Annotated in this window: 102 protein-coding genes and 1 pseudogene (1 of these 103 cut by a window edge); 84 read left to right on the top strand and 19 right to left on the bottom strand. The window is 39.5% G+C overall.

Translation table 11 applies throughout. The annotated features are described in order from the left end of the window. Positions 1-24: 24 nt before the first annotated feature. Both IGI67_RS18875 and IGI67_RS18870 read left to right on the top strand, forming a co-directional pair. Positions 25-1,170, top strand: a complete 1,146-nt coding sequence (locus IGI67_RS18875) for a Fic family protein (protein ID WP_429958844.1) — start codon at positions 25-27, stop codon at positions 1,168-1,170. Positions 1,171-1,471: 301 nt separating this feature from the next. Then, on the top strand, positions 1,472-1,660 hold the full coding sequence (locus tag IGI67_RS18870; protein ID WP_429958843.1) for a hypothetical protein: 189 nt from the start codon (positions 1,472-1,474) through the stop codon (positions 1,658-1,660). A 124-nt stretch (positions 1,661-1,784) separates the two neighbouring features. Here IGI67_RS18870 and IGI67_RS18865 read toward each other — a convergent pair whose 3' ends face one another. From IGI67_RS18865 to IGI67_RS18845, 5 genes are all read right to left on the bottom strand, one after another. After that, positions 1,785-2,021: an addiction module antitoxin gene (locus IGI67_RS18865; protein WP_429958842.1), complete on the bottom strand. Its 237-nt coding sequence runs from the start codon at positions 2,019-2,021 to the stop codon at positions 1,785-1,787. Positions 2,022-2,297: 276 nt separating this feature from the next. Beyond that, positions 2,298-3,752 (bottom strand): ATP-binding protein, encoded by a 1,455-nt coding sequence (locus tag IGI67_RS18860; RefSeq protein ID WP_429958841.1) that lies wholly within the window; start codon positions 3,750-3,752, stop codon positions 2,298-2,300. Next, positions 3,749-4,438 (bottom strand): response regulator transcription factor, encoded by a 690-nt coding sequence (locus IGI67_RS18855; protein WP_207108407.1) that lies wholly within the window; start codon positions 4,436-4,438, stop codon positions 3,749-3,751. Before IGI67_RS18855 ends, IGI67_RS18860 begins: the two co-directional genes overlap by 4 nt. 91 nt (positions 4,439-4,529) lie before the next feature. Further along, positions 4,530-5,309 (bottom strand): ABC transporter permease, encoded by a 780-nt coding sequence (locus IGI67_RS18850; protein WP_429958840.1) that lies wholly within the window; start codon positions 5,307-5,309, stop codon positions 4,530-4,532. Between the two features lie 18 nt (positions 5,310-5,327). Further along, complete coding sequence (locus IGI67_RS18845) at positions 5,328-6,038, bottom strand: ABC transporter ATP-binding protein (protein WP_429958839.1); 711 nt, start codon at positions 6,036-6,038, stop codon at positions 5,328-5,330. Between the two features lie 658 nt (positions 6,039-6,696). Here IGI67_RS18845 and IGI67_RS18840 point away from each other — a divergent pair. The 17 genes from IGI67_RS18840 to queG all read left to right on the top strand — a co-directional run bounded on the left by IGI67_RS18840 (position 6,697) and on the right by queG (position 24,426). Then, the gene (locus IGI67_RS18840) at positions 6,697-7,416 is read left to right on the top strand and encodes a GntR family transcriptional regulator (RefSeq protein ID WP_429958838.1); all 720 of its coding nucleotides are present in this window, start codon (positions 6,697-6,699) and stop codon (positions 7,414-7,416) included. A gap of 125 nt (positions 7,417-7,541) precedes the next feature. Next, positions 7,542-7,835, top strand: a complete 294-nt coding sequence (locus tag IGI67_RS18835) for a PTS sugar transporter subunit IIB (protein WP_429958837.1) — start codon at positions 7,542-7,544, stop codon at positions 7,833-7,835. 44 nt (positions 7,836-7,879) lie between these two features. Beyond that, the gene (locus IGI67_RS18830; RefSeq protein WP_429958836.1) at positions 7,880-9,229 is read left to right on the top strand and encodes a PTS sugar transporter subunit IIC; all 1,350 of its coding nucleotides are present in this window, start codon (positions 7,880-7,882) and stop codon (positions 9,227-9,229) included. Next, complete coding sequence (locus tag IGI67_RS18825; protein ID WP_429958835.1) at positions 9,229-11,487, top strand: TIM-barrel domain-containing protein; 2,259 nt, start codon at positions 9,229-9,231, stop codon at positions 11,485-11,487. The genes IGI67_RS18830 and IGI67_RS18825 overlap by 1 nt, the downstream gene beginning before the upstream one ends. 33 nt (positions 11,488-11,520) lie before the next feature. Continuing rightward, the gene (locus IGI67_RS18820) at positions 11,521-11,871 is read left to right on the top strand and encodes a PTS lactose/cellobiose transporter subunit IIA (protein WP_429958834.1); all 351 of its coding nucleotides are present in this window, start codon (positions 11,521-11,523) and stop codon (positions 11,869-11,871) included. Then, positions 11,868-13,277, top strand: a complete 1,410-nt coding sequence (locus tag IGI67_RS18815; protein WP_429958833.1) for a glycoside hydrolase family 1 protein — start codon at positions 11,868-11,870, stop codon at positions 13,275-13,277. Before IGI67_RS18820 ends, IGI67_RS18815 begins: the two co-directional genes overlap by 4 nt. A 131-nt stretch (positions 13,278-13,408) precedes the next feature. Further along, on the top strand, positions 13,409-13,603 hold the full coding sequence (locus tag IGI67_RS18810) for a hypothetical protein (protein WP_429958832.1): 195 nt from the start codon (positions 13,409-13,411) through the stop codon (positions 13,601-13,603). Between the two features lie 158 nt (positions 13,604-13,761). Further along, positions 13,762-15,108, top strand: coding sequence for a glycoside hydrolase family 28 protein (locus IGI67_RS18805; RefSeq protein WP_429958831.1), 1,347 nt, complete (start codon positions 13,762-13,764; stop codon positions 15,106-15,108). Between the two features lie 748 nt (positions 15,109-15,856). Then, positions 15,857-16,561, top strand: a complete 705-nt coding sequence (locus IGI67_RS18800) for a Crp/Fnr family transcriptional regulator (protein ID WP_429958830.1) — start codon at positions 15,857-15,859, stop codon at positions 16,559-16,561. 136 nt (positions 16,562-16,697) lie between these two features. Further along, positions 16,698-17,306: an ECF transporter S component gene (locus tag IGI67_RS18795; protein WP_429958829.1), complete on the top strand. Its 609-nt coding sequence runs from the start codon at positions 16,698-16,700 to the stop codon at positions 17,304-17,306. Then, complete coding sequence (locus IGI67_RS18790; protein WP_429958828.1) at positions 17,299-18,036, top strand: energy-coupling factor transporter transmembrane component T; 738 nt, start codon at positions 17,299-17,301, stop codon at positions 18,034-18,036. Before IGI67_RS18795 ends, IGI67_RS18790 begins: the two co-directional genes overlap by 8 nt. Further along, entirely contained in the window at positions 18,033-18,869 is an 837-nt protein-coding gene (locus tag IGI67_RS18785) for an energy-coupling factor ABC transporter ATP-binding protein (RefSeq protein ID WP_429958827.1), read from the top strand. Before IGI67_RS18790 ends, IGI67_RS18785 begins: the two co-directional genes overlap by 4 nt. Continuing rightward, positions 18,869-19,666: an energy-coupling factor ABC transporter ATP-binding protein gene (locus tag IGI67_RS18780; protein WP_429958826.1), complete on the top strand. Its 798-nt coding sequence runs from the start codon at positions 18,869-18,871 to the stop codon at positions 19,664-19,666. The genes IGI67_RS18785 and IGI67_RS18780 overlap by 1 nt, the downstream gene beginning before the upstream one ends. Beyond that, positions 19,663-20,601, top strand: coding sequence for a nucleoside hydrolase (locus IGI67_RS18775; RefSeq protein ID WP_429958825.1), 939 nt, complete (start codon positions 19,663-19,665; stop codon positions 20,599-20,601). Before IGI67_RS18780 ends, IGI67_RS18775 begins: the two co-directional genes overlap by 4 nt. Positions 20,602-20,818: 217 nt before the next feature. Further along, positions 20,819-21,595: a hypothetical protein gene (locus IGI67_RS18770; RefSeq protein ID WP_429958824.1), complete on the top strand. Its 777-nt coding sequence runs from the start codon at positions 20,819-20,821 to the stop codon at positions 21,593-21,595. Between the two features lie 70 nt (positions 21,596-21,665). Beyond that, positions 21,666-22,865: a hypothetical protein gene (locus tag IGI67_RS18765; protein WP_429958823.1), complete on the top strand. Its 1,200-nt coding sequence runs from the start codon at positions 21,666-21,668 to the stop codon at positions 22,863-22,865. Positions 22,866-23,283: 418 nt separating this feature from the next. After that, positions 23,284-24,426, top strand: coding sequence for a tRNA epoxyqueuosine(34) reductase QueG (queG, locus tag IGI67_RS18760; RefSeq protein ID WP_429958822.1), 1,143 nt, complete (start codon positions 23,284-23,286; stop codon positions 24,424-24,426). Positions 24,427-24,594: 168 nt separating this feature from the next. Here the strand turns inward: queG and IGI67_RS18755 are convergent, their stop codons facing one another. Together IGI67_RS18755 and IGI67_RS18750 are read right to left on the bottom strand one after the other, a co-directional pair. Then, a complete protein-coding gene (locus tag IGI67_RS18755; RefSeq protein ID WP_429958821.1) occupies positions 24,595-25,896 on the bottom strand; it encodes a PTS sugar transporter subunit IIC in 1,302 nt (433 codons plus the stop codon). Positions 25,897-25,907: 11 nt separating this feature from the next. After that, the gene (locus IGI67_RS18750; protein WP_429958820.1) at positions 25,908-26,525 is read right to left on the bottom strand and encodes a hypothetical protein; all 618 of its coding nucleotides are present in this window, start codon (positions 26,523-26,525) and stop codon (positions 25,908-25,910) included. A 39-nt stretch (positions 26,526-26,564) separates the two neighbouring features. Here IGI67_RS18750 and IGI67_RS18745 point away from each other — a divergent pair, with 39 nt between their 5' ends. From IGI67_RS18745 to IGI67_RS18700, 10 genes are all read left to right on the top strand, one after another. Next, on the top strand, positions 26,565-27,257 hold the full coding sequence (locus IGI67_RS18745) for a MurR/RpiR family transcriptional regulator (RefSeq protein ID WP_429958819.1): 693 nt from the start codon (positions 26,565-26,567) through the stop codon (positions 27,255-27,257). A 207-nt stretch (positions 27,258-27,464) separates the two neighbouring features. Beyond that, on the top strand, positions 27,465-28,049 hold the full coding sequence (locus IGI67_RS18740) for a hypothetical protein (RefSeq protein ID WP_429958818.1): 585 nt from the start codon (positions 27,465-27,467) through the stop codon (positions 28,047-28,049). A 194-nt stretch (positions 28,050-28,243) separates the two neighbouring features. Next, positions 28,244-28,621, top strand: coding sequence for a class I SAM-dependent methyltransferase (locus IGI67_RS18735; protein WP_429958817.1), 378 nt, complete (start codon positions 28,244-28,246; stop codon positions 28,619-28,621). Positions 28,622-29,487: 866 nt separating this feature from the next. After that, a complete protein-coding gene (locus tag IGI67_RS18730; RefSeq protein WP_429958816.1) occupies positions 29,488-32,103 on the top strand; it encodes a type I restriction-modification system subunit M in 2,616 nt (871 codons plus the stop codon). Then, entirely contained in the window at positions 32,097-33,320 is a 1,224-nt protein-coding gene (locus IGI67_RS18725; protein WP_429958815.1) for a restriction endonuclease subunit S, read from the top strand. Before IGI67_RS18730 ends, IGI67_RS18725 begins: the two co-directional genes overlap by 7 nt. Positions 33,321-33,342: 22 nt before the next feature. Then, positions 33,343-36,459, top strand: a complete 3,117-nt coding sequence (locus IGI67_RS18720) for a type I restriction endonuclease subunit R (RefSeq protein WP_429958814.1) — start codon at positions 33,343-33,345, stop codon at positions 36,457-36,459. Next, positions 36,459-37,181 (top strand): M48 family metallopeptidase, encoded by a 723-nt coding sequence (locus IGI67_RS18715; protein WP_429958813.1) that lies wholly within the window; start codon positions 36,459-36,461, stop codon positions 37,179-37,181. Before IGI67_RS18720 ends, IGI67_RS18715 begins: the two co-directional genes overlap by 1 nt. A 220-nt stretch (positions 37,182-37,401) precedes the next feature. Then, positions 37,402-38,232 carry a PRD domain-containing protein gene (locus IGI67_RS18710; protein WP_429958812.1) on the top strand — a complete coding sequence of 277 codons (831 nt, stop codon included), beginning with the start codon at positions 37,402-37,404 and terminating at the stop codon, positions 38,230-38,232. Positions 38,233-38,333: 101 nt separating this feature from the next. Further along, on the top strand, positions 38,334-40,259 hold the full coding sequence (locus IGI67_RS18705; RefSeq protein WP_429958811.1) for a beta-glucoside-specific PTS transporter subunit IIABC: 1,926 nt from the start codon (positions 38,334-38,336) through the stop codon (positions 40,257-40,259). Then, the gene (locus tag IGI67_RS18700; protein ID WP_429958810.1) at positions 40,260-41,243 is read left to right on the top strand and encodes an ADP-ribosylglycohydrolase family protein; all 984 of its coding nucleotides are present in this window, start codon (positions 40,260-40,262) and stop codon (positions 41,241-41,243) included. It begins immediately after the preceding gene. A gap of 199 nt (positions 41,244-41,442) precedes the next feature. Here the strand turns inward: IGI67_RS18700 and IGI67_RS18695 are convergent, their stop codons facing one another. After that, a complete protein-coding gene (locus IGI67_RS18695; RefSeq protein ID WP_429958809.1) occupies positions 41,443-42,549 on the bottom strand; it encodes an ABC transporter ATP-binding protein in 1,107 nt (368 codons plus the stop codon). A gap of 66 nt (positions 42,550-42,615) precedes the next feature. Continuing rightward, positions 42,616-43,629 (bottom strand): GntR family transcriptional regulator, encoded by a 1,014-nt coding sequence (locus tag IGI67_RS18690; protein ID WP_429958808.1) that lies wholly within the window; start codon positions 43,627-43,629, stop codon positions 42,616-42,618. A gap of 134 nt (positions 43,630-43,763) precedes the next feature. On the opposite strand from IGI67_RS18690, the gene IGI67_RS18685 reads away from it, so the two are divergent. The 6 genes from IGI67_RS18685 (at position 43,764) to IGI67_RS18660 (ending at position 51,053) form a co-directional block, all read left to right on the top strand. Continuing rightward, complete coding sequence (locus IGI67_RS18685; RefSeq protein ID WP_429958807.1) at positions 43,764-44,657, top strand: carbohydrate ABC transporter permease; 894 nt, start codon at positions 43,764-43,766, stop codon at positions 44,655-44,657. A gap of 2 nt (positions 44,658-44,659) precedes the next feature. Continuing rightward, a complete protein-coding gene (locus IGI67_RS18680; RefSeq protein ID WP_429958806.1) occupies positions 44,660-45,487 on the top strand; it encodes a carbohydrate ABC transporter permease in 828 nt (275 codons plus the stop codon). Between the two features lie 6 nt (positions 45,488-45,493). Further along, a complete protein-coding gene (locus IGI67_RS18675) occupies positions 45,494-46,894 on the top strand; it encodes an ABC transporter substrate-binding protein (RefSeq protein WP_429958805.1) in 1,401 nt (466 codons plus the stop codon). Between the two features lie 14 nt (positions 46,895-46,908). Further along, entirely contained in the window at positions 46,909-48,639 is a 1,731-nt protein-coding gene (locus IGI67_RS18670; protein WP_429958804.1) for a glycoside hydrolase family 2 protein, read from the top strand. A gap of 9 nt (positions 48,640-48,648) precedes the next feature. Next, entirely contained in the window at positions 48,649-50,403 is a 1,755-nt protein-coding gene (locus IGI67_RS18665) for a glycoside hydrolase family 2 protein (RefSeq protein WP_429958803.1), read from the top strand. 290 nt (positions 50,404-50,693) lie between these two features. Beyond that, positions 50,694-51,053 carry a transposase gene (locus IGI67_RS18660; RefSeq protein ID WP_429958802.1) on the top strand — a complete coding sequence of 120 codons (360 nt, stop codon included), beginning with the start codon at positions 50,694-50,696 and terminating at the stop codon, positions 51,051-51,053. Here IGI67_RS18660 and IGI67_RS18655 read toward each other — a convergent pair. Next, a complete protein-coding gene (locus tag IGI67_RS18655) occupies positions 51,006-51,770 on the bottom strand; it encodes a DeoR/GlpR family DNA-binding transcription regulator (RefSeq protein ID WP_429958801.1) in 765 nt (254 codons plus the stop codon). The genes IGI67_RS18660 and IGI67_RS18655 overlap by 48 nt on opposite strands. Positions 51,771-51,993: 223 nt before the next feature. Between IGI67_RS18655 and ulaG the strand changes: the two genes are divergently transcribed. From ulaG to tnpA, 8 genes are all read left to right on the top strand, one after another. After that, positions 51,994-53,061 (top strand): L-ascorbate 6-phosphate lactonase, encoded by a 1,068-nt coding sequence (gene ulaG, locus IGI67_RS18650; RefSeq protein ID WP_429958800.1) that lies wholly within the window; start codon positions 51,994-51,996, stop codon positions 53,059-53,061. A gap of 16 nt (positions 53,062-53,077) precedes the next feature. Then, a complete protein-coding gene (locus IGI67_RS18645) occupies positions 53,078-53,533 on the top strand; it encodes a PTS sugar transporter subunit IIA (RefSeq protein ID WP_429958799.1) in 456 nt (151 codons plus the stop codon). 12 nt (positions 53,534-53,545) lie between these two features. Then, on the top strand, positions 53,546-55,036 hold the full coding sequence (locus IGI67_RS18640; RefSeq protein ID WP_207108362.1) for a PTS ascorbate transporter subunit IIC: 1,491 nt from the start codon (positions 53,546-53,548) through the stop codon (positions 55,034-55,036). Positions 55,037-55,080: 44 nt separating this feature from the next. Beyond that, positions 55,081-55,380 (top strand): PTS sugar transporter subunit IIB, encoded by a 300-nt coding sequence (locus IGI67_RS18635; RefSeq protein WP_429958798.1) that lies wholly within the window; start codon positions 55,081-55,083, stop codon positions 55,378-55,380. 14 nt (positions 55,381-55,394) lie between these two features. Beyond that, positions 55,395-56,036, top strand: coding sequence for a 3-keto-L-gulonate-6-phosphate decarboxylase UlaD (locus tag IGI67_RS18630; protein WP_429958797.1), 642 nt, complete (start codon positions 55,395-55,397; stop codon positions 56,034-56,036). Positions 56,037-56,038: 2 nt separating this feature from the next. After that, a complete protein-coding gene (locus IGI67_RS18625; RefSeq protein WP_429958796.1) occupies positions 56,039-56,902 on the top strand; it encodes an L-ribulose-5-phosphate 3-epimerase in 864 nt (287 codons plus the stop codon). After that, positions 56,889-57,605 carry an L-ribulose-5-phosphate 4-epimerase gene (locus IGI67_RS18620; RefSeq protein ID WP_429959808.1) on the top strand — a complete coding sequence of 239 codons (717 nt, stop codon included), beginning with the start codon at positions 56,889-56,891 and terminating at the stop codon, positions 57,603-57,605. Before IGI67_RS18625 ends, IGI67_RS18620 begins: the two co-directional genes overlap by 14 nt. A 192-nt stretch (positions 57,606-57,797) precedes the next feature. Next, positions 57,798-58,268 carry an IS200/IS605 family transposase gene (gene tnpA, locus IGI67_RS18615; protein ID WP_429958795.1) on the top strand — a complete coding sequence of 157 codons (471 nt, stop codon included), beginning with the start codon at positions 57,798-57,800 and terminating at the stop codon, positions 58,266-58,268. A 114-nt stretch (positions 58,269-58,382) separates the two neighbouring features. Here tnpA and thyA read toward each other — a convergent pair whose 3' ends face one another. Then, positions 58,383-59,258, bottom strand: a complete 876-nt coding sequence (gene thyA / locus IGI67_RS18610) for a thymidylate synthase (protein ID WP_429958794.1) — start codon at positions 59,256-59,258, stop codon at positions 58,383-58,385. 240 nt (positions 59,259-59,498) lie between these two features. Between thyA and IGI67_RS18605 the strand changes: the two genes are divergently transcribed. From IGI67_RS18605 to IGI67_RS18570, 8 genes are all read left to right on the top strand, one after another. Then, positions 59,499-60,533 (top strand): 2-hydroxyacid dehydrogenase, encoded by a 1,035-nt coding sequence (locus IGI67_RS18605; RefSeq protein WP_429958793.1) that lies wholly within the window; start codon positions 59,499-59,501, stop codon positions 60,531-60,533. Between the two features lie 266 nt (positions 60,534-60,799). Continuing rightward, a complete protein-coding gene (locus IGI67_RS18600) occupies positions 60,800-61,975 on the top strand; it encodes an iron-containing alcohol dehydrogenase (RefSeq protein WP_207108356.1) in 1,176 nt (391 codons plus the stop codon). A gap of 20 nt (positions 61,976-61,995) precedes the next feature. Then, positions 61,996-62,652: an L-fuculose-phosphate aldolase gene (locus IGI67_RS18595; protein ID WP_207108355.1), complete on the top strand. Its 657-nt coding sequence runs from the start codon at positions 61,996-61,998 to the stop codon at positions 62,650-62,652. 70 nt (positions 62,653-62,722) lie between these two features. After that, the gene (locus IGI67_RS18590) at positions 62,723-63,664 is read left to right on the top strand and encodes a sugar-binding transcriptional regulator (RefSeq protein ID WP_429958792.1); all 942 of its coding nucleotides are present in this window, start codon (positions 62,723-62,725) and stop codon (positions 63,662-63,664) included. A 51-nt stretch (positions 63,665-63,715) separates the two neighbouring features. Next, complete coding sequence (locus IGI67_RS18585; RefSeq protein WP_207108353.1) at positions 63,716-64,183, top strand: PTS sugar transporter subunit IIA; 468 nt, start codon at positions 63,716-63,718, stop codon at positions 64,181-64,183. Between the two features lie 15 nt (positions 64,184-64,198). Continuing rightward, positions 64,199-64,495 (top strand): PTS sugar transporter subunit IIB, encoded by a 297-nt coding sequence (locus tag IGI67_RS18580; protein ID WP_207108352.1) that lies wholly within the window; start codon positions 64,199-64,201, stop codon positions 64,493-64,495. A 23-nt stretch (positions 64,496-64,518) separates the two neighbouring features. After that, on the top strand, positions 64,519-65,922 hold the full coding sequence (locus IGI67_RS18575) for a PTS galactitol transporter subunit IIC (protein ID WP_429959807.1): 1,404 nt from the start codon (positions 64,519-64,521) through the stop codon (positions 65,920-65,922). A 210-nt stretch (positions 65,923-66,132) separates the two neighbouring features. Continuing rightward, complete coding sequence (locus IGI67_RS18570) at positions 66,133-66,906, top strand: HAD-IIB family hydrolase (protein WP_429958791.1); 774 nt, start codon at positions 66,133-66,135, stop codon at positions 66,904-66,906. A 328-nt stretch (positions 66,907-67,234) separates the two neighbouring features. On the opposite strand, the gene IGI67_RS18565 is transcribed toward IGI67_RS18570, so the two are convergent. Both IGI67_RS18565 and IGI67_RS18560 read right to left on the bottom strand, forming a co-directional pair. Then, complete coding sequence (locus tag IGI67_RS18565; protein WP_429958790.1) at positions 67,235-67,921, bottom strand: Fic family protein; 687 nt, start codon at positions 67,919-67,921, stop codon at positions 67,235-67,237. Between the two features lie 66 nt (positions 67,922-67,987). Next, positions 67,988-68,620: a helix-turn-helix domain-containing protein gene (locus IGI67_RS18560; protein WP_429958789.1), complete on the bottom strand. Its 633-nt coding sequence runs from the start codon at positions 68,618-68,620 to the stop codon at positions 67,988-67,990. Positions 68,621-69,347: 727 nt separating this feature from the next. On the opposite strand from IGI67_RS18560, the gene IGI67_RS18555 reads away from it, so the two are divergent. Then, complete coding sequence (locus IGI67_RS18555; protein ID WP_429958788.1) at positions 69,348-69,497, top strand: hypothetical protein; 150 nt, start codon at positions 69,348-69,350, stop codon at positions 69,495-69,497. A 4-nt stretch (positions 69,498-69,501) separates the two neighbouring features. Then, the gene (locus IGI67_RS18550; protein ID WP_429958787.1) at positions 69,502-69,720 is read left to right on the top strand and encodes a hypothetical protein; all 219 of its coding nucleotides are present in this window, start codon (positions 69,502-69,504) and stop codon (positions 69,718-69,720) included. A 228-nt stretch (positions 69,721-69,948) separates the two neighbouring features. Here IGI67_RS18550 and IGI67_RS18545 read toward each other — a convergent pair whose 3' ends face one another. Together IGI67_RS18545 and IGI67_RS18540 are read right to left on the bottom strand one after the other, a co-directional pair. Further along, entirely contained in the window at positions 69,949-71,265 is a 1,317-nt protein-coding gene (locus IGI67_RS18545; RefSeq protein ID WP_429958786.1) for a sensor histidine kinase, read from the bottom strand. 4 nt (positions 71,266-71,269) lie between these two features. Beyond that, positions 71,270-71,944, bottom strand: coding sequence for a response regulator transcription factor (locus IGI67_RS18540; protein ID WP_207108350.1), 675 nt, complete (start codon positions 71,942-71,944; stop codon positions 71,270-71,272). Positions 71,945-72,086: 142 nt separating this feature from the next. Between IGI67_RS18540 and IGI67_RS18535 the strand changes: the two genes are divergently transcribed. The 4 genes from IGI67_RS18535 to IGI67_RS18520 all read left to right on the top strand — a co-directional run bounded on the left by IGI67_RS18535 (position 72,087) and on the right by IGI67_RS18520 (position 77,475). Next, a complete protein-coding gene (locus IGI67_RS18535) occupies positions 72,087-73,598 on the top strand; it encodes an ABC transporter permease (protein WP_429958785.1) in 1,512 nt (503 codons plus the stop codon). A 162-nt stretch (positions 73,599-73,760) separates the two neighbouring features. Next, a complete protein-coding gene (locus tag IGI67_RS18530; protein WP_429958784.1) occupies positions 73,761-74,420 on the top strand; it encodes an ABC transporter ATP-binding protein in 660 nt (219 codons plus the stop codon). A gap of 45 nt (positions 74,421-74,465) precedes the next feature. Further along, on the top strand, positions 74,466-76,094 hold the full coding sequence (locus IGI67_RS18525; protein ID WP_429958783.1) for an aryl-sulfate sulfotransferase: 1,629 nt from the start codon (positions 74,466-74,468) through the stop codon (positions 76,092-76,094). A 493-nt stretch (positions 76,095-76,587) separates the two neighbouring features. Beyond that, on the top strand, positions 76,588-77,475 hold the full coding sequence (locus IGI67_RS18520; RefSeq protein ID WP_429958782.1) for a hypothetical protein: 888 nt from the start codon (positions 76,588-76,590) through the stop codon (positions 77,473-77,475). Positions 77,476-77,661: 186 nt separating this feature from the next. On the opposite strand, the gene IGI67_RS18515 is transcribed toward IGI67_RS18520, so the two are convergent. Further along, the gene (locus IGI67_RS18515; protein WP_429958781.1) at positions 77,662-78,498 is read right to left on the bottom strand and encodes an AraC family transcriptional regulator; all 837 of its coding nucleotides are present in this window, start codon (positions 78,496-78,498) and stop codon (positions 77,662-77,664) included. A gap of 130 nt (positions 78,499-78,628) precedes the next feature. On the opposite strand from IGI67_RS18515, the gene IGI67_RS18510 reads away from it, so the two are divergent. The 4 genes and pseudogenes from IGI67_RS18510 to IGI67_RS18495 all read left to right on the top strand — a co-directional run. After that, the gene (locus tag IGI67_RS18510) at positions 78,629-80,119 is read left to right on the top strand and encodes an amino acid permease (RefSeq protein WP_429958780.1); all 1,491 of its coding nucleotides are present in this window, start codon (positions 78,629-78,631) and stop codon (positions 80,117-80,119) included. Continuing rightward, complete coding sequence (gene ebgA, locus IGI67_RS18505) at positions 80,116-83,181, top strand: beta-galactosidase subunit alpha (RefSeq protein WP_429958779.1); 3,066 nt, start codon at positions 80,116-80,118, stop codon at positions 83,179-83,181. Before IGI67_RS18510 ends, ebgA begins: the two co-directional genes overlap by 4 nt. A gap of 675 nt (positions 83,182-83,856) precedes the next feature. Continuing rightward, positions 83,857-84,471 (top strand): hypothetical protein, encoded by a 615-nt coding sequence (locus IGI67_RS18500; protein WP_429958778.1) that lies wholly within the window; start codon positions 83,857-83,859, stop codon positions 84,469-84,471. Between the two features lie 295 nt (positions 84,472-84,766). Beyond that, a pseudogene (locus tag IGI67_RS18495) lies at positions 84,767-85,162 on the top strand (PTS sugar transporter subunit IIA); the annotation flags it as partial. 395 nt (positions 85,163-85,557) lie between these two features. Here IGI67_RS18495 and IGI67_RS18490 read toward each other — a convergent pair. Beyond that, positions 85,558-87,009, bottom strand: a complete 1,452-nt coding sequence (locus tag IGI67_RS18490) for a glycosyltransferase (protein ID WP_429958777.1) — start codon at positions 87,007-87,009, stop codon at positions 85,558-85,560. Between the two features lie 35 nt (positions 87,010-87,044). Further along, positions 87,045-88,208: a nucleotide sugar dehydrogenase gene (locus tag IGI67_RS18485; protein WP_429958776.1), complete on the bottom strand. Its 1,164-nt coding sequence runs from the start codon at positions 88,206-88,208 to the stop codon at positions 87,045-87,047. A gap of 355 nt (positions 88,209-88,563) precedes the next feature. Here IGI67_RS18485 and IGI67_RS18480 point away from each other — a divergent pair, with 355 nt between their 5' ends. From IGI67_RS18480 to IGI67_RS18415, 14 genes are all read left to right on the top strand, one after another. Then, positions 88,564-89,019, top strand: coding sequence for a DUF2188 domain-containing protein (locus IGI67_RS18480; protein WP_429958775.1), 456 nt, complete (start codon positions 88,564-88,566; stop codon positions 89,017-89,019). Between the two features lie 239 nt (positions 89,020-89,258). Further along, positions 89,259-89,822 (top strand): methyltransferase family protein, encoded by a 564-nt coding sequence (locus IGI67_RS18475; RefSeq protein ID WP_429958774.1) that lies wholly within the window; start codon positions 89,259-89,261, stop codon positions 89,820-89,822. 224 nt (positions 89,823-90,046) lie between these two features. Beyond that, complete coding sequence (locus IGI67_RS18470; protein ID WP_207108338.1) at positions 90,047-91,150, top strand: response regulator transcription factor; 1,104 nt, start codon at positions 90,047-90,049, stop codon at positions 91,148-91,150. A 177-nt stretch (positions 91,151-91,327) separates the two neighbouring features. Then, positions 91,328-92,278 carry a (2S)-3-sulfopropanediol dehydratase activating enzyme gene (hpfH, locus tag IGI67_RS18465; RefSeq protein ID WP_429958773.1) on the top strand — a complete coding sequence of 317 codons (951 nt, stop codon included), beginning with the start codon at positions 91,328-91,330 and terminating at the stop codon, positions 92,276-92,278. Between the two features lie 28 nt (positions 92,279-92,306). Next, positions 92,307-94,787, top strand: a complete 2,481-nt coding sequence (gene hpfG, locus IGI67_RS18460; RefSeq protein ID WP_429958772.1) for a (2S)-3-sulfopropanediol dehydratase — start codon at positions 92,307-92,309, stop codon at positions 94,785-94,787. A gap of 22 nt (positions 94,788-94,809) precedes the next feature. Continuing rightward, positions 94,810-95,595, top strand: a complete 786-nt coding sequence (locus IGI67_RS18455) for a TSUP family transporter (RefSeq protein ID WP_429958771.1) — start codon at positions 94,810-94,812, stop codon at positions 95,593-95,595. Between the two features lie 19 nt (positions 95,596-95,614). Next, positions 95,615-96,763, top strand: a complete 1,149-nt coding sequence (locus IGI67_RS18450; RefSeq protein ID WP_429958770.1) for an iron-containing alcohol dehydrogenase — start codon at positions 95,615-95,617, stop codon at positions 96,761-96,763. A gap of 35 nt (positions 96,764-96,798) precedes the next feature. After that, positions 96,799-98,184 (top strand): SLC13 family permease, encoded by a 1,386-nt coding sequence (locus tag IGI67_RS18445; protein ID WP_429958769.1) that lies wholly within the window; start codon positions 96,799-96,801, stop codon positions 98,182-98,184. Between the two features lie 26 nt (positions 98,185-98,210). After that, positions 98,211-99,005 (top strand): IclR family transcriptional regulator, encoded by a 795-nt coding sequence (locus IGI67_RS18440; RefSeq protein ID WP_429958768.1) that lies wholly within the window; start codon positions 98,211-98,213, stop codon positions 99,003-99,005. Positions 99,006-99,229: 224 nt separating this feature from the next. Further along, positions 99,230-100,660: an SLC13 family permease gene (locus tag IGI67_RS18435; RefSeq protein ID WP_207108331.1), complete on the top strand. Its 1,431-nt coding sequence runs from the start codon at positions 99,230-99,232 to the stop codon at positions 100,658-100,660. Positions 100,661-100,679: 19 nt separating this feature from the next. Then, entirely contained in the window at positions 100,680-102,047 is a 1,368-nt protein-coding gene (locus IGI67_RS18430) for an aldehyde dehydrogenase family protein (RefSeq protein WP_429958767.1), read from the top strand. 59 nt (positions 102,048-102,106) lie between these two features. Then, on the top strand, positions 102,107-103,240 hold the full coding sequence (locus IGI67_RS18425) for an ATP-grasp domain-containing protein (RefSeq protein WP_429958766.1): 1,134 nt from the start codon (positions 102,107-102,109) through the stop codon (positions 103,238-103,240). Between the two features lies 1 nt (position 103,241). Beyond that, positions 103,242-104,177 (top strand): succinate--CoA ligase subunit alpha, encoded by a 936-nt coding sequence (sucD, locus tag IGI67_RS18420; protein ID WP_429958765.1) that lies wholly within the window; start codon positions 103,242-103,244, stop codon positions 104,175-104,177. A gap of 224 nt (positions 104,178-104,401) precedes the next feature. Beyond that, positions 104,402-105,559 (top strand): cation:proton antiporter, encoded by a 1,158-nt coding sequence (locus IGI67_RS18415; RefSeq protein ID WP_429958764.1) that lies wholly within the window; start codon positions 104,402-104,404, stop codon positions 105,557-105,559. Positions 105,560-105,614: 55 nt separating this feature from the next. Here IGI67_RS18415 and IGI67_RS18410 read toward each other — a convergent pair whose 3' ends face one another. Then, the gene (locus IGI67_RS18410; RefSeq protein ID WP_429958763.1) at positions 105,615-105,965 is read right to left on the bottom strand and encodes a DUF488 domain-containing protein; all 351 of its coding nucleotides are present in this window, start codon (positions 105,963-105,965) and stop codon (positions 105,615-105,617) included. A gap of 291 nt (positions 105,966-106,256) precedes the next feature. Between IGI67_RS18410 and IGI67_RS18405 the strand changes: the two genes are divergently transcribed. From IGI67_RS18405 to IGI67_RS18365, 9 genes are all read left to right on the top strand, one after another. Further along, positions 106,257-106,928, top strand: coding sequence for a DUF3862 domain-containing protein (locus IGI67_RS18405; protein ID WP_429958762.1), 672 nt, complete (start codon positions 106,257-106,259; stop codon positions 106,926-106,928). 127 nt (positions 106,929-107,055) lie between these two features. Beyond that, positions 107,056-107,625: a 5-bromo-4-chloroindolyl phosphate hydrolysis family protein gene (locus tag IGI67_RS18400; RefSeq protein ID WP_429958761.1), complete on the top strand. Its 570-nt coding sequence runs from the start codon at positions 107,056-107,058 to the stop codon at positions 107,623-107,625. Continuing rightward, complete coding sequence (locus tag IGI67_RS18395; RefSeq protein WP_429958760.1) at positions 107,606-108,529, top strand: hypothetical protein; 924 nt, start codon at positions 107,606-107,608, stop codon at positions 108,527-108,529. Before IGI67_RS18400 ends, IGI67_RS18395 begins: the two co-directional genes overlap by 20 nt. Before the next feature lie 191 nt (positions 108,530-108,720). After that, positions 108,721-109,086, top strand: a complete 366-nt coding sequence (locus IGI67_RS18390) for a potassium channel family protein (RefSeq protein WP_429958759.1) — start codon at positions 108,721-108,723, stop codon at positions 109,084-109,086. Positions 109,087-109,379: 293 nt separating this feature from the next. Next, a complete protein-coding gene (locus IGI67_RS18385) occupies positions 109,380-110,396 on the top strand; it encodes a hypothetical protein (RefSeq protein WP_429958758.1) in 1,017 nt (338 codons plus the stop codon). A 312-nt stretch (positions 110,397-110,708) separates the two neighbouring features. Then, positions 110,709-111,563, top strand: coding sequence for an AraC family transcriptional regulator (locus IGI67_RS18380; protein WP_429958757.1), 855 nt, complete (start codon positions 110,709-110,711; stop codon positions 111,561-111,563). Positions 111,564-111,718: 155 nt separating this feature from the next. Next, complete coding sequence (locus tag IGI67_RS18375) at positions 111,719-113,152, top strand: family 1 glycosylhydrolase (RefSeq protein ID WP_429958756.1); 1,434 nt, start codon at positions 111,719-111,721, stop codon at positions 113,150-113,152. Positions 113,153-113,166: 14 nt separating this feature from the next. Continuing rightward, positions 113,167-114,594 (top strand): PTS transporter subunit EIIC, encoded by a 1,428-nt coding sequence (locus IGI67_RS18370; protein ID WP_429958755.1) that lies wholly within the window; start codon positions 113,167-113,169, stop codon positions 114,592-114,594. 55 nt (positions 114,595-114,649) lie between these two features. Then, a protein-coding gene (locus IGI67_RS18365) for a glycoside hydrolase family 65 protein (protein ID WP_429958754.1) crosses the window boundary here: on the top strand, positions 114,650-115,343 show its 5' end (the start). 1,442 nt of this gene lie beyond the right edge of the window; only the first 694 of its 2,136 coding nucleotides appear in the window; the start codon lies at positions 114,650-114,652; its stop codon lies off the right edge, out of view.

Here is a 115,343-nt window from a genome sequence, read left to right as displayed (position 1 = left end):
ATTATAGAAAAAAGGGGTGGTGAAATGGGAAGATCAGGAAGCTTTATTCAGACAAATGAAAAACATTCTTACAAATATTTTGCGCCAGCGTCATTACCGCCTAATCCAGAATTGAACATGAATGAACTAAGCAACACTTTAGCAGATGCTACGGAAGCATTAGGCAGATTGAATATGTTAAGTGAGCTCATCCCTGATATGTCAATCTTTCTTTACCAGTATGTCAGAAAAGAAGCGGTGCTATCTTCACAAATCGAAGGCACGCAAGCAACACTGGAAGATATTTTAGATCCCGAGATTGCTGAAAACACAGAAAAGTTAGCCGATGTTGAGGAGATCGTTAATTACATCGCGGCGACTAATTATGCATTAGAACGACAGAAAAAATTACCACTCTCAAATAGATTTTTACGGGAAATTCATGAGAAATTGATGTCAGGGGTTAGAGGACAAGAAAAAAATCCTGGAGAGTTTAGGCATTCGCAAAATTGGATCGGTCCCCAAGGAAGCACGATTGCTACTGCTAAGTATGTTCCGCCTACGGTTGAAAAAATGGACAATGCCTTAAATGATTTAGAGAAATATATCCATAGTGCAGATACTCTACATCCCCTCATTCAAGCAGCGTTGATTCATTATCAATTTGAAACAATCCATCCGTTTTTAGACGGAAATGGTCGTGTAGGAAGGCTTTTAATTATCCTTTTTCTTTTAGAGAAAAAAGTCATTCAAGCCCCCATTCTATATATTAGTCTTGAGTTAAAAAGAAACCAATACGAGTATTACGATCGAATGATGGCAGTAAGAAACACAGGGAATTACGAACAATGGGTAAAATTCTTTTTAGAAGTAGTGACACACGCTGCAAAGAATGCGACAAATAAAATTAATCAGCTTTCCAAATTAATTGAAAGTGATCGAAAAAAAATTGCGGATGAGCATTATAAATCGAGTACCGTTAAAAACATCTATGAATTTTTGTTGAGCCAGCCGCTAGTTACTGTAAACGGCTTAGCTAAGTATTTTGATTTAGGGTTTGCTACTATTAATAATGCGATTAAGCAGCTAGAAACTTTAGGAATAGTTATACAGACATCACGAGGTAAAAGAAATCGAGTATTTAGCTATAAGGAGTATTTAACGATTTTAGAAGATGATACCTTAGTGTAACTATTCAAAATGTGTTAGATGATCAAAAGAGGATGATAATTAGAACCCATTCTAAAAATATTTCTTAGTACTAAAACGACGCGGAAGCATGTAATCAAAAATAAAAAAAGCGGACGAACAAATTCCTTTAACAATTTAAAGAAATCTGTTCGTTTACTTTAATTATTTAAAGTATTTTTTGGAAAGACCTTTGAATTGGTTATGCTTCCCATTCGGAACGCTGGTAATGAGAAAATTTACTAAAGAAAATATATGAAGATAAAATTGCGTATCTTATTTTTAAACAGAGGGGGAATAAAATATGTATTTTAAAAATAGCTTTGGGAAAATTTATTTAGAAAATGGGAAATTATACGTCGACACAGAAGTCTGCACAATCACGGTCGATCCAAAGGACGATGACACACGAGAGAAATTCTTGAAAGAGGAGTTTGACTCTCAAGTGGAGAGGCTTCAAATGGCAGAAATGGTTTTACCGCCAAAAAAATAAGTTCTAAATCAAAGACTCAACAACAATGAATCGATCTTTCTGCCCAAGACAGAGAATGAATCAGGTCCTGGCTAGGAGGATCGTTTTATTTTGATTAGTACAAAACAGTTAAGACATTCATAACTCATAAATCAACTAAATCCTTATAGGTCTCATGGTGTTCTTGTATAGACGGATTCATTAGAAAATCGATTTTCGAATCATCATGGGTATTTTTTTTAGTGATCGCCTCTTTCAATTTATCCTCATCAAGGAATACGGTATCTCCAATCGTTAGATTATTCTTAGCCAAAAAATCTTTTGATACGGAGATCATAACGGAATTTCCAACCAAGCGAAGTTTTCTTTTTTTACTATCCACAGGAATAACTCCTTTCCCTCTTTATCTAAAGTATACATCGTTGGTACAAATTGTTGAGTGAGAATGTGGAACCTGCCAAAAAAAATTGCCTTGTCGAAAGAAGCGTCAACATAGTATATAAGACGAATAAAAAAGCGAACGATCAAATTACTTTAATGATTTAAAGAAATCTGATCGTTTACTTTAATTTTGTAAAGTGTTTTTCGCTTAATACCATTAATTAGACTTGCTTTCAGTCATCCTGTTAAAACGAAATGTCTCTTAGGAGCGAGCCGCTTATAAACGCACCTGAAACATCTTTTCTTTATCAGTCAATTCAATAAAAGCAATCGTCCCGCCATGCTTCTCCACGATTTTCTTACTAATGGCCAGACCTAGGCCGCTGCCGCCTTTGGTCGAACGAGAATCATCGCCGCTGACAAAAGGCACAAATAACTGTTCCTGAAGATCCTTGGGAATCCGATTGCCATTATCCGTTACTTCAAAGATTATGCGACTGTTTTCGGTATAAAGTCGAATATGGACGATTGTCCCAGCTGGGTTGTGGTGGATACTATTGCTGATCAAATTATCAAACACCCGCCGCAATTCCACGGCATCACCCGCCAACTCTAAAGGTTCCTCTGGCAGATCAAACATCAAGTCAATCTCATTTTCTTCCGCGATTTCCAGTTGCTCTAGCAAGACTTCGCGAACCAGCTCAGACACATCCAGCTCCTGCAAATGAAGCTGATAATCTGGGCTTTCCAGCTTAGAAAAAATTAATAGGCGAGTCACCAATTCGTTCATATGATCGGTTTTAGAAATGATTGTCTCCATCGTCTGTTCCAGCTTTTCTTCACTAATCAAGCCATCAGCAACAGCCTTCGCCGTACCTTTGATGGTTGTGATGGGGGTCCGCAGGTCATGAGCCATGTTGGCAAATAATAGTTGCCGTTCCTTTTCATAGGCCAGCCGCTGCTGTTCTGACTGCTTCAACTGCTCGGCCATATGGTTGAAGGAATCCTCGATCTCAATGTATTCATACTCTGCATTCAGATGAATCTTCTTCTCGTAGTCTCCATGATTGATCGCCCGCAAACCATCCATCAACACCTCGTTTGGCGCGACAAGATGCTCCTTGACAGATTTAGAATAGCGCCAGATGCAGAAAATGAAAATGAGAAAACTTGGAATCAACAGGAGAAGGATCCCTCGTAAGGTTCTTTTGCCAGTGGGGGAGTTGAAGCTTGTAAAGGTCATGTTGAAATTTCCCCAAAGTCGGTTACGGGGCAGCTTGGCGATGCAGATATATTCCTTCCCATTTTCAGCGGTAAAGGGAGCAAAGGTCGCTAAATAGCTGTCATCCACATTTCCTATTGTCAACGATAATGGCCCGATCTGATGGACACGATGATTCATAATTGCCTGAAGGCCATCCATTGTCAATAATTGATTCTGGGTGTAATGCTCTTTTTTCTCCATTACCTTGCCTTTGGTATAAATCACACGATTGTTTTCATCTAGAATCTCTACCCAGCCGCCGACATCATTCAATATTGTAATATCTATTTTTTCGTAATCTGGCCGAACGATCGTGTCAGCGCCTAGATTCTTAGCCAGGTCATTCGTACTATTCATGAAAAATTGAGCGATTGTGATCAGAATCATCAGTAAGGCTATCAGCAAAAGCGACGTTGTCACATACTTTCGAGTTAAAAACCGACCTAATGTTTTTGGCTTCTTTTTCATGGCACCATCTTATAGCCTAGACCACGGATCGTTTGGATATAAGATGCCCCCTCTCTGTCGCCGATCTTATCTCGCAGTCGGCTGATGTAGACCATGATATTGTTATCATCTACGATATAAGTATCCTCCCACGCCGCTTCGTAAATCTGTTTTTTCGTAAAAACTCTGCCTGGGGAGCTCATTAGTAAACGTAAAATTTTAAATTCGATCGAAGTCAGATTCAACGATTCCTCATTTTTGTAAAGCAAGCATTGATTCAGATCCAGCGTTAGATCATGGAGGCTCAGTGTCTCAGGTTCAGCGACTTCCTTTGCACCCAAGGAATAGAAGCGGCGGAGCTGGGCTTCTACTCGAGCCACCAACTCCAACGGATCAAAAGGCTTCGTGACGTAATCATCTGCGCCGACTCCTAGTCCCAGCACCTTGTCTGCACTCGCATCTTTGGCGGTCAAAAAAATGATCGGGATATTTTTCTCTGAACGAATCGCCTTGATCAATTGATAGCCATCCATTTTCGGCATCATGATATCTAAAATCGCCAGATCGATGCTTTCCTGCTGTAGACATTCCCACGCCGCTGCGCCATCCGCTGCCGTAAAAACCTGATAGCCATCCTTTTCCAAATAAAGCGTCACAAAATCAAGAATTCCCTGTTCATCATCTGCTACTAAGATCGAAAAGCCCATCACCAACACCTCTTTTTCATTTAGGTAGAACGCATACGCGTGTATGCTTCATAGATTCCTTTATTTCCTATCATTATACCGTTTCCAACCGCTATTTTATATCCACTCTTTTGAAAATCAGAGAGGCGATGGCCAAAAGGCAGACAATAATCAAAAACGAAGATAGGAGAGCGGGCAATAAATACTCTGCGTCACCAGCGATAAGATTGTTGCTGACGGATAGGGCAGAATATTTTACAAAAGTAAACGCATTGGAATTAATTAAATAATTTACCGCAAATAGTCCGATCAATGCCGTGATAAAAGCGATGAAAGGGGACATGTACAAACCGACTAAGAATGTCAATGCCATGAATAATGCCAGATGAAGATAGATGAAACCGACACTAGCCGCCAAACCAGAGACAGTCACTGTTGCCGAAGCAAAATTTCCGTTACCAAGACTTGAATTTGCGATAAACAAGTAGTAGCTGCCAAGAGCAGACAAGGTGAATAGAGCGAAAGCCCCCGCGACTACTGTCATCAATGCCAAAAATTTCCCGAAAATCACACGGCCTCTTTTGCCAATTCGAAGCAAGGTCATCTTGATCTGTCCGCTGGCGATCTCGCCAGAAAATTGAAAGGCCGCTACTAAGATCAGCAAAATGCCCCAGATACCTAATCCGCTAAAGAATATCCATAAGGTTCCGATAAATTCCAGACAAGCAAAAGTGCCGTTGTTCGAAGCCGCATCGCCAGTCATGGTCAAGCCGCCGGTTGAGATTCCAAATGCCATAATGAACGCCAGGATTGCTGGGATCACCAAGATCAAGCTGTTTTTCCGTTTCATTATTTTAATCAATTCCATTTTATAAATCATCCACAATTCCATTTTTGTACCCTCCAATTTCTACTTCATTAACTCGATCAAGCGTGCTTGCTGATTCTCAAAATGCCGATTTTCATCAGAATAGCTGATCACGCCGCCGCTTAGAACTAAGATGTTATCCGTCAAATCACAAACCTCCTGCATCTGATGGCTGGAAAAAAGAATCGCCGTTCCTCGTTCCCGACACAGCTTTTTCAATAACTCTTTGACTTCTTCCACGCCGATCGGATCCAGCCCTACAAACGGTTCATCCAAAATCAGCAGCTCCGGCTCTGTAATCAGCGCCAAAGCTAGCGCCAACCGCTGTTTCATCCCAAAAGAAAAATTCTTCACCTTTTTCCGCGCCGCATTCCCCAGCTCGACGAACGCCAAGCTCTCCTGAATCCGCTGCTTTCGCGCGCTCTTTGGAATCGAATCCGTCAGCCGAATCGACAGCATCAAATTGTCATACGCATTCAGGTCCTCATAAAATTGTACATCCACTAGCGAACCGATCTTCGCCTTCACCCGAGTATCAGACGAGTCCAAGCGCTTCCCGCGAAACGTCAGCTCACCATCAAAGTTTGTCGTCAATCCTAAAACACATTTCATCAACGTCGTCTTTCCGGCACCATTTCTGCCAAGTAGTCCAGTAATCTTTCCCGGCACTAGCTCCAGATGGATGCCTTTCAAAATATCTGCTTTGCCATAGCTCTTATGCAGATCGTTGATTTCTAAAATAGTCGTCGTCATTTTTTCGTCCTCCTGTTTGTCTATGGCTCAAGTATAGGGAGACAAGCTTTCAGAGAGAGTGGGTTAACCTTAAAATAAGCTTTAAATGTGAGGGGGAGTGTCGGGCTTGAAAAGTACAAAGACAGATTATTGGTGAAAGGAAGTGATGATTTGCGATATTGGCGAAGGCTATCTAAATAGAGAGGGTAGAAAGTGAAATCCATATTATCCTTAAAAATGAGCCATTGATAATATAGGTGATGATTCCGGGTTATATTATGTAAATAAAAAAATCATAGATTCACCTAAAATTTTATAACATTTTGGCTTCTTTTCTACCTGTTTTTAGCATTAGTTTAGCGCTAAAATAGAGTAGTTATAGTGGCATATATAAATTTATATTGGTAAAAAAATCTATCAGTCAATTAATCACTGAAACCCTGCGAGAAAGTACCGAGAATTTGGATGAGCAATTCTTTCTCTATAAATCCTTTTAAGCTAGACTTCTGACTAGTTTCGTGTTCGATATCTAGTATTATAACTTTCTATAGTGATGCTCCTGCGGTCTTTCCATATAATTTTCAGTTATATATGGGGAATGAAATAGGTAAATTTGTTAACGAAGTTTTTTTGGTGTGTGATATAGTTAGTTAAAAGAGTGTCTAGGAGGAGGCTCACATTGGTAGAAAAAATATTAAAATATGAAGTAATTGCTCATGATGTACGAAAAAAAATTCTTTCAGGTAAATACAAAAAGAATACACAGCTACCTCTTGAAAAGGAAATGTGTGATGAGTACGGTGTTAGTCGAATCACTGTTAAAAAAGCGATCGATTCCCTTGTTCAAGAGGGGCTGGTTATCAAACGTAGGGGTTCGGGAACGTTTGTGAAAGATTTTGATAGTTATGAGGATGAACGAAATATTCCCAACAAGCTTTTAGGTTTTTCAGAAAAGCATAAGGATAAAAACATTTCTACAGAGATTTTAGTGTTTGATATTGTCGAAGCAAATGAAGAAACGGTTGAAAAATTGAAACTTAAGAATACAGAGTTTGTTTATCGAATTGGCCGAGTGCGGAAAATTGATAAACAACCTGTCTGTGTAGAATTCAGCTTTATTCCAATTAATTTAGTATTAGGCTTGTCTATTGTTCATGTGATTGATTCGATCTATTCCTATGTAGAAAAAGAAATGGGGATTAAAATTCAAAGTGGACACAAAGAAATTTTTGCTAATTATGCAAGTCATGAAATCAGCAATGAATTAAATGTACCATTAGATTCCCCTATTTTGCAGATCAACCAAGTAGCATATTTAGAGACAGGCCAACCTTTTGAGTTTTCTCACTATTACTACCCGCCTAAAACTTTTAAATATCATACTATAGACATACGCTAGTCTTTTTAATCAAAAGACATAACTTTTGATTAAAAAGTTATTTACATTGCCAGTGAAAGATATTATAATTCATTCTGTAAGAGCTTACAGAATGAATTTTTTTATTTTAAGGAGGAGGGAAAGCAATGAGAATCAGTCTATTTTGTAATGCAGGAATGTCTACAAGTTTGGTGGCATCAAAATTAAAGGAGTCATTTGAAAAGATTGGAAAAAATTATGATGTTGAGGCATTTGATTTTTCAAATTTGGGAAATGAAGCGGATGACACAGATGTAATCGTTTTAGGTCCACAAATTGCGTGGGCATTTGATGAGGTAGAAAAGGAATACCCTGACAAAAAGGTCATTTTATTAAGTTTGCAAGAGTTTGGTTCTATGAATGGCGATGTCATACGTGAACGATTGGAAAAAGAAATTTAATACGTATGAAAAAATGAGGAATTTATTTACGAGGAGGAAGATGAATGGGGAAAAATGAGATTCAAAAATGGCAAATGAAATTGACGAAGATCATGGGAAAAATTGCTGGTAATAAGTTACTGCTGACGTTGCGAGATACATTTATTATGGCGGCAACACCTTTGATGATCGCCGGTTTTGCAATTATGATCAGTTCAGTATTTTTAGATCCAAATGGAATTATCTTTGGTGAAACTGGCCTACATTTGGGCTCGGTGATTGCTGGTAGCAAAGGGGCTTGGGCAAAGAGTTCTTTTGCCGAAGTATTAGTAAGTATTCAAGGCGGATTTAACCTGTTTTTACGAGGCACGATGTCGATCAACGCAATTTTGATTGTAGCAGGTTTTGCTTATTTTGGGACAAAACGCTTTTTCCCTAAAAATAAAGAACCGTTGTTAGTAGTACTTTATGCATTAGCGAGTTTCTTTACAGCGATTCCTTGGGCAGTTACGACACAGGATGTGACTGGAAAAGAAGTTTCGTTGGATGGTCTAGTGAATTCTAACTTTTTAGGGCAGCAAGGAATATTTACAGGTTTAATCGTTGCGGGAATTACAATATATCTTTTTAACAAATTAATTGAGAAGAATATTGTGATCAAATTGCCTAGCTCAGTTCCGCCAGCCGTTGCAAAAAGTTTTGAATCGTTGATACCAGGTACTGTAGTGCTAGCGCTATTTGTTATTATTGCGTCGGTGCTGAACCACTTTGATACGTCACTCCCAGAACTTTTATTATCGTTATTACAAAAACCTGCCTTGGCAGTGTCGGCTACGCCATTTTTTGCAGTAATAGCGATATTGACTCAACCATTATTGCAATGGTTTGGTATCCACGGGACTTCTGTATGGGGGCCTATCTTTGGACTGACGTGGGGAATCAACGATAACGAAAATATCATGGGTGTGGCTGAACACGTCTACTCTACGATGTATATGAATTTTTCTATTGTGGCATCTGGAGCATTGACCCTCGCTCCGATCATTGCGGTATTCTTGTTCAGCAAGCGAGAAGATATGCGGAGTATTGCAAAACTTGCTGTCGCACCTGGAGTCTTTAATGTTAGTGAGCCTATTACGTATGGATTTCCCATTGTATTGAATCCAATTTTACTGGTTCCTTATGTGTTGAGTTGGATAATTCCTTTCTTCTTAGGGATATTTTTGACTAACATCAATATTTTACCTGTCATCACTAATAATGTTCCATGGACAGTCCCGCCCATTTTATCCGGCTTCTTGTATTCTGGAAGTATTATTGGGGCACTGTATCAAGTATTAGTAATCGTTATCGTCGTTTGTTTGTATATGCCATTCATCAGAATTAGCAATAACTTAAGGAAAGAAGGGATTTAATGGAAGAGCAGGTAATCAGCAAAGCAATCAACGGCTGGGATTATCAAAATAGTGATCGTATCTTTTACAAAGAAGGCTATTATTATGATTATGTCGTCGGAGTAAAGTCCATTAAGCAACAAGAAGATGGTAGTTTGTTGCTTGAATTAGAGCTATTGAGTGGAGAGTTGACCATGTTGACTCTACATATATATGGGGATCAGATCGTTCATTTTGAGTTCAAAAATCAAATGGGGGCTTTTGAGATGCCTTCAGACGTGTATTTAATGCAGGAAAAGCTTCAAACGGTTGTTGTAGATATACAGGAATCAGATACGGAATGTAATATTTATTACCAAGATTTGACCATTCAATTGTTGAAAGAGCCCTTCCAACTCGTAGTAAAGCAAGGGGATCAAGTAAAGTTTTTAACTTCCACGAAGAAAGTATCCCGTCAGTTTATCACGCCAGGGCTTGGCCAGCGAGTGTCTCCTGATGGTAAACGTGAAGGTTTTCTCTCATGGTCAATCACGAATGGCGAAGCTTTTTATGGGCTAGGTGAAAAATTCGGTAGTATTGAAAAAAGCCAAAGCAGAGTCACAGAATACGCAATGGATGCTTGTGGAACCAATACGACCGATCTCTCTTATAAAGATTATCCAATCCTGCTGTCAACTAAAGGATATGGACTATTGTTTGATACCGCTCGTAGAAATCATTGGGATGTTGGCGACTTTTGCTATGTTTCAGCCTCCTACTTAGTAGAAAGTGCTGTTTTGCGAGGTTATCTCTTTTTAGGTGAAGATGTGAAACGTTTAATCTCACAATGTGCAGAAATTACCGGGAAGCCGGAATTGCCAGCTCCTTGGACACTAGGAGTATGGTATAGTCGCTGTGCCTATATGAACAAAGAGGAAGTAGAGGATGTTCATCATCGGTTGAAAAAACTTTCGATTCCTTTTGATGTCTTACATTTAGATGTTCATTGGGGGAAAAACTATTGGTATGACAAGTATTGGGTAGATTGTTGTGATTTTGAATGGGGTACTGAGAAGTTCCCTGAACCTCAAAAATATCTAGCTGAACTATGGGAACAAGGGACAGCAACTTCAGTGTGGCTCAATCCCTATCTTCCACCTGGAACAGCAGTTTATCAAGAAGCTTTAGAAAAGGGTTACTTAGTCCGGACGATCGATGGCGGTACTGCTCACATCAAACGACGACAAGTAAGTGATATTGGGTTGCCGGATTTGTCAAATCCAGCTGCTTACGACTGGTGGAAAGAGCAAGTGAAGGCTATTTTAAAATTAGGAATTCGAGTAGTAAAACCGGATTACACCGATCGTATTCCTGAAGACGCACTCTTTTACAATGGTTATACAGGTATCGATATGCACAATATGTATATTTACTTATATATCAAGGCTTGCTATGAAGCAACACAAGAAGTACATGGAACAAGTTTAGTATGGAAACGTCCAGGTTTTTTAGGAACAGGGAGATTTACAGGTACTTGGTCTGGTGATGTGGAATCAACTTTTGAAGGCTTGAGAATGACCTTACGAGGAGGACTTTCTGTCGGCTTTAGTGGAGAAACGTTGTGGAGCAGTGATATCGCTGGTTTCAAAGGGGAAAAGCCTAGCGCAGAATTATATATTCGCTGGTCTCAGGTCGGTTTATTGTGTTCGCTTGCTCGATATCATGGAACAACTGTCCGAGAACCGTGGTTTTACGGAAACAAAGCTGTGGAAGTTGTAAAAAAATATTCCGAGTTGCGCTATCGATGGGTGCCTTATCTCCTAGAGCTTACTCAAAGCGCATCAGAAACAGGCATACCAGTGATGCGGCATTTGGCAATTGAATATCCAAAAGATCCGATTGCTCAGAAAATTGAGGATCAATTTTTGCTAGGAGACAGTATCTTAGTGATTCCTGTTTTAGAGGAAGGTCAGACAGAGCGGACCTTTTACTTACCAGCAGGCCGCTGGTATGACTGGCATAATCAAGAATGGTTAACAGGCAATCAAGTGGTGACGCAAAAAGTGACTCTAGATGATATTCCACTCTTTGTAAGAGAAGGGAGTGTACTACCTGAGTTCAAGCGTATACCGCAACATTTGAAAAAGTTTGACCATGATGAAATCCAACTTGTCTGTTACGGAACACCACAGGATAAAGAAGGTTCTCTGATTGATTCAGAACGAATGATTGTAAATTACAAGTTTATTGACGGTGTTTTATTGAGTGAAAAAAAAGACTTAATAGTTTCTTCGATTTAATTGGATACAATTAAAACAAAGTAGGAGAAGAGTATGGACGAAAAAATTGTTGAATCCGCAATGCAACTGATTTTCTTTGCAGGGAATGCCAAATCAGATGTGATCAAGGCGATTCGATCAGCCGAAGCAGGTGACTTTTCGGGAGCAGATAAACAAATGGCTAGTGCTAAGAGTCAAATCGGTGAAGCGCACAAGCTTCAAACTTCTTTAATGACTCAAGAAATGAACGATGGAGTGGTAGAAAAAACCTTCATTTTAATTCATGCACAGGATCACTTTATTGGAGCAGTAACAAGCATAGATTTAGGGGAAAGAATCATTTCTTTAAATAAACGAGTAACCAAGCTAGAAAGAAAGCTTAATTCATGGGAGGAAAATCAATGACATTTCCAACAAATTTTTGGTGGGGAGCGGCAACATCTGGTCCTCAAAGTGAAGGACGTTTCAAAAAGAAACATCGCAATATTTTCGATTACTGGTACGATCAAAGCCCACAAGATTTTCATGCACAAGTAGGTCCCGATGTCGCTTCGAATTTTTATAATAGCTATGAAGAAGACATTCTCTTGATGAAAGAGATTGGATTGAATTCGGTTCGAACATCGATCCAATGGAGTCGGCTGATCGATGATTTTGAAACGGCTTCTGTAAATCAAGAAGGCGTCGATTTTTATAACCGAGTGATTGATTGCTTCATTGAAAATGGTATTCGCCCAGTGATAAATCTCTGTCATTTTGATCTTCCTGTTGAATTGTTGGAAAAATATGGCGGCTGGGAATCGAAGTATGTGATTGATCTGTACGCGAAATATGCTGAAAAATGCTTTGAATTATTTTCTGATCGGGTCAAAGATTGGTTTACATTCAATGAACCGATGGTGATTGTGGATGGCGGTTATTTGTATAAATTTCATTATCCAAAAATTGTGGATGGAAAGAAAGCGATTCAAGTTGCGTACAATCTTGCTCTAGCTTCCGCCAAAGCAATTCAAAAGTTCAATCGTATGAAGCTTTCGGAAAAAGGGTGTCGAATTGGTCAAATCTTGAATTTGACTCCTTCTTATGGAGCGAGCTCAAGTAAAGAGGACCAATCTGCTGTTGAGTTTTCGGAACTTTGGTGCAATCGGCTGTTCTTAGATAGCGCAATAAAAGGAGAATTTCCCGAGAAATTAATCTCCGTTTTAAGAAAAGACGAGGTGCTTTGGGAATCAACTGAAGAAGAGGCCGCTATTATAAAAGAAAATACGATTCAAGTGTTGGGTGTGAATTTTTACCATCCTCATCGAGTGAAGCAACCAGAGATTTCACCGGATAGTTTGACTGTAGATTGGATGCCAAATCGCTATTTTGATGAATATGATATGCCAGGACGTCGTATGAATGTAGATAAGGGCTGGGAGATTTATCCGAAAGCAATCTATGATATTGCTAAAGTGATTAAGGAAGAATATGGAAATATCGATTGGTTTGTCTCAGAAAGCGGCATGGGCGTCTCCCGAGAAGATCGCTATTTGAATGCTGACGGGATGATCGAAGATAATTATCGAATTCAATTTATTACAGAGCATTTACAATGGTTGGAAAAGGCGATTGCTGAAGGGGCGAATTGCTTTGGGTATCATTTGTGGACACCAATCGACTGTTGGTCATGGATGAATGCTTATCGTAATCGGTATGGGTTCATCTCAAATGATATCCACACCCAAACTAAAACGATCAAAAAATCAGGATATTGGTTCAAAGAGGTTGCTGCAACAAATGGAAAGAGCTTGACTGATTATCAAAAATAGAAGGTATTGAATGAATGAAAAATCTACTTTTAGCACTTGATATTGGTGGTACGACGACTAAATTAGGTTTTTGGAATGGTGACACTTGAACATCATTAGGGTGCTATTCGACACCAAAAAGCTGGGCTGAAATGAAACAATTATTTATGATGATAGTAAATGAACAGCCTTATGAAGGTGTCGCAATCAGTTCTCCTGGGACTGTGAATGTGGAAAAAGGTGTGATAGCAGGGATCAGCGCGATTCCCTATATCCACCATTTTCAAATAAGAGCAGAATTAGAACAAATACTAGGGTTGCCAGTGACGATTTGGTTTCAATATTGAAAGAACGAATCGATGGTATGCTTGAAAAGAACGGCGTGAACGAGTTGAGTTACCGCTTGATACCTTGTCGGTTTTTAGATAAAGCCGATCAATTATGTGCAGTTTATCAATTTTTTATTCACTCACAATAATAGAGTATAAGGGAAAGCAGGAGTAGTATGAAAGTAAGTATTTTGGAGTTTGGAGCATCTGAACAAAAGAAAAACAATGCGGAAGCAATTCAAGCAGCTATCAACAAAGTCAGTAAGACTGGAGGAACCGTTAGTGTACCGGCTGGTGAATACGTGACTGGAACTTTTCAGTTATTTTCTGGTGTGACTTTACGAGTAGAGCGCGGAGCCGTTCTTAAGGGATCAACAGATATGATGGATTATCCTGAAACAGGATTGGTCCACAATGAGCTGGGAATGGTTAAGGCATTGATTTTTTCAAAAGATGCCGATCATATCGCTATTGAAGGAGAAGGGATCATTGATTTTCAAGCAGCGGCATTCTTTGATTATTCTGTTCCCAATAGTCCAGACTTAGATATTTCTGATTTCAATGAACGACAATTAAAAGAGTTTTCCGTAAAACCTATTGATCGTCCCAATAGCATGATTTTTTTAACAGGAAGTACAGATGTTTCAATTCGAGATATTATTTTATTGGATGCGGCTTGCTGGAATGTGGTCTTAAACTCTTGTGATACGATCAAGGTAAAAAACATCACGATTCGTGGTGATCAACGGATTCCAAATGATGATGGCGTTCATCTATGCTCATGTAAAAATGCAGTGATCTCTGACTGTGATATCGTTTCTGGGGATGATTGTATTGCGATTACTGGGATTAATGATTGGACACACATTTGTGAGAATATTGTCGTTAATAATTGTATTCTATCGTCTGCATCATCAGGTTTTAGAATCGGCTATTGGCGCAGTAAGGTCAGAAATATTCAAATCAACAATTGTACCATCCATAATACCGGTCGAGGAATTTGTTTCAACGCATGTAATAGCGGATACGTCAAAGATGTGACAATAAACAATCTGATGGTCTCTACACGTGCACGGGCTGGAAAATGGTGGGGACGTGGTGAAGCGCTCTATTTCAATGCTATCGCCTATGATTTAGGTAGTCAAAAAGGACATAAATATGACCGTGAAGATATTTATCCTAATATTTCTAATATCACAGTTCGAGGGTTGAATGCTGCTTGCAATGTAGGTCTAGCTTTTATTGGAGAAAAGAAAAATATTCAACATATTCGTTTGCGAGACGCGAATATAGCTATAGAAAATACAAACAACCGCGATGTCTTTGGCGATGTCATTGACTTACGGCCAAATACTAGACAAGTCCCAATGTCTGCTGATAGCAGTTATTGGTTATATGTAGAAGAAGTCAAAGATCTTTTGTTACAAGATGTAGATATCCAGAACAATATGCATGGTGCCGTTCACCAGGTGGAGCAAAAAATCGTTGCTTCTGAAGATGTTCAATTGTCCTATAGGATGTAATGAAAGAGTGACGATTTAAGATAATTAGATTTAATTCTCAAATATCCATAAGCTTCATAAGGAAAAGATTTATACCAATGTTCAAACTACATTCAGTTAGAAAATCTTTTGGTAAAGAAACGGCTGCAGATTTTGTGTAGAGGAGAAGAAGCCTAAAATGCCCCAACTACTTCAACAGTAGCTGGGGTTAATTCATGTTCTATTTAATATTATTGTTTTTCTTGAAGCACAACAGCTGTATAATCTCCGTTTTTAAAGGTAAGTTTGTTTTGTCCGATTCTATTCTAATAAGCATCCACTCTAGTAACATTTCCATTGAATGGTGAGAAGAAAAGTGAGTCAAGTCTACTGCTTTTAGCTGTGAGTTGGTCATTTCAGTGTCGCAGATTATGCAATGAAAAAAATTAGCGCAAGGTTTTGGAAGATTAAATAGAGCGGATTTACTTGCAAACATAAAAAAGAGGAGTGTCAAAATGAAAAAAGTTTGATTAGTGGATATCGACTGGGCATCAATTGATGTTCAGTTTTTTATTTACCCAGCATGAGCAAACTCTAACGTGGTCAAGTCTCTATCGCGTCCGAGTATCGGAAAGCGTAGGGGAAAGAATGGTCATTGCGAAGTTGAATCTGAAAGAATGCTAGCTCTGCGATTTAAATGATAAGATAAATTCTCTCGATTGTATTCTAAACAGACCGTGCTATAGTTAATAAAAAAATGCAGAAGCAGGTTTTGCGAAAGGAGCGCACCTTGGAAGAACAGCAACTGAAAGAAATGTGGCAAACATACGGCAGCGAGAAACGCTTCAACTACTCGAAAATCAAGGACAGATTAGGGGATAATCACTCGATCGTAAAATTTAAGGCGGACGAACCGATCGTCATGCGGGGAGATTTTCCAACATATATTTACTTTATTCGCAGCGGTGTGGCTATTGGAATCAGGGATTATGAGGATGGGAGTGAGTACGATTATTTCCAGCTGGATGAAACCAATGGAAGTATCGGCCTTCTGGAAACATTGGCTCAAAAGGAGGAAATCATCGCAACAATCACCTGTCTCACCGAGGTTACGGCGGTGCGCGTTCCTTCAGCGACTGTTTATCAATGGATCATGCAGGATTTGGAGCTTTTGCGCTTGAGTGCGAATCTGCTAGCGGATGATTTGTATCACCGATCGGGCAGCGACGGGCTCTTTTATCAGCTCAATGGGGTTGATCGGCTTCGCTACTATTTAGTAGAATACTACGACAAGCAGGTCAAAAGTGGGGATGAGCTTGTCGAGATTCAAGAGATTCGGGAGAAAATCGGCCATAAGCTAGGGCTGAGTGTTCGAACGGTTGGCCGTTCCTTGAAAAAGCTGCGAGACAACAAAGAAATTGTGAGTATCGATCGTAAGATTTACGTAGGATCAAATGAGAGGCAGCGATTGCAGAAGCATTTGATTCGCGTTTGAAAACAAAGAAGAGTATGCCGCGAAGGGTCATGTGACCTTTCGTGGTCTTTTCATTTTAAATATACTAATGGCAATAGAAAGGAAGCCCTTACAAAGAAGCGGCTTACTTTTAAAAATAATGAAAGTAGGAAGAGAGATGAAACGAGGATTAAGGTATGATTTTGGACTGCAGGCATTGATGCTGATCCCAGTCGGTGTTTCCTTGAATGTTGTCGGTTATCAGCTATGTACCATACTGAAGCTGCCAGTTTTTATTGATCAAATCGGCACTTATTTAGTAGCGATGGTAGCTGGTCCCTGGGTAGGCTTGATGACGGGATTTTTGGGAAATGTCGTAAATGGGATGCTAAACCCAGTGGCGATCCCGTATGGTTTAGTTTCCATGAGTATCGGATTATTTGCCGGCTTTTTCTCACGCTTTAAATTTTTTAACCATCTGTTTGGCATGATCGTGGCCTGCGGTGTACTGACGGTCGTTTCTGCCGGAACCGCGGCGATAGTGACGGTATTCATGTTTGGCGGCATCACCGGAGCAGGGACGGACTTAGTAACAGCAGCATTTCTAGCAGCTGGTCGTCAATTGTGGGATTCTGTATTTTCAACGAATATCATCACTGGTACGATCAACACGATCTTGAATTTTGCCATCAGCTATTTAGTCGTCAAACGGATTCCGCCGCGTTTCTTGGTCAAGCTGAACTATGGTGCGCCTTATATCAGCAAGGAGGTGTTGAAGCATGGCTAATTCGATCGAAAAATGGTACCCCTCAACCAAGCTCATGATCGTCCTTACAGTGATCATCATCAGCATGTTTTCAACGATCCCGCCTGTGCAATATGTCCTGTTTGGCACCGCGCTCCTGTTGAGTGTCTTCTCAGGAAAAATCGGCAGGTTTTTGAATACCTTTTTCAAATCCATTTTTGTCATCGTCGTATTTATTTTTTTAGTTCAGGTATTCATTGTAAAAAATGAAGACAGTCAACCGCTTTGGTGGTTTATCGGCTACTCGCAAATCGGGATGGACACAAGTATCGGCTTAGCTTCACGAATCGTTGCTATCAGCTCGATCATTATTTGGTTCTTTCAGGTCACCAGTGTGAAGGATATCGTCGCGGCACTGGAAAAAGCCCGAATTCCAAAAAAGGTCACCTTTGTCATTTCCGCAACGATTCAGCTAGTGCCTCAGATGACCAAGCTTTCACAGACGATCTCTGATGCTCAGCGGGCTCGAGGAATAGAAACAGAAGGTTCTGTACTGGTACGGATGAAGGCCTTCATTCCAATGATGGGGCCATTAGTATTAACATCGATCCAGCAAACCGATGAACGAGTGCTGACATTAGAGGCTCGCGGCTTTTCTGCCCCAATAAAGAAAACGGCCTATTATTCTGTTAAGAAAACGCCGCTGGATTACACGATCGTTGTTCTTTGTCTGATAGGCTTGATCGCCTATTTTGTGGGAGGTCCATTATGAGTTTAATTGAATTAGAAAACGTTACGTATCGATATCCATTGGATTCGGATGCGATTATCAAAAATATTGATTTATCCCTTGAAAAGGGAAAGGTCTATGGCCTGATCGGCAGCAATCAAGCAGGGAAGACCACGCTTTGCAATATCATTCGCGGCTTTATCCCAGAGATGTTTTTAGGTGAGCTGACTGGAAAAGTGACCTATAAAGGCCAAGCGCTCCAGCAATACAATATCGGTGCTCTGGCCGCGGAGATCGGCTACTCCTCGCAAAATCCCTTTACCCAAATTTCAGGTGTCAAGGATACAGTAGAAGAGGAGATCGCCTATGGTATGGAAAATATCGGCGTGTCACACGAGATCATGCATCAAAAAGTCCAAGAATTGATCGACCTCTTTAAGCTGAATGAGCTGAAGGAAAAGAATCCCTTTGAGCTGTCTGGCGGACAAAAGCAGCGGGTCGCACTTGCGTCGATCGTCGCGCTAGATCCAGAGGTCGTTATCTTGGATGAACCAACCTCGCAATTAGACCCGCAAAGTACCGAAGAGGTCTTTGAGATTATTGCGATGCTGAAGCAGCAGGGAAAAACCATTATCGTCGTCGAGCATAAGGTGGATCTGCTGGCAGAATACTGCGACGAGATTATTTTATTAGAACAGGGTCAGGTAATAAAAAAAGGAACCGCCCATCAAGTACTGAGCGATCCCGATATCCTAAATCATGGCGGTGCGCTGCCTCAAGTTTCCTTGTTCTATTTGCAATATCTTAAGGAGCATGCCGATGTACCAATCACGATGGCGGAAGCAATCAGAAAACTGAAAGGAGCGACTGCGTGATGAGCTTTTTAAAATTAGAGAACGTCAGCTTCAGCTATCCCAACGGGTTTGAAGCGACTCAAAATGTTTCCGCAGAATTTCAGCTAGGTGAAGCAGTCGCGATCATCGGACAAAACGGTGCCGGAAAAACGACGACCGTCAAATTAATGAATGGCCTGCTGCGCCCAACAAAGGGACAGGTGCTAATCGACGGAAAAGAAACCAAATCCCTAACTACCGCCCAAATGGCAAAGCGCGTCGGCTACGTCTTTCAAAATCCAGACGATCAGATTTTCCAAGAAAGCATTGAAAAGGAGATCGCCTACGGACCCAAAAAACAAAAATTAGCTGCCGCTGTTGTTGAAGAAAGAGTACAGGAGGCCGCTAAAGCCTGCGGACTGCTGGATGTTTTAAAGGAGCATCCCTATAATTTGCCCTATTCAAAACGAAAATTTATCACGATCGCTGCGGTGATGGCGATGGACCCAGAAGTCATCATCCTCGATGAACCGACAGCCGGACAGGATCGCGAATCAACCGAATTACTCGGAAAGCTGATAAAGCTGCTGACCGAAAAAAATAAAACAGTCATTACCATCACACACGATATGGAATTTGTCATTAAGGAATTTCAACGTGTTCTTGTCTTCGCCGAAAAGCAGCTGCAAAAAGAAGGCACGCCAAGAGAGATTTTCTGGGACGAAAGCCTGCTCCGGATCAGTGCTCTGAAGCAGCCCTACATTTGTCAGCTGGCAAAAGCCCTTGGCTACCAAGACATCCTAACGATGGCTGAGCTGGGAAAGAAGGTCTCCGCATGAAACATCTTCTGATCGATTGCGATCCCGGTCATGACGACGCACTAGCGATCATGGCCGCGCTGGCTAACCCAGAAAGCTTCAACATCTTAGGAATCACGACCATCGGCGGCAATCAAACACTAAAAAAAGTAACCGAAAACGCCAAAAATATTCTGAGCTTCTTAAATGCCAAAGTTCTTTTAGCAGCAGGCCAAGCAGGCCCATTAGTCAAGCCGCTGCAGACGGCTCCCGAAGCACACGGCGACTCTGGAATGGACGGTCCTTACTTTGATGGCGCCGATTATCCAATCGCTTCTACCAACGGCGTTCAATTTCTAGCAGAAAAAATTCGAACAAGCAAAGACAAAGTCACACTAGTCGCCTTAGGACCATTAACCAATATCGCGCTGCTGATCAAAAATTATCCCGAGCTGCTCCCACAGATTAACGAAATCTCCCTAATGGGCGGCGGTATCCATCACGGCAACCAAACACCACTTGCCGAGTTCAATATCTACGTCGACCCAGACGCAGCAGAGATCGTTTTCCAAAGCGGACTACCGATTATCATGTCCGGTCTAGACGTAACCGAAAAAGCAGAGATTACCGTAGCAGAAATCAATCAGCTAAAAAATCAAGGAAAGGTGAGCCATCTAGCCTATGAATTACTGTCCTTCTATAATCAATCCGGACGACAATTCGGCTTCATCAACTCCCCGATCCACGACCTCTGCGCAGTCGTGTACCTATTAAAACCAGAACTATTCAAAGGCAGCTACGCCGATATTCATGTCATCACAGATGATTCACCTGCCAGAGGATTAACCTATGGCGATTTTCGTAGGATGGCCCCCGAGCTGAAGAACACCCTTGTTTTGGAGGATGTGGATCGAGTGGGGTTTGTGGAGGTTTTGAGAGAGGCTTTGGAGTGGCTTGATGATATGTTAGAGAGATAGGAACGTTAAATTAATAGATACTTTTTTGCACTCGCCAGATTGATGGCGGGTGTATTGTTGTTTTAATGGAGCATCGATCTATTTTGATATTTGTAGTTTAATAGAAGATAATGCTGACCTGTATAAAAAGTTAGTTTCTTTTTAATTTTGAAGTTTGATAAAATACTGTATAGATAATTTTTCAAAGTGCGAATAAAACAATCAATAAGGAGATAAAATGAAGAATAAATTGATTAAAAAGATATATCATGGATATTATCTTGAACTCACTGTAGGTGAAGCAACGAAGGAATTGAAGGATTTTTTACTTTTCACAAAAAGCTTTGAAATAGAACCTTATCCTGAGAAGGAATTGGAGCCCTACATAAGAATTTCAACCATAATATTTTTGACCTTATTTGTATCATTGTTCATTGTACCTTTTCTAATGATCCAAACATCAAATCTACTTGTCGCTCTAACCTTCCCCAGTCTAATTTTATTACACAGAATAAATTCAAACATAAGAACAAGGATCTTTGAAAAGAAATCCAGTCAGGAATTTCTTGACTGGCGTAAACAGGGGCGATCAAAGGATACGCTTCAATACATGATTATTAAGAAAGGAAAAGACTTTGGTTCATATCGTTCAATAAGCTTATCAGTTGGGAAAATCAAAACTCTTTTTTACGAATTAACAGGTTACGGAAAGCCATCTAATTGGGACGTGAAGGATGAGGGCAGTAAGGATTCCAGCCTGCTTGCATCTGACGACCTTTCTTATGAAGAAGAATGGATCTTTGGCGCAAAAGTTTTTCTTGAGATGTTAGAGGAGCTCCCAGAAGAAATAATTAATGAAAATGCACTCTTACAAATACCTATCAAAACAAAAATAAAGCCTGTACTTACAAATAAGATTTCTATTGATTCCAGTCATTTGCTTATAAAAACGAATCATTCATTATATGGAATAAAAGTATTGGGCAGAGATTTTCAAGCTGCCGAAATAAGATAGATGTATTCTAGTATAGGTTTTATAAACCTATAGAACTAGTTTATTAATAGATATTTAAGGAGGCTAATTAATGAAGGATGAAACCACTGATTTAGATTATTGGCTTGTTGATAATAGAAAAATTTTGAAATATTCAAGTGCTTATCAAAAAAAGCTTATGACAATCATGAAAAATGCAATTTTTGATAACAATATACATGTTTATGAGGCCCGAAAATTGACTGAAGGATATAGTAATTATTATCTTTTCTCTGGTAAGGGAACCGCCTATTATACAGTTGTTAGGGTTTCTAGTCACAAACCGTATTCGAGTTACTACTCTTATCGATCATTCTTTCCATTTGGGTTTCAAAAATCAGAAAATTTTTCTAAGAATGTGCGGGATTATTTGTATGGTTTGGGATGGGATGTATTGAGTTATGAAGAGTATTTCTATCTACAAATGCTAATGCATGGGGGGATGGCCATTTATGTATTAGGGGGAAAGAAAAAATTTGGAGCACGTTGGCATCCTGATGGACCACTAGAATTTTTTGTAAAGGATGAATATACAAATACAAATTACCCTGCTAATGAAATGTTAACTCGAGCTTTTCGTAAAATGGTTTCAAATGGATTGTTGGGACATCAAGTAATAAAGGGAAAACTACGTTTAGTAGTATCACATATTGCGAAAACTATAGTTCGTGAAACTAAACCGCTTTATCATTCTTTATGGATGCGAGAACGTTCGATGATTATGTGGGATGATATAAAACCTTTTTTTGAGTTTGATAAAAGTACGCTTCCTAAGCACTGGATACCACCTCAAGTTTATTTTTCTGGACATAAAATGAATAAAAATGGTGAAATTAGTTCATTGAAAGTTGAACCTAATCTCAATATTACTTCCTTAATAATAGATAGTCCGAAAAAAAATGAGGCACTCGAAACATATGATATGTTGCATCGAATAAGAATTTATCGTAGAAAAAGGCTAGTTATCTATCAGATAATTAAAAAAGGTGTAGGGATTGTAAGCGAAATGGAGTATCCAGTGGAAAGAAAAACAATAGAGACCTTCTTTAATATCTTGATTCATGACGTGAAAATGGATCTGTGGCCTCCCTCTTCAATTCATAAAAAAGAATCCTCCATAATAAAAGTTAGGCATAGTGATTTACACATGAATAAATTCGAGGTGGATATGCAGACAGAGACGGATTTGCAGAATCTAAAGGAGAGAATCTTAGATTTGGTTGATTTTGATGGGGTATCAATTTCATTTTAAAATAGTGTAAAGGATGAGGTTTGAAGAATCTTCTATATGTAATAAGGTAGATTATTTGGTGAAATAATCTAACATTAAGCGAATGCAATGGTATAGCTTATAGAGGATAATATCAAAAATAATCAAGATTTCTTCAACTGCTTGGTTATCGATTTCACTTCCACTAACTGTGTAGAAATGAGCCACACCTGTTAAAAAAAGAAAGTCGAGCAAACACTATTTTGGCTAATGTTGCGTCGCAATCCTCACTACAAAAAAAGCAATGATTTCCCATACAGCACTCTGACAAAACAGGTGATTTCTTTTGCTAGTAAGGAACATGTGATATAGTAGGGCCTGTAAAATCGTATCAGGATCGCAGTTCTACTTCCTATTTTACCAGGTTAAGTAGAATGACATACGAACTAGGAGTGGAACTATGCAAACCTTAAAAGAACGGATCATCGCTGAAAGCAAGCAGCTAGGTATTGATAAAATCGGCTTCACAACCGCTGAGCCTTTTGATTATTTGGAAGAGTCGTTGCTGGAGCAGCGCTCGCTTGGCCATACGTCAGGTTTTGAGCATCAAAACATCAAAGAACGGCTGTATCCAGAAGAAACATTTGAAAATCCCCAAAGCATCATCGCGATTGCTTTAGCTTATCCAACAAAATTCCACGAAAAAGTCCCTCGGGATGAAAAACGTGGGCAATTTGCACGTGCTTCATGGGGAACGGATTATCACTTCATTTTGGAAGAACGGCTGTCTAAGCTGATCGATTTTATCAAAGAGCAGGCGGAAACGGAACAAATTCAAGCTCAGTGGCGTTTTGCTCCGCAAGTCGATACAGGTGAGCTGGTCGATGTCGCAGTCGCACAACGAGCGGGTCTAGGATTTATCGGGCGCAACGGCCTGCTGATTACGGAAGAATACGGGTCCTTCGTGTATCTTGGCGAAATCATCACGAATATCCAATTTGAACCAGACCAGCCAGTTCCAAACGGCTGTGGCGATTGTACACGCTGCATTACTGGCTGTCCAACCGGGGCCTTATTGGGAGACGGTCGGATGAATGCCAAAAAATGTCTCTCCTATCAGACACAAACCAAAGGCATGATGCCGGAGCAATATCGAAAGAAAATGCGCAACGTGATCTATGGCTGTGATATTTGTCAGCTAGTCTGTCCATATAATCGTGGCAAAGACTTTCATTTTCATGAAGAGATGGAGCCAAAAGTCGATGAAGTCTATCCAAAACTGACACCGCTCTTATCCATCACAAATCGCGAGTTCAAGGAACAATTCGGACATTTAGCCGGATCTTGGCGCGGCAAAAAACCGCTACAACGGAATGCGCTGATCGCCTTAGCCAACCTCGGCGGTAAAGAGGCATTGCCAGAAATCCGCGCCTGCCTACAAGACCAGCGACCAGTCATTCGCGGCACCGCGGTCTGGGCATTGGGGCAGTTGACAAAGAAAGCGCCTGAAGAAACGATTGTTCTGTTGCAGGAATTGAAAGAAACGGAGACTGATTCAGAGGTTTTGACTGAGATAGCAAATGTTTTGGAAAGGCTTGGTTGAGTTTAAGGGATCGAACACGAGTTGATACGCTACCCCTAGCTAGGACAAAGAAATAATGAAGTCCCAGTTAGGGGTATTTATTATGGGAAAAAGAAAAATGAAGCTCAATTATCAGAATCAATAATTGAGCTTTTTTTACTTAAAGTAGTATGTTTCTTTTCGCTCTATTTACAGCTCTTCATCCACCAGCTTGGTTTTATTATTCTCCATAACCTTAAAGAATGGATAGTAGATAATAGCACTAATTAGGATCAACACGAAACAGAAGACGATATTTCGCCAATCCATACTTGAAAGATACGCTTGTGCAAAGAACGGGGTGAAGGAGGGATCAACGATAAATCCAACTCCGATCAAACCGATACTTTGAGCGAAGTAGGTCAGCAGCAAGGAAACAATCGGTGTTATTAAAAATGGAATTGCCAGAATCGGATTAAAAACAATTGGAAGACCGAAAATGACTGGCTCATTGATTGAACAAATGCCGGGGATCAGGGATAGCCTCCCGATTGTTCGATACTCTGAGACCTTACTTCGCATCATCAAAAGAATTAACCCCAGCGTTCCACCCGCACCACCTAAAACTGAAATACGAAACATTTGTAGGTTCATTAGGTGAGTCATCGTTTCCCCGTTAGACATTTGTTCAGCATTCAGTCCTGTTTGCGCCATCCCAAGAGTAAAGACAATCGGGAAAATGATTGATGAGCCATTAATACCAAATAACCATAAGATATTCCCTAGGGTCACGATCAGCAAGAAACCGCCAAGACTTCCAGCGATATTCGTCGCCGGCGTTAAAACGTCCATCACTGTTTCAGGAAAAATCTTTTTCGTTGTTGCTAAAAAAATCAGATTAATCCCATAAAAGAGGATGATATTCGTTAATAACGGAACGAGCGTGTTGATGAAGGTGGCGACCATGGGCGGCACAGTATCCGGCAATTTTAATTTGATATTTTTGACTTCAAAGATTCTGTTCACTTCCACCACCAGCAGACCAATGATGATTGCCACGAACAGCCCATTTGTTCCTAAGTAATTCAGGTTGATGTTGCCCTCTTTAACAGGAGTACACACCATCAGAAAAATGACAGAAGCCACCATCCCATTCATGGCTGGATTAATTTTGTATTCATTGGCAAGGGAGAAGGCGATTCCGAAAACGCTGATCAGTCCGATGATCCCCATAGTCAGATTGTATGGAGCGGTGATTAAATCATAATTGGCTACCGCAAAATCTTTCCAACCAGCCATGAATTTCATAAAAAAATTGGCTGTCGCTGGATTGTATTGATCTATGTTAATCGGTGGATTCGCAAAAATCAGGAAAAAAGATCCAATCACGATAAAGGGTAGTCCAAACATCATCCCACTTGAGATGGCTTTAAGATGTCGCTGATTTCCGATTTTTGCTGCAAAAGGGCTAAGCAAATCATTAAGCTTCGTTATGATTGTAGAATTTTCCATGATGTTCCCTCCTATACTTGCCAAGGATTGAAAACAAATGTGCTTGGCACTACATGCTGTGGGTCATATTCTTTTATGATTTCTTCATATTGTTTTTTATAGTCATTTTCGACCTCTGCTTGAGGAACAACTTTGCTTGCTTCATGTAAGAAATGTTCTGATCCGCGCCCCATTTCTTGTCCACGCGTGGTATGTTTATCCAACGCAATGTCTGGTATTTCAGGCACATAACCCATGGCGAAGCTTTTTATCACGATATTTTTGAGCAGGTCGGAGGAACGGTCTTTTTCTGAATCGCACAAGTACCGAATGGCGTGAAAGAAAAACATCGCCCGGTCAGATTCATTATATTGAAATTCTTTGCGCATCTGATTTAAGTTATTGATCATAATAGCTGCTTGCGGATTTCCCATCCCTACATCCTCAACGCTAATGGCTAATAAACGTCTCCACAGCTTCTCTTCAAATTGAGGGGAGGTAATATACATTTCATAGGCAAATTCGCAGGCCGCTTTTTCTTTTCCTCTGCGGATTGATTTCTGTAATGCTGAGATGACTTCATCGCCTTGAAGGCCATTTCGTGTCGTCATTTTTGCCCATGGATCTTGAATAAAATTATTTTTTGACATGTTATAATACTCCTAACTAAAGAATTTGGGGTGGATCTTATGGATACTGAAACGCTGATTGATAAATATCAGTTGAATGATTCCGAAGCAGCCGTTTTACGTTTTATGGATAAAAATCGTGACTCACTAAGAGACTTAGGCATTCGTGATGTCGCCAGAGCCTCTTATGTCTCAACGGCGACCATCGTCAATATGGCGAAAAAAATCGGTTATTCCGGTTATAGTGAACTGGTCTTCGCATATGGAAGTAAACCATTAGCAACGAACCTGACGAAGAATTTCTCAGAGGAAGAAAGAGACGCGTTTGTCCGCCTACTAACTGAGTATAAAGAGAAACGAATCATGATCCTAGGTTCAGGCTTTTCACAGAATATCGCGAATCATTTTTCTGAAACACTGAATCTTTATGGTTTCCGGGCAACGGCTAACAGTCATCTGGAATTCCTGCGGGAAAACGTTGAAAAGGATGTTCTGATTTTTATTGTCTCTAACTCAGGCGATACCTTTCGTTTAGCTGATCTTGCTCAAATGGCTAAGGATCATCATATTGATCTGATCGCTTTTGTTGGTGAGAAAAATTCAAAAATAGGACAGTTGGCAACTTTGACCATCAGTACGGAGACTTATGCCCCACGAGTCTTATCTGCGTACCAGCCAAACCTTTTCTTTGGAACGACGCTGAATCAATTCGAACTATTATTAAGCGAAGCGTTAAGATCTATCTTTGATTAGAAGAACGATGTGGCCACTGTTTCTTCACTTATCAGTATAAATGCCGGATAGCGAAATGTAAGTGTTTTCCTCTGGATGTGAACATGTTTAGACATTTGCAAACGGGTTTACGGAGTTAAGTGAAAAGTGACTATTTATATATAAAAACCGCTGTTAATTTGACTAGTCCGCGTAGGTAGCGAGAAAAAACTGATAGTAGGTGATGGTATGAGAAAATACACAATAGCAAAAGTAATTAGCATTGATAATAGAGTACCTATGGGAGCGTCTAAGGCATATTATGGTCATAGTGTGATTTTTCAAGATATTTCTAGTGGCACACTTTTACAGTGGGATACGAAGACGAAATTGAAATACGAAAAAGAGGAGATTATCAATTTTACCTATGATGAATTAGATCAAGTAACACCTATGGACTTGTTCAATGAGGATGAGAAAAGAGTGGCTATCTCAAATCCAAGAAAAGTACAGTCATTGGAAATGCTTCTAGGTAGAAATCCTGTTCAAACACGGACCGACTATTTCTTTGTTACGAGTGTTCGAACCATAGGAGAGAAGTCTTATGTGGTGCTGGTTGACAGTTATTTAGATCAGGCATTATTTGAAACAGAAGAGCCGGAAAGTTTTAAAAAAGGAAACGTTGTAAAACTTAGGTATAAACAAACAACAAGTGCCACTGAGGCAGATGTAACAGAAGAGGACTTACAACATGTCGTTTATTATTTGGTGGATGTTGAAGTGAAATACAATGTAAGTAATGAGAGAAATGTGAAATTAAGAGACCGGAGATAATGCAGTATAGGATTTGTAAGGATATCATTCCAGACTATGAATCTAAGAAACATTATTAATTTAGATTGTGTTAGAAAGGACAAGCCATGAATCGTTTCTTTATCCTATTAATAATAGTAGTGGGACTATTTTTCATTTACAAATACCTTCTAAACCAATCGAAAGCGCCAACCGGTTGGGTAGGGAGTGTCATGATGAAATTATGGAATAAAGTCTACTTGCCCATGGCAAAATGGTGCCTGTCATTTTTACCAGCAAAACAATTTCTCCGCATTTTAGATATAGGCGTTGGCAATGGCGCAACCACGTACTACCTCGGTCAAAGATTCAAGGCCGAGACAATCATTGGGATAGACATTTCAGAAAAAGCCATCGAACAAGCAAAGAGATTACACTCGGATCATACGATCACGTTCGAACAAGCAAAGAGATTACACTCGGATCATACGATCACGTTCGAACAAGCAAACATTGAGAAAACAAACTATCCATCAAATAGCTTTGACCTAATTTGCGCCTTTCAAAATCATTTCCATTGGAGCAATTTGCAAGGTAGTTTTTTAGAGATATGAAGAATACTGACTGATGATAGTGGGCTCTCTTTTTGTATACAGTTTGTACAAATCGATTATCCTTTAATCGATTTTTTTCTTAATCCATCCTTGGAAAATGATTAATCATTTGTTCTATTTAAAAAAGTGAAATTTGATTATTAAGTTAAGAAGACATTGAACATGCTTTCAAATATATAGAATGTGATTAGACAGTGAAAGATGAAAACACCAAATTAAACTATTGGTTTACTGATAATAGAAACTATTTAAAACATTCAGAGGCCTATAAAAAGAAACTTATTTCAATTATGAAGAAGTCGAATTTTTGATAATAATATTAGTGTTTATTAAGCTAAAAAAATATCTGAGAAGGATGGTGATTACTATATTTTTCATGGTAAAGGAACTATTTACTGTACAGTTGTCAGAGATTCTAGACATAAAACGCATGCGAGGTATTATTCTTATCACACTTTTTTCCCTTTAAGTATCATATAGCAGAAACTTTTTCAAAGAAGGTTGCTCCATCATTAATGTTCGTCATAGTGATTTACGTATGAGTAGGTTTGAAGTCTGTATGCAAACAGCTCCTGATTTGTTGAATTTGAAGGACAAGATTTTAGATCTAATTGATTTTGATGGATTATTGGATTTATTTTAGTCTCATCATTTTTTCTTTTATTATTGAGCGATCCGTTTTCAAGTGAATGGTAGAAAACAAGGTTATAAGGATATCAAGGTTTGGAACAAAGTTTATTATTAATTGGGCTTTTAATTAAAGTAGTATGTATTAATCATTTTGTGGCAGCTAGAGGATTATTTCTTTTTCAGTTATAATGGGAGGAAATTAAAAAACTCTATTTGAAGATAAGGGGCAATTTTAAGTGGCGATTAAAAAAAGTGAAATATATAATCAGCTGTGGGCTGCTGCAGATAAATTAAGAGGTGGGGTTGAACCTGCACGCTATAAAAATTATATTTTAACAATGTTATTTGTAAAATATGTTTCTGATAAGTATAAAACCTCTGATGACTGGGAAATTGAAATTCCAAAAGACTCGAGTTTTGACGATATTGTAAAACATAAGTTTCAAAAAAATATTGGTGAAAAAATTAATACCAGTATTGGCGCAATTGCAGATAAAAACAATCTAAAGGGAATTATTGATATTGCTGATTTTGAAAGTGATGAACTTGGTGAAGGGAAAACCCATATTGACAAAGTCTCGGATTTAGTGGCTATTTTTCAAAAACCAGAGCTAGATTTTACCAAAAATCGTGCTGGTGGAGATGATATTTTAGGTGATGCCTATGAATATCTAATGCGTAAGTTTGCTCAAGATTCTGGTAAAAGTAAGGGGCAATTTTACACACCAGGTGAGGTATCACGTGTAATGGCAAGAGTTATAGGCTTAGACAAAGCGACTAGCTCAAGTATGACAGTTTACGATCCTGCATGTGGATCGGGTTCACTTCTAATAAGAGCTGCTGATGTAGCTCCTGTTGAAATTACTATTTATGGTCAAGAGTATGATCCGTCTACTGCTGGATTGGCACGCATGAACTTAGTTCTCCATAACAAAGGAGCAGGTGAAATTCAGAGAGGTAATACATTAGCTGATCCCAAATGGAAGGAAAATAATCAATTAAAACGGTTTGATTATATTGTTGTAAACCCACCTTTTTCAGATAAATCATGGACGGATGGCACTTTACCAGATCAATACGGTCGTTATAGTGAAGTTGGTTATGGTGTTCCGCCAGAAAAAAATGGTGATTACGCTTGGTTTCTACATGTATTAAAATCTTTAAAATCAAAAGGAAAAGCAGCAATCATTTTGCCGCATGGAGTACTTTTCCGTGGAAATACAGAAGGCGAAATCCGTAAAAAAATTATTGACCATGGCTATATAAAAGGGATCATTGGACTTCCTGCAAATATCTTTTTTGGAACAGGGATACCTGCATGTATTATCATTGTAGACAAAGAAGATGCTGTAGAACGTGAAGGCATTTTTATGATTGATGCTAGTCAAAATTTTATTAAAGAAGGGAATAAAAATAGACTTCGAGAACAAGATATTGAAAAAATAGTTCGGACTTTTAATACAATGGATCAATCAGATAAAAGATATGCTCGCTTTGTTTTAAATGAAGAGATAAAAGAGGATAATGAGTATAATTTAAATATTCCTCGTTATATAGATAATAGTAATAACGAAGATCTTCAAGACATTGAAGCCCATTTAAAAGGTGGCATTCCTGAAAGTGATATAGACTCATTAAGTAATTATTGGAAAGAATATCCAAGTTTACGACAGGACTTGTTTAGTCCACTTAGATCAGGTTATTTACAAGCAAAAGTCGAGAAAGATCAAGTTGTAGAAGTTATAAATTCTAATAATGAATTTATTGAGCATTCTAAACGTATTAAATATTCCTTTTTGACTTGGAAGCATGAGGTGATTCCTATACTGATGAATTTAACAGTTGAAGATAAACCAAAAAATATCATTGAATTCATTAGCCATAAAATCTTACGTTTATTTGAAAAGGATTCTTTAATTAAGGAATATGATGTTTATCAGATAGTGATGGAATATTGGGAAGAAGAAATGGAAGATGATATCTATGCTGTTATTTCAGATGGATATAAAGCAGGAAATCAGGTAGTGAATATTACAAGAATGAAAAAAGTAAATGGAGAAGAGGAGGAAGAAGTTATTGGATGGGAAGGCTTGATAATTCCTAAAGAACAAATAATGAATACCTACTTTGAAGATAAGTTAAGTGAAATCCAAGATTTAAAACAAGTTTTGGAAAAAAATGAAGCTGAGATTGAAGACTTGCTGGAAAATCATAATAAAGAAGAGTCTAGTTTATTTGAATTTATTCAAGATGGAAAATTTAGCAAAAAAATGATTTCTACTCGTATAAATGAAATTAAATCTGGCTATACAAATGATGAAATCAATGTCTTGAAAACCTTGTGGAATCATTTAGATCAAAAAATGAAGAAAAAAGAATATTTAGAATTCTTAGATAGAAGTCCACTAGCTAAATCTGCTTTAACTGAGAAAGGAACAGTAACAAAAACGAGTATTACAGCACGAATAAAAGAAATAAGAGATTCTACAGATATAGATGGTCCTTTTAAAGAAGAATTTGAATTATTAACGGATGTTCAGACTTTACTGGAAACAAAAGAAGAAGTGGCAAAAGAAATCAAAGAAAAAGAATTTACACTGGACTTAGCGGCAAAAGAGAAATATTCAGAGTTGAGTATTGAGGAGATAAAAGAATTATTGGAAGAAAAATGGTTTGCTGCTGTTTATGGAGCACTTAATAATATTCATTCTGATGTGAGTCATCAATTATCAGTTCGTGTGAAAAATTTAGTGGAACGTTATGAATCCAAGCTATCAGAATTAGCAAATGAAGTAGTTCTTTATGAAGAAAAAGTAAAACATCATCTGGAAAGGATGGGGTTTGAATGGTAAGTAAATGGACTAAAGAGCAACTACCCAATGTTTTAATTGATCAGAAAAGTGCGATAAAAATTGGTCCATTTGGAAGTCAATTAAAAAAAGAATTACTGCAAAAAAGAGGAAATTATCGAGTTTATGGACAAGAAAATGTTTATAAAAATGATTTTTCATTTGGTGATAGATACCTTAGTAAAGAAAAATTTGAAGATTTAAAAAGTTCAGAAATATGTTCTAACGATATTGTGATAAGTACGATGGGAACAATAGGACAATGTGCGATTGTTCCTAGGAATATTTTGCCAGGTATAATGGATTCACATTTAATAAGACTAAGATTAGATAATGAAAAAGTTGATCATCTTTTTTTAAAATATATTTTACAGAGTGAAAGCATACAAAATCAGATAAAAAAAATGTCAGTGGGCGGTATTATGGATGGACTAAGTACATCTATTATAAAGCAAATTGAGATTTCTTATCCATCTATTAACGAACAAAAGAACATAGCTGCAACACTTTCTGACATTGATCAATTAATTAATTCTTTATCTGAATTGATTAAAAAGAAGCGGCTAATTAAAAAAGGTATGACAGAAGATCTCCTAATCGGTAGAAAAAGAATTAATAATTTAAATAATAGATGGAGTAAAGTGGTGTTGGGTGATGTTGTAAGAATTCATCGTGGTGGTTCACCAAGACCAATTCAAAACTATTTAACTACGTCTTCTGAAGGAATAAATTGGATAAAGATAGGAGATGTAGGAAGTAAAGATAAATATATTAAATCTACATCTCAAAAAATAACTTTAGAAGGTGTTACAAGTTCTAGACGAGTGTATAAAGGAGATTTTTTATTATCCAATTCTATGAGTTATGGAAGACCTTATATTTTAGATATTAATGGTGCCATTCATGATGGATGGCTAGTTCTACAGGAGTATAATGAATATTTTGATACTGATTTTTTGTATTATTATTTAGGTTCAGATATTGTATTAAATCAATATTTGAGCAAAGCTGCTGGAAGTAGTGTTCTTAATTTAAATAAAGAATTAGTTGCTAGTGTAGAAATAATTAAACCTGATATATTAGAACAAAAGGAAATCGCTAGAATTCTTTCAGATATGGATCAAGAAGTTAATAAAATAGAAGAAAAACTTGAAAAATACAAAAAAATCAAACAAGGTATGATGGAACAATTGTTAACTGGAAAAATTCGATTAGCTTAAATTGAATCAGGAGGTGGACTAGTTGGTAGACTTAGCAAAAAAGGAGCGAGAAACACAAGCTAGAGTATCTAAGTTATTTCAAAATGTTTTAGGTTATAAGAACCTTGGTAATTTAAAGGATCAAGAAAACTCAAATGTAGATGAGAATCTTTTAAAGATTTACTTATTAGAGCAAAATTATTCTATTGATGCTATACGTTTGGCAGTGAGTTCTTTCAAAGATATAACAAGCAACCAAGCAATGGATCTGTTTCAGTTAAATTCATCTGTCTATTCTTTTCTAAGGTATGGTGTTTTAGTGAAAGAACCAGAGAAAGAAAAGCAGACTCGTGTGTCGTTGATTAATTGGGAAAATCCATTGAAAAATCATTTTTATATTGCGGAGGAAGTTTCTGTTTTAAAAGATTATGCTGATTCAAGTAATAAAGAAATACATAAACGTCCAGATATCGTTTTATACATTAACGGAATTGCTATAGCTATTTTGGAATTAAAAAGAAGTACACGATCAATTAATGAGGGGATTCGTCAAAATATAACGAATCAACGAAAAGATATGATTCAACGATTTTTTGGAACAAATGGATTGATAATGGCAGGAAATGATACCGAAGGGCTACGCTATGGTGTAATTCAAACACCTGAAAAATATTATTTAAGTTGGAAAGAAGATGCTGAATTAAAAGATTCTTTATCTTTAGAGGTTAAAAGTTTACGAGAGAGTCAAAGCTATGGATTAGACAAAAGTTTGATTTCAATATGTCATAAAGAACGACTCGTTGAATTGCTATATAATTTTATTATTTTTGATAAAGGTGCAAAAAAGATTTGTCGGCCTCATCAGTTTTTTGGCAGTTTGTCAGCACGAAATTTTGTTTCAAATCGCAAAGGCGGCATCATTTGGCATACACAAGGTTCTGGGAAAAGTTTAACAATGGTATGGTTAAGTAAATGGATCAAGGAAAATATTTCTGAGAGTCGTATTTTAATTGTCACTGATCGAGACGAATTAGATAGTCAGATTGAAGGGGTCTTTGCTGGAGTTGATGAAAAAATAGTAAGAGTTCGCTCTGGTAGAGAATTAATTCAAAAAATCAACGACCCCTCTCCTGTAATGATGTGCTCTTTAATCCACAAATTTTGGAAAAAAGGTGGAGAGGATAAAAATTATACAAACTTTATTGATGAAATAAAGTCTTCCTTACCTTATGGATTTAAGCCTAAAGGGAACTTCTTTATCTTTGTAGATGAAGCTCATCGAACACAGTCAGGTAAACTTCATGAAGCGATGAAAACTATTATACCTGACGGAACACTTATCGGATTTACAGGTACGCCTTTAATGAAAAAGGATAAAAAGAAGTCAATAGAAGTTTTTGGACCATACATCCATAAATATAAATTTAATGAAGCAGTAGAAGATAAAGTTGTTTTGGATTTAAGGTATGAAGCTCGAGAAGTTGAGCAAAATGTAACGAACCAAAAAAAAATTGATCAATGGTTTGAAAGTAAAACTAAAGGATTAAATGATCGTTCGAAAGCTAGATTAAAATCTCGTTGGGGAACGTTTCAAAAGGTTTTTAGCTCAAAAGACCGGTTAACTAAGATTGTGGAAGATATTGTATTTGATATGCAAATACAACCAAGACTTGTTGATGGCAGGGGAAATGCTTTGCTTGTTGCAGATAGCATCTATCAAGCAACTAGATATTATGAGTTGTTTCAAAGTACGGACTTGAAAGGGAAATGTGCAATAATTACTTCCTATAATCCACAACCAAGTGATGTACGAACTGAATCGCGTGGCGAAGCAATTGAAACTGAGAAAATTGAAAAATATGAAACATATATTAAAATGTTAGCTGGCAAAAAGGTAGAAAAATTCGAGGAAGAAGTAAAAGAGAAGTTTCTTGAATATCCTGACCAAATGAAATTACTCATTGTTGTAGACAAGTTATTGACAGGTTTTGATGCACCACCAGCAACTTATTTATATATTGATAAAAAAATGCAAGATCACAAGCTTTTTCAAGCCATTTGCCGAGTGAATCGTTTAGACGGAGAAGACAAAGAGTATGGCTATATTATTGATTACAAAGACTTATTCAAATCGCTTGAGAAAGCGATGGATGATTACACTTCAGAAGCTTTCTCAGATTACGATGAAGAAGATGTATCAGGTCTTTTAAACAATCGTTTAGATAAAGCGAAAGATCAATTAGAAGAGTCATTGGAAGCTTTGCGAGCCCTATGTGAGCCTGTGGCAATGCCTCAAACAGATATTGAATTTATTCATTATTTTGTAGCTCAAGATACTGCTCAACCAGATATTGAAGAGCTGGAATCTAATTTACCTAAAAGAGAAAATCTATATGATTTTTCTGCTTCTGCTTTAAGATCATTTGCAGAAGTAAAAGGTGATTTAGAAAGTAAATATGGTTACTCAAACATCGAAGTCACTAATTTGGAGAAAGAAGTGACTCGCTTCGTAAATGCACGTGATATTATTCGACAGGCAAGTGGTGATTATATTGATTTGAAGGCGTATGATCCAGATATGCGGCAATTGATTGATATGTTTTTAGATGCTAAAGAAAGTCGAACATTAATGGAGTTTGAAGAACCTTTAGTTGAATTATTATTGCGTGAAGATACGTCTAAAATTGATCCAATTATTGACCCCATAGATAAGAGAAAACAAGATACTGCTGCGGAAACTATTGAGAATAATGTAAAGAGGGAACTAATAGCTAAAAGAAGTTCAAATCCTAGATATTATGAGAAAATGTCTCAACTGCTAACTGATTTAATTGAGAAGCGAAAGCAGTCGGTTATTGAGTATGAAGAATATTTGGCGCAGTTCAAAAAATATGTTCATAGAGCATTTCACCCTGAAGATAGTAAGGATTATCCTGCATCAATTCGAGTAAGTGCAGCAAAGCGTGCTTTTTATGATTTGCTAGATGATGAAGTACTAGCAAATTCTGTTCATAATGCTATTAATTCAGTTCGTCAAGATGGATGGCGAGGTAACAAGATTAAAGAAAGAAAAATTCGTAGAGTGATTGAAGATCTTATAAAAGATCAAGAATTAGTTGATGAGTTGTTTAAACTTACAAAAGAGCAAGGTGAGTATTAATGTATAGTATAACCATTAGTGGAATCGAGATTAAGATTGTAAAAAAAAGAATAAAAAATATGTATATCCGAGTATTTCCGCCCAATGGGATTGTTCAGGTTAGTGCGCCTGTTGACTATGATGATGAAACTATCCGAATGTTTGCTCTTTCTAGAATCGGCTGGATTAAAAGACAAATACAATCATTTGAAAATCAACCTCGTCAAACAAAACGCAAATATGTTTCAGGAGAAAATATTTATTTATGGGGAAAAAGATATCGTTTAGATGTTATATTTTCGAGTTCAAAAAATGACATAAAAATTGCTGGAGACCGAATTGTCTTGCAGGTGAGACCTGAAAGTACGATTCAGCAGCGAGAGAATATAGTAAATGAGTGGTACAGAAAGTTACTAAAAGCAGAAATACCTGATATCATAAAAAAATATCAAAAAATTATAGGAGTAATCCCTTCAGAGTGGCATGTTAAGAATATGAGAACTAAGTGGGGTACTTGTAATACAGATAAGAAAAAAATCTGGATTAATTTACAACTTACAAAAAAAACTCGGGAATGTTTGGAATATGTAATAGTTCATGAGCTTGTACACCTGTTAGAAAAAAATCATACTGAAAAGTTTACTCAGTATATGAATCAATTCTATCCTGAATGGCGTGTTGCTAAGGAAAAATTAAACTCTGAGGTTTTAGATTATATGGAACCTACTGAAAATGTTGATTAACTGAACTTCATTTTCAAAATTACAAGAATTGAAGGAAATTATTCAGTTTAATTTATTAAAGTACAAAGATAAGTATTTGAGTAAGTCATTTAAAATGATAGCTTTTTTCAGGCTACGCATAACTAGTAAGTAAATCTAGGTAAACAGTAACTTGACAATCCCCAAAGAACCCGTATCATAGCTTATGAAAGTTTGCTGAGGCGGAGGATGGGGAGAGAGCTTGCTGAGAATTAAGAAGATTTTTAACAACAATGTTGTCTTGGTGATTGATACAAAAGATCTAGAGCGGATCTTGATCGGCAGGGGGATTGCCTTTCGGAAACGGGTTGGCGAGACTGTTGAGAAGGATAAGATCGAGAAGACGTTTGTGGTGGATTCTCCGAATGTGGCGGATCGTTTTGTTCAATTGATTAAAGAAGTACCGATCAATCGATTGGAGATGGTGACGCTGATCATTAAGAATGCGGAGGCGGAGCTGTCTCGGACCTTTGATGGCAATACGTATATCGGGCTGGCGGATCACATTAACTATGCGGTGAATCGGTTTAGAAAGGGCGAAACGATTCAAAATGCGTTGCTATTGGAGATCAAGAAGTTTTATCCGAAGGAATTTGCGGCAGGGATGAATGCGCTGGAGAAGATCAGCTATTATGAAGGGATCGAGCTGAATGAGGATGAGGCGGGATTCATTGCGCTTCACTTTATTAATGGTGGCTTGAACAATGATACGGCTCAGACGTTGTTGACGACGGAGATGCTGCAGAAGCTGGTCTTGATCGTTGAGGATTGCTTGGATATCGAGCTGGATACGGAGTCGCTGAATTATGTTCGTTTCGTTACCCACTTGAAATTCTTTATTCAACGTGTCATAATTAATGAACCGAGACAGGAATCGGTGCCGGAGATGTTTGAGCAGGTGGTTCAATTTTATCCGAAGGCGACTGAGAGTGTCGGGATCATTAAGAATTATCTACAGGACAAGCTGGCCTGTCGGATTTATCCGGAGGAGGAGATGTATTTGATTCTCCATATCCAACGGCTAATTAAATAAACGGGATTGTAACTGATTATGCAGGCAACACCCAAACAAGGGATGAAGAGTCTCTTGTTTGAGTGTTGCCTTTTTTATATGCCAAAAAAGGGGGAAGCAACATGGATAAGTATCAAAACTTGGTGTCATTTATTTTGGAGAAGGTTGGCGGAAAGGAGAATGTGTTAAGCGTCACTCATTGTATGACGAGATTGCGGTTCACGTTGAAGGATGATTCATTGGTGCAACGTGAGGAAGTGGTGAAATCACCGGATGTCATGAGTGCCCAGTTTGCCAGCGGGCGGTTTCAAGTGGTTGTCGGCACAAATGTGGCGGATATTTTTCAAGTGGTTCAGGAGCAGCTGAATGGCAAAGTTGTCGCAGCGGAGGAGGAGAAAAAAGGGCTAGTCAGCACGTTGGTGGATACGATTACGAAAGTGATCACGCCAGTATTAGGAATCTTGACAGCATCGGGTCTATTGCAGGGGATCTTGGCGTTATTGACGGCAACGAATGTTCTATCGGTAAATGATGGCGCATATATTATTTTACACGCGATGGGGCAGGCGGTCTTTTACTTTTTACCAGTCACGTTAGGCTATACGAGTGCAAAGGCGTTTAAGATGAATCCTTTTGTGGGGATGATGCTTGGAGCAACACTGCTGATTCCAGAACTGATGACGGGGCTGACGAGTGGGGATGCGTTGTACACCTTATTCAAGGGGACACTGTTCCAAACACCTGTCTTTAATACCTTCTTTGGGATTCCGATTCTATTCCCGTCGACTGGTTATCAGTATACGGTCATTCCAATCATTTTTATTGTCTATGTAGGGTCGAAGGTGGAAAAATGGTTGAAAAAGGTTGTTCCGGCAGTGATTGCTCACAACGTGAACTCTTTCTTAACGATCTTGATTACTGTTCCACTAGCGATTTTAGTGGTTGGTCCAATTACGAATGTTCTTAGTTCATTGATCAGCGCAGGTGTGTCAGGGCTATATGCGATTTCACCTGTAATTACTTCGTTAGTTGTTGCGTTGCTGTATCAGCCGCTAGTAATTTTCGGCTTGCATTGGCCGATTTCAGCGATTGGGATCACCAACTTAGCGCAATCCGGTGTGGATTATATTTTTCCGATGTCCTTTACAGCCAACTTTGCACAAACCGCTGTTGTTTTAGCTGTCTTTTTACGGACACGTTCGAAGGATCAAAAGGCACTCGCGATTCCAGCGATGGTGTCAGGCCTGTTTTGTATCATTGAACCAGCGATCTATGGATTTAGTTTGCCAGTGAAGAAACGCTTTGCCTATTCTATGCTTGGTGGAGCAGTTGGTTCATTGATTTTAGCGTTAACTTCTACAAAAATGTATGCGATGTCCTTTGGTATTCTAGGTTTTGCGGCCTTTATTGATCCTAAGAGCGGCAGTATGAATGGTGTGATTATTGCAATTATTGCGTCAATCGCTACAGCAGCAGTGCCTTTTGTGCTAACCTATATGACCTTTAAGAAGGAAGAGGACGTGATTGATCCTGAGGGAAAAAGCTTAGTGAAATCCGAAGTTTTGGTTTCGCCATTACAAGGAGAAATTAAACCGATAGAAAATGCAGCGGATCCAAGCTTTGCTTCAAAAGCATTAGGCAGCGGTTTTGTGATTATTCCAGAAAAAGGCGAAGTTGTCTCACCGGTATCTGGTACAGTCGAAACCGTTTTTCCAAGCGGACATGCGATTGGAATCATCAGCGATACAGGAATCGAAGTATTGATCCATATCGGAATTGATACGGTTGAAATAGAGGGCGCTGGTTTTACCCCGTTAGTGGAAAAGGGTCAGTCAGTGGTTCAAGGTGAGAAAATTTTAGAAGTTGATTTAGAAAAGATAACAGAAGCAGGGTATTCGATTGAGTCCTTTGTGACCGTGACAAATTCGGATCAATTTTTAGATGTTCTGAGTCAGCAGGAGGGCCACGTCAATATCAACGATAATGTCATGACGGTCATTCCTTTTAACAACCAAGCAGAAACCATCAACTTAGCGGAGGTAAATTAGGTGAGAGAGAAAATTTTGGGCGTATTAGCCGCCGGAGCATTGGGCGATGCCATGGGGATGCCGACAGAATGCTGGTCACAGGAAAAAATTCGTCAAAATTTTCCCGATGGCGTGACAGAATTAATCGCATCGAACGAAAATGATGTCTTTGGTCGGAAATTAGCGGCTGGAGCCATCACGGATGATACGTTGAACGTGTTGATGATCTTATCCATGATCAAGAAAAATCAGGGACAGATTCGTGTGGAAGATTACATTGCAGAGCTGCGGGAATGGAATGATAATTCTCCTGTTTCGGCATTCGTTTCAGGACCATCGACACTAAAGGCTTTAGAAAAAATCGCTCAAGGTGTGCCAATTGAGGAGACTGGCGTCACGGGGACTACAAATGGCGCATCCATGAAGATTGCACCGATTGGACTAATCAGTGATTATCGTGACCTGCCTTCATTAGTGAAAAACGTCGCGGAAATCTGCCTGCCGACTCACAACACGAAAATCGCTATTGCGGGAGCTAGCGCTGTAGCGGCGGCTATCAGCTATACTGTTCGAGGGGGACGATCCATCGAAGAAATCTGGTCAGTAGCCTTTGATGCTATCAATGCAGCGAAAGAATACGGGCACGACTTTCCTGCGGCATCCTTAACCTTCCGTATGAATCAAGCAAGAAAAATTCTGCGGCAGGAAACGGATGAACAAGTCATTTTGCAACGTTTGTACGAAGAGATCGGTACAGGTATGGAGACGATCGAAACGATCCCAAGTTCCTTTGTGATTGTCGAATTAGCAAAGGGTGATCCGTTGAAAGCCGCACAATTAAGTGCCTCACTTGGTTGGGATACTGATACGATCGGAGCAATCAGTGCGGCGATCTGTGGCGGAATGAATCCTAATTTGCCAAAAGAAATGATTCAGCAAATCGAAGAAGTCAATCAGTTGGATTTTGATCAGTTAGCGGAGGATGTATTGCCGTTTGTGAAGTAGGATTTGGAAATAGAGAAATCTCGATTAAAAAATATCCTTCTAATAGAGATGTCAGCGACCTAAAAACGTTGACAGCTCTATTTCTTTTTATTTCATTGTCTAAAACTCGAATATACTTTTGGGAGAGATTAATGAAAGCTGTTATAACCAATAATACAAAAAGACTGATAGTACTTTGCACTACCAGCCTCAACACAATTTACACCTGAATAGTCAGTTCGCTTTCAGGATCAAAGAAATGACTATTATTCAGATCCAATCCCAGCTCGACGACAGCGCCGGGCTTATGGAAATCTCGGGCATCTACTTTTGAGACAAACTCTGAATCGCCTGAACGTGCGTAAAGCATGGTTTCAGCACCTAATAATTCAGAGACGACAACTTCAGCTTTGATTACTGTTTCTGGGGTGGAGTCGATGAAAACTTGTTCTGCGTGAATATCTTCTGGACGAATCCCGAAGGTTACAGCTTGATTATCATAGCCTTTTTCCACCAATCCTTTATATTTTCCTTCAGGGACTTTTAAGCGAATCCCCGAATTGTTGACTAAGTAGCCATTTGAAAGAGTTACTTCAAAGAAATTCATGGCAGGGGAGCCGATAAAGCTTGCGACAAAAATATTTTCTGGTGCATTATAAACCTGCTGAGGAGTCCCGATTTGCTGAACGATTCCGTCTTTCATAATGACAATACGATCAGCCATCGTCATGGCTTCTGTCTGATCATGGGTAACATAGATTGTTGTTGTTTCGAGCCGTTGATGAAGCTTTGCGATTTCTGCACGCATGGCAACACGAAGCTTCGCATCTAGGTTAGATAAGGGTTCATCCATTAGGAAGACTTTGGCGTCTCTGACGATCGCACGGCCGAGAGCGACGCGTTGTCTTTGTCCGCCGGATAGAGCAGCTGGCTTGCGGTTTAGGTACTCAGTTAGTCCTAAAATTTCAGCCGCATGATCGACGCGCTGTTTGATATCTGCTTTATCTAGCTTGCGCAGCTTCAAGCCAAAGGCCATATTGTCGTAAACGGTCATATGAGGATAAAGGGCATAATTCTGAAAGACCATTGCAATATCTCGGTCCTTTGGTGCGACATCGTTCATTTTCTTTCCATTGATCAGAAATTCTCCCTCTGAAATATCCTCCAAACCGGCGATCATCCGCAAGGTGGTCGATTTTCCGCAGCCAGATGGTCCGACAAAGACAATGAACTCCTTATCTTTGATCTGGAGGTTGAAATCTGTCACTGAGTAATGGGTACTATTGTCATATTTTTTATAGACGTTTTGTAAAGCTAATTCCACCATGTTTTTCCCTCTTTTCTTCTTATTAATATCCCTTTACAAATAATTTTGATTTTCAATGTGTTCTTCTTAAGACAACGATCCTTTCGAAAGCATCGTCGGAACGAAGGTGAGCGTTGGATCACAGGTTTCGTCGTTAAGTAGTTTTTTCAAATTAGCGATGACTAATCGTGAGATTTCCTCGACGTCCTGCTCGATGTAATAGTTGCATCCCGCTGGATTATCGAAGGATAAATGAAAGATATTGTTTACCTCTGTATAATCATGGATCAGTTTTGACAGATGGGCATTTACCGTAATAACGACATCAGGCTTGTTCTTCTCTAAAAAAGCAATCAGCGATTCATTGGATTCAATTGTTGATGGAACGAATAACCAAAGATTTTTATCAATGGGTATTTGATTTTTTACGTAAGCGTATTCAATTCCTTTTGTACGATCGATTGTCGCGGAATTTTCTTCGACGGTTGTGACAAAGGCAAATTTTTTGAATCGTTTTTGTATGACCATATCTGCAAGTTTAAAGCCGGCGCTGAAATTATCAGAAGTCACACTGGTAATTCCCAGCTTATTGAAGTAACGGTCGACTAGCACTAACGGAAATTTTTCGAGGTGCAATCGTAAGATATCTTCATTATAGTTCTCTGACTCCGTTGGAAAAATGATCAGACCCTCTACACCGCATTCGATAAAGTAATGAATCAGATTGATTTCTTCTTCCATTGATTCTCGAGATAAACCAAAGAAGAAGCGTAATTTTTCTTTTCTGGCGAAAGCTTCTAAATGGCTTAGCAGTTGACGGTCGATACTTGTTTTCATGGTTGTAAAGATGAATCCGATGATCCGTTCTTTCTTTTCTACATTTTCAAAATCGACAAAGGTTCCTTTTCCGCGAATACGTTTCACATAGCCTTTTTCAGCTAGATTATTTAGAGCATTCTTGGCAGTAATCTGACTGACGTGGAACTGGGAGACAATTTCTGTTTCGGAAGGGATTCGATCTCCTTTTTTTAATTGTCCGTGCTCGATTTGTTGGATGAAGCTCTCTTCGATTTGCTTGTATAATGGAATATTTTTTTTCATGAGCATCACTCGATTTCAATTATTTTTTCTAAACAAAGTATAAAGGAAACTACCTGTTTAAAATATACTAAATATAGTATATATCCATATTTTTTTTTATATTAATATGGAGTCAAGAATAAGGAGGGCGTCTTATGGAGTATATAAAAAGGAAAGTGAATCGAACACTGCATTTGATATTCGTTGCACCATCCATGATATTTATTTTCTTTTTGGCAATTGTTCCATTAGTCTATGCGATCTTTTTAAGTTTTCGCAATTATAAGCTAACCATGCCAAACGGCAGTGCCCGATTCATTGGAATCGAAAATTATGTAAGCGTTATTAAAGATGAGGCGTTTGTCCAATCAATCAGCTGGACATTAATTTTCAGTTTGTTTGCGGTGACCATTTCAGTTGGAATTGGATTGCTTTTGGCGGTGCTGCTAACTAATTCCGAACAGAGCCGTGGCGTTCGCCTATTGAAGAGCTTTTTGATTTTACCAATGATGGTTGCCCCCGTTGTCTCGAGTACAATGTGGAAGATATTGTTTGGTGCTGTCTACGGTCCAATCAATTATTTGATTGAGCTGTTTAATGCCTCGGCAGTTTCTTGGACAGGTGAGACCTTACCTGCTCGGTTAGCGATTATCATCATTGATTCATGGGGGTCGATCCCTTTTTGTATGTTGATTTTCTTAGGTGCCTTGACCACCATACCAGATGAGCTGTACGAGAGTGCTTTAATTGATGGAGCGAGTGCTTTTACTTCATTTAGAAAGATTACTCTGCCATTGATTCGCAACTTTATTTCTTTAGTAGTCTCTTTACGATTGATGGATTCACTGAAGGTATTTGATCCGATCATGATCATGACGGATGGTGGACCTAGCGGAACAACGGAATCCATCGGCACGATGATGTATAAGATGGCTTTTCGGTACATGGATGTGGGTAGAGGTTCGGCAGCGGCAGTCATATTCTTCATTATTATTGCGATCGTATCCATAACAACACTAATGTTGACGCGAAAAGAGGAGGTGAAATAGCAATGAAAAAGAAAAAATTTCCACTATCATTGGCGCTCCTCGTCATCTTTACGATTATTTTCCTTTTTCCAATTTATTGGACGATCACGACAGCAGTGAAGCAGCCAAGTCAAATTATGGTCATCCCGCCAGAATTTATTCCGTCTAAGATAAGCTTTCAAAATTTTCGACAGGTGATCGCAGAGAATAACATGGGACAGTTCTTTTGGAACAGCTTATCGATCTCTATCTCTACAACGATCATCACGTTGATTATTGCCAGCTTTGCAGGATATGGCTTTTCTCGCTTTAACTTTAGAGGCAAGAAGCTGTCACTATTATTAGTGATCGCCGTCCGGATGATTCCAAGCTTGATATACATGATTCCTTATTACATTATTTTCAATCAGCTTCATTTGTTGGATTCCAAGATTGGCTTGACGATAGTTTATATTACTGCCAACTTGCCGCTAGCTATCTGGCTTTCAACGAGTTTCTTTGATGAACTGCCGAATGAAATATTTGAATCCGCCAAAATTGATGGCTGTACGGAATTTCAGATTTATTGGCGAATTGCTTTGCCTTTAGTTGTACCCGGTTTAGTCGTTATCTCCATATTAGTCTTTTTAGCTTCATACAATGAGTTTGGTACAGCGTTGGTTTTACTGTTTAACGATAGTACGAAGACATTGCCTGTAGGAATCAGCGGAATGGTGCAGCTTCAGAAGGATACACCATTTGGCCTACTCGCTGCGGCAGGTACGATCGCGATGATCCCAGCGTTCATTTTAGCGTTAACAACCCAAAAATATGTTCAGAAAGGAATTACCGCAGGAGCGGTAAAAGGGTAAAAAATTATGAAAAAGATTGGTTTGCTTTGTACAGTTCTTTTGTCATTAGTCGTTATTTCAGGCTGTGGCGGAGGAGGAGAAACAAAAGAGAGTGCCAAGAGTTCTGAACCGGTGGAATTGAAGACACCCGAAAAATTCGGTATTAAATTGGAAAATCTTGATGCTTCAGGTACGCTAGAGGGTCAATACAAAGGGAAAAAAATTACGGTCGCAACTCGAACTGGAGATCATGAAACAGCGTTGAAGGAAGCGGCTAAGTATTTTGAAGCAGCTTCTGGAGCAAAAGTGGAAGTCCAAAGTTTTCCTGCCGGTAATGATGAAGAGAAAATTCAATTAGATTTAAGTACGAGCCATACCTTTGATGCAGTATTGATGCCTGTAGCCAATATTCATTCTTACGCGGCTTCGGGTTATTTGAAGAAGCTGGATGATTATAAAAAGGTAGCTGATACTGAATTAGATATGGATGATTTCATTCCTTCTATCTTAGATCTATATGGTAAATATGATGGGAAATTATATGCATTCCCATACAAACCAGACACACAAATGCTGTTCTATCGAAAAGACATTTTTGAGGACGAAAAAGTAAAGGCAGCCTATAAAGAAAAAACAGGCAAGGATTTAGCAGTACCAACGACGAATGAGGAAATGGTTGAAGTAGCCAAGTACTTTACGAAAGCAAAAAATGCGGATTCACCTATAGATTATGGTTATATCAGTATGGGATCAACAACTAACAGTCGAGCAATCTGGATGAACCGTGAAGGTGAACAAACAGTTATTTCAAAGGATAATCAAGCGACTGTCGATAATGATGGTACGAAAAAAGCTATGGAAACGATGATGGAACTAAAAAACTATGCCCCAAAGGAATGGACTCAATTAGGTTGGGATGAAGCCAATGCGATGTTTGTTGAAGGAAAAGCTTTAATGATGGAGCAATGGCCAGGGCTGATCAATTCGATCAATGATGACAAATCTAAAATCAAGGATAAAGTTGGTTTCGCTGTAACACCAGGAAGTTCTCCGGTTCTAGGAGGCTGGTCAATCGCGGTAACAAATCATTCTGAAGAGGATGAGTTGGCCTACAAATTTATTGAGTTTGTGACTTCTAAGGATGCTGAGTTGTTAAAGGTGGAGCATACGATGGATCCTGTTCGTCAGTCAAATTACGAACGTGGAGAAGTAATGGAAAGCAATCCGATGTATCCTGTTTTATTAGATTCATTGACAAAAGGAAAGCAGCTGGTTGATGCTGATGTTCCCTATATTTCAGCTCAATTAAACGACATTTTAGAGGATGAAACACAAAATCTGTTAAACGGAAAACAAGACATTGATAAAACCACTGCAAACATGCAGAAGAAACTAAAAAAAGAAATCAGTAACGCAGAGATAGAATAAGGAGTTGTTCTCAAATGGATTTTTACCCACGTCCCCAATTTGAAAGAAAAGCATGGTTAGATTTAGATGGTCCATGGTCCTTTGATTTTGATGATCAAAGGATCGGAATTAAACACAAGTGGTATGAGACTCACGACTACAGCAAGGAAATCACTGTTCCTTTCGTTTACCAATCAGAGGAAAGTGGGATCAATTCTCAGGATATTCATGACTGTGTATGGTATAACAAAATGATTATTTTGGAAGAAGTCGATGCACCCAGAATCCTGCTTCATTTTGGTGCGAGTGATTATTACACCCAAGTTTGGGTAAATGGTCAATATTGTGGGGATCACAAAGGTGGGCATACTCCTTTTTCCTTTGATATTTCAAATCAAATTCAGGAGGATCGTCAGCTTAAAATTGATGTATGCGTGACGGACTATAGCTATGACGAACATTTACCTCGTGGGAAACAAAACTTCAAAGGAAAGTCAGAAGGTATTTTTTATACGGGAACGACGGGTATTTGGCAAACTGTCTGGTTGGAATTTACAGAACAAGACTATATTGATTCAGTTCGCTATATTCCCGACACAGTAGAAAATACTGTGAATATTTCGACAGAGGTACAAGCTCCCGCCAATGCCAAATTAGGAATAAGGATTTATCGTGGCAATGAAGTTATTGTCGATTCGACATCGATTATTAAGGGACATTCAATGACGGTTGATTTTGAAATCCCTGATTTTAATGACCATCACTATGGCTATTGGTGGAGTCCAGAGCATCCCAATCTATATGATGTGGAGCTTGTCCTATTGGTCAATGAACAAGAAGTTGATCGAGTGACCTCCTATTTTGGCATGCGAACCGTCTCTATTGAGCATCAGCTGATTTGCTTGAATCATATGCCTTTTTATACAAAATCAGTCCTATACCAAGGGTATTATCCAAACTCTCTGATGACGGCGAAAAGTGATGCGGAAATAAAAAAAGATGTAGAGCTAATCAAACAGATGGGCTTCAATAGTGTTCGACTACATCAAAAATATGAGAATCCACGGTTTCTATATTGGTGTGATAAATTAGGCTTGGTTGTCTGGGGCGAAGCGCCGAATGCCTATTCCTTCAGTAGGCGTTCAGTAGAAGAACTGCTGCAGGAGTGGCAACAGGCCATGAAGCGCGACTTTAACCATCCATCAATATGTGTGTGGTTGCCGTTAAATGAAAGCTGGGGAGTGCCAAAGATTAAAAATTCAGTCGTGGAGCAGTCATTTGCAAACACGATGTATTATTTAACGAAGGCACTTGATCCGACGCGTTTAGTGCTTTCAAACGATGGCTGGGAGCACACGATTTCTGATATTTGTACGATCCATGATTATGATGCGGATATAGAGAAACTCAAAGAACGATATACCTCCGTATCAGCTGTTTTAGAAGGGCCACAAGGTCGAAGAATCTATGTCGGTGATTATAGCCATGACGAAGAACCGATGATTTTAAGTGAATTTGGTGGTATTGCTTTTGAAGAAACAAGTGAAGATAACGCTTCGTGGGGCTATTCAGGGGCGAGTACATCCAAAGAGTTTGAAGAAAAAGTCTTGACGATTATCTCAACAATCCAAGCCTCTGAATTGCTGCAAGGATATTGTTATACGCAGTTCAATGATTTAGAGCAGGAGGTCAATGGATTGCTTACAATGGAGAGAGAACCAAAGCTGGCACTAGAGTTGTTAGCTAAGATCAATCAAATGAAGTAGGTGGAGAATATGGCACAATTAATCAAGCACCCTAACCCTCAATTTAGAAGGACTAGTTGGACTGACTTGAATGGCACTTGGGATTTTCGTTTTGATTTATTGAGGGAAGGTTTGTTACAGGAGTGGAACAAGGGATTTAAACCTACTCATAAGATTGAAGTGCCCTTTGTTTATCAAAGTGAACGCAGTGGTATTCATGAGACAACGTTTTGTCCAGTCGTTTGGTATCAGCGGACACTGAACAAAAAAGCTGTAAATGATCAAAGAAATATTATCCATTTTGAAGCGGTAGATTATAGGACGACAGTTTGGGTCAACGGTGCTTATGTTGGAAAACATGTTGGTGGAAATAGTCGATTTTCATTTGATCTCACCTCTTTCCTAACAGAAGAAGAGAATCTCCTTGTTTTACGAGTGGAGGATTCGCTTGAAGATATGACGATTCCTCGTGGAAAACAATATTGGAAAGAAACAGCGGAAGTGATGTGGTTCACGCAAATGACTGGTATCTGGCGTGATGTTTGGCTGGAGGATAAGAATCTGTATTCTGTTGAAACGATCCGTTTAACCCCTGATATTGACAAAAAGGAAGTTGAAGTAGAACTTCACTTTAGCGAAGAAGCTGCACTATCGGATTCGTTCACCTTAACACTCGAACTCACACTAGATGATCGAATTATTGCCAAGGAATCTCATTGGGCGCGTGGTAAGTATTTGAAATTCTGTGTTGGTATTGACGATTTTAATGATCATGGGCTTGGTAACTGGTGGTCTCCCGAACATCCCAACTTGTACGATCTAAAGCTTGAACTCGACGTTGATAATCAGTTAGTGGATACTGTTTACAGTTATTTCGGTATGCGAAAAATCAGTATCGAGAACAATAAGTTTTGTCTGAATAATCGTCCTTATTTTTTTTCATCAGTGCTGGATCAAGGATATTTTCCTGATTCCATATTGACTGCCCCATCCTTCGAGGCTTTGGAAAATGACATACAGTGGATCAAAAAACTAGGTTTCAACGGTGTTCGAAAACACATGATGAGTAGTGAAAACAACTATTTGTATCTCTGTGATTATTATGGATTATTAGTCTGGAGCGAGATGGCGGCGGCCTATGACTACTCAGAGGAATACGCCTATCAAATGGTCGATGAATGGAAGGTGGTTCTTCAGCAAGGCTATAACCATCCCTGTATTGCTGCATGGGTTCCATTGAATGAAAGTTGGGGAGTTCCTGATATCTATCATTCAAAAAAGCAGCAGGCTCATGCTCAAACCTTGTACTACTTAACCAAGTCAGTCGATGATACTCGTCCAGTCATTTCAAATGATGGCTGGGAGCATTGTCAATCTGATCTGTTCACAGTACATGACTATTCCAGTGACGAAATCTCCTTAGCAGAAAGATACAGTAGTGTTGACAAAATTATTGCTGATATGCCAGGATTATGCGGCCGAAAATTTCTGTTCTGTCCAGGATATAAGTATGAAGGACAGCCAGTAATGTGTACAGAAATGGGTGGAATCAACTATCGCTTAGGATTAGGGATGAACGTTGAACCAAACGTATCGAACGCAGATGATTTCGTCGAGGAAATTAGAAAAGTGATCAATATCTATAAACAAAGTTCGATAATAGAGGGTTTTTGTTATACACAATTGACCGACACAGAAACAGAAATCTGCGGCCTTCTCACTTGGGATCGTGAACCAAAGGCATCTGCTGAAAAACTAAATGCTATATTTAGTCCCGATAAATAAATGTGCTATGTAGACTGATCATCATTTATTGATGGTCAGTTTTTTAAAATTCAAAACATTTTTTGACGAAAGGAGTCACAGGAACAATAATGTTTTGTTTAAAAGAGAATACACCAAATGCATATGCGACACTTTTAAATTACTTTCTAAATGAAAAGAATTTATTGGAGTCACATATTCCATAAAACAGTGATTCAAACTTTTAGGGAAAGACAATTTCGGTGTTCATTAGTTATCACTTTTGCATTCAAATGATGTTTCTCATCTAAAATAACTAGAGCTCTTCGGTAGTGAATACAACGCTAGAATACTTCAAAGCCAAACAGCGTGCACTGCTTTCAGCACCAGAAACCAGATCAAGCTATGCCCAATGCAAAATTGATGTGGAATCAATTTTCGGTCATCTGAAGGCTTGCTTAAGTTGGACACGCTTGTCTGTTCGAGGAATAGACAAAGGAAGGAACGAAGTAGGAATCACCTTATTGGCAGTCAATTTCAAGAAACTATCCCTTAGTCAGCAATACAAGAAAAAGAAAGCTGATCAAAAATGGAAAAACAGGAGACAAAATCGTATCAGTGATTTTGTCTCCTGTTTTTTCTGTTTATTCGATTTGAATGACTTTTACATCAGTGTTTCTGATCTCGTTTAAGACTTTTTCGGAACAAAATTGATCAGTAATTAGATAATCAAAAACCGAAATATCAGCAATTTTAAATTTCGATGTTAAACCAATTTTGCGATGATCGGCAACTAAAATCTTACATTTAAACGTTTGATTAATCATCATTTCATTAATGGTTGATTCATTCAATATTTTTGTAGTCACGCCGCTCTCAATGTTTACTCCGCTGCATCCGATGATACAAACATCCGCATTCATGGAAGAAATAGTGTTTAAAGCAATATCACCAACTAAGGCCTCCTTCGGGAAGCGCATTTCCCCGCCAGTCAGAATATAGTTACAATTTTCTTTATGAGGAGAATAATTGATTTTGACATTGTTAGTAACAATTGTCAGATGATTGGAACGAACGAATTCAAGCGTTTTCAAAGCAGTGGAGCTTGAATTAATGAATACGGTATCATAATCATTGATGTATTTACTAGCTTCACGTGCGATGGCCTGTTTTAGTCTTTCTGGCCCGGATTGATCAAAGTCCGTCTTATTTTCATAATTATAGGAGCAATAGCCATAATTACGAATAATCTCATTTTTTTCTTCTAATAAGTTTAAATCTCTACGGATCGTACTGATTGAAACGTTTAAAGCCTCAGCCAACTCGAGAGCCGTCATCTGTTCTTTTTGCTGGAGCAGTTCCAAAATGTCCCTTTGGCGCTTGTCGATATTGACCAGTGAATTCTTCATTATGTTACCTCCTATATGATGCTCTTTCTAGATAAATGATTTTCCTGAAGCGAAACATTCATTTAAAACTCTTCGACTAATCATATTATACTAAGAAAATCATTAAGATCGCAAAGAAGATCATATAAAAAGTAAAAGGTCATATAAAAGGGTTTTCATAACTCTTGTTACACCTTATGATTTAAATGTAAGTCATATCAAATTTATGTGAGGAGCAATTATAATGAGTAAACAAGTCAAGGACGTTACAAAAGAAAGTTGGATTTTATCTACTTTTCCTGAATGGGGCACATATTTGAACGAAGAAATCGAAACAGAAGAAGTAAAAGAAGGAACGTTTGCGATGTGGTGGCTAGGCTGCACTGGCATTTGGCTAAAGAGTCATGAAGGAACTAATATTTTGTGTGATTTATGGTGTGGCACAGGCAAGCGCAGTCATGGAAACGGTATGATGAAAAAAGGTCATCAAATGATGCGCATGAGCGGTGTTCAAAAAATGCAGCCGAATTTACGAACGCAACCATTTGTAATTGATCCTTTTGCAGTCAAAAATGTAGACGCTTTAGTAGTTACTCATATTCACTCGGATCATTTAGATATTAATACTGCTGCAGCTGTGCATCAAAATTGTCCGGATGCGAAATTTGTCGGACCGAAAGAAGTTGTAAATACTTGGTTGAAGTGGGGAATACCTGAAGAAAAAACGATCATCGTTAAGTCTGGTGATGAAGTGAACATCAAAGATATTAAGGTCGTTGCATTGGAAGCCTTTGATCGTACTGCATTAGTTACTTGTGAAGATCCAGAAGTAACATTAAAGGACAAAATGCCGCAAGACATGGATGAGATTGCTGTGAACTATTTATTTGAGACATCCGGTGGAAACCTTTATCACGCAGGTGATTCTCATTATTCTAATATGTTCGCAAAACATGGGAACGAGCATAAAATCGATGTTTGTTTAGGAGCCTATGGTGAAAATCCTCGTGGAATTACCGATAAAGTGACATCGGTTGATATGCTGCGAATGGCTGAATCATTGAATGCCAAAGTAGTCATTCCTGTTCATTATGATATTTGGGCAAACTTCATGGCTGATCCGAAAGAAATCACCGAAATATGGAAATTTAAAAAAGATCGTTTGAAGTATGATTTCAAACCGTATATCTGGCAAGTGGGTGGTAAATTCACTTACCCAACGAATAAAGATGACATGGAGTTCAATTTTTATCGTGGGTTTGATGATGCATTTTCTGTGGATAATGATACACCATTCCCTTCATTTTTATAGGAAAGAGGTAAATAGCATGCTGAAATATTTTTTCGATAATGGCTTAGTAAAATATTCCGATAAAAAAATCACTGATTGGAAAGAAGCAATCAGTGAAAGCTGTCAATTACTATTAGATAAACAACTGATTGATCAAACATATGTGGATGAAATCATTCATTGTGTTGAAGAACATGGCCCCTATATCGTTATTGTGCCACAAGTGGCGATGCCTCACTCTTCTGAAGAGAGTAGCGGGGTGTTTGGGACAGCTATCTCATTTACTAAAATGCTGGAACCAATTCAATTTGAGAGTGAAGAAGATAAATCAGCTATTTTGTTCTTTACTTTGGCAGCTAAAAATGCGGAAGAGCATATGGAAAATATCCAAAACTTGTCTGAATTATTGATGACAGAGGGGTTGATAGAACGTTTAGCAGCAACCAATTCAATCGAGGATTATCAAGCGGTGATGAATGAGTACAAGTTATAGGAGGAAAAAATAATGGGTGACTTTTTATTAACTATTTGGACATATTTTGCAACAAACATCTTAACGCAGCCGGCGTATCTGATTGGTTTTATCGTACTGCTAGGTTATATCTTATTAAAGCGTCCGCTTTATGAATGCATCGCAGGATTTTTAAAAGCAACTGTCGGATACTTCATTTTAACGGTTGGTTCTGGCGGCTTGGTCAATAACTTTCGTCCCATTCTAGTTGGATTAAAGGAACGGTTCAATTTGGATGCGATGGTTACCGATCCTTACTTCGGTCAAAACGCAGTGGATGCTGGGTTGAAGGAAACTTTTGGTCGGACATTCGGTGATGTCATGATTTTATTATTGATCGCTTTTGTTATGAACATTTTATTGGTTCGATTCCAAAAATATACTAAATTACGTTCAGTCTTCACAACCGGAAATGTGCAGATTCAACAATCAGCAACTGCTTTCTGGATTTTATTATTCTGTTTTCCAGATTTAGGAAGAATTCAGGTATTGATCTTTATGGGGTTGATTTTAGGTTGTTATTGGGCAGTTGCGTCCAATTTGACGGTAGGAATTACTCAGGAGTTGACAGAAGGAGCCGGTTTTGCCGTTGCCCATCAGCAAATGTTTGGGATTTTCATTTTTGCGAAGTTAGCTGAATGGATGAGAAAACGTGATAAGAGAAAAAATAAAGCTGAGAAAATTGATAAAAAATTGGAAGATATCGAACTGCCAGGTTTCTTGTCTATATTTAATGAAAACATGGTAGCGACCTCGTTATTGATGCTTTTCTTCTTTGGAATTATTTTATTGGTATTAGGTCAAGATTATTTAATCCAAGCAGAATTTATGCAAGAGGGGCAAAGTTTCCTATTTTATATTATGACGACTTCATTGAACTTTGCGGTTTATCTAGCTATTTTACAATTAGGTGTTCGGACCTTCGTTGATGAATTAACACAATCCTTCCAAGGAATCTCAAATACGATTTTACCAGGAGCAGTTCCTGGGATCGACGTAGCAGCTACTTTTGGTTTTGGTTCGCCAAACGCTGTAACGATTGGTTTCTTATTCGGTGCTTTAGGTCAATTCTTAATGATTGCTTTATTGATCTTGTTCAAATCACCAACAATCGTTATTGCCGGTTTTATCCCATTGTTCTTTGACAATGCTGTAATTGCTGTTTTTGCGAATAATCGTGGTGGCTTCAAAGCAGCTTGTATCTTCCCATTTCTTTCCGGGATCATTCAAGTTGGCGGTTCAGCGATCTTCGCAACATGGATCGGCATGTCGAAATTTGGCGGGTATATCGGAATGTTTGATTGGGCAACAGCTTGGCCGCTGTTCACGGTAATTATGAAGGTCCTTGGCTATGTCGGAATCGCAGTGGTTGTTATTGGATTATTAATTATTCCACAATTACAATATCGTAAAAATCCGGATGGTTACTTTATGATTGTAGATGATTATGAACAATATGCAGAGAAATATCAGGAACAAAACTAGATTTTATTAATAAAATAATACGAAATATTTAGGAGGAAATAATTATGAGAATTTTAGTATCTTGCGCAAACGGATCAGGAACAAGCTTAATGATGATGAGAAGTGTGGAAAAAGCGATGAAAGAATTAAGTGTACCAATCACCAAAATTCACCATTGTGCGATTTCAGAGGGAAAAAGTTCAGCAACTCAATATGATGTTGTTTTCACGCCAGTGAATTTCTTAAATATGTTTACTCAAGCAGAAAAAAAGGGAGTAACCGTTATCGGTATCAAAAACGTGATGTCTGCTAAGGAAATCGGTGAAAAATTTGCGGAATCAAAATTGTATCAAAAAACTAAGTAAAAGAGGAAATCAAAATGAGTAGACCAAAATTACAAATTGCTTTGGATCACAATGAGTTAGAAGCTGCATTGGCCGATGTTTTTAAAGTTGGTGAAATCGTCGATATCATTGAAGTTGGAACGATTTTGTGCCTGCAAGAGGGACGAAAAGCCATCAGCTGCGTTCGCAGTATGTTTCCTGAAAAAACCATTGTGGCTGATACCAAATGTGCTGATGCCGGCGGAACTGTTGCTAAAAATGTAACAGATGCCGGAGCTGATTTCATGACCGTAATCTGCTGTGCTACAATTCCAACGATGGAAGCAGCCCAAAAAGAAGTAAAGGAATTGCAGGTAGAGCTATATGGCGACTGGACCTATGAACAAGCTGCTGAATGGCGAAGAATTGGCATCAAGCAGGCAATTTATCATCAAAGTCGCGATGCACTGCTTTCGGGTGAAACATGGGGTGAAAAAGATCTATCGAAAGTTAAAAAACTAATCGAAATGGGATTTGATGTTTCTGTGACGGGTGGTTTGAATGTGGATACCTTGAAATTATTTGAAGGTATCGAAGTCTATAACTTTATTACTGGACGAGGCATTTCAGGAGCTGCTGACCCGGTGAAAGCTGCGACTGACTTCAAAAACGAAATTATTCGTATCTGGGGGGAATAATAGTGGCTCAGATTGGAATCTATGAGAAGGCGCTGCCAAAAGATATTTCTTGGAAAGAGCGTTTTGAATTAGCAAAGGAATTAGGTTTTTCCTTTATTGAAATGTCGATTGATGAGACAGACGAGCGATTAGCTCGTCTGGATTGGTCCAACGAAACAATCAGTCAATTGCGAGATGATATGTTTGAAACCGGTGTTCGAATCAACTCGATTTGTTTAAGCGGCCACCGCCGATTTCCTTTTGGATCTTCGAATAGAGATAAGCAACAAAAGGCAAAAGAAATGATGACGAAGGCTATTCAGTTCGCTCACAAATTAAGTATCAAAGTGATTCAAATAGCAGGTTATGATGTATATTACGAAGAAAAATCGATGCTTTCTAGAGAAGCGTTCATTGAAGGTCTTAAATCAAGTGTGAAAACAGCTTCAGAATACGGGGTTATTCTATCAATTGAAATCATGGATGATCCCTTTATGAACTCGATTACTAAATTTTTGGAAATTAAAAAGCAAATTCATTCGCCCTACTTACAAGTGTATCCTGATTTAGGCAATCTCTCAGCTTGGCCAGAAAACAATCCAGGTGTCGAGCTGGAAAAAGGGATCGACTGCATTACGTCGATTCACCTAAAAGATACTTACCCAGTTACAACTAAATCCGCGGGTCAATTCCGCGATGTTCCTTTTGGACAGGGATGCGTTGATTTCTTAGGGTTATTAAAGAATTTAAAACGTTTAGAATATGATGGAACCTTTTTGATTGAAATGTGGAGTGAAAAAAGTCCTGATTTTAAAAAAGAAATCGAAACAGCCAAAGAATATCTTTATCCGAAGCTGAAGGAGGCGGGTTATGATGTCGTCGCGTGAACAAATCATTGCTGAAATGAAACAGCGAGTATATGAAGCAAATTTAGAACTACCTCAATATGGTTTGGTTAAATTAACTTGGGGAAATGTGAGTGAGATTAATCGTAAGCTAGGCGTGATTGTGATTAAACCAAGTGGCGTAAAATATGAAAAGATGACGGCCGATCAGATGGTGGTCACTGATCTGGTGGGAAATCCGTTAGAAGCAAACAGTATGAATCCATCTTCAGATTTACCAACGCATGTAGTTTTGTACCAGTCGTTCGAACAAATCAAGGCTATCGTGCATACACATTCAACAAATTCTGTGATGTGGGCACAAGCCGGACGTGATTTACCAGCATATGGAACGACGCATGCAGATGCTTTTTATGGAAAGATACCTTGCACACGTCAGTTAACTGAAACTGAAGTGAAAGAAGCCTACGAAAAAAATACGGGGCATGTGATTGTCGAGACCTTTCAAGAAAGAAAGTTAAAAGCAAATGAAATTCCCGGGGTATTAGTTTATGGACATGGGCCCTTTACTTGGGGAGAAACGCCGGCAAAGGCTGTGGAAAATAGTTTAATTTTGGATGAAATCTGTTTGATGGCTAAGGAAAATGAACAAATCAATCCAGCAATTCACGAGATTCCTCAATATTTATTAGATAAACATTATTACCGTAAACATGGAGCCCATGCTTATTATGGACAAGGATAGAGAAATGCGACCAGTCATTTGACTGATCGCATTTTTTATTAATGACTTCAGTCAGTTTCGCTCGCGCTAGCGAGCGAAACAAAAAAACCGCGCGTTTCTACGCGTAGACGAAAGAGCTTTAGCGTTAAAAACTCCTTTCGATAGACTACTAAGTGGCTACCAACCGCTCATTTTATCGAAAGGAGTTTTTCTATGCCATCAAATGACGACAAAAGTTTATCACATGCACGCTGGAATTGTAAGTACCACATCGTGTTCACACCAAAATACAGAAGGAAAGTAATTTATGGTGAGTTAAGAAAAGATATCGGAAGAATTTTGCGTAAACTTTGTGAGATGAAAGAAGTAGAAATCATCGAAGCTCATGCAATGCCAGATCATATCCACATGTTAGTAAGAGTTCCACCGAAAATAAGCATTTCTCAGTTCATGGGATTTTTAAAAGGCAGAAGTGCGACTCTGATCCATGAGCAGCATGGAAACTTAGTCTATAAATATGGGAATAAAAGTTTCTGGTCCAAAGGATATTACGTAAGTACAGCGGGGTTGAATCAAAAGACAATCGCAAAATATATAAGAGAGCAGGAATCAGATGATCGTATTCGAGATAGTATAAGTAAACGAGAATACGTTGATCCATTCAAGAGTAAGAAAAAGAAATAAAGTAGCGAGCGCCGAGCGGTTGGCGGTCTTTTGGGAAGCTCCATTTATGAAGTACGTGAGTGGGGACCTCTTCTAGAGGTGTTAAAAAGCCACCCGTTTTCACGGGTGGATGGGTTACTCCGCTATTTCATATTTGATAACGCCATTATGTTCATAGTTTTCTAGCTTCACATCTGACAAACGACGTTCAAAGAATGAGCGCTCTTTGCCGTTTTCGTCGTATTTATCTGGTAACACCAATGTTGGTTCGCTGTTTGGAACTGGTTGAGACAGCTGTTCTGTCAATGCATCAATATGACGGTCGTATACATGCGCGTCGTCGATACACCAGTGCATCGTGCCTAGTTCGAACCCTAACTGATCGGCAATCAGGCGATGCAATACGGCATATTGATATACGTTGAAGGGATTGCCTAATGCCATGTCAGCAGAGCGCTGCTTAACATGCAGATCAAGGACGCCTTTATTGACCTTCCAGTTGGTTGCCCAAACGCAGGGCTCCAAGGTCATTTCGTCTAGATCATCAACATCCCATAGGCTAGTCATGATGCGGCGTGAACCGGGATTGTTTTGTAATTGATGCAAAACGTATTCAACTTGATTTAGTTTTTCTTCGTGATCGGGCAGCTTACGGCATTTTTTTGCTAATTGGAAGCCGTATGCTTTGCCGATTGTATTGTTTTCGTCGACCCATTCGTTCCAAACCTTACAATTGTGGTCCTGCAACCAAGTCACATCATTGGATAATTCTTGCCAGATCCATTCCAATTCGATCAACGGCGTTTTTTGGAATACGCGTTTAGATTTCAAAATGGGAATGCCGTCTTCAGGTGTGATCTTAAAATTAACACCTTGGATAAAACGAGTGGGCGCAGGGCTGCCGTCTGCATATTTTGCCCGTACCAAAGCAGGGTCTTGATCGGTACCATTTTCAATGATATCTAGGACAACATCGCGATAAATTTTGTCGAAGCCAGTATATTCAGTCACAAGAATTCTCCTCTTTTTTTGCTTTTGTCTGAGTTTAACATATTCCAGCCGATTCGTGGATTAAAAATTCCTTACATAACTCAGGATATCTTCGAAAGACAAATCCCTACAGTCGTGAAATAAATTTCTAAATGTGAAATAAATTAAAAAAACTGTTGACTTTCTGATGAAAGGGCTTTATGCTCGAATTAAGAAATAAATTTCTATTAAAGAAATAAATTTCAAAGGAAGGGGAAAACGATGAATATTCTATTTACGGCTGAATATGATGAAGCTCTCATCGAAGAAGTGAAACAGTTAGGTGATGTGGACATTCAAGGATGGGCTAAAGGAATTGGCAAGCTTTCGGAAAAAGAATTGATTCCATTGGTTGATAACGTGGAGGTGATTGTCACTAGCTACGATGACATTACAAAAGCGATCATCGATGCAGCACCTAAGCTGGAACTAATCTTTTGTACCCGTGCAACACCAGTCAATGTTGATGTTGACTATGCACAAGAGAAAGGAATCAAGGTTTTATTCACACCAGGAAGAAATTCTGATTCCACTGCAGAGCTGACAATTGGTCTGATGTTGTCGATTGCTCGAAAAATTCCTTTTGCTTATGAACAGCTCAAAAAAGGAAATTATACCGCGAGTAGTAATAAAGGTAATCGGGCGAAGGAAGGTTTGAAACGAGATGTGGTTTGGGGTGTTGGACCTCAAAGTCCTTATGTGGTCTTTAAGGGGATAGAGTTGAAGGGTAGAACTCTAGGGATTATCGGGTATGGAAGTATCGGTCGAAGAGTCGCAGCAATCGCTCGAGGATTTGGGATGCGAATACTGGTATTTGATCCATATGTCTCGAACGTCGATGTGGATACGTTAATTACGGAAAAGGTCGGAATCGAAGAATTACTAACAGAATCTGATTTCATCTCAGTTCATTTGAAAGTTTCAAAGGAGACAGAGAATTTTATTAATAAATCCTCTTTTGCAAAGATGAAAGACTCCGCATATTTTATCAATTGCTCAAGAGCAGCAGTAGTGAATGAAGAGGATTTGATTGAGGCGCTGAGGACGAAGCAAATTGCCGGTGCTGGTTTAGATGTTTTTTCGACAGAGCCGATCCCAGTGAGTCATCCATTTATCCAAGAACTAGATAATGTGGTGATTACTCCTCATATCGCTGGGGCAACAACAGATGTATTAACAAACCATACAAAGATGATCATCCAAGAACTAGATCGGTTTAAAAAAGAAGAACCCCTTCTTTATGAATATAAACAATAGCAAAAATGAAAAGCCAACATAAACACATTCCAAATCAATCTATCGGGGTGTGACAAGATCGTACTGAGAAACTGCAGTTCAACCTGCATAAAACGAATGCTGTGAATGAGAAGCTGGTTGCAGGACTCTTCTAAGGCCTATAAAAACCAAAGAGGAAACACTTCCTTCTCATTTTAACAGCTTAAGCAACATGATGGATAAAAGGCATGACTAAAAACAATAGTGATGTCTTAGAACCTATAAATATATTGTAATAGGAGGAGAACATGAGAAATTTTCAGTATTACAGTCCAACGAAAGTAATCTTTGGTAGGGGACAGTATGGTTGCTTAGGAGAAAATGCTCGCCAGTTCGGTCAACGAGCGTTATTGGTTGAGATCGAAGGTCCGTTGAAAGAGCTAGGAGTCTTTCAGCAAGCAATCGATTCGATGGAAGCAAAAGGCATGACGGTTTTTGAGCTAGGTGGTGTAACGGCGAATCCTCATTTGACAGTGGTTGATGAAGGAATCAAATTGGCCAAAGAAAAAGATGTGGATGTGATTGTAGCTGTTGGTGGAGGCAGTTCGATTGATACTGCAAAGGCGATCAGTTTGGGTGCAGCAAGTGACTCAGATATTTGGGATTATTTTACAGCAAGCAAGCAGGCAACAAAGAAAAAGCCAGTTGTAGCAGTTTCAACGATTGCCGCTTCTGGATCTGAAATGAGTTGCCATTGTATTTTGACGAATGATCGCAGCGCAAATAAAGCGGATTGGAAAAAATGGGCGCTGCATGATGAATTATTATTTCCAGAAATTGCAATCGTGGATGCTGAATTAGTAAAGACTGTTCCTAAGCGACTAACTGCAGCAGGTATGGCGGACATCAATTCTCACGTATTAGAGGGATACTTCGATGACCAAGTAACGAATAATGATTTGGGCGATTATTTGGCTGAAGGTGTTGTTAAGACGATTTTAGAAAATGATAGCGTTTTAGAACAACTGAATGATATTGATGCTCGTGAGAATATAAGCTGGGCGGCGACATTGGCAATGAATGGAATAGCTGATTGCGGACGAGACATGAAGGGATTTCCTTGCCATTGGATTCAGCATGCGGTGGGGGCAATGACCAACTCATCCCACGGTGAAGGTCTCGCTGTAATTGAACCAGCATGGTTGAAAAATGAACTTAGGAAAGATCCAACGAAGTTTATTCGTTTCAATCAAAATGTTCTGCACCTAGAACGTCAAAACAATATGAGCGACGTGGAATATGCTGAAGCAGGTATCAATCTTTTAAGACAAAAATATGATGATTGGGGGTTACCGTCAACGTTAAGAGAGTTGGGTGTGACAAAAGAAATGATTCCGAAGATCATTGAGGAGATTATGAATAACAACGAAGCGTATGAGTTTGATCCAAAAGACATTCAAATAACTTTGGAAAGTTGTTACTAAAAAAGGAGAGCTGAAATTAAATGATGGAAAAAGAAAAGGAACAGATTGTTGAGTATGGAAAGAAATTGATTACAAGCGGATTAACTGCAGGAACGGGCGGAAATATCAGTATTTATAATCCAGTAGAAAAGTTGATGGCCATCAGTCCAAGCGGTATCGATTATTTTGAGACAAAAGTGGAAGATGTCGTGCTCATGGACTTAGATGGAAATATTGTTGAAGGAGATCGGAAACCATCTAGTGAATGGTCGATGCATATGATTTATTATCAAAAACGCGGGGATGAAATCCGAGCGGTAGTGCATTCTCATTCCACGTATAGTACTGTCCTAGCGATTTGTGGGATGGACTTGCCAGCGACAGATTATCAAGTGGCCATTGCTGGTGGAAATAATGTTCGATGTGCGGAATATGCGACTTTTGGCACACCAGAGTTAGCAGAGGTTTCTTTTGAAGCAATGAAGGATCGATATGCATGCTTCTTAGCAAATCATGGATTACTAGCTTGTGGACCATCGATTGAACAAACCTTTGCGATTGCGGAAGAAGTGGAGCGTTTGGCTGGTTTGCATTATATGGCTTGTACGCTAGGGAAGCCACAAGTTTTAGACGATCAAGAGATGGAATTGATGATTGAGAAGTTCAAAACCTATGGACAAGTACAAGTAGTGAGCTAAAAACTCATTTGTAAAACTTCCATGTAAAAGGTAGAATGAATTGAAATTAATTTCATGGGAGGAAATTAAAATGGAGCAAGATCAGTTGGAACTAATGAAGATCGTAACCGAAAAATATTATTATCAGGATATCAATCAAGCGCAGATTGCTACGGAGCTTAATTTATCTAAGCCAACCGTTTCACGTCTCTTGAAACGAGCGAAAAAGGATGGCTATATCAAGGTAGAATTGAATTTTCCTACGACATATCATAAAAGTTTAGGTAATCAGTTGGCTTCAACCTTTAATCTTCGCAAAGCTTTTGTTTATGATACGCAATTAACAAATAGGCATTTGATTATTGAAGAGATGTCTGATCAAATTTCTGTCTTTCTTGATGACTTGATTCAGGATAATCAAACGGTTGGATTAGCTTGGGGACGAACATTGCATGAGCTTTCAGAGAATATAAAAGGAAGCAAGAAAAAGGATACGAAAGTAATTCAAATAACTGGTGGTGCTGCACGAAATAGTATGATCACCAATAGTGAAGCAATCGTTCTTAATTTCTCTAGATGCTACGGATCTGAATGGTTCCAACTGCCGGTTCCTGCATTTGTTGATACGAAAGAAATCGCAACAGCGTTGAAAAAAGATCGTCAGATTAAGAATGTGTTGGATAGTTTTGATAACCTAGATGTTGCATTGTTCAGTGTAGGGGAGATTCATAAAAATGCAATCGTCGTCGAAGCAGGTTATTTTGGTGAAGAAGATTTTCTTGATTTGCTGGAAAAAGGTGTCGTCGGTGATATTGTAGGGACTTTTTTAGATGAGGATGGCAAGGTTGTTGATCTTGGGTTGTCACAACGGCATATTGGAATTAGCGCGCAACAATTAAAAGAAGTGGGAAATAAAGTTTGCGTGGCGATTGGTGAGGAGAAAAAAAATGTTTTAAGGGCCGCTTTGCGTGGCGGATATATCGATTATTTATTTACCGATACCGTGACAGCGAAAGAGATGCTAACACAATAGCTTCGTCTCTTTCCAAGAATTGTTGAAAGCGAATACAAAAGGAGGGCGGATATGAGTACAGAGATAGAAGAATTTGTTTCAAATATTTTTGTCACGTTGAATGTAGCAAAAGACAATTTACAGGAGCTCTATCAAGATGTGGGACGTGAGTTGGCTAAAAAGGGTATGGTGGTGTCAGATTACGGTGAACAACTGCAGCATCGTGAAGCTGACTTCCCAACAGGTTTGGTGACTAAATACGGAAATGTGGCGATCCCTCATACAGATGCTAAATACGTCAAGGAATCCTTTGTTTATGCGATCCGCTTAACTGATGAAGTGGTGACTAAAAGGATGGACCAGCCGGAAACCGAGATTACAGTGAACTTGTTCTTTGTGCTGGGTTTTACGAAGAGTGAGGACCAATTGGTGTTATTGACAAAGATGATGCAAGCATTGAATAATGAAAGTATCTCTAATCAATTCCAACAAGTGGATTCTCCAGAACAGTTCAAAGAAGTCTTAAAAGAACAATTATAAGGGAGGTCGAAAATAATGAAAGCGCTAAAAATTTTATCTGTCTGTGGTTCTGGAACGGTCACCAGTTCGATGGTGGCGAATAAAGTAAAAGATATGCTGAAAGAACGCGGGTATTCTTCAACGACTGTTGAATCAAATCCCAATGGTGTAGAAACCAACTTAGATACTGGCGGTTTTGATCTGATTGTTTTTACTAGCCCGTTAAAGAAAAAAGATTATGGAATTCCGGCGATTAGTGCAATCGCTCTGATTACGGGTATGGGAGAGGAAGAGTTTGAGGAAGAGTTGGATGCATTTGTAGCAAACCTTTAAAGGAGGACTCCACTTTGGATAATGTGTTAGGGATATTAACAAAAATCATGGAAGCGTTTGGTCCGTCAGTCGTAGTTCCTTTTGTATTATTCTTTATTGCTTTAGCTTTGAAGGTTCCGGTAAAGAAGGCTTTTAATTCGGCACTAAGTGCAGGAATTGGGTTGGCTGGATTCAATATGATTATTACGGCGTTTACTCCGATCGTTACGCCTGTAGTTACTCGAATGGTAGAAGATACAGGAATTAATCTGAGAGTTTTGGATGTTGGCTGGCAGGCGGCGAGTGTTGTTGCCTATTCAACTGAAGTTGGGATGCTCTTTTTGATCATTGGGTTATTGATTCAAACGGTTCTATTTCTCACTAAATTCACCAATATTTTCATGCCGTCAGATTTATGGAATAATTGGCAGTTCATGCTATGGGGATCGATGGTATACTTGACGACAGGAAACCTGTGGCTAGCAATGGGCTTAATGATTTTACAGAATTTATACGTATTGGTTTTCTGCGAGTCTATCGCAAAAAGATGGTCAAAATTCTACGGATATCCACGAACCGTCATTGTTGCACCGTTGATGGCCTGTACGGTTCCGTATGCGATCGTGATGGATAAGGTATTAAATTTATTTAAATTGGACAAAGTCAAATTAAATCCTGAGTATCTTGAAAGTAAATTAGGCTTTTTGGGAGAACCAGCTTCTCTTGGCTTCATCCTAGGTGTGATTTTAGGCTTTTTCGGGAATCTTACGCGACTAGGTGAATTGAATGCTTGGGGAGAAATGCTGATCTTGGGGATTTCAATGGCAGCAGTCATGTCGATTTTCCCGAAAATTGCAGGAATTTTCGCAGGTGCTTTTTCTGCTATTACCGATGCTTCTCGTAAAGCGACAAAATCAGGAAGTAAAGAACGAGTTTGGTATCTTGGAGTAAATGATGCTGTGGGGTATGGAGAGCCGTCAACATTATTAACAGGTATGTTGTTGATTCCGATTATGTTAGTAATCGCGATCTTCCTTCCAGGAAATCAAGTGTTGCCAATGGTAGATTTGATTGCGATTCCTTATGTGATTCAGATGATTATGTCTGTTTCAAAAGGAAATATCGCCAAAGGATTGATTTCAGGAGCGCTCTATTTTTCAATCGGTCTTTTGACGATCACTGCTGTGGCACCGACATTTACAGAAGTAGCCATTCAAACTGGCGTGTCGATTCCAGCTGGGGCGATGTTGATTTGTTCCTTTGCTAATATGAGTAATCCAATATTTGCACTATTGTTCTTTGCATTTAATTCGCAAAGTCCTCTGTTGATCGGTCTTTCAGTTGTCGTATATCTTGTGTTGCTGTTTGTTACTAAAACGAGAAAGAGTCAGCTTGAAAATTATTTGGAGCGAAATAATGTCGAGGTGGAGGCAGACACTGCGGCTTAATAGACTATTTAAAGCTATCAGTTAATAGAGCTGATAGCTTTTCTTGTATAAAAAGTACTTTCCTTTTATGACTGAAAATAAGACTCTAACCAGCTTTTTGCTTTGCCCAAATACTACTTCTGGTATGAAATTCTAATGTCTCACGTTGATAAAAACGAGTTGTGATACAATGGATGACGAATGTTATACAGATGAAGGAGCGGGTGAAGAATGGAAAAGAAGCTGTTTTTCTTTGATATCGATGGAACGTTAACGGATCGAAGGACTGGTCAGGTTGTGCCTAGTGCGAAACGGACGCTGGAGCTTTTAGAGGAGAATGGTCATTTTGTCTCGATCGCGACAGGACGTGCACACTATAAGTGCCGCAGTCTTTTGACTGAGCTTGGGTTGGAAAATATGGTATGTTCTGGTGGGATGGGCGTTGTCATTAAAAATGAGCTGGTCAAAAATACACCGCTGGATAGAGATGAGGCATTAGCGGTTATCCATCAAGCGGAGGAAAAAGGGATTGGTGTGCTGGTCGCGCTGGATGATTCTGAAAAAGTGTATGCCAAGAATGATTTATTCAGAGAACAGGTTGGACCCAGACAAGAGCCGACGGAATATTTCATCGATCCGACCTTCAACATCGATGAGGCAGAGGCTATCTTCAAATTTTATTTGGCAGTCCCTAAGGAACAAGACCATCTGATTCCAGAACCGGTCAATTTCTCGAAGCTGCGCTTTGTTCCTGAATATACCATGTGCCAGCATGACAACAAGAAACAGGGAATCTTCGATGTGTTGGCGTACTTTGATCGACCGAGAGAAGATGTGGTTGTTTTCGGAGATGACGTCAATGACCTGGTGATGTTTGATAAAAGCTGGACCAGTATCGCGATGGGCAATGCGGTGGATGTGTTAAAAGCACAGGCGGACTATGTGACCGATCGAAATGTTGATGATGGGATTTATCATGCGTGTCGGAAGTTTGGGTGGATATAGTAGAAGAATAATTGGATGAGTAGAAATAGTAGATTTGAATAAACGTTAAACTTTTCAGATGTAGTTGATGTTTTTATTGCGAGTTATTTTTAAAATAAAATAAATTGTTACTCTTTGAGGCATTAGCATTCTCTTTGAAAAAGGAGAGTGTATAGTCTCAAAGAGTTTTTTCGTATTGGAAAGGTAGACAAGCAAATGAAAATCTTTAATTTTTACTATCCACTGAAGGACTACTTTATAAACTTGAAGTTTGGTCATTTCAAGTTTATAAAGTAGGAAATTCACGACGAGTAAAATGAACTGTTTTCTCCTATCTTTCTTGGGAAAATTAGTTGAAAGGACGACTATTTTTATAATCTATTCCATTGATGCAGTTATTATATAGAAACGGCTTGATTTTAGATTTATCTGCGGTTTCGTAGTAATCGATCATTAATTTATTAAATCGACGTAAATATTTTTCTTCAATAATCAGTACACCTACACCAGCCTGAATCATGATTTTATTGGCACAAATTGAAGCAGTACGCTTATTGCCATCCCAGAAAAGTTGAGCACGGCAAGCGTATAGAAAATAATCTAATGCTTTCTCAGTAACCGATGCGGAGCTATTTACAATGTTTTCAATTCTTTTAATGACTTCACTTTCAATTGGAATTTTTGGCTGATAGAAGGAACCACCTATACTTACATCACCATCTCTAAGAGTATTTATCATCGATTGAGGTAACTCACCATAAGCAACCATTGAATGAATTGTTTTAATGTACTCAAGATCAAGTGAAGCGGAAACATCATCTAACACGAAATGCCAAGCGTTGCGTAAGTTTAAGACTTTTTGTACATCATCTGTTTTAAGTCCTGAGACACTCATGCCATCGATGATTGTTTTTGTATCGGGAAAAGTGATATTGATATTTTCCATTTTAGCTTGGCTATAAATATTTTCTACAAGAGTTTTTTTAGCCAAAAAAATACTTTCGTCTCTTGCAAGTTGGTATTTGTCTTCAAACATGTTCTAGTCTCCTTTCGCTTTTTTAGTTGGAATGAGGCTTGATTAATACAGGATAAAAGAAAATAGTTAGAATGGTAAACCAAGCTGAGAGACAGTAACCTCAATTTCTAAATTCTCAATAAGAGTAATCAAGTCATCTACATGAGAAGCTTGATTTTCCTGAATTTCATCAATAATTGCATCTCGTAATTCTCCCCTTACTGTTTTGGAAATATTAGAAGTAATATCACTTCTAAAAGCAGTAGGGATATTTTTCCAAAACTCATGAAGGGACGAATCTTCTGTTGCTAGATCAATAAAAATATTGGTAGTGAAGATATTTCCATCTGAAAATTTAATTGTCTTAAATAGAAATTCATTAATCTGCGTACCTGCTCGTTCTACCACGAGTAACAAATCTAAATCGACTGTTTCTAAAAATATTTTATCAATCTCATGGACATCATTCACTGAAAATCTTGTTGTAACGCTCTTCAGTGATAATTTGAAATCAATGTCATAGGGGATATAAGAAAAAAAATCCGTAGGAGTTACACCTAAAACTTGGCAAATTTTATTTATAGTCTCAAGCTGTATCATTTTGCCATCATTTTGGGCGGTAGAAGAAATAGTATTTTTTGAAATACCTGTTTTTGCTGAAAGCGTACTATTTTTAATACCTCTTTCACTCATTAGAATTGAAAGATTGTTTCGTATCATGCCGCACCTCCATTTTCATATTAAGGTAATTTTACAACGAAATAAACATATATACAAGAATACTTGTACAATTTCTTAAATAGTGGTATAGTTTGTTTTATACAAGAATAATTGTATAAAGATAAAATAAGTTAGATGTGTAGGGCGATTTGCTTAAATTATTCGGTGACCATTTGTTGAAGATGCTAAATATTTGTCGTAGAACAAGAATTAGTAAGGTAGCGTCGATAAATGTACAACCTGAAATGTTGAAGAAAAAATTTTTTTCTGAAGTTCCATTAAGCAAACAACTTGAGTATGTTTTAGAAAAGAAGGAGGAGTAACGATACAATAACTGTTTTTTATTGAGTGACAGTATTTGAGGACTGGTCGCGATAGCTTAACAAAGCTAATTCGAACTTATAATACAGCCTTAGTAAGATCAGATTACAAACACAAGCGCCGGAATGTGCTAGAAAAAGATATATCATCTCAACAAAACACTGTTAAAGATTTATTTTGGTAATACGGAGCTGTGAAAGAATTTATAAAGGAGCTTACTCACCAATAAATGATTGAATTTGGGTAGCTGTTTTAGTCGTTCGATAGTTTAGAGAAAAATTATATATGCAAAGACAAAAGAAAAGCCTTATCTCACAATAGTCTTGGCAGACAGAGATAAAGGCACATAAGAGGCTTGATAGCCATTCTTTTGCCTTTAGTATAACAAAACTGGAGGAGTTTATCTATGAGAAGTATTATTTTACTATTAGTTGCTTTATCTTTGTTGGTATCCTTATTGATGCCAGTATTTGCCTGCGGATCAACAATGTTGTCAGATTTAGTTTGTATCGGGCTTGCGATGAATGTTTTATTTGAAGAGAATCGGTGGTGTTAAATAGATGGAAACTAATGATGAACGTGTATTTAATCTGGTAAAGGATGCTGGGGATTTAAAGAATGCTATTTGTGGATTATATCAATTTGCATATTCAAACATCATTAGTGGTAATGCCACAAGTGATGATCTAGGTGCGTTGGATGGTCTGATAACAGCAGTACAATTATTGGCTAAAAAGCATTTTGATGATGCAGATGATTATTATTCGAAAATGAACTAGTTAAATGGAGAATTTTGGTAAATAAATGATTGTTTTCAATTCAGATGATGGATAAAGGCATAATGATTTCACTAAAAGAGGGGCTGATTGTTTCACCATTAGCTTGATTAGTTGTGGCAACTAATCTCTACAAATACAACGCGCAATCGGGTTAAAAACCAAGGTGGGAGTAAATAGACATGCAAAAAGCCCGCGGCCGATAGCCGCGGGCTTATGCATTTGAATTTTTTATTTCATCGGCAATCGAATCTGAAACACGACGCCTCTAGGTTCCCAGTCGCGTACAGTCAGTTTGCCTTTGTGCTGGGTGATAATTTGCTTGGCGATGGCAAGGCCGAGGCCGTAGCCGCCGGTTTCTTTGGAGCGGGAGCGGTCTTCGCGATAGAAGCGTTCGAATATATGTCGTTTGTCTTCGTCGTTGATAGAGGGTCCGTTGTTTTTGACCTCGATCAGCCAGCTGTCATTGGATATTTCGGATTGCAAAACAATTTTTTCTTTGGCTTCGGTGTATTTTAGAGCATTATCCAATAAAATCACGAGGACCTGATGAATGCGTTTTTCATCGATCTGCATTTCTTGGTCGGCGAAATTTTCCAATATGAACTGCTTATCATTCATTTCCGCGATTTCCTGGAAGGGCTGAGCTAGCTGCTGAATGAAGGCTTTTGGTTCCACCGCTTCTTTTTGCAGAAGTAATTGATTCGAGTCGCTGCGGGCCAACGTCAGCAGGTCTTCGGTCAGGCTGTTCATTCGGCGAGTTTCATTCAAGGCCTGTGCGATTGGCTCTGATTCCTCCAAAATCGTGTGCTCCGGCCGGGTGAACAATTGCTGCAGGCTGTTTTGAATGATAGCCAGCGGCGTGCGCAATTCGTGAGAGGCATTTTCGACAAATTCCTGCTGCTTGCGCCAAGAGTTCATGATCGGCTGCATGTTCATCTTTGAGATATAAAAGCTTATCCCAATGGAGATTAGCCAAAAGACTACCATACAAAGAACGAGTGTCGTCTCAAAGGTTTTCATGGAGTCCGCGATTTGATTGGTATTTGCTAAAAATTGAATATAGGCGATGCCATCCTCTTGGTTGGCTTTGATCGTATAGGAGCGAAAAGAGAGCTTTTGAGCTGAATCGGAGGTGCTTTTCAAATTCAGTGCCTCGATCGAATCCAAATTCTTCTTATCCAAAGCCAAGTTTTCCAATTCGGTAAAACGGCCGCCTAAAACGTCTTTGTTCAGGATTTTTCCATCTTTAGACCATAGGATGATCTGAGTATTGAAGCGATTGTTGCCATCTGGTCCCTTGTCCATCCGCTGATCATTCGGCATTTGTGCTAAAAAAGGATTTCCTTGCTGATAGCGCGTGATTTCCATTTCGATTAGATGTTCGTTTTCAGCCATTTGGCTTAAGGAAAGGTCAGTCTGACGATAAGCCGAGCTTTGAAGCAGCTGCAAAGTGATAAAGCCCAGCAGCAGAAAGATTCCCGCAAAGGCGGCGACATTGATGAAGAAAAATTTTAGGCGTTGCTTTCTTGAAATCTCAGTATTCATAGCGTCAATCCTTTTGTAAGATATAGCCGACGTTCCGTAGTGTTTTAAACAGCTGATCGATACCAGACGGCTTCAAATGTTTTCGTAAATGGCTCATATAAACCTCAACGACTGTGATGGTCGTATCCGAATCAAAGCCCCAGATGCGATCAAAAATCTGCTCCTTAGTCAGGATCACGCCTTTGTTTTGGATGAAATAGACTAAGAGATCAAATTCTTTTCCTTGGATTGGCAGAACGTCATCATCAATGGTGACTTCTTTAGTGGCAAGGTTGCAGGTGATATTTTTATAGACTAATTGATTTTCTGCGAACAATCCTAAGGAACGCTTCAATAATGCCTTGACCCGCATGATCAGCTCTTCGCGGTAAAAGGGCTTTGTCAAATAATCATCGGCTCCTTTTTGAAAGCCAGTGACCTTATCCTCCAGTGCGTCCTTAGCAGTCAAAATTAATACTGGAGTTTGGATATTTTTCTCCCGTAATTCTGCTAAAACCTCGTAGCCGTTTTTTTCAGGCAGCATCAAATCCAGCAAAATCAGATCATACACACCGCTTTCTGCTTCAAACAAGCCTTCTTCACCGTCATAGACCTGCGTGATTTCCCCAAGATCCGTCAAAATTTCTTTTATATTATCTGAAAGTGTCGCCTCATCTTCTACTATTAATAGATTTATCATGGATTTCTTTCCTCCCATTTCGTTTACGAATACAGTGTACCATGCTTTCCTAAATCAACCTTAAACCTTTTTTCGCAGTGCTTAAGCTTCGGTTAAGACAACTTGATTATTCTACAGGCAGACAAATGAAGGGGGAACCAATATGAACTACATCAAACGGGCGATTCAAAGCCTTTGGGCTAAGAAAGGACGAAGCATCATCATGATTGCTGTTTTTTCTGCCATATTAATTTTTGTATTAGCGGGTTTGACAATCCGCAGCGGTGCTGAATTGGCAACAACAAATGCGAAGAAAAGTGTTGGCGCAACAGTTACCTTATCGACAAATCGCGAGGCGATGTTTGGCCAGCGGTCAGAATCCGATACAGATTCGGACGAGGAAAGTAGTCGACCAGATCCTGGCAGCTTTGAACGGACACCTGTGAATTTGAGTGACGCGAAAAAAATCGCCAAGCTTTCGAATGTTAAATCTTATTCCTTTGAGGCCACCACTTCCGCTGACAAGAGTACGGGAATCACCCCAATCTCAAGCGATAGTGACAGCGAGGAAGAAGCTTCCGATGAGCAGGCCGCTGGATTTGGCGGACAAGGAGCACCAGGCGGGATGAGTCAAGGGGATTTCCAAATCAAAGGGGTGTCGAAAAGCAGTTCATATAGTGATTTTTCTTCAGGAACGGCCAGCATAGTAGAAGGTGAGGCAATCACTGCTGAAGATGAGGGAACAAATAATGTATTGATCGAACAAAGCTTGGCAGAAGCCAATGACTTAAGTGTCGGCGATAAATTCAAAATCAAGGATACCGATGATAAGGATGTGGAAGTAGCGATCAAAGGGATCTACAAAACCAGTGATTCTGGTGATAGTATGGGCACTCGTTTCAACTTTATGAATCCGGCGAATACCATTTTCTCTTCCTATACGATGGTAAACACCTTAACAGGTTCAGATGGAAAAACAATCGATTCGGCTGTCTACAATTTAGATGATCCTAAGGACATGGACAAGGACATGGACAGCTTTGTCAAGAATGCTAACAAGCTGATCGATACAGAGACATTCAGTTTAGAAACCAATGACCAAATGTATCAGCAAATGCTTCAACCATTGAATAATGTCTCAAGCTTTGCCAAGAATATCGTGATTTTAGTAGCGGTGGCGGGTGTGATTATTTTGACCTTGATCATTATGCTGTCAATCCGCGAACGGAAATATGAGATTGGTGTCCTGCTTTCACTAGGTGAATCCCGAAGCAAAGTGATTTCACAATTTTTCGTTGAAATTTTCGTCTGCATGATTTTTGCATTAGGGATCGCGGCGGCCAGTGGAAATGTTGTGGGAAATGCTGTGGGGAATCAATTACTGAGCCAGCAAACAACTTCTCAAAATGCGGATGGACAAGCCGACGCGGCCGGAAATGATGGGCCGGGGCAAGGTCAAATGCCTAGCGGTGGAAATGGCGACGGACCTGGTGGTAGACAGATGGGCAGCAATCCATTTAGTCAAACCGAAGAAATCCAAGAATTGAATATCTCAATGCAGCCAGCCGAAATTCTCAGTCTTGCGGGAATAGGATTGGGAATCAGCTTATTCTCGATTGTCTTATCATCTGCAGGAATCCTGCGATTGAATCCAAAGAAAATCTTGATTTCATAAACGAAGGTTATGAGTCTAACGTTTCACAGTTTCTATTGAAGCGAAGAATTAACGCACAAATATAGAACATCAAGGAGCAAAATTCTTAGTTAGATGATATACGGCTTGAAAATCGAACTCATTTTTCCCGATAGTGGAAAAGTGAAAAAGGAGGAAATTTTTATGACACTATCAACGAAAGATTTGGGCTACTGGTACGAAAACAACGGGCCTCTATTTGAAAAGGTCAATCTAACCTTTGAAAAAGGCAAAATGTACGCCATTTTAGGAACGAGCGGCTCAGGGAAAACGACTTTTTTATCCTTGATCGCAGGGCTAGACACACCAAAAAGCGGAGAAATTCTCTATGACAACAAGTCGCTGAAAAAAATTGGATTGCGAGAATATCGACGTAAAGATGTATCGATCGTGTTCCAAGCCTATAATCTACTGCCGTATTTATCGGCAGTAGACAATGTAGTGACAGCGATGGAGATCGCTCAAAGCCAGCAAGCTGATAAAAAGGCCTATGCCTTAGCGAACTTGGAAAAAGTCGGCATTACCAAGGAGCTAGCAGAGAAAAAAGTAACGATGCTATCTGGTGGACAACAGCAACGGGTCGCAATTACTAGAGCTTTATGCTGTGAACATGATCTGATCGTTGCGGATGAACCCACTGGAAACTTGGATGAAGCCACTTCCGGCGAGATCGTTAAGCTTTTCCAAGAGATTGCGCATGAGCAAAAGAAATGCATTATTTTAGTTACCCACGAACAGGACGTCGCTAAAGGCTGCGATGTGGTATATGAACTAAAAAATCAAGAATTCAGCCAAGTATCTTAAGCAAAAAGGATATCGGTGCAGCTAGTACGAATGAGGAGGAAGTGAATGAAAACAGCACTAAAGAAGGTAACATTTTTTATTGGAATGACCGTTTGTTTAGCAGGTTGTGGCGTGAGCGGCACAGTAACAAACGAGACAGAGGCAGATGCGCTCTCCGTTTCTTTGAATGAAGAGTGGCAAGAGAATCAGACGGAAAAAGAAGAGAAGTATCAATTGCTTTTGGAAAGCGGTGACTACGATGAAGACAACATTTATGTGAAACTTGATCCTTATGATGCCAGCCCATTATCGGCGCTTTTGCTTTTCCAGACGGAAGAAGCAATGAAGGTGGACATTTCAATCGCAGGTAAGGATGATGCGACCACGATCAACAACAGTTTTGACGAGTATACAACCGATCATAGTATCCCAGTTTTAGGTTTATATGCAGATAAGGAAAATGAAGTGACAGTGACGTTGACCGATGAATCAGGAAATAGCGTGGAGAAAAAAGTAACGATAAAAACAGGAACGTTAGCTAAATCCATTGCCAACATCGATGTCAAAGAAGCAGATACAACTAAAATGGACATTGGCGACAGCGAATTGATCTTCGTCGTCCCAAGTACCAAACGGGCCTATGCATTTGATGCCAATGGAGACGTTCGCTGGTATTCAACCCGTTACAACAGTCATATTTTTCAAGAATTGAACAATGGGAATCTATTATATCTGACCAAAGAATCCAACGACGCAGAGACCTATAACGTGTTGCTAGAGACGGACTACTTAGGAAAAATCTACAAACGTTACGATTTTTCCAGCTCTAGTGCGGCAAATGATACAGGGAAGAGCGAAGGGGAAATGACGGTTATTCATCATGATGGTATCGAGCTGCCAAGTGGCAACCTATTATTAACGGTGAATGACGGCAGTAATCATATTGAGGACACAATGATCGAATTAAACCGCGAAACAGGCGAAATCGAAAAAACGATTGATCTAAAGGATATTTTACCTGAATCCTTCTATGAAGAATATGATTCCACAAGTCGTGAAGACGGCAAGAATGATTGGTTCCACCAAAATTCAGTGGAGTATGATGAAGCAGACGACAGCATCATTATTTCTGGGAGGCATCAAGACACAGTGATGAAAATTGATTATTCCACAAACGAGATCAAATGGATCATGGGCGACAGCAGCGGCTGGCCAGACAGCTACCAGAAATATTTCTTAGACGGCGATGTCAAATCCAGCGGTGGACAACACGCAGCGATCGTTCTGCCAGATCAGGATGATAATGAGGATACAACGGATATTTTGTATTACGATAATAATATCTCCGTTACACGCGGCGATGAAGCAGACTCCGAGAAATATTCGGAAGCTCGTCAGGTTCGTATCAATGAAAAAGAAATGACCATCGAAGAAGTTTGGACCTTCGGCGAGGACCTAGGTAAAGACTATTACACTAAAATCATTGGTAGTGCCCGTTACTTGAACAATACCGGTAATCGGCTAGTCAATTTTGGATTCCGTGATGAAGGCCAGACCAGCTCGATTATGGAAGTCACCGAAGACGGTGAGACAGTTCTCAATGTTGATCTTAGCGATTTTCCTACAAGTGCTTGGGCATATCGAGCAGAACGCTTCTCACTGTATAATAATCAGTGGACCTATCAGCTAGATTAGAAATAGGCGAAAGCTGAGGAGATTTGATATGCTCCCTATTAAAGTAGACAAGGAAAGAAACAAAAATTCCAAATCTACTTTGGTAGGGAGTTTTGTGTGTCTAAGAGAAGTAATTTTTCTCCAGAAGAAAAATATCAAATCATTTCGGTAGTGATGGAGTGGTATCGTAGATAGGATGTTTTATCTTAAGATTTTTTATCCAAGACTGATTTCTTACAGTGGATAAAAAAACAAAAAAGTTTAATTAATTGAACAGAATCGTACATTGATTAATGATGAGATTTGGTGCATCAAAAAAAGGGAAAGCAAACAATTATCAGATTTCTAAAATTTAAGAGAAGAAATAGAAAGTGAAAAAATATTTAAAACAAGCAATGCATGGAAAGATCAGAGATTAAAAACATGGGCGCTTCAGTGATGACATGTATTGAATTAATTCAATATATATTGTATCTTTTATATTAATATAAAAGATACAAAAGGAGATGGGCGTATGGAAAAAGGAAAGACTGTAAAAAAGCATGAAAGTACATATGATTTGTTACTCAAATTAACCCAAAAAACTGAAGCGGGAATCCTGCTTAAAGCTAGAAATTATGAAGAGGTTCATTTTATTTTATTTGAATGGATAAAAGAGGCAGAGAGATTGAAAGAAGAAAATGACAAGTTAAGGGAGGAACGAGAGATTTTTTTTCAAATAAAAAAAACAGATCAAGAGGAAAAAAGAATAAAATATGAACAAGAACGATTAAAGGCAAATAAACTAGATATTGAAAACAAGAAGGCACAAGAAAGAATCAGGGAATTGGAGGAGCAATTAGAGAACTATCGTAAGAATATCTATTTGGATAATCAACTTATAAAGGAAAGAAAACAGCTTGAACTAAACGAGAATGATACCTATCAAATTGATGATCCTGTCATTGCTAACAAAGAAATAAATGAATCAATTGATGATCTTGTTATTACTGACAAGGAGATAAATGAATTATCTGAAATATATGAATCGTTGCTCAGAATACTGTCTGATACAGATGTTGGTTTAGAAGATTCATATGATACGAGTGAAAATTTAAAAGAAATGAGGCCATTTATTTATCAGAAAAAACGTAGTAAAGAAGAATTAACTTCAGAAATGAAAGAAAAAAGGAGAAAAGATCTACGTGGAAAACGTGGTGGAAGTCAATTGTCTGATAAGCAGATTGAACGCTTGCTACTCATTTATAAAAATAGGCACCGGGTTCCAGTATCTCAAGCAATAAATAAGCTTGCAATCACGCGTAGAACCTATTACAGAGTAATCAATTTAGATTACGTTTATGAAGAAACCAAAAATAGAATTAGAAAAATTGCCGACAATTTGGGTGTAATCTTGCCCTAAATGAAAAATGCCACTTTACAAAATACAGAGAAATTTTTTATCACGCTTAAACAATATAGGGAATTGCTAAGTCGACAATGTTCTTACTGATTTTTTTAGCTAGTATTGAGGTTGATAAGTGGTGCATCGGAGAGATTAGGAATAAGCAAAAGCTGCGGAACTTTTCCGCAGCTTTTTTGTCTGGAATCAATTAATAATAAATTTTTTCCGATAGGTTGAAGGGGCGATCTCCAGCTTAGAATGAAAGAATTTCGAAAAATAGGAAGAGGAAGAAAAGCCTGTTTCATAAGCGATCTCAGTGATGGTCAGTGAACTTTTCCGCAGGAGTGAGCAAGCCTTTTGAAGCTTTAACTCCTGAATATATTCACTTGGGCCGATTCCCTTGTGGGTTTGAAATAATTTGTACAGATACGTCCGATCAATACTGTTGGCTTTTGAAATCTGATTGACACTGAGATTTTCCGACATATTGTCATCAATATAGTTCAAAATGGTTTTAAAAAGGTGTTCACTTTGAGAGGTATCATTGGTTTTTAGATTAATTTTATCAATGGTATCGAATAGAATGAAGGAAGACGCCGTTGTACGAAAATGATTGTCCTTTTTGAAGGAGTCATAAATATCTTGAAAAAGGACATCGATCCGATGATCAAAGGAATGACTGATCACACAATTATGCTTGTCCAATTTCAATTTTGAAAAATAATGATCCATTAGACTTCCAGAAAAACCAACCCATCTGTATTGCCAAGGGTCCTCACGATTGGGGTAATACACATTTTTACAATTCGAAGGAATGATAAAAAAATCACCAGCCGTGATTTTTCTTTCAGGAAAGAACGGCGTGGAAAAAAATCCTTCTCCTTCGATACAATAATGAATCACCCAATAATCAATTGGTGCGTATTCGGTAGGCTTGGTTGAGCGGCATTTCTCATAACCAACCTCACAGATATGGAATTCCGAACTTAAGTCATCATTGTTGATTAAAATGCTGATGTCGTTTGGTAAAGAGCTGTACATCCGATCACTCCTTCAGAGGAATTTTTAAAGAGTCAACATTATTACAAGTTTTTGGAAACATTTCTTATTTTTTATATCATGAAAGCGCTATAAAATCAATGTGTAATTAACTATTGAAAGGATGTTTGAGATGGAAAACTCTAGTTCAAGACAGCGCTTGGGGTCGGTTGCATTAATGCTGATGACCTTTTCAGCAGTATTCGCTTTTCCCAGCATTGTCAACAACAGTATTCAGATTGGGTTAGCGACGATTCCCGGTTATTTGTTCGGCAGTATCTTCTATTTTTTACCGTTCATTTTGATGATCGCGGAATTTGCATCTGCTAACTCAGGAAAGGAGTCGGGGGTTCATAGCTGGCTGCAATCGGTTTTGGGCGAGAAGTGGGCGTTTTTAGGTGCATGGTCCTATTTCTTTGTTAATTTATTTTACTTCTGTTCCTTGTTGCCGAACACATTGATCTATGGTTCGTATGCTTTCGGAGGAAGAAATGTTTTTCAAGGCGGCAACAGCACGATAATTATTGCTATCATTTCAATTTTTCTTTTTTGGCTGATGACCTGGGTTTGTATTAAGGGTGTATCTTGGATCTCGAAGGTCACGAGCTTTGCCGGCAGTGCTCGATTGTTCATGGGCGTGGCTTTTGTTGTTTTAGCCTTCGTGGTTGTGCTTGGTTTCGGCAAAGAGCCGGCGCAGGATTTTACGATGCAGTCGATCACACCAAGCTTTAACTGGACCTTTTTCATGACGATGGCTTGGATCTTGCAAGCTGTTGGCGGCGGTGAAAGTATCGGTGTGTACATCAAGGACGTTAAGGGGGGCAATAGAACCTTTGTACGGACGATGATCGGAGCTACGATTGTTGTTGGAATCATGTATGTTTTAGGTGCCGTAGCTGTAGGCTTTGTCGTTCCCACAGATGTACTGAAAGGAAATTTCTCAAATGGGATATTCGACATCTTCAAGATTTTAGGTGCTCATTTCCACATTCCAAGCGGTGTGATGGTTCGTCTCGTTGGCTTAATCTTGTTTATCGGCAGTCTTGGATCATTGGCGTTATGGACAGCTGCACCTGTGAAAGTGTTTTTCTCAGAAATTCCAGAAGGAGTATTTGGTAAATGGCTAGTGAAAACGAATGAAGAAGGAAATCCGACCAATGCCTTGATCGTGCAAGGAGTGATCGTTACAATGCTGCTGATTATTCCGGCTTTAGGGATCGGTAACATGGACAGCTTCCTTTCCACATTGATCAATATGACCGCATCGACTTCTTTATTACCTGTACTATTTCTATTGATTGCCTATATTGGCTTACGTTTGAAGAAGGATTCCATGCCCCGCAGTTTCCGATTCGGGAGTCGTCCATTTGGAATTTTTGCAGGTGTCGCCTTGCTTCTGCTTTTCATTTTTGTGTTCTTTATGTCGACGGTACCTGATCCGCAGCTGATTATGGCTGAGGTAAATGGCACATTGCCAGCAGGTGAAGCAAGCCCAATCGGAATGCTGATATACAACATCGTGGGCTTAGTGATATTTATGGGATTTGCTTGGATTTGCTGGAAACGTTATGAAAGAAAATTAATAATCAACAAAAAGACAAATGTAGAGGTGACAGGTAAATGAAAATTTGGGAAAACTATCAAGTAGATCATATCAATCGGTTAGAGCCACACGCTCATTTTTCGACTTTTCCAACGAAGGAGAAGGCCTTGATAAATGAAAACAAGTATACACATGCCTTTAAAAATTTAAATGGTCTCTGGAAGTTTCTATTAGTAGATGCGCCAGAATATAGTCCAAGCAAGTTTTATGAGCCGGATTTTGACACAGGAGAAATGGCGGATATCAAAGTTCCTGGTAATTGGCAGGTTCAAGGATACGGTAAAATGCATTATTCCGATCTATGGTATAACTTTCCGATAAATCCGCCTTATGTCCCTACAGAAAATCCAACGGGGATCTACAAACGGCAATTTATGATCGATGACAGCTTTGAGGGCAAAAAAATGATTCTGCGTTTTTGCGGTGTTGATTCAGCTTTTCATGTTTGGGTTAACGGGCATGAGATTGGCTATAGTAAAGGTGCTAGAAACGAAGCAGAGTTTGACATTACTGAGTTTGTCCACAAGGAATCCGCGAATGATTTGACAGTAAGGGTCTATCAATGGTCTGATGGTACCTATTTAGAGGACCAGGATATGTGGTGGCTTAGCGGAATTTTTAGAGATGTGGAATTGCTTGGCGTTCCATTTGAAGGACTCAATGATTTTAAGGTTGTTGCTGATTTGGATGACGAGTATAAGAATGGGTTACTGGAACTGTCATTTACGCTTCGTGAGGAAAAGGGGCAACACATTGAAGTGGAGCTGCGTGATCGAGCGGGTAAAAAGGTATTGAGCCAACAGATAACCGATGGGCAGACAAGTTTTCATGCTGAGATTCCTAATGTTGCCCACTGGACGGCAGAAACACCTGAGCTCTATCAATTGCTAATCTCTGTTTATGAAGGCGAAAAACTGGTTGAGGTCATTCCTCAAAAGGTCGGCTTTAGAAATATTCGACTAGCAGGTGATGTTTTCTTAGTCAACGGTGTAGCAATCAAGTTTAAAGGCGTCAATCGTCATGATTACAACTCTAGAAATGGCCGCGTTGTAGCCAAGGAAGAGATTGAACAAGACATCATTTTGATGAAGCAATTCAACATCAATGCTATTCGAACGAGTCATTATCCGGCTTCTTCCTATTTGTATGAGTTGTGTGATGAATACGGAATGTATGTGATCGATGAGACAGATCTAGAATGTCACGGGTTTGAATTAACTGGAAAATATGATTGGATCAGTAATGATCCCAAATGGGAAACGGCGTATGTTTCCAGAATGGTTAGAATGATCGAACGGGATAAAAACCATCCATCCATTTTAATGTGGTCACTAGGAAATGAATCAGCTTTTGGCACCAATTTTGTGAAGATGACCGAGGTCGCAAAAGAAATGGACTCTACTCGGTTAGTTCACTACGAGGGAGACTTTGAGGTAGAGGCCGCAGATATCTATTCAACAATGTATACCTGGTTGGAGCATCCTACGAAAAAACCATTGATGAAGACGGTCATTGAGGAATCGAAAAAGCCGCATATTCTGTGCGAGTATGGTCATGCGATGGGAAATGGACCAGGAAATCTAAAGGATTATCAAGACCTGTTTTATGCACATGAGAAGCTGCAGGGTGGTTTTATTTGGGAATGGTTTGATCATGGAATCGAGTCTTATACTGAGGACGGTGAAAAATATTACCGTTATGGCGGTGATTTTGGCGATGATCCTTCTAATAAAGATTTTTGTATTGATGGCATGCTGATGCCAGATCGTACGCCTTCACCAAGCTTGTATGAATACAAAAAAGTCATTGAACCAATTCAGACGACGGCGATTGATCTGAAAACGGGTGAAATCGAATTATTAAGCCGCTTTGATTTCCAAAACCTGCAGATTTTTGATTTGTATTATTCAATTTTTGAAGACGAAACGCTTATCGAAGATGGAACGATCGCCTTACCTTCGATTCCAGCACGTGAGAAAATAAAAATGACGTTGCCGTATCACTTAGATTTCACACCAAAATCTGGCGCAAGCTACTTCTTGCATATCTCTTATCAGTTAAAAGCGACGACTCCCTATGCACCAAAGGGATATGAATTAGCATCTGCGAATTTTGAGCTTCCGATCAAGACAGCTGGTATCGAAGTTATTCCAAGCGGCAGCTTACAGGTTGAGCAGTCTGAAACTAGTCTAAGTGTTACCGGAACGAACTTCACAGTCACATTTGATACTGTTCGAGGAACACTTCTAGAGCTGATGAGAAACGGCCAGAAGATTATTGAACGAGGTCCGAAATTCACTATGTGGCGGGCACCAATCAGTAATGATATGGAAATTATCGATGAAATGAAGAAGGAACATTTCCTTCATTTAGAGCATGAAATTGTGAGTTCTTTTGAATGGAAGAAAACCGATCACTCAGTGCAGGTTATCGTTCAAACCATCAATTCAACGACAAATAGTGCTTGGCATTACAAGTGTACCTACACGTACACAATCTGTGGAAGCGGGGATATTCTATTCAATTTAGAAGGTATTCCTAGTGGGAAAATCGATACTGCGCCAGATATGTTGCCACGACTAGGCGTAACTATGCATGTAAATAAAGAGATGAATCAAGTGAAATATTTAGGACGAGGACCAAGAGAAAATTACGCAGATTCAAAAGAAGCAGGCTATCTCGGTGTCTACAATTCAACGGTTGAGGATATGTTTACAAATTATGTAGTTCCACAGGCAAGCGGAAATAGAATGGACACGAGATGGGCTGCGTGGATAGACGATCGTGGTCAAGGACTATTCGCCGCAAATAATGATGGGTTCAATTTCAGTACATCCTATTACGAGGAATGTGACTTGGACAATGCCAAACATACCTGCGATTTAGCCAAACGAGACTACGTAGTCGTAAATCTTGATTATAAACAAAACGCATTAGGCAGCTATTCCTGCGGACAATGGCAATTAGAAAAATATCGGACAACCTTTGAAAAGTTCAATCTTTCCTTCCGATTAACCGGATTCAATGCGAAAGAAGTGGATGCAGTAGCGTTGTCTCATGAAGACCTATCACCATTGTTCTAAAAAATAAACAAATACTCCCTTCAATTTTAGAAAGTGGCTGAGTTCCACGGGATAGATTGAAGGGGTTTTTTTGTATGGATACGTTCATTTTCTAAAATTTTATGCTACCGACTGGAGGTAGCATTATGTCATTCTCTTCAGCAATTCTTTCTATCCGTTCTCTTGTCTTTGGAGAACGGTAATTTCGACTTATTACTTTATAATAGGTGCCATGTGTTTGAGCAATTGATGCAATAGCTTGATTTAGACTCATATGAGCATATTTTCCTCTCTTAGCAAAAATCCTGAGTAATCTTTCAGTTTGCTTATCAGTTAATGAACAACCACCTCCTTAAAACCACCTTACTTATCAGAGAACACTATCATATCGAATTATATTAATAATTTGATATGATAGGTGGAGTTGAAGAATGATTGGTTTCCTAGGCATGACGCTTTGAAGTGCTTAAGAGCTTGGATATTTTTTGTTCATTGTATACCGCAAAAAAAAATTTTTTGAAACAATAAGTTGAACACTTTTATCGTTAACACAGCTCTGAATAAATCTATTATGCATTTACAATAAGCATGAGTAACTGCTAGCATAGGATTACTTGGTATCTAATCATTCAAATAAATACTGTGGGATTGATAATCTCTATATAAATAATGATTTTTTGGAAAGCTGGTGAACAAATGACTGACAGAACGGATTTTAGAAAGCGTAAGATCAGAGGCTGGAAACGAAGAGTAAAAGAAATTGAACGATGGAAAGCTTATTACATGAAAATGGATATGGAGCAATTAGAAGAGAATTCTAGAGATTATGTGAAGCTGTGGAGTCTATCTTTTTATTCGTTATTTACACAATACTCTCTGCCATTTTGGTATAAACAAAGGATCATTCAAGCATTAATAGATGTATACGATTCATGGAAGAAAACAATAGAAAGATTAGATGAACCATATTATTTGAGAATATGGATTTTTGAAGAGAATATTATGAAGTCTCAAGTAGTTGTGAGCTATAGAGAAATGCTTCATTTTTATGATAATACTTTTGCAGAAATAGAAAAAGCTGAGTCCGTAAATGAGAAAGTTACTATCAAAAATTTTAGCGAGCTGATCTGGCATAAGGGACTTGATTTAGCTGCATGGTCAGAAAATGAATTATTGGAAGATATGAATGACGGCATCTATTCATTTGAAGAAGTTCAAGAGATTAAGGAGTCCGCTTATTCGACTAGTAAGGTTTCTGGAGAACTGTTCTATGTAATGAAGAATGGCGTAGTTTGGTTGGGAGAACGTTGATATTTTAAATGATGAAGCCAAATAATCGTGCAGGAAATTTTTGTTTAACAGGAAACTTTACCATGAACTACAGTCATTTTACTTATAATGAGTCATACTGTCAGAAAAGATAGAAGCACAAAAAACCGTTGATATAAAAAAAGTTCCATGCTATGGTTAAGCCATAAAAGAAAACTTGTACATATGGAATAGTTATTGCGTAAGCAAGCTAGACCCATTTACAACACTAGGAATGTCTTCAGAAATGAAGATGTTTGTTTAGTGATGGATGGGTCTTTTTTCATGAAGGAGGACAGATGAAGCCTTTTCTCAAGGCCTGTTAGGAAAAGGATTAGCGATCCTGCCGACAAAGGGCGAGGTGGTTTCACCTTTCGATGGAACAGTCATGAGTGTCTTTCCTACGAAACACGCGATCGGTATCATTTCAGATGATGGCTTGGAATTATTGATCCATGTAGGTTTGGATACGGTTCAACTCGATGGGAAATACTTTAATGCTCATATCAATCAGGGGGATCGAGTGGAGAAGGGACAGAAGCTGCTTTCCTTTGATGTAAAAGGGATCGAGGAATCAGGATTTATTACGGAAATTCCGATCATAGTGACCAATTCTCAAGATTTCGAGGATATTCTCTTTACGAATGAAACAGAAATAGGCAAAGAGGAGTTTTTAATTTCAGCGATGAACTAGTTGAAATTTATTAGGTAGTCTACTGATAAAATGACAGAACTTTTTGAAAGTGACTTAAAGTACTCTAGAATCAAACAGATATTGGGCAATAAATTCCTGAATAATCTGATATAAACCGTGTAAGTAGCCGATAGCTTAGTATCGAGTCTGCTTCACGGTTTTTTCTATTGTAGATTAAATAGTTTTGGCAGTCTCATTCTCAACTGTAGAAAGGGTATAAAAAAAGTACATTCTCTTATGAAAATGCACTCTAACAATGGGACAGAAGTATTCTGAATGGAATAAGAAAGCGAACACGTTCAAACTAAATTTTTTAGTTTTTGGTGAATAAAGAACTTTCCTTCGCTTCAGTTAAACTGTTTATATATATTAAGTTGTTTTGAACAAGAGTGCTATCACTCTCCCTTATCAATTCCGACTTCGACATTTTTTCTTGTGCCCCAATTCGCAACTTTCCAGACTGTTAATAAACCATAAATCTGCAGAATACTGCAAATCAATAAATTGATCAATGTTGAAAATGGCGAGAACAAAAGATACGAGACAAATTGATACAGCTTACTCATATCATTTCTGTCGAAAGTCAGGGTACGGATATTTCTAAAATAGCCCAAAGCGATCATGTAAAGCAATACCACTATTGGCAATTGCATCTTTATAATTGGATAATAAAAATAGACAGCGATAAACACAGGAGTATATGCGCCGAAAGAAATGAAATGGCTCAACTGGATCCACCAAGCTGCTCTTTTGGGACTTTGATGTTTGATAAACCAGAGGCCTCCCCACCAAAAACTTCGCCACCAGCGACTGCGCTGTCTCATGAGGTGACTGAGCTTTATTGGATTCAAGGTATAGCCGATTGAGGTTTCCTGATACACCGTGTCTCCCATAATCGAGGCGTATTGAGTTAACATACGATCATCACCAAATTTGGCTTTTTGAGAGAAAACGATTTGTGATAAATAGTGGTCAATATACGTATCGATCACGATCGAGCGATAAAAAGCCAAACATCCATGATTAACGTTTACGGCTTTCAAACGGGAATAGGCGGATCGCCCATTGGAGAAAGCGGAGACAAAGGAAACACCGACTGCTCGTGTTAGAAAATTATCTCGATTATTATAGTCTAACAAGGCTCCACCGACCGACATAATTTTTTCATCAAAGAATGGATACAGACCCTGCTCGATAGCATCTTCATTTAAAATAGTATCGCTATCAATAGTGATGAAGATGTCTACTAAATTATTCAGTTCCTGAAAAGCAACTGCTTGTGCTTCTCGTTTACCTGCATTTTCTTTGTAAAAATATTTTGCTTTGTTTGAAAATTTATTTCTCCAATCATTAAATAAATCCTCACACTTGTTTTCTTCAAGGGAACCATCTTCAATGACATAGACATAATCAGGTAAGCATGTCTGATTGGACAAGCTATCTAAAACCTTTTTAAAAATCTCCTTGTCCTCATTGTAGACCGGAATAACTACCGCTGTTCGAAATTCACTGATTGAACGATTGTCAGGTTTGACATAAATAGGGTTGAAGTAAGAGGAAAGCGTTAGAAAGGCATTCCACATAAAAGCAATTACTACAAAGGGGATGGTCCAATACAAAATACTGTTAATAGAATAATGATGATAAAACAGAACCAATATGAAAGATAGCAGGTAGGCGAGTAATGTAAACCTATGCCATTTACTGCGTTTAGAGACTGTTTTTGAAGCATCAATTTGCTCCTTATCTTCAAGTCTATTTTTATCTCCTCCGGAAAGTGAAATCATCACTCCGCATAAAATCATCACTACTATATAAAGAAGTGATAGAAGCCAAACATAAAACATGTAGAATTATCCTTTCTTTAGGGCTTTCTGATAACTTAATCTCTGAAAAAAAGATCTCGTGAATATACTTTATCGATAACGTCAGTCAGCTCATGGTCCAAACGATTCGACACAATAATGTCCGCCTCTTTTTTAAATTGTGCCAGGTCACGAATAACACGAGCATCCTCATAACTGACAACATCAATAATTGGTTCGTAGATAATGATTGTTAATCCCTTTTCTTGGAGCTTGCTTGCAATTATTTGAATAGAGGAATGGCGAAAATTATCGGAATTTGCTTTCATCGTTAAACGATAAATACCAACAACATTCGGTTTCCTTTTAAGAATTTGTCGAGTAATAAAGTCTATTCGCGTGTCATTTGAGGCAACAATTGCTTTTATTAGGTTATTCGGCACATCTTTATAATTCGCCAATAGCTGCTTGCTGTCTTTTGGCAAACAATAGCCGCCATAACCAAAGGAAGGATTATTATAGTGATTTCCAATCCTAGTATCTAAACCAATGCCATTCACAATATCGCTCGCATTTAATCCATGTAATTCAGCATACGAATCCAGTTCATTAAAATAGGCAACACGCATGGCTAAATATGTATTGGCAAACAATTTAATTGCCTCGGCTTCTCTTGAGTTTGTTAGTAAGCAAGGCACATCTTCTATTCGCGCATTTTTGGAAAAGAGTTCAGCGATTTTTTGCCCTCGTTCACTTTTCTCACCGACAATAATTCTTGACGGAAACAGATTGTCGTATAAAGACTTTCCCTCTCTAAGAAATTCAGGAGAAAAAATAAAATTGTTTGAGGAGAAGTGTTGCTTCAAATGGTCGGTATAGCCGATTGGAATCGTTGATTTTATTAAGAACAATGCCTTTGAGTTGATTTCGAGTATCTGTGTGATAATTGATTCTACAGAAGTAGTGTCAAAACTATTTGATTCATCATCATAATCGGTAGGCGTAGCGATAACAAATAAATCCCCATATGATGCTGCTTCAGCAAAACTATTCGTGAAAGTTATATTCAAATCCTTCTTTAAAAAATCATGAAATTCCTTTTCGTCAATAGGACTACTTTGATTTTGTAATTGTTGGATTTTGGATTCATTTATGTCATAGCCTAAAACCTCTTCACTTTGAGCGAACAATAAAGCGTTTGATAAGCCTACATAACCTAAACCGAAAACTGAGATACGCAATAGAGACCTCCTTTCTTTTAACTGTTATTAACTGGTAATAATTACTTTGGGTTATATTATCACTTTTGATGGTTGTTTTCAATATATAATTAACTTTGATATAGTGTCTTTAGAGAAACAGAAGGATATTTTTTTCTTATATACAATTGTGTATAGATAGAAAAAGATATTTTAAGTTTAAAAATAACTAATAAATATTTTTATCTACATGAGAAAGTTTGAAAAATAATACTACAAGAAAGGATTAAATTTTTGTTGTTCAACGCATACTCTGTGTAAGATAAGCATATCAATTCAAAATAAAGCTTTTCCATAGTAAGGTAAAAGTATAAATAATTTGAAGGAGGAACTTTTTATGCCTTGGAATATGAAGGATTACCCAGCGTCAATGAAGAATCTGGACCCCTTGATTCGGAAAAAAGCGATTGATATTGCTAACGCACTTTTAGATGACGGCTATCCAGATGATCGTGCAATCCCAATCGCTACTAGCCAGGCCGAAAAATGGTACGCCGATGCTTCTGCGGATGAAAAGAAGGATTTCCAGAAAGCAAAAGCACCTCAGAAAAATGATTCTCACGAGCATGATAAGAACGCTAAGAAATTAATGAACGCCGATGTCGAAGTGAAATACCAAGAGGACAAGTGGGTCGTTGTTTCTGAAAAAGCCAGCCGAGCTAGCGATACCTTTGATAAAAAAGAGGAAGCAGTGGAGCGTGCTAAGGAAATTGCTAAAAATAAGCATTCTGCTGCCAAAATTTACAAACAGGATGGGAAATTACAGGATACGTTTGATTACTCGGATGAATAGGGAGTTTGTATGAGGGTCCAATTCTCTTGCAGTTTGTATCTTAAAAGAACCGAACAATAGGAGCTTGTACGTATGGATAAGCTTCGAATTGTTCGGTTCTTTTTGTCCAATTAACTAGTTGTCTAAGCTTCAAGACAGCTACCCTGTCGATTCTTTTCAAACCTTGACGAAACAAAAAACAAATGAAATAATATTCATATGAATGGATCGGCATTTGTTGAGCGATAGGAGGAGAAAACATGGGAATAAGGATTCTTTCATTAATAGGCGCGGTGCTCTTTTATTTGATTTACTTAATAAAAGGCTTGTTGCTGAGAAAGCAGGGGATCAATGTGAATCTCTTGGGAGATAAGAAGCGGTCACGAGAGAAGTATTTTGAGATTACTCTAAAGATTTTGACCGGAATCGGAGGGCTTCTTCAGATTGCGGCGCCATTTCTATTCGATAGTAATAAAACCGGCTGGGGCTATGTGGGAGTGATTCTAATCTATTTTAGTGTCTTGTTGTTTTTAATCGCGGTAGCTACAATGGGTCTGAACTGGCGTGCAGGCTATAATGAAAAACAAAAAACCGAACTAGTTACTTCGGGAATTTATCGGTTCAGCCGTAATCCTGCCTTTGTCGCATTTGATTTATTATATCTGGGATTTTCTGTTATTTTTCCAAATCGTTTAATGGTCCTAACGGCTTTACTTGCAGTATTCTTGTTTGACCAGCAAATTCGCGGGGAGGAGAAGTTCCTGCTGCTGACATTTGGGGAGCCTTATCGTCAGTACCAAGCGGCTGTAAGAAGGTACTTTTAGGTTCTTTTAGAAGGATTCATTTGAAATCAAGGGCATTTTATGCCAGGCTCCAGCACAATATTCAGGCTTCTAAACAAATCCGGCTCAAAAAAATGTATTTAAATTAAATGATATTTAGATTAGAATGAGGAGTATACAACAGTTATTTCTCAATCGTTTCTTCGTTTTGTTTTGAAAGCGGATAAAAAGGATTAGGTAGTTGCTGAAAAAGGGGCGTGGGTCATATGGATGTAGATAAGAATGGTCAAGTTGATTTTTTCTCTGAGATTTCTGAATATCAGATAACTGCGCGTGAATTCTTCAGCGCGACTCTTTTGGAATATCTAGAAAAGAATTTTGGCTGGGATCGCGTACTTATTTCGTATTTTGATACGGAAGGAAAGTTTCTTTCATGGACCAATTGGACAGGGCAATTAGTCAATCATAAAAAGCATCCTTATCGGAATTTTGTTGAGGAGGATGAGATCAAGCAGCAGGTTTTTCAGGAGGCCTTGAGAGACCATCTGACTTATTTCAATGTAGTTCCCAGATTATATAAATCCACTGATGTTCTAGGGGTAGAGGACTATGAAAAAACGTCTTATGTTCGATTTATCGAAAAGAATTTTGATCAGCGCTACAGTGTGACAATGGCTTTTGGGATCAACGCCTATATCCAGGTAGTGTTTTTCAAAAACGCTCAGCAGGGGGATTTTACTGAAAAGGAAATCGAAGATCTAAAGGGAATCTATGTTTATCTAGCCAATTCGTATAAGAACTTCAAAAAGTATGAGCAGTCCAAAATAATCCAAAAAATTCAGAATGAAATCATTTTATCTGGCGAAAAGGCCTATTTAATTACTGATGATTTTACTCATGTGATGAATTATAGTCAGGCGGCAATCGATTGCTTAAGCCACATTTTAGGACCATCAATAGCGGAACAAATCAGCAGCACGGAACCTTGCAGCTGGCTGCCATTTTTATTAGGGGATGAAAATCAAAATTGTTCAAAGCTGGTGCGGACTAGGATCGTTCAGAATTATATTTTTAAAATTTATACATATGATCGGACATATTCTAATGGCATCATTGATCGATACCACTGGATAACGATTTCGAAAAAGGACCAAGAAAAGTCGTCTAAAAGCTTGGACAATACTTTGCCGTTGACGAACACGGAATTTAAAGTAGCGGAATTATTATATAAAGGTCTAACCTATAAGGACATTGCCGAGAAAATGGTCATCAGCTATCATACGGTGAAGAAGCATGTTCAAAACATATACAGTAAGTGCAAAGTAAACAGCAGATATGAGTTGTCTCAACTGTTTGACAATAAAGAATAATCATTTTTACAAAGCCTAGACAGATGTTTAGGCTTTTTTTGTTGCCGAAAAATAGGCTTCCTGTAAGGAACATTCCCTATATGGAAATACTCCTAATACCTAATTTTTTTGCTATCTCAACTTTGTTACACTTTGAACATAAAAACGCTTTCTCTTTAAGCGAAGGGGAGAATATGGTTGTCAAATAAAGGAATTGTGTTTAATATACAACGTTTTACTCTTCACGATGGCCCCGGTTTAAGGACAGAACTTTTCTTAAAGGGGTGTCCGATGACGTGTGATTGGTGTGGAAATCCAGAAAGCTGGTCCAGACAGATAGAACTGGGTATTTATAAGAAAAAATGCATTTCTAAAAAAAAGTGTGGGCTTTGCTTGTCAGCAGAACCAAATGAAGAAGCCTTGACCTTTCATCGGGAAAAGTTAACAGCGATCGATTCAAAAAAAGTTTCCGATCATACCGCCTGCGCATTGGCCTGTCCAGCGGATGCGATAAAGCAATGGGGCGAGGAGATGACCGTTGAAGAGTGCATGGAGATTATTCGTAAGGACAAGGAATATTATGATCAATCTGGCGGAGGAGTCACTGTTTCAGGCGGCGAAGCGCTGCTTCAAAGCGATTTTGTGGCGGAGCTGTTTGCTGAATGCAAAAAAGAGGGAATACAAACATGCTTTGAGACAACGTTTTATTCAAATTGGCGTAAGGTAGAGGCGTTGTTGCCTGGTACCGATATTTGGATATCCGATATTAAACATATGGATACGGCCGTTCATCGTGAGCGGACAGGTGTGGGGAATGAATTGATTTTAGCCAATTTGAAAAAACTAGCGGAGCTTGATCGCGAGCTGATTTTGAGAATTCCAGTGATTCCCGAGTTTAACGAAGACATGGAAAATATCGAGGCGACAGCTGATTTTATTCTGAATGAGCTGCAGGGACGGGTACGAACGCTTCAATTGCTGAGCTTCATGCGATTGGGTGTTGAAAAATATGAAGCTTTAGGGATTCCCTATGGGATGGAGGGGGTAAAGGTCAATCGAAGATCTTTTCAAAAGCATGTTGAAAGAATTGCAGACTACATGAATGGACGAGGGATTCACTGCCTTGTTGGAACAAAAGAAAAACAATAATTTTTATATAAATAAGGAGGATTTATTCATGAGTAACAAACACACAGCAGCAAGAGGAACGGAGCCTTTCGACCAGATATACGGCTTAGGTTATCAGGTCAATCATGAGGACTGGTCGCCGTTTCCGCGAGTAAACCATTTGAGACAGGCTTTCTTGGATCGACCGTACGATGTGGATGTTGAAAGATTGCGATTAGTCACAGAGGCATATCAAAAGCATGAAACCTGTTCGCGCAAATTGAAATGTGCCTATGCTTTTGAAAATATCTTATTAAACACCAGCTTATACATCTATGAGGAGGATTTGATCGTAGGAGAGATTGCGGCACCGGCTAAAGCTTCGCCAATTTATCCCGAATTTTCAGTTAACTGGATCATTGACGAAATCCTGCATTCACCATTTGAAGAACGTCCAAACGATCAATTCTATATTAGAAATGAGGAAGAACGGCAAGAAATTCTTGAGCTTTGCGCATGGTGGAAGGGCCAGACCATTGATGACATGGTCAACGTGAGACTGGATGAGGATCAAACAAAGGGGTCTGAGGTAGGGGAAAAAATCTTCCAAACCAATCTCTATCATTATGCGGGAGCAGGCCATTTAGCGATTGATTATGCCAAATTAATGCGTGAAGGGTATATAGGATTGATCGATGAAGCTAAAGGACGTTTAGCAAAGCTTAGTAAACGTGATCCTGAATATGCGGATAAGCGCGATTTTTATGAAGCCATGATCATTATGCATGAAGCAGCCAGAACCTATATCAAACGGTATGCTGAGCTGGCAGAAGAGCTGGCGGAAACTGAAAAGGACGCGAAGCGTAAAGAGGAATTAGAGGCGATGGCGACAAACTGCTATCAAATCGCATTGGGAGCACCCAAAACTTTCTGGCAGGCGCTGCAGCTGTTCAATATTGCGACAACGCTGATCCAAGTAGAAAGCAATGGGCATTCGATCTCTTACGGCCGAATGGATCAATGGCTGTACCCGTTCTATGAAGCGGATATGAAGGCTGGCAGAATCACCAAGGAGTTCGTCCTTGAGCTTTTGGAAGTGGAATACGTGAAGATGAACAATCCGACAAAGCTGAAGGATAAGGGGAGTATGGCTTTACGAAACGGTCGAGGATTCGGCGGGGAAAGCTTAACGATCGGCGGAGTGGATCGAGACGGCAACGATGCGACAAATGATCTGACGATGCTCATGCTGGAAGGCTCTGCCCATACGCGCATGATGAATCCATGGGTCTGTGTTCGTATGCATGAAAACACCCCCTATGAATTAAGAGTAAAGACGACAGAATGTATCCGTGCCGGCTATGGACATCCAAAACTGTTCAATGATGCACCGACGATCAAAGGAATGATGCGCAAAGGAATGACTCTGGAAGAAGCCAGAGATTATTGTGTGGTGGGCTGTGTAGAAATTAGTTTGCCAGGAAAAGAGTATGGCTGGCATGATGCGGCTTATGTAAATACACCGAAAATGATGGAAATGGTCGTAAATGGCGGGCGCAGCCTGAACACTGGAAACCAGCTTGGTCCGGATACCGGCAGCTTAGATACTTATCAAAGCTTTGATGAAGTATTGGCCAGTGTGGATCAGCAATTTGACTATTGGACCGATCAAATGTGCAGCAGTCTAAACGTGATCGATACGATCCATCGCGAGCTGAAGCCATTACCGTATGTATCGGCATTCTTCGAAGACTGCTTAGAATCAGGAAAAGATCTGACTGAAGGCGGAGCGAAATATAACGGTACAGGCCCTCAGGCTAGTGGAATGGCGACTTGTGCAGATTCGCTAGCGTCAATCAAGCAGCTGGTATTTGAGGAAAAACGTTGTACAGGCGCAGAGCTCCTGCAGGCAGTAAAAGATAACTGGAAAGGCCACGAAGTCCTTTATTCATTAGTGAACAGCTCCAAGGTTCATCATTATGGAAACGACGATGACTATGCAGATGATTTATTCAAATACATGTTTGAATGCTATTGCAAGCATGTAGCTGGAAGAAAAAATGTGCGCGGCGGAGAATTTAGCCCAGGGGTGTATTCGGTCAATGCCAATGTTGCGATGGGGATGAACACGAATGCTTCAGTAGATGGCCGCAAGAAGGGGGAAGCGATCTCAGACAACATGGGGCCTGTGCACACAGATGCGGGTTCACACGATGTGAGCGGACCTACTGCCCTGGTAAATTCATTGGCGAAAGTCGATCACAGCTTAGCAACCAATGGGACTTTAATGAATTTGCGATTCCCACAAGAAGCAGTCGCTGGTGTCGAAGGCCGGGATAATTTGATCAGCTTCATCGATGCGTATATGGCGAAAAATCCAATGCACGTGCAATTCAATATCATGAGCTCAGAAACCATGCGCGCGGCTCAGAAAAATCCCGAAAACTATAAAGATATGCTTGTCCGCGTGGCGGGATATAGCGCGTACTTCGTAGAGCTTGGCAAACCATTGCAAAAGGATTTGATCCAGCGGACCGAATTGAGCTTCTAAAAAAAGAGAATGGGTGGAAAAAATGACATTTGAATTTAACTTTGTCCTCGTGGCATTGATGCAGATTATCGGATTTTTCGTACAGGGGTGTACAGGATTTGGCTGTACCGTAATTGCGGCGGCAGTAACAAATGGTTTGTTGGGAACGGAAGCGGGAGTGCCATATGGTACTCTCATCACCCTTCCTTTCTTATATTATTTAGGCATCAAAGCCTTTAAAGAGGTTTCATGGAAGGACCTCGCAAAGATCATCGGATTGTGTATTCCCGGGATTTTGGTTGGGAATTACTTGTTTTATGCGATCAGTCCAAATATCGCCAAAATATGTATCGGCGCGATGGTCACGTTAATTGCTCTAATGAATATCTATAAAAATATCATCAAGCCTAAGCTTTCAGGGCAAAGCGAAGCCGTTGAAGAGGTAGATACGACCGGAAAGAAAATCTTCCGATACGGCTGTCTGATCTTGGGCGGAATTGTCCACGGCGCCTTCAATATCGGCGGTCCGCTGATCACAGTCTATACAATCGAAGCGGTACAGGAAAAGGAAAAATTCAGAAATACCATGAACATGGTGTGGGTAATCTTGAATACCTGGAATGCCTTCTCGCAGTATCGAAGCGGAGCCGTTACACCGTATATGCTGAGCGCGCTGGTCATTGGGCTTCCAATGGCAGCGATCGGTTTTTTCTTAGGAATGGGCTTCTTGAAAAAAATCAATCGCGAACAGTTTTTACGGATCGTATATATCGTGTTGCTGTTTGTCGGCGGCAATATGCTAATAACAAGTGTGCTGTCAGTTATTTAGAAAATGGAGGAATGAGTCAATGAAGGATTTTACGTTTAAAGTGCCGCAAAGCATAGAGTTTGGAATAGGCAGCTTAAAAAAACTGCCGGAAATATTAAAGGAGAATCAATCAGAGCATGTTTTCTTGATTTCTGATCGTGGATTAGAAGGTCTGGGAGTAGTCAAAAAAATTCAGGACATTATTGAAGCTGCCGGAATCAGCTGTACGACCTATCTTGGAACGATTCCGAATCCAACTGTAGCTGTGGTCAATGAGTCTGCGGCTCTTTATAAGGAATGCGGCGCAACAAGTATCGTTGCGCTTGGCGGCGGAAGCTCGATGGATGTGGCAAAAACGACAGGTGTTTTGGCCAAATACGGTGGAGAGATCACTGATTACGAAGGGCTTTACAAAGTTCCTGGACCAGTTGTACCGATCATTGCAATTCCCACAACTGCTGGTTCTGGCAGTGAAGTAACGGCCTCAGCGGTGATCACGGATGAAGCAAGAAATTATAAAATGTCTGTCATCAGTTATGAAATGCTGCCAAAATATGCACTTTTAGATCCCGAATTGATCATGACTGCGCCAGCATCGATTGCGGCTGCCTGCGGGATTGATGCCTTGATTCATGCGATGGAGGCGTATGTTTCTAGAAATGCTTCGCCATTTACAGATGCAATGGCGGAAAAAGCGATGACATTGATTGGCGGAAATCTGCGTCAGTTTGTCGCCAATAGACAAGACGAAGAGGCTGCTTGTGCGATGATGGCCGGCTCTACTTTTGCCGGTATGGCCTTTGCCTGGGCGAAGCTGGGAAATGTTCATGCGATGAGTCATCCATTGAGCGCGTATTTCCATATTGCACATGGAGTAGCGAATGCGATTCTTCTTCCAACAATCGTGGAGTTCAATGCGTTGGCGGATCGCGGACGCTATGAAACCATCTATAACTTCATTCGTGAGAAGAAAGAACCGGCAGCAGATTTTTCTCCTCAGCTGCTGATCGATGAGATTAAAAAGCTCAATGCTGATTTAGGCATCCCAAGCTGTCTTTCTGAAATGGGCGTCACGGAGGATAAAATTCCTGAAATGGCCGAAGATGCAATGAAGAGTCCAAACGTAGCAGTGAATCCACGCTTGACGACCATCAAGGATATTATCGATCTATATCAAAAGGCACTATAAAAAAGAGACTATCAACTGTAGAAGGAAAAAAGAATATGGGGATTAGTGTAGATAAAAAAAGATTGTTTTGTTGGTTTATATGCTTGCTGTTTCCAATGATTATCGCCTTTATCCCAACGTCAGATGGATTTACGGCAAGCTTAAGACTGTTTTTAGTTCTGACCATATTTGTCATCTTGATCATTGCTTTAGAGTTGCTGCCAAGATTGGTCTCAGCGATCCTCTTGCCCTCTCTTTACATGATCAGCGGATTGGTTCCCGCCGAGACAGCCTTCGCTTCATGGACCAGCACCACTGTTTGGATGGTGCTTGGCGGACTGATTTTCAGTAATGTATTGGATGAAACGAGGCTGCTGAAACGAATCGCTTATTATGTCATTCGAACATGCGGCGGGACTTATGCTGGGGCAGTATTTGGCTGCTTCTTTATCGGGATCCTCTTGAACTTGATCACATTTTGTAATGGCTGGCTAGTAGCCAGCGCCCTTGTTTACGGCGTATGTAAGGCAATGGATATGAAGCCTTCCAAGGAAGCCTCGCTGCTTTGCTTTGCCGGAACGATCGGTGCCACCGGCTGTACCGTTTGTCTGTATTATCCGGGCTATTTTTCCATGCTGGAAACAGCGATCAGGGAAGTGATTCCTGATTATCGGATGACGATGTTTACGTCATTTAAGTACAACGGCTTTTTTATCCTTTGGTGCATTCTCAGTATTTTGATTCTAATGAAGGTCTACGACACAAAAAATATGAAAATCAATGTCAGCAAAAAGCTGTTTGACGAAAAATATGAACAGCTTGGAAACATGAGCCTTCGGGAAAAGAAAGCTGTTGCGATGGTGATCCTGCTATTAGTCTATCTGTTTGCTTCAATGTTTCTTGATCTGCCTGCAGCCTATGGCTTTATGGCGATTCCCTTCCTGATGTATTTGCCGATTATAGGGATTGGCAAAGAAAAGACCTTGGAAAAGCTTAATTTCTCAATGGTATTCTTTGTTGCGACCTGCTTAGGGATCGGCATCGTAGGGGCCAATGTCGGTTTTGGCGATTATTTAACGGGTATCGCAGTTCCGCTGCTGGCGGGGAAAAGTACTTTAGTCGTCTGTGTATCGTTTCTGTTAATTGGCATGATTGCGAACTTCTTTATGACACCCTATGCGATGCTGGGGGGATTAGCACTTCCTTTTGTACAAATCGCCGCAACACTTGGCATCAATCCGATTGCCGCGTGTATGTGCTTGCTTTATGCTTGTGAGCTGTTATTTATGCCTTATGAATCAGCAGGAAATTTGATTATGTATGGATACGGAATGATGCCGATGAAGGATTTTGTGAAGCAAATGACCTTGAAGGCGGGGATCATGCTCGCTGGATTTGTCTTAGTAATGTATCCGTTATGGAATGTATTTGGCTTGATTTAAAATGACTCTGAAAGGAAATCTTTCCTATGATAAAGTCTTTAGAAGAAAATCAACGCGGCTCGAATATGAAAAGCTTGGTCAAAACATTAGCGATTCTGTCATCGTTTGATGAACAAAACCTTAGCCAGAGGACCTCTGATATTGCGGAGCGGCTGCAGATGAATATTAGTACGGTGTCGCGTCATTTAAATACAATGCTGGATTGGGGGTTTTTGGAGCGGGACGAGTATACTGGCTATTATTTTCCAGGGCCGGAGATTGTAGCATTGGCGGGAAGATCGCTGCAGGCCAATGATGTTTATCGGCATGCTTTTCCAGAAGTGCATCGACTTTCCCACCAGTTTCACGTGTGCGGACACATGGCGGTTCCTCAAGAACGGGAAATCATCCATCTGATCAGCAGCTGCTCCCAAAATTCAACTGATTTATTGATTCCGATGGGGCATCGCCATCCAATGCATTGCTCTGCGATGGGACGAGTGATTTTGGCATATTTACCGCCTATTCAATCACAGGCTATTTTAAAAAGCAGCGACTTAAAAAAATACACCTTTGGGACAAAAAATGATATTAGTGAGATCAATCAGGAGCTGATTCTTACGAGACAAAGAGGGTATTGCAAGCTGATCAATGAGCTTGCGGAAGGTACTGGGTCAATTGCGGCACCGATATTCAATCGCAATCGTGAACCAGTGGCTTCGGTAAGTGCGTCAATGAGTGCGCGCAGTCTCAGCAAAATGGAGCGTGAGGAGGAACTGGCAAAAGCAGTGATCACCTCTGCGGGACGAATTTCCAGCAAGCTAGGCTATTATCCAAAATAATAAACAATTGTGAGATGTTGAACTTTTCGACATCTCTTTTTGTTGCATCCTGTGCAACTGGTTTTCGCACCACGCAAGTGAACTTCAGACTCTGCAAGCTTATTTTACCAACCGAAACAAGTGGCAAAATGGATTGTGATTCATCAGCACTTCATTAAGATAAAGGAAACAGCAAAAATATTTTTGATTTGTTTAATGAATCAAGCATTCAGGAAGGAGTTATTATGAACACGACACGACGGTTAATTTATATTCTGTTAGGGCCAACCATTTTGGTGGCGAGTATCCTTTCGCTATCCAGCTTTTTAACCCGGCCAGGGGCAGAAGCGGTAGGGGTTTTGCTTTGGATGGTTTTTTGGTGGGTGACAAGACCGGTGCATATGACGGTCACGGCTTTTGTACCCGTACTTGTGAATGCGCTTTTAAATATTGTTCCCATGGCTTCTCTCACGGCACAGTATGCCTCGGATAGTATTATTTTGATCCTTGGTTCCAGCCTGTTGACCTTGCCGTGGGCAGCGACTGGTTTGGATCGGCGCGTGGCCTTAAAAATTTTATCGATCATCGGCCCTTCTATGAGGTCTCAAATCACTGTTTGGCTGCTTGCTAGTATGCTGGTCTCCAGTATTTTGCCGAACGTCGCGGTATGTGCACTTTATACGCCTATCGCTGTCTCAATGCTGGCGGCTGCTGGGATTGAGGATATCGAAAGCAGTGAGCATGCAGTTCCGATCCTGCTCGCAATCGGCTGGGGGGTAGGATTAGGCGGTGTTGGCACACCATTAGGCGGAGCGATGAACATCGCAGCAATTTCATTTTTAGAGGAATATACAGGACATGAGTTTATGTATGTGGACTGGATTGTTCGAATCGCCCCATACTTCATTTTATTAGCCATTTTAAGTCTGATCGGTATGCTGCTGCTTTATGGGAAATCAAGTCCATTAAAGGGCACCAAGGAATATTTTGTAAACAGCTACAGTGAGCTGGGGCCAATGAAGCGTGATGAAAAAATCTGTGCAGCGCTGTTCTTGGTTGCTTTAGCGGGCGCGTTCACACGTCCTTTATATGCGGATTTGCTGCCGGGGCTAGCACCAGCCTACATTTTCTTGTTGTTTGGAAGTCTATCCTTTGTCATCAGTGCAGCCAACAAGAAGCCTATGCTGGTTTGGGAAACAGCTCAAGAGGGTGTTATGTGGGGCATGATGCTTTTGTTCGGTGGAGGATTAGCACTTGGGCGTTTAGTCAATGATTCAGGCGCAGGTGCAGCGATCGCTGATATCGTTGCAGATATGTCCTTAGACGGCGGACTTATGACAATCATTGTCTTCACGATCTTTGCTCGTGTCATCTCAGAGCTGACGAATTCTACGGTTGCTTCGGCCGTAAGTATCCCGATCGTTCTTGGTTTCGCTGTGAAGATGGGCTTAAATCCGATCCCGTATTGGTTTATCACTGTCATGGCATACAATTCTGAATATTTGCTGCCTATCAGTGTACGTGCGATTCCGGTAGCCTATGGCTTGGATGCCAACAAGATGTTAAAAGGCGGGGTTCCAATGACGATCGCAAGTACTATCTTGGTCATTATTTTCGGCTATGTAGTGCTGCAGATATGGCCTGGCTTTGGAGAGTTGTCTTACTTAACGAATTAAGTGAAAGGGAGCGAAAAAAATGAGTGAATCAGTCACAGTAAAAGAATTAGTTGAGCGTTCAAAGGCAGCACAAGAGCAATTTGCTTTTGTCACGCAAGAGCAAGCAGATGAAGCCGCTCGAGCGATATGTAAAGTGGTTTATGACAATGCGGAAACATTAGGTGTAATGGCCGCAGAAGAAACACGCATGGGCAGCAGGCAAGACAAAATCACCAAATGTCGAATGAAATCGTCCTTGATTTGGCAAAGTATCAAAAACGAGAAGACGGTAGGCGTAATCAATCGATTAGAAGACCGCAAAATGCTCGAGGTGGCCAAGCCTTTGGGTGCAGTGGCTTGTATCATACCTTCAACAAATCCAGTCGTAACGCCAATGTGTAATGCCGCATTTGCCTTAAAAACCCGCAACTCTGTCATTTTCGCTCCGCACCCTCGAGCTGTTGAATGTACCAAGCTGCTGGTTGAGATGTTTCATGCTGAACTGGCAAAGTTTGGTTTTCCTGAGGATCTCGTTTTAGGGCTGGAAGAGGTTTCGATCGAAAACAGCAGTGAGCTGATGAGTTTGGCAGATGTGGTAGTAGCTACTGGCGGACCGGGAATGGTCAAGGCAGCTTACTCCAGTGGCAAACCGTCACTTGGTGTCGGCCAAGGGAACGTCCAATGTATCGTTGATCGGGACGTTGATCTGTCCGAAGCAGCAGAAAAAATTTTAATTGGTCGAAGCTTTGACAATGGCTTGATCTGTCTTGGCGAGCAGACGGCCTTTGTACCCGAAGAGAAGTTTGCCAATTTTGTTGAGAAAATCAAAAAACACGGCGGCTATTATGTGGAGTCGCCAGAGCAGGTTGAAAAAGTAAGAGCAGGAGTCTTTCCAAACGGTGGCCCAATGAATTGCGAGATCGTCGGCTTGGATGCGGAGCAGGCGGGAAAAATCATCGGTCTGGAGGTTCCAGCAGATACAAAAGCCATTGTTGTAAAAGCTGACGGAATTGGAAGCAAGGATGTCTTATGTCGTGAAAAGCTGTGCCCTGTATTGACCTTGTATCCATACAAGGACTTTGAAGATGGCGTCGCGATGATGGTGGAAAATCTAGATTATGAAGGGAAAGGACATAGTATTGCGGTCCATTCGAACACACTAGAGCATGTAGAATATGCGGCGCTTCAGTGCGCCGTCTCACGTGTGATTGTCAACCAGCCAGCAGGAACAACTGGTGGCGGTTCGCCAACAAATGGTTTTGTTGCCACAACTACACTCGGTTGCGGCTCGTGGGGAAATAATAGCTTCAGCGGAAATTTGAGCCATAAGCACTTCATGAATATAACCCGAGTTGGCTACCCGTATGAAGAATCTTATCTTCCTGATCCAGAAATGGCTTGGGAGTAAAAAATAAAACCTCAGTATTTCAAACCTGAAATACTGGCAAGCGGAGAAAGGAAAATCTGATGGATTATTTAGAGATTGAGGGAAAAGCACAATTAGAACGATTTGGAATACCGATCAATGACAGTATTTTATTGATGGATGATGAAATTCCAGCAGAGGTTCCTTATCCATGTGTACTAAAGGGGCAAATCCTAGCTGGTAAGCGTGGAAAAGCTGGTGCTGTAAAAGTGGTCAAAACGAAGCAAGAATTGCTTGAGGCAAAGAAAACCATTGAAAAGATAACCATCAATGATCAAGTGATGGAGGGCGTAATCGCCTGCGGATTTTTGCCTATCGAAGAAGAGTACTACCTGGGAATGACATTAGATGTTAAAAACCGCGCGATGATCATGCTTTTTACCCCTTTTGGAGGAATGGATATTGAAGAGCTGGCGGAGACTTCGCCAGAAAAGCTGCTGCGCTTTGATTGTACGAACGGATTCAATGAAGAGGCATTCAAAAAAGCTGTTTCTGTTTTTGATTTATCCGAAAAGAGAGTGAACCAAGTGGCAGATATTGCCGGGAAGCTGGCCAAGGCCTGCTTCGCGCTAGATGCAACAACGATCGAGATAAATCCTTTAGCATTATTAAAAGATGATACCCTAATGGCGATTGATGCGAAACTGGTCATTGATGATAACGCGCTTTACCGACAAGGCGACTATACGCTCTTGCCTCGGACGGCGCAGGAAAAATCCCCTCAGGAAATAGAAGCAGAGAAGCACGATCTGACCTATGTAGAGGTAGACTCAGAAGGAACTATAGGAACGATGGCTGGTGGAGCGGGTATCGGTATGGCCACGATGGACACTATTTTCCACTATGGCGGCAGGGTGAACAACTTCCTTGATCTGGGCGGCGGTGTGACGGCTGAAAAGACTTATCAAGCGATGTGCATTTTACTGCAAAATGAAAAGACCGATTATATTTTGGTGAACATATTTGGCGGAATCAACAATTGTGCTGATATGGCAGAAGGAATCGAACGCGCGTATAAGGAGTTGGGAATAAATAAGACAGTTGTGGTGAAGAGCCGCGGATTCAATCAAGAACAGGGGTGGAGCATTTACGAAAAGCTTGGTTTCCCTCAAACAAAATATGGAACGACTGATGAAGCCGTACAGACCTTGTTGGCGTTAAAGGGGGCACAATAATATGAGTATTTTGATCGATCAAGAGACAGAGCTTTTAATAATCGGAATCACTGGCAAGCAAGGACGAATCCACGCGAAGCGAACATTGGAATCTGGGGCAAAGCTGCGTGCAGGTGTTGCACCTGGCAAAGGCGGGGAAGCAGTCGAAGGAATCCCAGTATTTGAGACAGTGGCAGAAGCACGGGAAGAGTTTCCGCAGATTCGTGCTGCGATGTTGCTGGTACCGCCGCGATTCGTAAAGGATTCTGCTGTGCAGGCGTTGCAGGCTGGGATCGAACGATTAGTCGTGATCACTGAATTTGTTCCGGTGATGGATACGCTCGCGATTCTTCAGGAGGCTAAGAAAACAGGAGCTAAGGTCGTTGGACCAAACACAATAGGTGTGATTGCTCCCGACAAGTCAAAATTAGGAATCATGCCCGCAGATATTTATGGGAAGGGCCATATCGGGATTATTTCCAGAAGCGGTACCTTGACGCATGAGACAGCTTCAAATCTGACCTTTAAGGGATACGGCTTATCCACTTGCGTAGGAATCGGCGGCGATTCTGTTGTCGGGATGAATCATGCAGATGTATTAGAAATGTTTGCAGAGGATGAGGAAACAGATGCCATCGTTCTTATTGGAGAGATCGGCGGTACGAGTGAGGAGCTGGCTGCTGCTAAGATTAAGGAGCTGAATATTAAAAAGCCTATTTGTGCCTATATTGCAGGAATGTACGCACCAGAAAATAAAAAGATGGGACACGCTGGTGCAATTGTCAGTGGGAATATGGGCACGGTAAAATCAAAAGTAGCAGCGTTGGAAGGCGCAGGAGTGACCGTTTGCCCCACACTAGGAAAAATAGTCACCTTCATGGAGAAAACAAATTCTCAGACAAACGGAAGGCTGCAATCGCTAGAGCCTAAAGTAGATAATCTGGCTTTGAAAGGATAAACCTTCAACAAATAAATCAAAAGTAGAGACTGTTTGCTGTATTGAATAGTCTCTACTTTTGCATTCAACACTTGTTATTTACTGAATAAACCCCAAAAATGAGAAAGAGCTGCTGTGCAGTCTTATCGTTTTTCTTTCTAGTCTTTTTTCGTTATCCTAAAAAGGATCGACTAATTTTTGTTCTTAGAGCTAGGAAACAAAGTTAGTGACAGCAATACGAAAGGATGAGGAACGTGGAGTTTATTGGTGTTTTATGTCTGATTTTAGTCAGTACGACGATCGCTAGTCATTTTTCACGCCGCTTCGGTGTCCCTGCAGTGATTGGACAATTACTTGTCGGGATTTTATTAGGAAACGCAGGGCTAAGGATTGTTCATCCAGATATTTTAGTTGAGGATTTTTCTGAAATAGGTGTGATTTTATTGATGTTTTTAGCTGGAATTGAGAGTGATCTTTCATTGCTGCGAAAATATTTTCGGCCGGGGATGTACGTGGCTGTTTTAGGAATTTTATTTCCCGTTGTATTAGGAACAGTAAGTGGTAATGCTTTTCATATTGCGATGAACGAGTCCTTTTTCTTAGGATTGATCTTAGCAGCCACCTCGGTCAGTATTTCCGTTGAGGTATTGAAGGAGCTGAATGTGATCAATACCAAGGAAGGATCGACCATTCTAGGGGCCTCCGTTGTCGATGATATTTTGGTAGTACTGATCGTTAGCCTGAGTATGTCATTCTTGGGCGGAAAAAGTGGAAATAGTAATCCATTAGGGATCATGCTGATTGAGCAAGTGTTGTTTTTTGTTGCAATCTTCCTCTTGATTCGCTGGGGTGCGCCGTACTTAATGAGACTCAGCAATAAATTGCTGGCGGAATCTTCAGTGATTATTGTTTCGTTGATTCTGTGTCTGAGTATGTCTTATTTGGCTGATTTTATTGGATTGAGTTCGGTCATCGGCGCTTTTTTCACTGGTGTCGCAATTGGACAGACCAACGTCTTTAAGGAAGTGCAGTACAATGTCGAGGCGATCGGCTATGCCGTTTTTATCCCTGTGTTCTTTGTTAGTATTGGACTGGAAATAACGTTCAACGGAATCGGAAAGCAGCTGCTGTTGATTGTTGTACTGACAATCATTGCTATCGCTTCAAAATTATTCGGCGGCTTTTTTGGCAGTAAGCTCGCAGGGTTTAGCAGCCACAGTAGTCTGATGGTAGGATCAGGGATGATCTCTCGCGGAGAAATGGCGCTGATTATTGTTCAACTAGGCTTTCAAGCACAGCTAGTGACGAATGAATACTATTCGGCGTTTATTCTGGTGATCCTGTTTACAACGTTATCTTCGCCGTTCTTATTGAAATACTTTACGAAAAAAATCTATCCTTAAACAGCTGCAAAAGCAAAGCACCAAAACCAACGCGGTAGCGTCGGTTTTGGTGCTTTTACTCGTTTAAGAGGTCATATAGTACTTGCGCGTTGTTATGCTGTTCATCTTTGGCGCCATAAACGATTGTTACGACATCATAGGTTTGAACTATTGTTGCCAATTTTTCTAGCGCTTCATGTTGCTCGCCCGATTGGAGCTCCTCGCGATATTTTGCTTCAAAAGCTGGATACTTTTCGACCTCATGACCAAACCATTTACGCAGCTCTGGACTCGGAGCGACTTCCTTTAGCCATAAATCAATTTTCTCGGTTTCTTTAGACTTTCCACGAGGCCACAATCGATCTATCAATACTCGATAACCATCAGAATCACTGGCAGGCAGATAGGCTCTTTTTAGTTGCAGCATGTTGAACACTTCCTTTAGTTACTCATTTTAACAAGGAAAAAAATAAAGTAGAAGTAAAAGTACTCGTCCATTTTTTTTAAAAGCAGAACCAACTATTTGTATACAATGTACTTTGTATTTTAGAAAAAGTTATCATTTTTAAAGTTATTTTTATGTTAGAATAATTACTTGAAAGAGAAATTTTTCGTAAAAATAGTAGAATTGGAAAGTATTTCCTTTTGATAAGCAATAAAAGACTTTTTTCAAGGAATTTTGAGGAAACGATCATTTAAAAAAATATAGGAGGCCAAAATGCGGAAGAAAAACGTGAAATTGGTGAACAATCTGTTGATAGTTACAGGGGTAATCCTTGTATGTTTTGCTGCAATGTTATACGGCTATCTAAACGTTCAAAAGCACGAGCCTGTAGAAGAACCACCCACAACGACAAGCACTAAAGCACTTTCTTCAGATGAAGAAAGTGTCAATACAAAGGTTGACAGCTTAAAGGAATTGAGACAAATCATCGAAAAAATTGATGTGGGAGAAGATGAGAACGGTAAAGGCGGAACAAAGAAAGCTGGAATTGAAAAAATGCTTGGAAAACCGAATTCAAAAATGGAGGATTATCAATCAGGTGAAAAGGCAGTGACGTATGCCTGGAATAATTTTCCTTGGAAAGACCCCTTTACTTCGGTATTGATCACTTTTAGAGATGGAAAAGTAATTTCAACGATGTTGGATGTCTTTATTAAGGATAAAAAAAATCTCTCTGATTTTTTAGATCATTTCAATCAAATAGCGGTCGGAGAAGCATATGAAAAAGCTGCTCTCATTGAAAAATTAGGATATCCAACGTCAGAAATGGTGCAAAAAAATAACGATCACACTTATGAATACTATACGTGGAGCGATTCCAATAAAATATTCTCTATAGAATTGAAGGATGGGAAAATTAAAGAGCGGAAGCAACATGAATATTAAATGACTAAATCCGATTGTCTTCCTACAGTAGGATCGCAAGAGAAGAAGTAGAGCATATTCATGATTCATTGGAGAGTTTACTGGCTAGAATTTCAGAAAAAAATTGTCATATCAGGAGAATTTCGTAATGTACTTTTACATTTTAATACTGTCATTGATCGTCGTATTGATAGTTATCAGCTTTGAATTAGTCAAGCATTCAAGGTTTAAAGCAGATCAATTGATGGCGGTTCGTGCTTTTCAAGAATCCAACGACTTAAATAATCGTGATTTGAAAATTTTTAAGGAGACGATGAAGGAAGCAAAAGCGCAAATCTTGTTGGCAGAAAAATCAGTTGGAGCAGATAAAAAGAAGGGGGCTTCGATAGATGCTGCTATCGAAGCCAGCAAAGAGATATTTAAATATTTAATGGATGAACCTAAGAGTATTGTTTTATATGGTGACTTTCTTTATCGAAGTCTGCCAGCATTTTCTAGTGCTTTAGAAAGAAAACAATTAATTCAAAAGACGCAAATTGAAAATGGGGAGATCGGACAAACGAAGGAAGCATTAAACGATATTATTATCGAGCTGAGCGAAACAATTATTGCTGAATATAGCAAGTATATCAAGGAGGAGCTAGAAGAAGCTACAATAGATAATATTGTTGTTAAGCAAGGAGAACGTAAAGGAACCAATGAAAAAGAAAAAAGATGATTTTTCGAAGAAATACAATCTATTATTTGAAAAACGAAAAATAAGTATTTTACGAGATAAAAAAGTCAGAATACTTGTTTTAATGGGTGTGATTGCTATTGGGCTTGCTGCCGCAAGTCCTTTTATAGCAACAATGGTAGCTATGAATGTATCTGAACGAATAGTGAAGATATCCCAGAACAAATTGGATAAAATTGAAGAAGCTCAGCCTTTTATAGAGGTTCCTATATTTAAAGAAAATCTGCTGATTCGGTTTCCACCGGATTATTCAAAGGATAAATCGTATCAAATGTCTTTTGACGGTCAAAATCTCGATTTTGGAAATGGCTATGTGTTAGAAATGACCAATTTCCAAAGTATAGAAAATAGACTGTCTGATTATTCTTTAAAGCCGGTAAAAGGGTATGATCAGGTAGAAAGTCTATTAATGGTCAAAAGTCCTCTTACCAAATTTCAGATTACCAATGATGGAAAACAGCATCTGTATGACAAAGATGCTTCCTTTGAGACTGAAGAATACACAGCAGTGCGTGTGACAGGTAATTTAGTGGAAAGTGTGAAGATGCAAAAAATGAAGGAGAAAGGCTCCTTTTTAGCATTGTACCAGCAAAATGATATAGGTGAGGTAAAAACAGGGGTAGTAGTTAACAGCTATCCTTCAAAAGGATTGTCAGATGAGCTTGGGGACATCACACAGAGCTATGTAGTGGTGACAAAATACTGGTTATTTCCTGATGGTGCAGGTGTGTTAGTCGATGTTAATGATGTTTATTTAGGGAATCTTGCTGAAATAGATAACTTTACAGAGCTTACAGAATCAAAAATAAAAAAAATAGATCAATTCACCAATGGAGCTTATGGCTGGTTGTCTGATCATTTCAAAATGGACATTTCACCTAATTAACTATACTTGCTTCAAATGGTAAAAAGTCAGAAAATCAAACAAAGGAACATGAACAATCATGAATAAAACGAAGGGGAGCAATGGAATACGTTGCTCCTCTTCGTTTTTATGGTCGATCTGGTAAAATAAAGGATAAGAGCAACAAGCGTATAAACGAACTTGCTTATTCTAGATTTTGAAGGGCGGTCTCTATGGTTGCATTTGCATTACTATTTAGAAGCTTATGGCACATTTTAAAAATTCTGTTTCGTCAGGAGGAGCAGAAGGCGATTATGCTGGCTGTTTTGTTTATCCTGATGATTGGGACGATTTTCTATCATAACATTGAAGGGATGAGCTATTTAGATGCCTTGTACTTTTCCGTCATGACGCTAGCAACTGTAGGTTATGGCGATCTATCACCGCATACAGCTTTAGGAAAGCTGTTTACGATTGTTTATGTTTTAATCGGAGTGGGAATCATTACTGCGGTAATCGCCAATTTTAATCACGCGTTGGCTGAGTATCATAAAAAGAAAAGACATCATGGAGAAAAAAGGAAAAAAATCAATAATTGATCCAAAAAAATAAGAGCAAAAAAGATTAACGATATAATCTTTTTTGCTCTTATTTTATGTGCGGATTGTCTATTTTTAGACCGACTTATTTCTAGCAATAGTAATTTATGTGAAGGCTATTTTGTATTTTCTTTATTATGCTCAGTTTATTATAGTGAGAGGCTTTTTTGAGGTTATTTAGCATTCAAATTGCTTAAATTTTTTAAGAATTTTGGATGCGCAAATCGTTCCTTTTCGCGCATTATAAAGAGAAGAGGAAAACGGATACATGAATGGAAAAGGAGAGCAAAGATATGGAAACAAAGCAGCTGACAAGACGACAAATTTTTACTATGAAAAATAGAAAGAACCTTGAAAAGAAAGTATATAAATTTTGGGAAGAGACGAAAAACACAGACCTAGTAGTAGAATATATCGTGGCGATTATTTTGAGAAATGCCTTAATAGTAAGCGATTTCTCGCTGCCTTGTCCAGAGATCGTCCGTGAGCTGCTTTTTCAAGCCCAACCCAATGATACGCTGAGAAAGTTCTGCCCATTTTTCAAGGACTATGTAGAGGAACACGAATGGCTCAGTATCATCAATCGTTTATTCAAGAACGAGACAAAGTATTACAAAGCGACAAAGAAGATGCGTTTATATGAAGGGTATCTAAAAGATCGAGGGCATGCTGTCATTACTGATCAATACGATAGCTATACCCTCACTTCGATTTTTGAAGATGCTAATGGAAAAAAGCATACATGGAATCTAAGAGATGCCGATCCAAGCAATACCCTTGAGGAAACAAAACGGATACTTAGAGTCTTGACGACTCTGACGATCTTCCATAAGGGAGATGTTCGTCAATTTGTCAAATTCATGGAGTGTGATTTCAAAGGTACCACGACGATTTATAGTACAAAACAACCCAAGGAGCAGTCTGCCCAAAAATTGACGACAGAAACGACGAAGGCTACCGTTGAAAACAGCATGCTGGAAGGCTTTGATCTTTCTATGTTGACTAAAGAAGAACTCATTGCGCTAATCAAAGAAATCTTTGAAGAAGCAGAAGAGCAAATGATAGAAAAAGGCGATCCTACACTGAATGATGAGGTGTCGCAGTCGATAGAAGAGGGAACGAATGGTCAAGAAACGAGTCTAATTTCGAGGATCACGCCAGAGAATGATGCGCAATCGTTATCGAACGACGCTGAGGAATCGGTGCCGGTCTTGGCTGATTATGATGAGGAAAAACCGCCAGAAAAAATTTCGAAAAGAAGATATACTAAGAAGGAGCGAGAGCTCTTGAAGCGGTTTAAATTGAGGTAGCACTCGAGGCGAATACTTAGGTTTTTATTTGGCATGATTTGAATGAACACCGGTTAAAAATTGCTTCCAGAAAACTAGAAGAGACAAGCAGGCCTTTAGAAAATTTATTCGTCTTCAGGTCTATTTGTTGTTTAATCATTTGAATCGGCTTGACCTTTTTTCAGTCATTGATGATCCGTTGAAATTTTAGTCAGTATCCAATTGTTAAGATGAAGTTTTAGCAGTAGTTGATTGTTTGATTTGTTTGCAAAGAATAAAAGGACATTTACTTTCGTTGCGGTTTACGGCAAAATGAACCGTGAGGTGAACGCGATGGCGATTTATTTAGAGATGCCTGAATTAGATAAGGAGTTTCCTTTCCGAATTTTAGTGAATGACGGGGATATTTTGACCACGCCCCATTGGCATCGTGAGGTTGAGCTGATTTACGTGACAAAAGGAACGATTTCTTTAGGGATCGACGATGTGCCCTACAAATTAAGTGAGGGAGAGATTGCTTTTATTGGCGGCGGCTTGATTCATTATGTCTTGGCATCGCCTGGCAGTGAGCGACTCGTCTATCAATTTGATTTGAACTATTTTACGGCGGGAAATAAAGAGAACCTGGATCTGCAGAAGTTGTTTGCAGATTTAATACCAGTCAGTCCTCAATGGAATCCTGAGGATGAAGCGGCTGTCAGAAGCTTGCTTGAAAATATGAATCATGAAGCACTTGATCAGCGAACGGGCTATCAGTTTTCTCTTAAAGCAGAACTGTTTGCGTTGATCACGCGGCTGCTGCGGAATATTCCGAAAAAAGCAAAGCAGTCGAAAAAGCTCAATAAGCTAGCGACGCAGGATGTGTTAGAGAAGCTGGACGGCATTTTCAGCTATGTGGAGGCTCATTATCAAGAGGAATTGACTCTACAGGATATTGCTGAGGTTTCCGGCTACAGCTCTTTTTACTTCACTAAATTTTTTAAGAAGAACACAGGGAAAACTTTTTTAACCTTTTTGAATGAATACCGCATCGATAAAGCCAAATGGCTGTTGATCAACAGTGATTTACCGGTGTCAGAGATCATCACGCAGACGGGATTTGAAAGTGATAAAACTTTCTATCGACTGTTTAAAGGCTCGATGGCCATGGCGCCACTGGAGTATCGCAATACGATGAAAATTGAATAAATGATCGAAAGGCCATTACTATCCCAGTAATGGCCTTTCGACAATATTTGAGAATAATAGAACAAAAATGGGGGAATGAAAAAAAGATTTCCTCGCTATAATAAAAGTATCAACACGAATGAAAGCGAATACGAATCGTAAGGGAGAATGAATAAATGAAGCAAGGAAAGCAATTTTTCTGGGGAGGAGCTACCTCCGCCGCACAAAGTGAGGGAAGTTATCTCGCCGATGGCCGACAGCCCTCGAATTTTGATTATCTGCCTTTAGATGATCGTCGCCTTAAGGCAGTATATAAGAATCAGACGAATTCTATCTTACATTCAACTGGGGAGGAAATTTATCCAGGCAGAAACGGTAATGATTTTTATCAGCGTTATGAATCAGATATTGCCTTGTTAAAGGAGTTAGGAGCTAACAGCTTTCGTTTCTCTATTTCCTGGCCGCGCATTTTTCCAACAGGAGAAGAGCAGGAACCGAATGAAGCGGGGCTCCAGTTTTACGAAAAGGTTTTGACAGAGCTGGAAAAGCAGCAGATGGAACCAATCGTGACCTTGTCTCATTTTGAGATCCCTCTCCATTTAGTGAAAAAGTATAATGGATGGGAAAATCGTAAAGTGGTTGATCTCTTTCAGCGCTATGCGAAAACAGTGATGAAACGCTTCAGGGGACGAATCAAGTACTGGATTCCTTTCAATGAAATGAACATGGTGCTGCACATTCCGTATATTGGTGGTGGAATCCTGTTTGAAGAAGGTCAAGACAATCTGTCGACTCAATATCAAGCGGGCCATCATCAATTATTAGCCAATGCCTTAGCAATCGAAACGGGAAAGCAGATCGACCCTGAAAATCAATTTGGCGCTATGCTGGCGGCGGGTAAAACCTATGCGTATACCTGTGATCCTAAAGATGTTTTTGCGGCGTTGCAGCAGGAAAAAGAAAACCTGCTTTTCTCAGATGTTCAAGTTTTTGGTGAATATCCCAAATTCTTCCCGCATTTTCTAAAGGAGAAAGGATTGCACCTAACCATTCAACCTGAGGATTCCGGACTTCTGAAAAAAAATACGGTTGATTTTGTTTCCTTTAGCTATTATTCCAGCGCCTGTACGGCCGCAGAGGAAAATGGAATCGATCGTGTAGCGACCAACGGCTACACGACCTTACGAAATCCGTATTTACCAAAAGGAAAGAGCGTCTGGCAAGATGATCCATTAGGTTTGCGAATCACCTTAAATCAGCTGCAGGATCGTTACCACAAGCCGCTGTTCATTGTTGAGAACGGGATTGGAACGCAGGATGAATTCATTGATGGCGCAGTGCATGACGATTATCGTATTCATTATTTGCAGGGACACATCAAGAATATGATGCTGGCGGTGGAAGAAGACGGGATTGATCTGATGGGCTATTTAATGTGGGGAATCATCGATCTGCCAAGTGTTAGTGAAGGAAAGATCAGTAAGCGTTATGGTGTGATCTATGTCGATCAGGATGATGAAAACAATGGTTCGCATCAGCGCTATAAAAAAGACAGCTTTGCCTTTTATCAAAAAATTATTTCGTCAAATGGTGCCGTTGTATTCGAATAGAAAGGAGCAAAAAAATGAAAAAGTATCAGCAATTAGCAAAGGAAATCATTCAAGGTCTGGGGGGGACAGATAATGTGAACTCCGCAGTTCATTGCGCGACTCGGTTGCGGTTTGATCTAAAAAATTCAGAAGCAGCAGATATTGATCGCTTGAAGTCAATTGAGGGTGTAGTCGGTGTGAATCCGACACCAACGCAATTGCAGGTGATCATTGGCAGTCATGTGGGAGAGGTGTTCGAGGAGGTCATTCGCCAGGGAGTGACTAATGGAGACGCAGACGTTGACAAGCAACCAGCTGCAGCCGGTGCTTCTGCCAACAAGGAAACTAGCATTTTTAACAAAGTAGTAGATACCATTACAGGGTGTATGACGCCGATGATTCCAGCCCTGACCGCTGCCGGGATGATCAAAGTGATTTTATCCTTGTCTACGACCTTCAATTGGATGTCGAATGAATCCAGCACTTATCGAGTATTAGATTTTATCGGGGATGGCGCCTTTTATTTCATGCCGATCCTGTTAGCCGTTTTTGCAGCGAATAAGTTCAAAGTCAACACATCGATCGCAATCATTGTCGTAGGTGTATTTCTGCATCCGAATTTCAGTCAATGGGTCGCTTCGGGAGATCCGATCTCTTTTCTTGGTATGCCGATCCAAGGGGTGATTTATGCGGCGTCTGTTATTCCTGCGCTATTAACGATCTGGGCGATGTCCTATATTGAGAGAGGTGTCGATAAAATCACACCGCAATCGTTGAAAATTTTGCTGAATCCGACATTAACTTTATTGATCACGGCCCCATTAGCCTTGATCGTTATCGGTCCGTTAGGAAACTATGCGGGACAAGGCTTGGCTTGGGTCATCAACTTGATGCAAGGGCAGCTGGGCTTCATTATGGTCGCTTTATTGGCAGCGGCTATGCCGTTTATCGTGATGACTGGTATGCACCACGCTCTGACACCGATTTTCGTTGCTTCTTTTGCGGCAACAGGAACGGAATCCTTGATCTTAGTCGCGCAAGTCTGTGCTAATTTGGCTCAAGGTGGGGCAACCTTAGCTGTCGCCTTCAAATCAAAACAAAAGAACGTGAAATCGATCGCCGCCGCTGCTGGAATCTCTGCAATCATGGGAATTACCGAACCGGCTTTATACGGAATCACGATGAAATATAAAAAGCCGTTAGTAGCCGCTTGTATCAGTGCCGGAATCTCAGGCTGCTTCGCTGGCTTGATGCATGTGACGCTCTATGTACCGCAAAATAGTTTGATGGCGATCTTAGGTTTTTCAGGTGAAAAAGGAACGAGTAATGTTATCGCAGGGATAGCGATGATGGTTATGTCTGTCGTCTTATCTTTTGTATTGACACTTGTTTTGCAGAAGGATGAGGAACTCGAAGCTGCACCAGCCGAAAAAACCGCTGAAGGGTTAGCAGTAAATTCATAAAAAGGTAAGCGGGGTAGAAGAGCGAGCTTCTATCCTGCTTTTTGGAGGGTATTTCATGAAAATCTATTTAAATGATTACGAAACTGAAACATTGGAAAAAGCAGAGAGTCTGTTCTTTAATGGAAATGGCTTGATTGGTTTGCGAGGCAATTTGGAAGAGGGCTACTACGATCACTTTTCTACTAATCGCGAGACCTATATCAATGGTTTTTACGAAACAAAGGACATCCACTATCCTGAGAAAATGTATGGCTTTACACCAACTGGTGAAACAATGATCAGCGTGATCGATGGACAAACGACCCTAATCACGATTGGCGGCGAACAATTTTCGATTACTGAAGGTGAAATCAGCGCGAGTGAGCGCTATTTAGATATGGCGCAGGGGATCACGGTAAGAAGTCTGATCTGGACATCCCCACTGGGACGACAAACGAAGATTACGATCTCACGACTGGCTTCTTTTTGTTATAAAAATTTGTTTTCGCTGAAGATTGATTTCGAACGCTTGAATCATCAAGAGGAGATCGAATTAACGACTCACTTGAATTTTTATCCCGTACGGACAATTGATAAAAACGATCCACGAATGAGCCATGACCTGCAAAAAATCACTATCAAGGAAATCAACCTAGCGGAAAATCGTTGCAGCTTTGGCACGGAATATTCGCACTTAGAGGCGGAGCTGGCTTGGTCGATCAATAATCAAACTGTGTCTCAAACGATTGAAGAAGAACGAATTGTGATTC

Origin of the sequence: Enterococcus sp. AZ196 (genome assembly GCF_050498845.1) — a bacterium.
Classification (GTDB): Bacteria; Bacillota; Bacilli; order Lactobacillales; family Enterococcaceae; genus Enterococcus_A; species Enterococcus_A murrayae.
This window is presented reverse-complemented; position numbering and strand designations above follow the sequence as displayed.

What these genes read in the sequence shown, in the direction of transcription:
- IGI67_RS18875 (WP_429958844.1), top strand. Translation starts at nt 25, where the DNA reads ATGGGAAGATCAGGAAGCTTTATTCAGACAAATGAAAAACATTCTTAC.
- IGI67_RS18870 (WP_429958843.1), top strand. Translation starts at nt 1,472, where the DNA reads ATGTATTTTAAAAATAGCTTTGGGAAAATTTATTTAGAAAATGGGAAA.
- IGI67_RS18860 (WP_429958841.1), bottom strand. Translation starts at nt 3,752, where the DNA reads ATGAAAAAGAAGCCAAAAACATTAGGTCGGTTTTTAACTCGAAAGTAT.
- IGI67_RS18855 (WP_207108407.1), bottom strand. Translation starts at nt 4,438, where the DNA reads ATGGGCTTTTCGATCTTAGTAGCAGATGATGAACAGGGAATTCTTGAT.
- IGI67_RS18850 (WP_429958840.1), bottom strand. Translation starts at nt 5,309, where the DNA reads ATGGAATTGTGGATGATTTATAAAATGGAATTGATTAAAATAATGAAA.
- IGI67_RS18845 (WP_429958839.1), bottom strand. Translation starts at nt 6,038, where the DNA reads ATGACGACGACTATTTTAGAAATCAACGATCTGCATAAGAGCTATGGC.
- IGI67_RS18835 (WP_429958837.1), top strand. Translation starts at nt 7,542, where the DNA reads ATGAGAATCAGTCTATTTTGTAATGCAGGAATGTCTACAAGTTTGGTG.
- IGI67_RS18830 (WP_429958836.1), top strand. Translation starts at nt 7,880, where the DNA reads ATGGGGAAAAATGAGATTCAAAAATGGCAAATGAAATTGACGAAGATC.
- IGI67_RS18825 (WP_429958835.1), top strand. Translation starts at nt 9,229, where the DNA reads ATGGAAGAGCAGGTAATCAGCAAAGCAATCAACGGCTGGGATTATCAA.
- IGI67_RS18820 (WP_429958834.1), top strand. Translation starts at nt 11,521, where the DNA reads ATGGACGAAAAAATTGTTGAATCCGCAATGCAACTGATTTTCTTTGCA.
- IGI67_RS18815 (WP_429958833.1), top strand. Translation starts at nt 11,868, where the DNA reads ATGACATTTCCAACAAATTTTTGGTGGGGAGCGGCAACATCTGGTCCT.
- IGI67_RS18810 (WP_429958832.1), top strand. Translation starts at nt 13,409, where the DNA reads ATGAAACAATTATTTATGATGATAGTAAATGAACAGCCTTATGAAGGT.
- IGI67_RS18805 (WP_429958831.1), top strand. Translation starts at nt 13,762, where the DNA reads ATGAAAGTAAGTATTTTGGAGTTTGGAGCATCTGAACAAAAGAAAAAC.
- IGI67_RS18795 (WP_429958829.1), top strand. Translation starts at nt 16,698, where the DNA reads ATGAAACGAGGATTAAGGTATGATTTTGGACTGCAGGCATTGATGCTG.
- IGI67_RS18790 (WP_429958828.1), top strand. Translation starts at nt 17,299, where the DNA reads ATGGCTAATTCGATCGAAAAATGGTACCCCTCAACCAAGCTCATGATC.
- IGI67_RS18785 (WP_429958827.1), top strand. Translation starts at nt 18,033, where the DNA reads ATGAGTTTAATTGAATTAGAAAACGTTACGTATCGATATCCATTGGAT.
- IGI67_RS18780 (WP_429958826.1), top strand. Translation starts at nt 18,869, where the DNA reads ATGAGCTTTTTAAAATTAGAGAACGTCAGCTTCAGCTATCCCAACGGG.
- IGI67_RS18775 (WP_429958825.1), top strand. Translation starts at nt 19,663, where the DNA reads ATGAAACATCTTCTGATCGATTGCGATCCCGGTCATGACGACGCACTA.
- IGI67_RS18770 (WP_429958824.1), top strand. Translation starts at nt 20,819, where the DNA reads ATGAAGAATAAATTGATTAAAAAGATATATCATGGATATTATCTTGAA.
- IGI67_RS18765 (WP_429958823.1), top strand. Translation starts at nt 21,666, where the DNA reads ATGAAGGATGAAACCACTGATTTAGATTATTGGCTTGTTGATAATAGA.
- queG (WP_429958822.1), top strand. Translation starts at nt 23,284, where the DNA reads ATGCAAACCTTAAAAGAACGGATCATCGCTGAAAGCAAGCAGCTAGGT.
- IGI67_RS18755 (WP_429958821.1), bottom strand. Translation starts at nt 25,896, where the DNA reads ATGGAAAATTCTACAATCATAACGAAGCTTAATGATTTGCTTAGCCCT.
- IGI67_RS18750 (WP_429958820.1), bottom strand. Translation starts at nt 26,525, where the DNA reads ATGTCAAAAAATAATTTTATTCAAGATCCATGGGCAAAAATGACGACA.
- IGI67_RS18745 (WP_429958819.1), top strand. Translation starts at nt 26,565, where the DNA reads ATGGATACTGAAACGCTGATTGATAAATATCAGTTGAATGATTCCGAA.
- IGI67_RS18740 (WP_429958818.1), top strand. Translation starts at nt 27,465, where the DNA reads ATGAGAAAATACACAATAGCAAAAGTAATTAGCATTGATAATAGAGTA.
- IGI67_RS18735 (WP_429958817.1), top strand. Translation starts at nt 28,244, where the DNA reads ATGAAATTATGGAATAAAGTCTACTTGCCCATGGCAAAATGGTGCCTG.
- IGI67_RS18725 (WP_429958815.1), top strand. Translation starts at nt 32,097, where the DNA reads ATGGTAAGTAAATGGACTAAAGAGCAACTACCCAATGTTTTAATTGAT.
- IGI67_RS18715 (WP_429958813.1), top strand. Translation starts at nt 36,459, where the DNA reads ATGTATAGTATAACCATTAGTGGAATCGAGATTAAGATTGTAAAAAAA.
- IGI67_RS18705 (WP_429958811.1), top strand. Translation starts at nt 38,334, where the DNA reads ATGGATAAGTATCAAAACTTGGTGTCATTTATTTTGGAGAAGGTTGGC.
- IGI67_RS18695 (WP_429958809.1), bottom strand. Translation starts at nt 42,549, where the DNA reads ATGGTGGAATTAGCTTTACAAAACGTCTATAAAAAATATGACAATAGT.
- IGI67_RS18690 (WP_429958808.1), bottom strand. Translation starts at nt 43,629, where the DNA reads ATGAAAAAAAATATTCCATTATACAAGCAAATCGAAGAGAGCTTCATC.
- IGI67_RS18685 (WP_429958807.1), top strand. Translation starts at nt 43,764, where the DNA reads ATGGAGTATATAAAAAGGAAAGTGAATCGAACACTGCATTTGATATTC.
- IGI67_RS18680 (WP_429958806.1), top strand. Translation starts at nt 44,660, where the DNA reads ATGAAAAAGAAAAAATTTCCACTATCATTGGCGCTCCTCGTCATCTTT.
- IGI67_RS18675 (WP_429958805.1), top strand. Translation starts at nt 45,494, where the DNA reads ATGAAAAAGATTGGTTTGCTTTGTACAGTTCTTTTGTCATTAGTCGTT.
- IGI67_RS18670 (WP_429958804.1), top strand. Translation starts at nt 46,909, where the DNA reads ATGGATTTTTACCCACGTCCCCAATTTGAAAGAAAAGCATGGTTAGAT.
- IGI67_RS18665 (WP_429958803.1), top strand. Translation starts at nt 48,649, where the DNA reads ATGGCACAATTAATCAAGCACCCTAACCCTCAATTTAGAAGGACTAGT.
- IGI67_RS18655 (WP_429958801.1), bottom strand. Translation starts at nt 51,770, where the DNA reads ATGAAGAATTCACTGGTCAATATCGACAAGCGCCAAAGGGACATTTTG.
- ulaG (WP_429958800.1), top strand. Translation starts at nt 51,994, where the DNA reads ATGAGTAAACAAGTCAAGGACGTTACAAAAGAAAGTTGGATTTTATCT.
- IGI67_RS18645 (WP_429958799.1), top strand. Translation starts at nt 53,078, where the DNA reads ATGCTGAAATATTTTTTCGATAATGGCTTAGTAAAATATTCCGATAAA.
- IGI67_RS18640 (WP_207108362.1), top strand. Translation starts at nt 53,546, where the DNA reads ATGGGTGACTTTTTATTAACTATTTGGACATATTTTGCAACAAACATC.
- IGI67_RS18635 (WP_429958798.1), top strand. Translation starts at nt 55,081, where the DNA reads ATGAGAATTTTAGTATCTTGCGCAAACGGATCAGGAACAAGCTTAATG.
- IGI67_RS18630 (WP_429958797.1), top strand. Translation starts at nt 55,395, where the DNA reads ATGAGTAGACCAAAATTACAAATTGCTTTGGATCACAATGAGTTAGAA.
- IGI67_RS18620 (WP_429959808.1), top strand. Translation starts at nt 56,889, where the DNA reads ATGTCGTCGCGTGAACAAATCATTGCTGAAATGAAACAGCGAGTATAT.
- tnpA (WP_429958795.1), top strand. Translation starts at nt 57,798, where the DNA reads ATGCCATCAAATGACGACAAAAGTTTATCACATGCACGCTGGAATTGT.
- IGI67_RS18605 (WP_429958793.1), top strand. Translation starts at nt 59,499, where the DNA reads ATGAATATTCTATTTACGGCTGAATATGATGAAGCTCTCATCGAAGAA.
- IGI67_RS18600 (WP_207108356.1), top strand. Translation starts at nt 60,800, where the DNA reads ATGAGAAATTTTCAGTATTACAGTCCAACGAAAGTAATCTTTGGTAGG.
- IGI67_RS18595 (WP_207108355.1), top strand. Translation starts at nt 61,996, where the DNA reads ATGATGGAAAAAGAAAAGGAACAGATTGTTGAGTATGGAAAGAAATTG.
- IGI67_RS18590 (WP_429958792.1), top strand. Translation starts at nt 62,723, where the DNA reads ATGGAGCAAGATCAGTTGGAACTAATGAAGATCGTAACCGAAAAATAT.
- IGI67_RS18585 (WP_207108353.1), top strand. Translation starts at nt 63,716, where the DNA reads ATGAGTACAGAGATAGAAGAATTTGTTTCAAATATTTTTGTCACGTTG.
- IGI67_RS18580 (WP_207108352.1), top strand. Translation starts at nt 64,199, where the DNA reads ATGAAAGCGCTAAAAATTTTATCTGTCTGTGGTTCTGGAACGGTCACC.
- IGI67_RS18570 (WP_429958791.1), top strand. Translation starts at nt 66,133, where the DNA reads ATGGAAAAGAAGCTGTTTTTCTTTGATATCGATGGAACGTTAACGGAT.
- IGI67_RS18565 (WP_429958790.1), bottom strand. Translation starts at nt 67,921, where the DNA reads ATGTTTGAAGACAAATACCAACTTGCAAGAGACGAAAGTATTTTTTTG.
- IGI67_RS18560 (WP_429958789.1), bottom strand. Translation starts at nt 68,620, where the DNA reads ATGATACGAAACAATCTTTCAATTCTAATGAGTGAAAGAGGTATTAAA.
- IGI67_RS18555 (WP_429958788.1), top strand. Translation starts at nt 69,348, where the DNA reads ATGAGAAGTATTATTTTACTATTAGTTGCTTTATCTTTGTTGGTATCC.
- IGI67_RS18550 (WP_429958787.1), top strand. Translation starts at nt 69,502, where the DNA reads ATGGAAACTAATGATGAACGTGTATTTAATCTGGTAAAGGATGCTGGG.
- IGI67_RS18545 (WP_429958786.1), bottom strand. Translation starts at nt 71,265, where the DNA reads ATGAATACTGAGATTTCAAGAAAGCAACGCCTAAAATTTTTCTTCATC.
- IGI67_RS18540 (WP_207108350.1), bottom strand. Translation starts at nt 71,944, where the DNA reads ATGATAAATCTATTAATAGTAGAAGATGAGGCGACACTTTCAGATAAT.
- IGI67_RS18535 (WP_429958785.1), top strand. Translation starts at nt 72,087, where the DNA reads ATGAACTACATCAAACGGGCGATTCAAAGCCTTTGGGCTAAGAAAGGA.
- IGI67_RS18530 (WP_429958784.1), top strand. Translation starts at nt 73,761, where the DNA reads ATGACACTATCAACGAAAGATTTGGGCTACTGGTACGAAAACAACGGG.
- IGI67_RS18525 (WP_429958783.1), top strand. Translation starts at nt 74,466, where the DNA reads ATGAAAACAGCACTAAAGAAGGTAACATTTTTTATTGGAATGACCGTT.
- IGI67_RS18520 (WP_429958782.1), top strand. Translation starts at nt 76,588, where the DNA reads ATGGAAAAAGGAAAGACTGTAAAAAAGCATGAAAGTACATATGATTTG.
- IGI67_RS18515 (WP_429958781.1), bottom strand. Translation starts at nt 78,498, where the DNA reads ATGTACAGCTCTTTACCAAACGACATCAGCATTTTAATCAACAATGAT.
- IGI67_RS18510 (WP_429958780.1), top strand. Translation starts at nt 78,629, where the DNA reads ATGGAAAACTCTAGTTCAAGACAGCGCTTGGGGTCGGTTGCATTAATG.
- ebgA (WP_429958779.1), top strand. Translation starts at nt 80,116, where the DNA reads ATGAAAATTTGGGAAAACTATCAAGTAGATCATATCAATCGGTTAGAG.
- IGI67_RS18500 (WP_429958778.1), top strand. Translation starts at nt 83,857, where the DNA reads ATGACTGACAGAACGGATTTTAGAAAGCGTAAGATCAGAGGCTGGAAA.
- IGI67_RS18490 (WP_429958777.1), bottom strand. Translation starts at nt 87,009, where the DNA reads ATGTTTTATGTTTGGCTTCTATCACTTCTTTATATAGTAGTGATGATT.
- IGI67_RS18480 (WP_429958775.1), top strand. Translation starts at nt 88,564, where the DNA reads ATGCCTTGGAATATGAAGGATTACCCAGCGTCAATGAAGAATCTGGAC.
- IGI67_RS18475 (WP_429958774.1), top strand. Translation starts at nt 89,259, where the DNA reads ATGGGAATAAGGATTCTTTCATTAATAGGCGCGGTGCTCTTTTATTTG.
- IGI67_RS18470 (WP_207108338.1), top strand. Translation starts at nt 90,047, where the DNA reads ATGGATGTAGATAAGAATGGTCAAGTTGATTTTTTCTCTGAGATTTCT.
- hpfG (WP_429958772.1), top strand. Translation starts at nt 92,307, where the DNA reads ATGAGTAACAAACACACAGCAGCAAGAGGAACGGAGCCTTTCGACCAG.
- IGI67_RS18455 (WP_429958771.1), top strand. Translation starts at nt 94,810, where the DNA reads ATGACATTTGAATTTAACTTTGTCCTCGTGGCATTGATGCAGATTATC.
- IGI67_RS18450 (WP_429958770.1), top strand. Translation starts at nt 95,615, where the DNA reads ATGAAGGATTTTACGTTTAAAGTGCCGCAAAGCATAGAGTTTGGAATA.
- IGI67_RS18445 (WP_429958769.1), top strand. Translation starts at nt 96,799, where the DNA reads ATGGGGATTAGTGTAGATAAAAAAAGATTGTTTTGTTGGTTTATATGC.
- IGI67_RS18440 (WP_429958768.1), top strand. Translation starts at nt 98,211, where the DNA reads ATGATAAAGTCTTTAGAAGAAAATCAACGCGGCTCGAATATGAAAAGC.
- IGI67_RS18435 (WP_207108331.1), top strand. Translation starts at nt 99,230, where the DNA reads ATGAACACGACACGACGGTTAATTTATATTCTGTTAGGGCCAACCATT.
- IGI67_RS18430 (WP_429958767.1), top strand. Translation starts at nt 100,680, where the DNA reads ATGAGTGAATCAGTCACAGTAAAAGAATTAGTTGAGCGTTCAAAGGCA.
- IGI67_RS18425 (WP_429958766.1), top strand. Translation starts at nt 102,107, where the DNA reads ATGGATTATTTAGAGATTGAGGGAAAAGCACAATTAGAACGATTTGGA.
- sucD (WP_429958765.1), top strand. Translation starts at nt 103,242, where the DNA reads ATGAGTATTTTGATCGATCAAGAGACAGAGCTTTTAATAATCGGAATC.
- IGI67_RS18415 (WP_429958764.1), top strand. Translation starts at nt 104,402, where the DNA reads ATGAGGAACGTGGAGTTTATTGGTGTTTTATGTCTGATTTTAGTCAGT.
- IGI67_RS18410 (WP_429958763.1), bottom strand. Translation starts at nt 105,965, where the DNA reads ATGCTGCAACTAAAAAGAGCCTATCTGCCTGCCAGTGATTCTGATGGT.
- IGI67_RS18405 (WP_429958762.1), top strand. Translation starts at nt 106,257, where the DNA reads ATGCGGAAGAAAAACGTGAAATTGGTGAACAATCTGTTGATAGTTACA.
- IGI67_RS18400 (WP_429958761.1), top strand. Translation starts at nt 107,056, where the DNA reads ATGTACTTTTACATTTTAATACTGTCATTGATCGTCGTATTGATAGTT.
- IGI67_RS18395 (WP_429958760.1), top strand. Translation starts at nt 107,606, where the DNA reads ATGAAAAAGAAAAAAGATGATTTTTCGAAGAAATACAATCTATTATTT.
- IGI67_RS18390 (WP_429958759.1), top strand. Translation starts at nt 108,721, where the DNA reads ATGGTTGCATTTGCATTACTATTTAGAAGCTTATGGCACATTTTAAAA.
- IGI67_RS18385 (WP_429958758.1), top strand. Translation starts at nt 109,380, where the DNA reads ATGGAAACAAAGCAGCTGACAAGACGACAAATTTTTACTATGAAAAAT.
- IGI67_RS18380 (WP_429958757.1), top strand. Translation starts at nt 110,709, where the DNA reads ATGGCGATTTATTTAGAGATGCCTGAATTAGATAAGGAGTTTCCTTTC.
- IGI67_RS18375 (WP_429958756.1), top strand. Translation starts at nt 111,719, where the DNA reads ATGAAGCAAGGAAAGCAATTTTTCTGGGGAGGAGCTACCTCCGCCGCA.
- IGI67_RS18370 (WP_429958755.1), top strand. Translation starts at nt 113,167, where the DNA reads ATGAAAAAGTATCAGCAATTAGCAAAGGAAATCATTCAAGGTCTGGGG.